This window comes from Streptomyces sp. NPDC053560 (assembly GCF_044544605.1).
Classification (GTDB): Bacteria; Actinomycetota; Actinomycetes; order Streptomycetales; family Streptomycetaceae; genus Streptomyces.
The window spans coordinates 1-112,228 of record NZ_JBITXI010000018.1 but is presented as its reverse complement, the minus strand read 5'-3'; the positions used below and the strand labels follow the sequence as shown (position 1 = coordinate 112,228).

The 112,228-nt window shown below is 73.3% G+C and carries 100 protein-coding genes, 4 tRNA genes and 3 pseudogenes (1 of these 107 cut by a window edge); 48 read left to right on the top strand and 59 right to left on the bottom strand.

The genetic code is table 11. The features are described 5' to 3' along the window. A protein-coding gene (gene dnaG, locus ACIGQF_RS34295) for a DNA primase (RefSeq protein WP_399718640.1) crosses the window boundary here: on the top strand, positions 1 to 1,024 show its 3' portion. Its footprint begins 887 nt before the window's first position; only the last 1,024 of its 1,911 coding nucleotides appear in the window; the start codon falls outside the window, past its left edge; the stop codon is at positions 1,022 to 1,024. Positions 1,025 to 1,179: 155 nt separating this feature from the next. Then, positions 1,180 to 2,394: an RNA polymerase sigma factor gene (locus tag ACIGQF_RS34290; RefSeq protein WP_399718638.1), complete on the top strand. Its 1,215-nt coding sequence runs from the start codon at positions 1,180 to 1,182 to the stop codon at positions 2,392 to 2,394. A gap of 149 nt (positions 2,395 to 2,543) precedes the next feature. Here ACIGQF_RS34290 and ACIGQF_RS34285 read toward each other — a convergent pair whose 3' ends face one another. After that, positions 2,544 to 3,989: an FGGY family carbohydrate kinase gene (locus ACIGQF_RS34285; RefSeq protein ID WP_399718635.1), complete on the bottom strand. Its 1,446-nt coding sequence runs from the start codon at positions 3,987 to 3,989 to the stop codon at positions 2,544 to 2,546. A 114-nt stretch (positions 3,990 to 4,103) separates the two neighbouring features. After that, positions 4,104 to 4,403 carry a YtxH domain-containing protein gene (locus ACIGQF_RS34280; RefSeq protein WP_362207309.1) on the bottom strand — a complete coding sequence of 100 codons (300 nt, stop codon included), beginning with the start codon at positions 4,401 to 4,403 and terminating at the stop codon, positions 4,104 to 4,106. Between the two features lie 215 nt (positions 4,404 to 4,618). Here ACIGQF_RS34280 and ACIGQF_RS34275 point away from each other — a divergent pair. The 4 genes from ACIGQF_RS34275 (at position 4,619) to ACIGQF_RS34260 (ending at position 6,963) form a co-directional block, all read left to right on the top strand. Further along, a tRNA-Asn gene (locus tag ACIGQF_RS34275) sits at positions 4,619 to 4,691 on the top strand. Positions 4,692 to 4,696: 5 nt separating this feature from the next. After that, a tRNA-Asn gene (locus ACIGQF_RS34270) sits at positions 4,697 to 4,769 on the top strand. Between the two features lie 268 nt (positions 4,770 to 5,037). After that, positions 5,038 to 5,114 (top strand) — tRNA-Ile (locus ACIGQF_RS34265). Between the two features lie 466 nt (positions 5,115 to 5,580). After that, a complete protein-coding gene (locus ACIGQF_RS34260) occupies positions 5,581 to 6,963 on the top strand; it encodes an alpha/beta hydrolase (protein ID WP_399718632.1) in 1,383 nt (460 codons plus the stop codon). A 57-nt stretch (positions 6,964 to 7,020) separates the two neighbouring features. Here ACIGQF_RS34260 and ACIGQF_RS34255 read toward each other — a convergent pair whose 3' ends face one another. The 3 genes from ACIGQF_RS34255 to lysA all read right to left on the bottom strand — a co-directional run bounded on the left by ACIGQF_RS34255 (position 7,021) and on the right by lysA (position 9,596). Beyond that, entirely contained in the window at positions 7,021 to 7,497 is a 477-nt protein-coding gene (locus ACIGQF_RS34255; protein WP_399718630.1) for a hypothetical protein, read from the bottom strand. Positions 7,498 to 7,506: 9 nt separating this feature from the next. Next, positions 7,507 to 8,061, bottom strand: coding sequence for a hypothetical protein (locus ACIGQF_RS34250; RefSeq protein ID WP_399718628.1), 555 nt, complete (start codon positions 8,059 to 8,061; stop codon positions 7,507 to 7,509). 176 nt (positions 8,062 to 8,237) lie between these two features. After that, a complete protein-coding gene (gene lysA / locus ACIGQF_RS34245; RefSeq protein ID WP_399718625.1) occupies positions 8,238 to 9,596 on the bottom strand; it encodes a diaminopimelate decarboxylase in 1,359 nt (452 codons plus the stop codon). Positions 9,597 to 9,706: 110 nt separating this feature from the next. Between lysA and ACIGQF_RS34240 the strand changes: the two genes are divergently transcribed. Then, a complete protein-coding gene (locus ACIGQF_RS34240; RefSeq protein ID WP_399718622.1) occupies positions 9,707 to 11,395 on the top strand; it encodes a PucR family transcriptional regulator in 1,689 nt (562 codons plus the stop codon). 137 nt (positions 11,396 to 11,532) lie between these two features. Then, on the top strand, positions 11,533 to 11,748 hold the full coding sequence (locus tag ACIGQF_RS34235; RefSeq protein WP_399718620.1) for a hypothetical protein: 216 nt from the start codon (positions 11,533 to 11,535) through the stop codon (positions 11,746 to 11,748). 125 nt (positions 11,749 to 11,873) lie between these two features. Here ACIGQF_RS34235 and paaE read toward each other — a convergent pair whose 3' ends face one another. From paaE to paaN, 9 genes are all read right to left on the bottom strand, one after another. Continuing rightward, on the bottom strand, positions 11,874 to 12,989 hold the full coding sequence (gene paaE / locus ACIGQF_RS34230) for a 1,2-phenylacetyl-CoA epoxidase subunit PaaE (protein WP_399718617.1): 1,116 nt from the start codon (positions 12,987 to 12,989) through the stop codon (positions 11,874 to 11,876). Next, positions 12,989 to 13,600: a 1,2-phenylacetyl-CoA epoxidase subunit PaaD gene (gene paaD / locus ACIGQF_RS34225; RefSeq protein ID WP_399718769.1), complete on the bottom strand. Its 612-nt coding sequence runs from the start codon at positions 13,598 to 13,600 to the stop codon at positions 12,989 to 12,991. The genes paaE and paaD overlap by 1 nt, the downstream gene beginning before the upstream one ends. A 2-nt stretch (positions 13,601 to 13,602) precedes the next feature. Next, entirely contained in the window at positions 13,603 to 14,490 is an 888-nt protein-coding gene (gene paaC / locus ACIGQF_RS34220) for a 1,2-phenylacetyl-CoA epoxidase subunit PaaC (RefSeq protein ID WP_399718615.1), read from the bottom strand. A 43-nt stretch (positions 14,491 to 14,533) separates the two neighbouring features. Then, on the bottom strand, positions 14,534 to 14,836 hold the full coding sequence (paaB, locus tag ACIGQF_RS34215) for a 1,2-phenylacetyl-CoA epoxidase subunit PaaB (protein ID WP_399718612.1): 303 nt from the start codon (positions 14,834 to 14,836) through the stop codon (positions 14,534 to 14,536). Then, positions 14,833 to 15,837, bottom strand: coding sequence for a 1,2-phenylacetyl-CoA epoxidase subunit PaaA (gene paaA / locus ACIGQF_RS34210; RefSeq protein ID WP_399718609.1), 1,005 nt, complete (start codon positions 15,835 to 15,837; stop codon positions 14,833 to 14,835). Before paaA ends, paaB begins: the two co-directional genes overlap by 4 nt. A 215-nt stretch (positions 15,838 to 16,052) precedes the next feature. Beyond that, positions 16,053 to 16,862 carry a 3-hydroxyacyl-CoA dehydrogenase family protein gene (locus ACIGQF_RS34205; protein WP_399718766.1) on the bottom strand — a complete coding sequence of 270 codons (810 nt, stop codon included), beginning with the start codon at positions 16,860 to 16,862 and terminating at the stop codon, positions 16,053 to 16,055. Between the two features lie 89 nt (positions 16,863 to 16,951). Next, on the bottom strand, positions 16,952 to 17,857 hold the full coding sequence (locus tag ACIGQF_RS34200; RefSeq protein WP_399718606.1) for an enoyl-CoA hydratase/isomerase family protein: 906 nt from the start codon (positions 17,855 to 17,857) through the stop codon (positions 16,952 to 16,954). Further along, positions 17,854 to 19,137, bottom strand: a complete 1,284-nt coding sequence (locus ACIGQF_RS34195) for a thiolase family protein (protein WP_399718603.1) — start codon at positions 19,135 to 19,137, stop codon at positions 17,854 to 17,856. The genes ACIGQF_RS34200 and ACIGQF_RS34195 overlap by 4 nt, the downstream gene beginning before the upstream one ends. Further along, positions 19,094 to 20,830 carry a phenylacetic acid degradation protein PaaN gene (gene paaN / locus ACIGQF_RS34190; protein WP_399718600.1) on the bottom strand — a complete coding sequence of 579 codons (1,737 nt, stop codon included), beginning with the start codon at positions 20,828 to 20,830 and terminating at the stop codon, positions 19,094 to 19,096. The genes ACIGQF_RS34195 and paaN overlap by 44 nt, the downstream gene beginning before the upstream one ends. 127 nt (positions 20,831 to 20,957) lie before the next feature. Between paaN and paaI the strand changes: the two genes are divergently transcribed. The 5 genes from paaI (at position 20,958) to ACIGQF_RS34165 (ending at position 24,562) form a co-directional block, all read left to right on the top strand. Continuing rightward, complete coding sequence (paaI, locus tag ACIGQF_RS34185) at positions 20,958 to 21,335, top strand: hydroxyphenylacetyl-CoA thioesterase PaaI (RefSeq protein ID WP_362208192.1); 378 nt, start codon at positions 20,958 to 20,960, stop codon at positions 21,333 to 21,335. 5 nt (positions 21,336 to 21,340) lie between these two features. Beyond that, a complete protein-coding gene (paaK, locus tag ACIGQF_RS34180) occupies positions 21,341 to 22,687 on the top strand; it encodes a phenylacetate--CoA ligase PaaK (RefSeq protein ID WP_399718597.1) in 1,347 nt (448 codons plus the stop codon). 37 nt (positions 22,688 to 22,724) lie between these two features. Continuing rightward, positions 22,725 to 23,342: a TetR/AcrR family transcriptional regulator gene (locus tag ACIGQF_RS34175; RefSeq protein ID WP_399718595.1), complete on the top strand. Its 618-nt coding sequence runs from the start codon at positions 22,725 to 22,727 to the stop codon at positions 23,340 to 23,342. Positions 23,343 to 23,421: 79 nt separating this feature from the next. Then, entirely contained in the window at positions 23,422 to 23,973 is a 552-nt protein-coding gene (trxA, locus tag ACIGQF_RS34170) for a thioredoxin (protein ID WP_399718592.1), read from the top strand. Further along, positions 23,966 to 24,562, top strand: coding sequence for a histidine phosphatase family protein (locus ACIGQF_RS34165; protein ID WP_399718589.1), 597 nt, complete (start codon positions 23,966 to 23,968; stop codon positions 24,560 to 24,562). Before trxA ends, ACIGQF_RS34165 begins: the two co-directional genes overlap by 8 nt. Before the next feature lie 265 nt (positions 24,563 to 24,827). Here the strand turns inward: ACIGQF_RS34165 and ACIGQF_RS34160 are convergent, their stop codons facing one another. The 11 genes from ACIGQF_RS34160 to ACIGQF_RS34110 form a co-directional block, all read right to left on the bottom strand. Then, positions 24,828 to 25,859 (bottom strand): rod shape-determining protein, encoded by a 1,032-nt coding sequence (locus tag ACIGQF_RS34160; protein WP_399718586.1) that lies wholly within the window; start codon positions 25,857 to 25,859, stop codon positions 24,828 to 24,830. 132 nt (positions 25,860 to 25,991) lie between these two features. Next, positions 25,992 to 26,507 (bottom strand): hypothetical protein, encoded by a 516-nt coding sequence (locus ACIGQF_RS34155; RefSeq protein ID WP_399718763.1) that lies wholly within the window; start codon positions 26,505 to 26,507, stop codon positions 25,992 to 25,994. 169 nt (positions 26,508 to 26,676) lie between these two features. Then, entirely contained in the window at positions 26,677 to 27,510 is an 834-nt protein-coding gene (locus ACIGQF_RS34150) for an FkbM family methyltransferase (protein ID WP_399718583.1), read from the bottom strand. Continuing rightward, on the bottom strand, positions 27,507 to 27,767 hold the full coding sequence (locus ACIGQF_RS34145; protein ID WP_361557007.1) for a Trm112 family protein: 261 nt from the start codon (positions 27,765 to 27,767) through the stop codon (positions 27,507 to 27,509). The genes ACIGQF_RS34150 and ACIGQF_RS34145 overlap by 4 nt, the downstream gene beginning before the upstream one ends. A 14-nt stretch (positions 27,768 to 27,781) precedes the next feature. Beyond that, positions 27,782 to 28,819, bottom strand: a complete 1,038-nt coding sequence (locus ACIGQF_RS34140) for a DMT family transporter (protein ID WP_399718761.1) — start codon at positions 28,817 to 28,819, stop codon at positions 27,782 to 27,784. 2 nt (positions 28,820 to 28,821) lie between these two features. Beyond that, the gene (locus ACIGQF_RS34135; RefSeq protein ID WP_399718580.1) at positions 28,822 to 29,574 is read right to left on the bottom strand and encodes a class I SAM-dependent methyltransferase; all 753 of its coding nucleotides are present in this window, start codon (positions 29,572 to 29,574) and stop codon (positions 28,822 to 28,824) included. After that, positions 29,571 to 31,019, bottom strand: a complete 1,449-nt coding sequence (locus tag ACIGQF_RS34130) for a condensation protein (RefSeq protein WP_399718578.1) — start codon at positions 31,017 to 31,019, stop codon at positions 29,571 to 29,573. Before ACIGQF_RS34130 ends, ACIGQF_RS34135 begins: the two co-directional genes overlap by 4 nt. Beyond that, on the bottom strand, positions 31,016 to 35,638 hold the full coding sequence (locus tag ACIGQF_RS34125; protein ID WP_399718575.1) for an alpha-(1->3)-arabinofuranosyltransferase family protein: 4,623 nt from the start codon (positions 35,636 to 35,638) through the stop codon (positions 31,016 to 31,018). The genes ACIGQF_RS34130 and ACIGQF_RS34125 overlap by 4 nt, the downstream gene beginning before the upstream one ends. Continuing rightward, positions 35,635 to 36,360 carry a class I SAM-dependent methyltransferase gene (locus tag ACIGQF_RS34120; protein ID WP_399718570.1) on the bottom strand — a complete coding sequence of 242 codons (726 nt, stop codon included), beginning with the start codon at positions 36,358 to 36,360 and terminating at the stop codon, positions 35,635 to 35,637. Before ACIGQF_RS34120 ends, ACIGQF_RS34125 begins: the two co-directional genes overlap by 4 nt. Before the next feature lie 8 nt (positions 36,361 to 36,368). Then, a complete protein-coding gene (locus ACIGQF_RS34115; RefSeq protein ID WP_399718567.1) occupies positions 36,369 to 37,553 on the bottom strand; it encodes a glycosyltransferase family 4 protein in 1,185 nt (394 codons plus the stop codon). Between the two features lie 107 nt (positions 37,554 to 37,660). Next, positions 37,661 to 38,695, bottom strand: coding sequence for a DUF3068 domain-containing protein (locus ACIGQF_RS34110; RefSeq protein WP_399718564.1), 1,035 nt, complete (start codon positions 38,693 to 38,695; stop codon positions 37,661 to 37,663). A gap of 357 nt (positions 38,696 to 39,052) precedes the next feature. On the opposite strand from ACIGQF_RS34110, the gene ACIGQF_RS34105 reads away from it, so the two are divergent. Next, on the top strand, positions 39,053 to 39,199 hold the full coding sequence (locus tag ACIGQF_RS34105) for a hypothetical protein (protein ID WP_361556986.1): 147 nt from the start codon (positions 39,053 to 39,055) through the stop codon (positions 39,197 to 39,199). Beyond that, the gene (locus tag ACIGQF_RS34100; RefSeq protein WP_399718560.1) at positions 39,192 to 40,427 is read left to right on the top strand and encodes a PucR family transcriptional regulator; all 1,236 of its coding nucleotides are present in this window, start codon (positions 39,192 to 39,194) and stop codon (positions 40,425 to 40,427) included. The genes ACIGQF_RS34105 and ACIGQF_RS34100 overlap by 8 nt, the downstream gene beginning before the upstream one ends. Here the strand turns inward: ACIGQF_RS34100 and ACIGQF_RS34095 are convergent. Continuing rightward, a complete protein-coding gene (locus ACIGQF_RS34095; protein WP_399718558.1) occupies positions 40,420 to 41,043 on the bottom strand; it encodes a disulfide bond formation protein DsbA in 624 nt (207 codons plus the stop codon). The two genes, ACIGQF_RS34100 and ACIGQF_RS34095, sit on opposite strands and share 8 nt — an antisense overlap. A 175-nt stretch (positions 41,044 to 41,218) precedes the next feature. Beyond that, positions 41,219 to 41,638, bottom strand: a pseudogene (locus ACIGQF_RS34090) (MarR family winged helix-turn-helix transcriptional regulator); the annotation flags it as partial. 96 nt (positions 41,639 to 41,734) lie between these two features. Between ACIGQF_RS34090 and ACIGQF_RS34085 the strand changes: the two are divergent. The 6 genes and pseudogenes from ACIGQF_RS34085 to ACIGQF_RS34060 all read left to right on the top strand — a co-directional run bounded on the left by ACIGQF_RS34085 (position 41,735) and on the right by ACIGQF_RS34060 (position 49,890). Next, a complete protein-coding gene (locus tag ACIGQF_RS34085; protein WP_399718556.1) occupies positions 41,735 to 42,754 on the top strand; it encodes an NADP-dependent oxidoreductase in 1,020 nt (339 codons plus the stop codon). A 146-nt stretch (positions 42,755 to 42,900) separates the two neighbouring features. Beyond that, positions 42,901 to 43,329, top strand: a complete 429-nt coding sequence (locus ACIGQF_RS34080; RefSeq protein ID WP_361556972.1) for an organic hydroperoxide resistance protein — start codon at positions 42,901 to 42,903, stop codon at positions 43,327 to 43,329. Positions 43,330 to 44,101: 772 nt separating this feature from the next. Then, positions 44,102 to 45,088: pseudogene (locus ACIGQF_RS34075) on the top strand (LacI family DNA-binding transcriptional regulator); the annotation flags it as partial. Between the two features lie 251 nt (positions 45,089 to 45,339). Next, positions 45,340 to 46,953 carry a sugar ABC transporter ATP-binding protein gene (locus tag ACIGQF_RS34070; RefSeq protein WP_399718552.1) on the top strand — a complete coding sequence of 538 codons (1,614 nt, stop codon included), beginning with the start codon at positions 45,340 to 45,342 and terminating at the stop codon, positions 46,951 to 46,953. Further along, positions 46,943 to 48,897 (top strand): annotated as a pseudogene (locus tag ACIGQF_RS34065) (substrate-binding domain-containing protein). The gene ACIGQF_RS34070 and the pseudogene ACIGQF_RS34065 overlap by 11 nt, the downstream one beginning before the upstream one ends. 60 nt (positions 48,898 to 48,957) lie before the next feature. Next, complete coding sequence (locus ACIGQF_RS34060; RefSeq protein WP_399718549.1) at positions 48,958 to 49,890, top strand: ribokinase; 933 nt, start codon at positions 48,958 to 48,960, stop codon at positions 49,888 to 49,890. A gap of 47 nt (positions 49,891 to 49,937) precedes the next feature. Here the strand turns inward: ACIGQF_RS34060 and ACIGQF_RS34055 are convergent, their stop codons facing one another. From ACIGQF_RS34055 to ACIGQF_RS34035, 5 genes are read right to left on the bottom strand one after another with little or no spacing between them, the layout of a single operon-like run. Then, a complete protein-coding gene (locus ACIGQF_RS34055) occupies positions 49,938 to 50,846 on the bottom strand; it encodes an ornithine cyclodeaminase family protein (RefSeq protein WP_399718547.1) in 909 nt (302 codons plus the stop codon). Next, positions 50,843 to 52,204: a nitrilase-related carbon-nitrogen hydrolase gene (locus ACIGQF_RS34050; RefSeq protein WP_399718545.1), complete on the bottom strand. Its 1,362-nt coding sequence runs from the start codon at positions 52,202 to 52,204 to the stop codon at positions 50,843 to 50,845. The genes ACIGQF_RS34055 and ACIGQF_RS34050 overlap by 4 nt, the downstream gene beginning before the upstream one ends. Next, complete coding sequence (locus tag ACIGQF_RS34045) at positions 52,201 to 53,517, bottom strand: pyroglutamyl peptidase (protein WP_399718543.1); 1,317 nt, start codon at positions 53,515 to 53,517, stop codon at positions 52,201 to 52,203. The genes ACIGQF_RS34050 and ACIGQF_RS34045 overlap by 4 nt, the downstream gene beginning before the upstream one ends. A 59-nt stretch (positions 53,518 to 53,576) precedes the next feature. Beyond that, a complete protein-coding gene (locus ACIGQF_RS34040; RefSeq protein ID WP_399718540.1) occupies positions 53,577 to 54,623 on the bottom strand; it encodes an aldose epimerase family protein in 1,047 nt (348 codons plus the stop codon). A gap of 41 nt (positions 54,624 to 54,664) precedes the next feature. Then, on the bottom strand, positions 54,665 to 55,588 hold the full coding sequence (locus ACIGQF_RS34035) for an SGNH/GDSL hydrolase family protein (protein ID WP_399718537.1): 924 nt from the start codon (positions 55,586 to 55,588) through the stop codon (positions 54,665 to 54,667). A gap of 325 nt (positions 55,589 to 55,913) precedes the next feature. Between ACIGQF_RS34035 and ACIGQF_RS34030 the strand changes: the two genes are divergently transcribed. Continuing rightward, a complete protein-coding gene (locus ACIGQF_RS34030; RefSeq protein ID WP_030618245.1) occupies positions 55,914 to 56,408 on the top strand; it encodes a DUF3145 domain-containing protein in 495 nt (164 codons plus the stop codon). 65 nt (positions 56,409 to 56,473) lie between these two features. Then, positions 56,474 to 57,349: an NAD(P)-dependent oxidoreductase gene (locus ACIGQF_RS34025; RefSeq protein ID WP_399718534.1), complete on the top strand. Its 876-nt coding sequence runs from the start codon at positions 56,474 to 56,476 to the stop codon at positions 57,347 to 57,349. 134 nt (positions 57,350 to 57,483) lie between these two features. Here ACIGQF_RS34025 and ACIGQF_RS34020 read toward each other — a convergent pair whose 3' ends face one another. The 5 genes from ACIGQF_RS34020 to ACIGQF_RS34000 form a co-directional block, all read right to left on the bottom strand. After that, positions 57,484 to 58,764: a beta-ketoacyl-[acyl-carrier-protein] synthase family protein gene (locus ACIGQF_RS34020; protein ID WP_399718532.1), complete on the bottom strand. Its 1,281-nt coding sequence runs from the start codon at positions 58,762 to 58,764 to the stop codon at positions 57,484 to 57,486. A 76-nt stretch (positions 58,765 to 58,840) separates the two neighbouring features. Next, positions 58,841 to 59,089 (bottom strand): acyl carrier protein, encoded by a 249-nt coding sequence (locus tag ACIGQF_RS34015; protein WP_399718529.1) that lies wholly within the window; start codon positions 59,087 to 59,089, stop codon positions 58,841 to 58,843. A 103-nt stretch (positions 59,090 to 59,192) separates the two neighbouring features. Further along, on the bottom strand, positions 59,193 to 60,239 hold the full coding sequence (locus tag ACIGQF_RS34010) for a ketoacyl-ACP synthase III (protein ID WP_399718527.1): 1,047 nt from the start codon (positions 60,237 to 60,239) through the stop codon (positions 59,193 to 59,195). Positions 60,240 to 60,252: 13 nt separating this feature from the next. Further along, complete coding sequence (locus tag ACIGQF_RS34005; RefSeq protein ID WP_399718524.1) at positions 60,253 to 61,209, bottom strand: ACP S-malonyltransferase; 957 nt, start codon at positions 61,207 to 61,209, stop codon at positions 60,253 to 60,255. An 89-nt stretch (positions 61,210 to 61,298) separates the two neighbouring features. Next, positions 61,299 to 62,483: a CdaR family transcriptional regulator gene (locus tag ACIGQF_RS34000; RefSeq protein ID WP_030249149.1), complete on the bottom strand. Its 1,185-nt coding sequence runs from the start codon at positions 62,481 to 62,483 to the stop codon at positions 61,299 to 61,301. Between the two features lie 127 nt (positions 62,484 to 62,610). Between ACIGQF_RS34000 and ACIGQF_RS33995 the strand changes: the two genes are divergently transcribed. Next, a complete protein-coding gene (locus tag ACIGQF_RS33995; protein WP_399718521.1) occupies positions 62,611 to 63,321 on the top strand; it encodes a pirin family protein in 711 nt (236 codons plus the stop codon). 20 nt (positions 63,322 to 63,341) lie between these two features. Here the strand turns inward: ACIGQF_RS33995 and ACIGQF_RS33990 are convergent, their stop codons facing one another. Continuing rightward, entirely contained in the window at positions 63,342 to 64,166 is an 825-nt protein-coding gene (locus tag ACIGQF_RS33990) for a serine hydrolase domain-containing protein (RefSeq protein WP_399718518.1), read from the bottom strand. Positions 64,167 to 64,344: 178 nt separating this feature from the next. Between ACIGQF_RS33990 and ACIGQF_RS33985 the strand changes: the two genes are divergently transcribed. Both ACIGQF_RS33985 and ACIGQF_RS33980 read left to right on the top strand, forming a co-directional pair. Further along, a complete protein-coding gene (locus ACIGQF_RS33985) occupies positions 64,345 to 64,824 on the top strand; it encodes a MerR family transcriptional regulator (RefSeq protein WP_361556905.1) in 480 nt (159 codons plus the stop codon). A 39-nt stretch (positions 64,825 to 64,863) separates the two neighbouring features. Continuing rightward, a complete protein-coding gene (locus tag ACIGQF_RS33980; protein ID WP_399718514.1) occupies positions 64,864 to 65,880 on the top strand; it encodes an aldo/keto reductase in 1,017 nt (338 codons plus the stop codon). Between the two features lie 158 nt (positions 65,881 to 66,038). On the opposite strand, the gene ACIGQF_RS33975 is transcribed toward ACIGQF_RS33980, so the two are convergent. The 8 genes from ACIGQF_RS33975 to ACIGQF_RS33940 form a co-directional block, all read right to left on the bottom strand. Beyond that, positions 66,039 to 67,361, bottom strand: a complete 1,323-nt coding sequence (locus ACIGQF_RS33975; RefSeq protein WP_399718512.1) for an acyltransferase — start codon at positions 67,359 to 67,361, stop codon at positions 66,039 to 66,041. Between the two features lie 87 nt (positions 67,362 to 67,448). Then, on the bottom strand, positions 67,449 to 68,675 hold the full coding sequence (locus ACIGQF_RS33970; RefSeq protein ID WP_399718510.1) for an alpha/beta hydrolase: 1,227 nt from the start codon (positions 68,673 to 68,675) through the stop codon (positions 67,449 to 67,451). Positions 68,676 to 68,923: 248 nt separating this feature from the next. Continuing rightward, positions 68,924 to 69,580, bottom strand: a complete 657-nt coding sequence (locus ACIGQF_RS33965; RefSeq protein ID WP_399718507.1) for a YceI family protein — start codon at positions 69,578 to 69,580, stop codon at positions 68,924 to 68,926. Positions 69,581 to 69,702: 122 nt separating this feature from the next. Further along, entirely contained in the window at positions 69,703 to 70,383 is a 681-nt protein-coding gene (locus ACIGQF_RS33960; RefSeq protein ID WP_399718505.1) for a response regulator, read from the bottom strand. Continuing rightward, the gene (locus tag ACIGQF_RS33955; protein ID WP_399718502.1) at positions 70,380 to 71,765 is read right to left on the bottom strand and encodes a sensor histidine kinase; all 1,386 of its coding nucleotides are present in this window, start codon (positions 71,763 to 71,765) and stop codon (positions 70,380 to 70,382) included. The genes ACIGQF_RS33960 and ACIGQF_RS33955 overlap by 4 nt, the downstream gene beginning before the upstream one ends. Positions 71,766 to 71,911: 146 nt before the next feature. Continuing rightward, positions 71,912 to 72,814 (bottom strand): DUF4429 domain-containing protein, encoded by a 903-nt coding sequence (locus ACIGQF_RS33950; RefSeq protein WP_399718499.1) that lies wholly within the window; start codon positions 72,812 to 72,814, stop codon positions 71,912 to 71,914. A gap of 133 nt (positions 72,815 to 72,947) precedes the next feature. Continuing rightward, positions 72,948 to 74,162: an alpha/beta hydrolase gene (locus tag ACIGQF_RS33945; RefSeq protein WP_399718496.1), complete on the bottom strand. Its 1,215-nt coding sequence runs from the start codon at positions 74,160 to 74,162 to the stop codon at positions 72,948 to 72,950. Between the two features lie 145 nt (positions 74,163 to 74,307). Beyond that, positions 74,308 to 74,973, bottom strand: a complete 666-nt coding sequence (locus ACIGQF_RS33940) for a TetR/AcrR family transcriptional regulator (RefSeq protein ID WP_399718493.1) — start codon at positions 74,971 to 74,973, stop codon at positions 74,308 to 74,310. 114 nt (positions 74,974 to 75,087) lie between these two features. Between ACIGQF_RS33940 and ACIGQF_RS33935 the strand changes: the two genes are divergently transcribed. Continuing rightward, complete coding sequence (locus ACIGQF_RS33935) at positions 75,088 to 76,686, top strand: MFS transporter (RefSeq protein ID WP_399718490.1); 1,599 nt, start codon at positions 75,088 to 75,090, stop codon at positions 76,684 to 76,686. Between the two features lie 211 nt (positions 76,687 to 76,897). Next, on the top strand, positions 76,898 to 77,254 hold the full coding sequence (locus tag ACIGQF_RS33930) for a peptidase inhibitor family I36 protein (protein ID WP_399718487.1): 357 nt from the start codon (positions 76,898 to 76,900) through the stop codon (positions 77,252 to 77,254). Between the two features lie 92 nt (positions 77,255 to 77,346). On the opposite strand, the gene aceE is transcribed toward ACIGQF_RS33930, so the two are convergent. Then, positions 77,347 to 80,094 (bottom strand): pyruvate dehydrogenase (acetyl-transferring), homodimeric type, encoded by a 2,748-nt coding sequence (gene aceE / locus ACIGQF_RS33925; protein WP_399718485.1) that lies wholly within the window; start codon positions 80,092 to 80,094, stop codon positions 77,347 to 77,349. Positions 80,095 to 80,630: 536 nt separating this feature from the next. Between aceE and ACIGQF_RS33920 the strand changes: the two genes are divergently transcribed. The 6 genes from ACIGQF_RS33920 to ACIGQF_RS33895 all read left to right on the top strand — a co-directional run bounded on the left by ACIGQF_RS33920 (position 80,631) and on the right by ACIGQF_RS33895 (position 85,150). Continuing rightward, a complete protein-coding gene (locus ACIGQF_RS33920) occupies positions 80,631 to 81,071 on the top strand; it encodes a DUF3052 domain-containing protein (protein WP_052865577.1) in 441 nt (146 codons plus the stop codon). Positions 81,072 to 81,231: 160 nt separating this feature from the next. Beyond that, positions 81,232 to 81,690 (top strand): peroxiredoxin, encoded by a 459-nt coding sequence (locus tag ACIGQF_RS33915; RefSeq protein ID WP_361556865.1) that lies wholly within the window; start codon positions 81,232 to 81,234, stop codon positions 81,688 to 81,690. Positions 81,691 to 81,818: 128 nt separating this feature from the next. After that, the gene (locus ACIGQF_RS33910) at positions 81,819 to 82,394 is read left to right on the top strand and encodes a TerD family protein (protein ID WP_361556862.1); all 576 of its coding nucleotides are present in this window, start codon (positions 81,819 to 81,821) and stop codon (positions 82,392 to 82,394) included. A 101-nt stretch (positions 82,395 to 82,495) separates the two neighbouring features. Further along, on the top strand, positions 82,496 to 83,071 hold the full coding sequence (locus ACIGQF_RS33905) for a TerD family protein (RefSeq protein WP_361556860.1): 576 nt from the start codon (positions 82,496 to 82,498) through the stop codon (positions 83,069 to 83,071). A 54-nt stretch (positions 83,072 to 83,125) separates the two neighbouring features. Further along, a complete protein-coding gene (locus ACIGQF_RS33900; protein WP_399718479.1) occupies positions 83,126 to 84,256 on the top strand; it encodes a DUF475 domain-containing protein in 1,131 nt (376 codons plus the stop codon). Positions 84,257 to 84,415: 159 nt separating this feature from the next. Next, positions 84,416 to 85,150, top strand: a complete 735-nt coding sequence (locus ACIGQF_RS33895; RefSeq protein ID WP_361556856.1) for a Tellurium resistance — start codon at positions 84,416 to 84,418, stop codon at positions 85,148 to 85,150. A gap of 57 nt (positions 85,151 to 85,207) precedes the next feature. Here the strand turns inward: ACIGQF_RS33895 and ACIGQF_RS33890 are convergent, their stop codons facing one another. Continuing rightward, positions 85,208 to 86,269 carry a TerD family protein gene (locus tag ACIGQF_RS33890; protein WP_399718477.1) on the bottom strand — a complete coding sequence of 354 codons (1,062 nt, stop codon included), beginning with the start codon at positions 86,267 to 86,269 and terminating at the stop codon, positions 85,208 to 85,210. A gap of 234 nt (positions 86,270 to 86,503) precedes the next feature. Between ACIGQF_RS33890 and ACIGQF_RS33885 the strand changes: the two genes are divergently transcribed. Genes ACIGQF_RS33885 through ACIGQF_RS33875 form a run of 3 tightly spaced genes read left to right on the top strand, consistent with a single transcriptional unit; the run spans position 86,504 to position 91,049 of the window. After that, positions 86,504 to 87,688, top strand: coding sequence for an HpcH/HpaI aldolase/citrate lyase family protein (locus ACIGQF_RS33885; RefSeq protein WP_399718474.1), 1,185 nt, complete (start codon positions 86,504 to 86,506; stop codon positions 87,686 to 87,688). Continuing rightward, complete coding sequence (locus ACIGQF_RS33880; protein ID WP_399718472.1) at positions 87,685 to 90,213, top strand: phosphoribosyltransferase; 2,529 nt, start codon at positions 87,685 to 87,687, stop codon at positions 90,211 to 90,213. The genes ACIGQF_RS33885 and ACIGQF_RS33880 overlap by 4 nt, the downstream gene beginning before the upstream one ends. Beyond that, positions 90,210 to 91,049 (top strand): HAD family hydrolase, encoded by an 840-nt coding sequence (locus tag ACIGQF_RS33875; protein ID WP_399718469.1) that lies wholly within the window; start codon positions 90,210 to 90,212, stop codon positions 91,047 to 91,049. Before ACIGQF_RS33880 ends, ACIGQF_RS33875 begins: the two co-directional genes overlap by 4 nt. Positions 91,050 to 91,091: 42 nt before the next feature. Here the strand turns inward: ACIGQF_RS33875 and ACIGQF_RS33870 are convergent, their stop codons facing one another. The 4 genes from ACIGQF_RS33870 to ACIGQF_RS33855 form a co-directional block, all read right to left on the bottom strand. Further along, complete coding sequence (locus tag ACIGQF_RS33870; RefSeq protein ID WP_361556842.1) at positions 91,092 to 91,304, bottom strand: zinc ribbon domain-containing protein; 213 nt, start codon at positions 91,302 to 91,304, stop codon at positions 91,092 to 91,094. A gap of 64 nt (positions 91,305 to 91,368) precedes the next feature. Continuing rightward, positions 91,369 to 92,007, bottom strand: a complete 639-nt coding sequence (locus tag ACIGQF_RS33865) for a bifunctional 4-hydroxy-2-oxoglutarate aldolase/2-dehydro-3-deoxy-phosphogluconate aldolase (protein WP_399718467.1) — start codon at positions 92,005 to 92,007, stop codon at positions 91,369 to 91,371. Further along, complete coding sequence (locus ACIGQF_RS33860) at positions 91,920 to 92,714, bottom strand: DUF4383 domain-containing protein (protein WP_399718464.1); 795 nt, start codon at positions 92,712 to 92,714, stop codon at positions 91,920 to 91,922. Before ACIGQF_RS33860 ends, ACIGQF_RS33865 begins: the two co-directional genes overlap by 88 nt. 150 nt (positions 92,715 to 92,864) lie before the next feature. Beyond that, positions 92,865 to 94,292 (bottom strand): hypothetical protein, encoded by a 1,428-nt coding sequence (locus ACIGQF_RS33855; protein WP_399718462.1) that lies wholly within the window; start codon positions 94,290 to 94,292, stop codon positions 92,865 to 92,867. A 149-nt stretch (positions 94,293 to 94,441) separates the two neighbouring features. On the opposite strand from ACIGQF_RS33855, the gene ACIGQF_RS33850 reads away from it, so the two are divergent. The 6 genes from ACIGQF_RS33850 (at position 94,442) to ACIGQF_RS33825 (ending at position 99,489) form a co-directional block, all read left to right on the top strand. Next, a tRNA-Val gene (locus ACIGQF_RS33850) sits at positions 94,442 to 94,516 on the top strand. A 108-nt stretch (positions 94,517 to 94,624) separates the two neighbouring features. Next, positions 94,625 to 95,284, top strand: coding sequence for a chemotaxis protein CheB (locus tag ACIGQF_RS33845; protein WP_399718459.1), 660 nt, complete (start codon positions 94,625 to 94,627; stop codon positions 95,282 to 95,284). A gap of 25 nt (positions 95,285 to 95,309) precedes the next feature. Then, entirely contained in the window at positions 95,310 to 96,077 is a 768-nt protein-coding gene (locus ACIGQF_RS33840) for a Crp/Fnr family transcriptional regulator (RefSeq protein WP_399718456.1), read from the top strand. 118 nt (positions 96,078 to 96,195) lie between these two features. Beyond that, a complete protein-coding gene (locus tag ACIGQF_RS33835; protein WP_399718451.1) occupies positions 96,196 to 97,590 on the top strand; it encodes an FAD-binding oxidoreductase in 1,395 nt (464 codons plus the stop codon). 287 nt (positions 97,591 to 97,877) lie between these two features. Then, a complete protein-coding gene (locus ACIGQF_RS33830; RefSeq protein WP_399718448.1) occupies positions 97,878 to 98,477 on the top strand; it encodes a hypothetical protein in 600 nt (199 codons plus the stop codon). Positions 98,478 to 98,886: 409 nt separating this feature from the next. Further along, positions 98,887 to 99,489 carry an STAS domain-containing protein gene (locus ACIGQF_RS33825; RefSeq protein WP_399718445.1) on the top strand — a complete coding sequence of 201 codons (603 nt, stop codon included), beginning with the start codon at positions 98,887 to 98,889 and terminating at the stop codon, positions 99,487 to 99,489. A gap of 104 nt (positions 99,490 to 99,593) precedes the next feature. On the opposite strand, the gene ACIGQF_RS33820 is transcribed toward ACIGQF_RS33825, so the two are convergent. Next, positions 99,594 to 100,481: an alpha/beta fold hydrolase gene (locus ACIGQF_RS33820; RefSeq protein ID WP_399718442.1), complete on the bottom strand. Its 888-nt coding sequence runs from the start codon at positions 100,479 to 100,481 to the stop codon at positions 99,594 to 99,596. Positions 100,482 to 100,604: 123 nt separating this feature from the next. Continuing rightward, on the bottom strand, positions 100,605 to 101,210 hold the full coding sequence (locus tag ACIGQF_RS33815; protein ID WP_399718439.1) for a hypothetical protein: 606 nt from the start codon (positions 101,208 to 101,210) through the stop codon (positions 100,605 to 100,607). A gap of 356 nt (positions 101,211 to 101,566) precedes the next feature. Between ACIGQF_RS33815 and ACIGQF_RS33810 the strand changes: the two genes are divergently transcribed. Further along, positions 101,567 to 102,931, top strand: coding sequence for a glycosyltransferase family 39 protein (locus tag ACIGQF_RS33810; RefSeq protein WP_399718437.1), 1,365 nt, complete (start codon positions 101,567 to 101,569; stop codon positions 102,929 to 102,931). A 64-nt stretch (positions 102,932 to 102,995) separates the two neighbouring features. Here ACIGQF_RS33810 and ACIGQF_RS33805 read toward each other — a convergent pair whose 3' ends face one another. After that, complete coding sequence (locus ACIGQF_RS33805) at positions 102,996 to 104,228, bottom strand: methyltransferase (protein ID WP_399718434.1); 1,233 nt, start codon at positions 104,226 to 104,228, stop codon at positions 102,996 to 102,998. A gap of 295 nt (positions 104,229 to 104,523) precedes the next feature. Between ACIGQF_RS33805 and ACIGQF_RS33800 the strand changes: the two genes are divergently transcribed. Continuing rightward, positions 104,524 to 105,453 carry a universal stress protein gene (locus ACIGQF_RS33800; RefSeq protein WP_399718431.1) on the top strand — a complete coding sequence of 310 codons (930 nt, stop codon included), beginning with the start codon at positions 104,524 to 104,526 and terminating at the stop codon, positions 105,451 to 105,453. Between the two features lie 15 nt (positions 105,454 to 105,468). Here ACIGQF_RS33800 and ACIGQF_RS33795 read toward each other — a convergent pair whose 3' ends face one another. Beyond that, a complete protein-coding gene (locus tag ACIGQF_RS33795; RefSeq protein WP_399718428.1) occupies positions 105,469 to 106,107 on the bottom strand; it encodes a DedA family protein in 639 nt (212 codons plus the stop codon). Between the two features lie 311 nt (positions 106,108 to 106,418). On the opposite strand from ACIGQF_RS33795, the gene ACIGQF_RS33790 reads away from it, so the two are divergent. After that, on the top strand, positions 106,419 to 107,015 hold the full coding sequence (locus tag ACIGQF_RS33790) for a superoxide dismutase family protein (RefSeq protein ID WP_399718425.1): 597 nt from the start codon (positions 106,419 to 106,421) through the stop codon (positions 107,013 to 107,015). Between the two features lie 82 nt (positions 107,016 to 107,097). Here the strand turns inward: ACIGQF_RS33790 and ACIGQF_RS33785 are convergent, their stop codons facing one another. The 3 genes from ACIGQF_RS33785 to ACIGQF_RS33775 form a co-directional block, all read right to left on the bottom strand. Beyond that, positions 107,098 to 107,571, bottom strand: coding sequence for a DoxX family protein (locus tag ACIGQF_RS33785; protein ID WP_399718422.1), 474 nt, complete (start codon positions 107,569 to 107,571; stop codon positions 107,098 to 107,100). A gap of 202 nt (positions 107,572 to 107,773) precedes the next feature. Further along, positions 107,774 to 109,489 carry an alkaline phosphatase D family protein gene (locus tag ACIGQF_RS33780; RefSeq protein ID WP_399718419.1) on the bottom strand — a complete coding sequence of 572 codons (1,716 nt, stop codon included), beginning with the start codon at positions 109,487 to 109,489 and terminating at the stop codon, positions 107,774 to 107,776. 188 nt (positions 109,490 to 109,677) lie between these two features. Then, the gene (locus ACIGQF_RS33775; RefSeq protein WP_399718416.1) at positions 109,678 to 110,322 is read right to left on the bottom strand and encodes an HNH endonuclease family protein; all 645 of its coding nucleotides are present in this window, start codon (positions 110,320 to 110,322) and stop codon (positions 109,678 to 109,680) included. Between the two features lie 227 nt (positions 110,323 to 110,549). On the opposite strand from ACIGQF_RS33775, the gene ACIGQF_RS33770 reads away from it, so the two are divergent. After that, positions 110,550 to 111,308, top strand: coding sequence for an ABC transporter permease (locus ACIGQF_RS33770; RefSeq protein WP_399718413.1), 759 nt, complete (start codon positions 110,550 to 110,552; stop codon positions 111,306 to 111,308). Positions 111,309 to 111,488: 180 nt separating this feature from the next. Beyond that, the gene (locus tag ACIGQF_RS33765; RefSeq protein ID WP_399718410.1) at positions 111,489 to 112,070 is read left to right on the top strand and encodes a TMEM165/GDT1 family protein; all 582 of its coding nucleotides are present in this window, start codon (positions 111,489 to 111,491) and stop codon (positions 112,068 to 112,070) included. Positions 112,071 to 112,228: the final 158 nt, after the last annotated feature.

The following is a 112,228-nucleotide window of genomic DNA, read 5'->3' as shown; positions in this document are numbered from 1 at the left end:
CAAGATCCTCCGCCGGCTCCTGATGGACAACAGCGGCTCCGAGGTGGTCTTCACCTTCGACGGCGACGCGGCGGGCCAGAAGGCGGCGCTGCGGGCGTTCGAGGACGACCAGAAGTTCGCGGCCGAGACCTCCATCGCGATCACGCCCGGCGGCATGGACCCCTGCGACCTGCGGCTCGCCAAGGGCGACGAGGCCGTCGCCGACCTGGTCGAGTCCCGTACCCCGCTCTTCGAGTTCGCGCTGCGCCAGCTCGTCGCCCGGCACAACCTCGCCACTCCGGTCGGCCGGGCAGCGGCGCTGGACGAGGCCGCGCCCATCGTCGCCAACATCAAGAACAGCTCGATCCAGCACGAGACCGCCGTCCAGCTGGCCGGGCTGCTCGGCATCCTGGACACCCAGTTCGTGGTCCGCCGCGTCTCCCAGCTGGCCCGCTGGGCCCGCGAGCGCGGCCGGGACCCGCGGGAGGCGCGCGACCAGGGCAGGCCGCAGCGGCGCGGCGCCGAGCAGGCGCAGCCCGAAGCGCCCGCGCCCCCCCGCGGCCCCGCGCTGAACCTCCGCAGCCCCGCGCACCGCGTCGAACGGGAGCTGCTCAAGCTCGCCCTGCAGCGCCCCGATCTGGTCGCGCCGACCTTCGACGCGTACGGCGTCGACGAGTTCACCGCGCCGCCGTACGCCGTCGTGCGCCGCTGCATCGAGGACGCCGGCGGCACGGCGGCGGCGGACGCCGGCTTCCTCACCCGCGTCCGCGAGGCCGCGCCCGACGACACGGTCCGTTCGATGGTCACGGAGCTGGCCGTCGAGCCCCTGCACACCCGCCGGGACCCCGACGAGCTGTACGCGGGCGTGCAGCTCGTCGCCGTACGGCTCGCCGCCGTACGGCAGCGCTGCGCCGAGATCCACGGCGCGCTCCAGCGCCACGACCCCCGGTCCGGCGACGACGCCTACACCGCCCTCCAGCACGAGCTGTGGGTCCTGGAGCAGTACGCCCAGTCCCTCCGGGAGCGCGGCGCCGCGGCGCTCTGACGGCCCGCCCCGCCGCCTCCGACGCCCACCGGCGTCCCGCGCGCCCCTGCGGCGGGCCCGGATCGTCCGAGTAACCGCCCGGTCACCCACTGAATGCAAAAAGTCGTCGCACGCCCCTCGTGGCGGGAGTGTGTCGTACTCCACACTGAGGAACGGTGCCTGAGTCCTCGGAGCGCGGCGGATCCGGACGCAACGACCCGGAGTCCGACGCCAACCCGCTCTTGATGTACGGGACGGACGGCGGCTCGGCCGCAGCCGTACCCGACCTTTGTGCCGCCTCAGCAGCGATCACCCTGGAGGTCGCCCCCGTGCAGACCCCGAGCCTCGCCGACGCGCCGGCCGCAGCGGCCGCCACCGTGCCCCAGCAGGCCGAGCCGCCCGCCCCCGAGATGCTGGCCGACGAGCCGGACCCGGCACACGAGACGCCGTCGGAGCCGCCTTCCCGGCCCGACGCGGCCGGTCCCTCCTCCGACCTCTTCCGCCAGTACCTCCGGGAGATCGGCCGGATCCCGCTGCTCACGGCCGCCGAGGAGGTCGAGCTGGCCCGCCGGGTCGAGGCCGGCCTGTTCGCCGAGGCGAAGCTCGGCAACACCCCCGACCTCGACTCCCAGCTCGCCGTCGACCTCGACAAGCTGGTGGTGCTGGGCCGGATGGCCAAGCGCCGCCTGATCGAGGCCAACCTCCGCCTGGTCGTCTCGGTCGCCAAGCGCTACGTCGGCCGCGGCCTGACCATGCTGGACCTCGTGCAGGAGGGGAACCTCGGCCTGATCCGCGCGGTCGAGAAGTTCGACTACGCGCGCGGCTACAAATTCTCCACGTACGCGACGTGGTGGATCCGGCAGGCGATGTCCCGCGCCCTCGCCGACCAGGCCCGCACCATCCGCGTCCCGGTCCACGTCGTCGAACTGATCAACCGGGTCGTACGGGTCCAGCGCCGCATGCTCCAGGAACGCGGGTACGAACCCACGCCCCAGGAGGTCGCCGCCCACCTGGAGCTCCCCGAGGAGCGCGTCAGCGAGGTACTGCGGCTGGCCCAGGAGCCGGTTTCGCTGCACGCCCCGGTCGGCGAGGAGGACGATGTCGCGCTCGGCGACCTCATCGAGGACGGCGACGCCGCGTCCCCCGTGGAGTCCGCCGCCTTCCTTCTGCTGCGCGAGCACCTGGAAGCGGTGCTCTCGACCCTCGGCGAACGCGAGCGCAAGGTCGTCCAGCTCCGCTACGGCCTGGCCGACGGCCGGCCGCGGACCCTGGAGGAGATCGGCCGGATCTTCGGCGTCACCCGCGAACGCATCCGCCAGATCGAGTCCAAGACCCTCAACAAGCTCCGCGACCACGCCTTCGCCGACCAGCTCCGCGGCTACCTGGACTGACGCCGTGCCGCGTGGCGGCTGATTCCGCGGACGCCGCCTTGAAGGCGCCCGGCGGTCTCGTCGTCATCGGTGCGGGTTTCCGCTGGAGAGCGGCCTGCTCGTGTGGGGGCTCCGCGGCTGTCCGGACTGATGCCGTATCGCGCGGCGGCTCAGTCCGCCGACGCCGCCTCGAAGGCGCCCGGGTACGTCTCGTCCCGCACCGTCGCGTACTGCTGCCGCACCGCCTGGCCCACGGCCAGCTCCTCGCCCGGCTCGAACACCTGGCAGGCGGCGGCCGGCCAGGCCGGCGGCTCCTGCGCCGTGTGCGTCCCGTGCGCGAGACCCAGCGCCCACGCCGCCTGCCGGGCCGCGCCCAGCGCCGCGTAGTCCGCCGGCTGGGGCACCACGACCTGCGCGCCCAGCAGCGCGGGGGCCGCGGCCTGGACGGCGCCCAGCTCCGCGGCGGCGCCCAGCAGGAACACCCGCCGCACCTGCACGCCTCTGCCGCGCAGCACGTCCAGCGCGTCCGCGAGCCCGCACAGCATGCCCTCGACGGCGGCCCGCGCCATGTGCTCGGGCTTCATGCTCTCCCGCCGCAGCCCGTGCAACGAGCCCGCGGTGTGCGGCAGGTGCGGGGTGCGCTCGCCCTCCAGGTACGGCAGCAGCACCATCCCGTAGGCGCCGGGCGTCGACTTCAGCGCCAGGTCCGACAGGCCCTCCAGGTCCGTGTTGAGCGCGTCCGCCATGCCGCGCAGCACCCGTACGGCGTTGGTGATGTGCACGACCGGCAGATGCATCCCCGTCGCGTCCGCGAAGGACGTGATCGTGCCCGTCGAGTCCGCCAGCGCCTCGTGGTGGATGCCGAAGACCGAGCCGGAGGCGCCCAGCGACACCACCGCGTCACCGATGCCGACGCCCAGCCCGAAGGCGGCAGACATCGTCTCGCCCGTACCGGCGGAGATCAGCAGGCCCTCGGGCGTCACCCCGGCCGCGTCGGCCGGGCCGAGCACCTCGGGGAGCCGCACCTGGTGCCCGAGCGCCAGCTCGACCAGGTCGGGGCGGTACGTACCGCTCGCCGCCGACCAGAAGCCGGTGCCCGAGGCGCCGCTGCGGTCCGTCGTGCGCCGCGCGGGGCGCCCCAGCAGCTGCCAGACCAGCCAGTCGTGCGGCTGCATGATCTCGGCGACGCGAGCGGCGTTCTCGGGCTCGTTCCGGGCCAGCCAGCGCAGCTTCGCCACCGGCTGCGCGGCGTGCGGCACGGAGCCCACGCCCTGCGCCCATGCGGAGCGCCCGCCGAGCGCGTCGATCAGGTCGGCCGCCGCGCTCTGCGCCCGCTTGTCGTTGCCCATCAGGGCGGGGCGCACGAGGGAGCCGTCGCCGTCCAGCGGCAGCAGGCCGTGCTGCTGGGCCGAGACGCCGATGGCCTGAACTCCCTCCAGGAGCCCGTCGGCGGCCGCCTCGCCGAGTGACATCAGCCACGTCTGCGGATCGACATCGGGCCCCTTCCCGTCAGGATGCGGGGCGTACCCCTGCCTGACGACGGCACCACTCTCGGTGTCACAGACGACGATGCGTGTGCTTTCGGACGAGCTGTCCAACCCGGCGACTATCCCCATGGGGCCTGATGATGCCGCATCGCGGGGCCGGTACGGAAAGCGGTCTCCCCGGGCCGCGCGGCGGCGGCCCGGGGAGACCGGCGGGTCCGGCCGGGTGTCCTCCGGCAGGGCGGGTCAGGTGTTGCTGGTACCCCAGTCGTCCTCCGCGCCCGGACGCTGCTCGCGCAGCGAACGCACGCGGTCCGTCACGGAGTTCGGCATCTTGTCGCCGACCTTGGCAGACACCGCGTCGTACGCCTTGGTCGCGGCCTCCCGGCCGGTCTGCGCCGCGGACTCGGCGGTGTTGCGGACGGCCGGGTTCTGCGCGACCCGCTGGGCGCTCTTGCGCAGCTGTTCGTAGCGCTCCCGCCCGGCCCGCGTGCCGAGCACGTATCCGATGGCCAGTCCCGCGATGAACGTGAGCCGGTAGCGCATCGCTCCACCCTTCTGTCTGGTCGTTCCCGCTCTCCGGTACCCGCCGTCGAAGCGGTGAGTCGCCGGGCTGTGCTCCGTCTACCCGCGGGCCCGCTGATCACCCGTGGCCATACCGATTGGCGAAGCACCCCCCTGCTTGCGCTAATGTATGTGTCGCAGCGAGCGCACGCCGTCCGGAAGCCCGGACCGGAGTGCATTCGAGGCACAGAGAGCAATCCCGCGTAGCTCAATTGGCAGAGCAGCCGGCTGTTAACCGGCAGGTTACTGGTTCGAGTCCAGTCGCGGGAGCGCAGTCCCCTGTAGCTCAATTGGCAGAGCATTCGGCTGTTAACCGGAGGGTTACTGGTTCGAGTCCAGTCGGGGGAGCAGGTGGAAGAGGGCCCCGTGAGGGGTCCTTTTTCGTGTCCGGTTCCGCGTCCGGTGCCGCCGTCGCGGGCCGCTCCCGGAATCGAACACGCGGACCACTCCAAAGAGTGATGCTCTGGGTGGAACCGAACGGTGGGTGATCGTAGTCTTCACGACCGCACGCAGCGATCCGCTCCATGCTCGGCACCCACCCGCACGGGCAGCAGATCGTATGAGCGGCTATGCTGCGGCAGACGGCGCGCACAAATGTGCGCGGCGCGCCGTGTCGGGGGCGGTAGCTCAGCCGGTTAGAGCAGCGGACTCATAATCCGTCGGCCGTGGGTTCGAGTCCCACCCGCCCCACCACAGCAGAATCGATGTGACCTGAGAGAACTCGGTCGAGGCGGCCCGCCGGCACCGAACATCCGTCGGGCTCGGTCGCCTGTTCGATGTCCGCGGTGCACTGAACCGCACTTCTTCCGCCACTCGGCACGTGACGTCCGCTGCGGGCGCGAAGGGCCACGATCTGGCGATGCTGCGGGCAGCGTTCCCGTCCGCGCGCCGCTGACCTGGCCTTTCGCGCTATGTCGGGCAGAGTGGTTTTCGCGTAGCGCCATGGGCGGGCGAGCTGTTCATTGGCCGTATGCGTTCTCGATTACCTTTCCGCGGCCGGGCTGCGGGTGCTGTCGCGCTGGGTGTGGTCCTCACCGCTGTGGGGGGAGGACCCGCGGCGGCCGCGCCGTCGGGTGGGGACGTGGGACCGGCCGGGTCGTTCCGCGCACGGTGGGCGCCGTGTACGGGAGCGGGGCAGGCGGGGTTCGAATGCGCGTCGGTGCCGGTGCCGTTGGACTACGCCCGCCCCAGGGCCGGGGCCATCGACCTGGCGGTGATCCGGCATCGCGCACAGGGGCCGGGGCGCGCGCTGGGCACGGTGTTCTTCAACCCCGGGGGGCCGGGCGGGCCGGGGACGCAGGCTCTGCCGGCGTGGTACTCGCTGTTCCCGGCCGCGGTGCGGGAGCGGTTCGACCTGGTCAGCTGGGACCCAAGGGGGGTGGGCAAGAGCGCGCCGGTGCGGTGCTTCGACGAGGACGCACAAGGGGTGGCGTTCTTCGCCGGCACACCGGTGGGCTTCCCGGTGGGCGGCCGTGAGCAGAACCGGTGGATCGACACGTACCAGAAGTTCGGCAGGCTGTGCCTGCAGCGCAACGGCGCGCTGCTGGAACACGTCTCGACCGCGGACAGTGCCCGTGACCTGGACCGGCTGCGGGCCGCCCTGGGCCGGGCCAGGACGGACTACCTGGGGGTGTCGTACGGGACCTTGTTGGGGGCCACGTACCGCAACATGTTCCCGGACCGGACCGGGCGCATGATCCTGGACGGCAACGTGTCGCCCACGGCATGGACGAACAACGGCGCCGACCGGGCCCGCAACACCACCACGGGCCTGCGGATCGGGGCCGACGGCGCCCGGGCGACCCTGAGGGCATTCCTGAACCGGTGCGGGACGGCAGGACCGGCCCGATGCTCCTTCTCGGCCGGAAGCCCGGAGGCGACCGGAAAGAAGTTCACCTCGCTGCTGGCCCGCCTGAAGAAGGCCCCGATCCGCTATCAGGGCACCCCTGTCAGCTACGGCGCCGCGGTCAGTACCGTCGACGGCCTGCTCGACGTCGTGCCCGCGATGCCGGCCACCGGCTTCCCCGGCTGGAGCTTCCTGGCCGATTTCCTGCAGACGCTCGACCGGGGCGGCAGTGGCGGCCCCGGCGTCCCCACGTCCTACGACCTTCGCGAACAGGGCTACGCGATCGAGTGCAGCGACAGCCCCAACCCTCGCAACCCCCGGGCCTACATCTCCCTCGGCAACCGGGCGCAGCTGTGGAGTGGCCCGCTGGCCCCCGCCATCTCCTGGAACGACGAGCCCTGCGCCGGCTGGAAGGCCACCGCCGCCGAGCGCCACACCGGCCCCTGGAACCGTCCCACCAGCGCTGCCGCCCTGGTCATCGGCAACACCTACGACCCCTCCACGCCGTACCACAACTCCGTGACCATGGCCCGGATCCTCGACCGCGCCCGACTGCTGACCGTCAACGGCTACGGTCACACCGCCCTGCTCAACCCCAGCACCTGCGTCGGCCGAGCCGAAACCGCCTACCTGATCAACGGCACACTCCCGGCCCCCGGCACCACCTGCACCCAGGACAGCCGCCCCTTTTCTTGAGCGCGGCTGTCTTGTCGGAAGGCGCGGCACTGGCCGGCTCAGTCCGCTTCAGGCGGTTCAGTCGAAATAGCCGCTGGGCGCCGCGAGCGCGTAGTGAACGTAGAGGGGCAGATCGTCGTGCGGGTCCAGCGGGACCTCGCGGCTGGTTTCGCGGGAGAGCAGCAGCGCGAGATCCGGGAAAACGGCCACCTCTTCGTCGCTGGTGTCTCCCTCGTGCCCGGCATCGCCGATGCGCTGCACGAGTTCGCGTGCGGGGGCGCGGAAGACGTCCAGCCCATTGAACTCCACGCGCACATCGGCTTCGTCGTTCTCGAAGCGCCAGGCTTCGATCGCGGTGAGGGACTCCCCGTCGTCCGCCATGAGGACGACCTCGAACTCGGGGTGGGCGATCAGCACCTTGAAAGCCGTGCGCCCCGGGGCGGGGTCACCCACCTTGACGTCGCCCCATGCCGAGGCCGCTTCCGTGGCCTCGGCGATCGGCATGCCGAAGCGCAGCGGGCCGGCACCGACGGGCGGGTTGAGATCGAGCTGCATGGTCGCCCCTCACTTGAGCAGGTTGTAGCCGATGGTCCAGCCGTTGCTGCTGAGCACTTCCTGAAGACCGGCGTTGTGCGGAAGGCTAGCCACCATGTCGGCGATGTGCTGGTCGTACTTATTTCCGAAGCGACTGCGAATGTCGTCGATATCCGTCTTCATCGCCTTGTCGAAACGCCCCGCATTGATGAGGTCGCGTTGCTTCTGCTGCCATTCGCGAGCCTCGCGGCCGTAGCCGGTACTGGTCACCAGCCTGTGGTCCGGCTTCTCCATACGGATGGAGGGGCCCATGTGCGGAGTGAGTTTCGGCAGGGCGAGATGTTTGTACGCCGACTTGGCCGGCATGTGGTTGATCTCGTTTCCGTCCCGGGCCGGAGTCATGCCGCCGTACCAGCCGCCACTGTCCGTGCACCCCTTGGGGGCCAGGCCGAGCGGATCCGACCAGGTGTGCGGGTTGTCGACGTAGGTTGCCGGGTTGGGGGCGGGGTGGGACAGCGTGTCGGCTAGTACGACCACTGCCGCGACGACCACGATGGCGGCGAGGATCGGGCCACCGACGATCATCGCGATGATGCCGACGACGGCGACGATGACCTTGCAGACGGAGACGATCGCGTCCCAGCTGTCGGCGACGAACTTGACGATCTCCTCCCACCAACTGCGGTTCTGGATGCCGGCGTCGGAGGCTTACCAAGGGCAAGGGGTGATCCGCCGGTCTGCCCGGAGGCGGCGCCCGGCGGCTACGCCTCCCGGGCCGCCCGTACGGCCACTCGGCCCGCCCGTACGTCCACTCCGTCCGTCCGTACGTCCACGTCCCGGCGCAGCAGGTCCTCGTATGTTTCGCGGCGGACGACCTCGTGGGCCGTGCCGTTGGCGCAGAAGACGACCGGGGGGCGGCGGGCGCCGTTGTAGTTGTTGGAGAGGGAGTAGCAGTACGCGCCGGTGACCGGTACGGCGATGACGTCGCCGGGGCGGGGGTCGCGCAGCGGTACGTCGCGGATCAGGGTGTCGCCCGACTCGCAGTGCCGGCCGACCAGGTCGCAGGGGTCGCCGCCGCCGGCCCGCGCGGCGACCGTGGCCTCGAAGCGCTGCCCGTAGAGCATCGGTTCCAGGTTGTCGCCCATGCCGCCGTCGACCGCGACCAGCGTGCGCGGCCCCGGCTTCACGGTCACCGCACGGTAGAGGGTGAGCGCGGCGCCGGCCACGAGGGAGCGGCCGGGTTCGATGATCAGCCGGGCGGTGTCCGGGAGCTGCGCGCGGGCGGCGTCGGTGAGGGCGCGGACGTACTCCTCGACGCTCGGCGGGGCGTCGTCGTAGGTGTAGCGCACCCCGAGACCGCCGCCGAGGTCGTACACCGCGTGCTCGCCCAGTTCGCCGAGGGCGCCCAGCGCCTCGACGGCCCGGGTGAACGGCGCGGTCTCCAGCAGCTGCGAACCCACGTGCGCGTGCAGCCCTTCCAGGCGCAGCCGGTCGCTCGCGCGCAGCCGGGCGGCCGCACGGACCGCGTCCGGTACCGCGAGGCCGAACTTGGCGCCGCGGTGCCCGGTGGCCATGGCGGCGTGCGTGTCCGCCTCGACCTCCGGTATCACGCGGAGGAGGACGCGCTGTTCCGCGCCCGCCGGCACCAGGCGCTCCAGGCGGTCGATGTCGTCGTGGTTGTCCACCACGATCGTGCCGGCGCCCGCCTCCACGGCCATGGCCAGTTCCTCGTCGGTCTTGGCGTTGCCGTGCACGACGATGCGGGCCGGGTCGGCGCCGGCGGCGAGCGCGGCGGCCAGCTCGCCGCCCCCGGCCACGTCGACGCCCAGGCCCTCCTCGGTCAGCACGCGGATCACCGCCGTGCACGGGAAGGCCTTGGAGGCGAAGACGGCTTGGCTGTTCGGCCAATGCGCGGCGAGGGCGCGTACGTACTCCCGGGCGCGGGCGCGCAGGGCCGCCTCGTCCACGATCACGGCCGGGGTACCGAACCGCTCGGCGAGGTCGGTCAGCCGGCAGCCGCCGACCACCAGCTCACCGTCCCGGTCCAGGTGGGAGCCGGTCGGAAAGAGGTCTACGAGGTCGGCGGCGGAGGCCGGAACGGGCCGGTCGGTCACGGTCACGGGTGCGGACTCCTGTCACTGCGGCGGCGGGGGAGGTGGGCTGCGCGGATATCGTGGCAGGCCGCACGGGCCGGTGCCCCGGCCGATCGACGCAGGAAGCGAGGGGCGCGTTGTCCGATTCGACAACACCGTCCGATTCCCGCGAGCCGTCGCCTGCGGCTCCGGCGGCCGGCCGGGTCCCGGGCGAGCCGCTGGGGGAGCGGGCCGCCGGTACGTTGCGGCTGCTCGTCGAGGGCGCGCCCGGTGTGCTCGTACGGGTGCGGGCCGCCCCCGCCGGGCTGGACGTCCCCGTACGCGGCACGATGATCCACGACCCGGGCGACCCCCTGCCGCCCTCGCCCGCCGCGGTCCTGCTGCTCGTCGGCACGGACGTGACGGACCCGCGGGCCTGTGGGGTGGTGCGGCGGGCGGCCGAGCGCGGGTTCACCGCCGTGGTGGTCAAGGAGCGCGGCCAGGACCCGGCGCGGCTGGCCGAGACCGCCGTTGCCTGCGGGGTCGCGGTACTGACGGTCGGGGACGCGGTGCCCTGGCGGCAGGTGGACGCGGAGCTGAGCTGCGCGCTCGCGGCGTACGGGATCGGCGGCGCGGCCGGCGCGGCACCGGCCGGCGGCGCCGAACTGTTCGCGCTCGCCGACACCCTCGCGGCCGTGGCCGGCGGCTCGGTGGCCATCGAGGACCTGGACCAGAACGTCGTCGCGTACTCCAAGGTCACCGGCCAGCGCATCGACACCCTGCGGGAGCGCGGCATCCTCCAGCGCAGGGTCCCCGACATCCCCGAACAGCGCCGCCAGTACCGCGAGGTGCTCGCGGCCCCCGGCGTCGTCCGCTTCCCGGCCCGCGGCGACGAGCTGGCGCGTGCCGCCGTCGCGGTACGGGCCGGGGCGCTGCCGCTCGGCACGCTCTGGGCGATCGAGCCGGCCGACGGGCTGTCCGACGAGGCCGCCGCCGCGCTCCGGGACGCCGCCCGGCTCGCCGCACCGCACCTGCTGCGGGCGCTGCACTCACCGGAGACGGAACGCCGGCTGCGCCGGGACGCCTTCCGCGGGGTGCTGCACGGCGCGGGGCCGCCGGCGGACGAGGCGGCGGAGCGGCTGGGGCTGCGGCCGGGCGAGGAGTTCTGCCTGACGGCCTTCGCGCCGGAGCCCGGCGCGGGCCCGGCCGGCGCCGCGCTGCTCGGCCACCTCGAATCGGTGCTGGTGCGGCACTGCGCCGCGCACCAAGAGGCGGCGACCGTGGTCGCCACCGTCGACGCCGCGTACGTGCTGCTGCCCGCCACCGGGGCCGCGGCGGCCCGGCGGTTCGCCGAAGCGGCGCTGGCCGTCGTCAGCGCGGCGGTCGGCGACGGCGTACGGGCCGCGGTGACCCGCCCGCACACCGACCTGCTGCGGCCCGCCGCGCTGCGCCGGGAGGCGGACGACGTCCTGCGCGCGACGGCCCGCGACGGACACGCGCGTCCGGCGGCCGCCTCCGAGGACGTCCGCCACCGGATCCTGCTGGACCGCCTCGGGGACGAACTGGTCCGGGACCCCTGGCTGCGGCTGCCGGGTGTCACGGCCCTGCTGGCGCACGACCGCGAGCAGGGCACGGCCTACGCGGCGACGGTCCTGGCCTGGCTGGCCGAGGTCGGCGACGTGGCCGCGGCCGCCGCCCGCCTGACGGTGCACCCCAACACCCTGCGCCACCGCCTGCGCCGCGTCCGCGAACTGTTCCCCCTGGACCTGGACGATCCGGACGTACGGCTGACGGCGTGGCTGGAGCTCAGGGGGGCGGCGTCGGTCCCTGGACCGCGTAGGCCGTGACCGTGTGGGCCTGCCGGGCGAGCAGCTCGGGAGTTCTCCGAGTGGTGTGACTTTCGCCTGCTTTGTGAGGTGACGTGACTTTTCGCCGCGCCGGCCCGTTGACGGGGCAATCGATGATCTTGTGCTGGAGGAAAGACATGCGTGCTCGGCTCGGGTTCACCACCGTCGCCGTCTCGATCGCCGCGGCGGCGTTCGCGGGAAACGTCGGAGACACCGTGGGAGACGTGACCGCGACGGGAGACACCTGCGCGGCGCAGGACGTCCATGTCCTCGACGTGCCGGTCAGGGCCGTCAACGACGTCTGCCGGATCAAGGGCCATGTGACCGACGGGCTGACCGAGATCGTCGGCTGACGCGGGCGCCCGGCCCCACCGCCGGCGGGCGGCGCGGCCGGAGCTCACTTCACCGGGGCGGTCGCGCGGGGGTGGCCGCCCGAAGCCACCGGCCGGGCGTCAGCTGTCGAAGCCGACCGTCGACGTCAGCTGTCGAAGTCGACCGTCAGGGTGTCGGAGGCCGGGAAGGTCTGGCAGGTGAGGACGTAGCCGGCCTCGACCTCGTTGGTCTCCAGGGCGAAGTTGCGGCGCATGTCCGCCTCGCCGTCGCGGATCAGTGCGCGGCACGTGCCGCAGACGCCGCCCTTGCAGGCGAACGGGACGTCCGGGCGGGCCTGCTGGGCGCCGTCCAGTATGGCGCGGTCGCGGGGGAGCGGGGAGGTGGTCGTCCGGCCGTCGAGGGTGATGGTGACCTCGCTGACCGGGCCGTCGGCCGTCGCCTCTTCGTGCCGCGCCTCCCGCACCGGCTCGTCGTCGGCGTAGAACAGCTCCTGGTGCACGCGGTCCTCGGGCACGCCCAGGCCGGACAGCACCTGCTGGGCGTCGCGAACCATGCCGTGCGGGCCGCACAGCCACCAATGGTCGGCGTCGGCCACGTCGACCAGCGAGCCGATGAGCGCGGAGAGGCGGTCCGCGTCCAGCCGCCCGGAGAGCAGCTCGGCCTCGCGGGGCTCGCGGGAGAGGACGTGCCCCAGCTGGAAGCGCGTGGGGAAACGGTCCTTCAGGTCGGCCAGGTCATCGGCGAACATCACCGTGGACGTACGGCGGTTGCCGTAGAAGAGCGTGACCCGCGAGGCCTCGTCGGCGGCCAGCACGGACGCGGCGATGGAGAGCATCGGGGTGATGCCGGAGCCGGCCGCGATCAGGACGTGGTGGCCGGGAACGGTGAGGTCCGGGGTGAAGAAGCCGGTGGGCGCCATCACCTCGACCACGTCCCCGGGCCGCACGTCGTTGACCAGCCAGGACGAGAACAGCCCGCCGGGTACGACGCGTACGCCGATCCGCGGGGTGTCGCCTGCCGGGGCGCAGATGCTGTACGAGCGGCGCTCGTCCCGGCCGTCGATCTCCCGGCGCAGCGTCAGCGACTGGCCCGGCGCGAACGCGAACTCACCGGCAAGCTCGTCCGGAACGTCGAAGGAGACGGCGGCGGAGTCCTCGGTCAGCGGCTCGACGGCGGCGACGCGGAGGGAGTGGAACGCCGGGCGCCGGCGGGCCGGGGCCGCCGCCGGGGCGGAGGAGGCGGGCGCGGTGGGGGCGGTCATCAGATCTCCTTGACGTGCTCGTACGGTTCCCGGCAGCTGCGGCAGCGGCGCAGCGCCCGGCAGGAGGTGGCGCCGAAGCGGGAGAGCTCCTCGGTGTCGGCGGAGCCGCAGTGCGGGCAGGGCACGGCCCGGCGGGTCGGCGAGAGGTCCAGCAGGACCGGGCCCTCCGCGCGGCGCGGGGCCGGCCCCGGCGGGGCGATGCCGTGCTCGGCGAGCTTGCGGCGGCCCTCCTCGGAGATCCAGTCCGTCGTCCACGGCGGGTCCAGCACCGTCTCGATGCGGACGTCGGCGTACCCGGCGGCGCGCAGCCGGGCCGCGAGCGTCGCCCGCATCTCGGCCATGGCCGGGCAGCCGGAGTAGGTCGGGGTGAGGGTGGCGGTGACCGAGCCGTCCCCGGCCACCTCGACGCCGCGCAGGACGCCCAGTTCGGCGAGGCTGATCATGGGCAGCTCGGGGTCGGCCACCTCGGCGGCGATCCGCTCGGCGCGGGTCACGGGCGTCTCCGGCGCCACGCGCAGGGCTGCGCCGTCGCGCGCCGGCCTGCTCCGGGCAGCCGTGCCGTGCGGTGTCGTGCCGAGGTGAGCCGTGGTGCCGTGCGGTGCCGTACCCATCGTCACCACGCGGCTTCCGGGTGGGCGCGGGCGAGCTCTTGCAGCTCCGCGAGCAGCGGCGCCAGGTGTTCCGTACGGTCCCCGGCCCGGCCGGAGCCCGGCACCGGCGCGGCCTCGGTGGCCGTCAGCCCGGCCGCCTCCGCGACCTGTGCGAGCACCGCGCGGGTCGCCTCGGCCGCCTCCGCCGCCGGTACGCCGAAGCCCTCGCAGGTGCGGTCCGCGTACAGCTCGTCCAGCCAGGGGGCCAGCTCCGTCCAGGCCGCCGCCATCCGGCGGTGCGACTCCGCCGTGCCGTCGCCGAGCCGGACGACCCACTCCGCCGCGTACTGCCGGTGGTACGTCAGCTCCTTGACGCCCTTGGCGGCCACCGCCGCCAGCACCGGGTCCGCACAGCCGGCCAGCCGCTCGAAGACGGCCAGCCGCCACGCGGACTGCACCAGTAGCCGGCCGACGCAGAACGCGAAGTCGCCGCGGGGCAGTTCGGCCAGGCGTACGTTGCGGAAGTCCGCCGCGTCCCGGAAGTAGGCGTACGCGTCCTCGTCCCGGCCCGTGCCGTCGGCCTGCCCGGCGCGGGCGTACAGCAGCCGGGCCTGGCCGAGGAGGTCGAGGCCGATGTTGGCGAGGGCCATCTCCTCCTCCAGCTCGGGGGCGCGGGTGCACCACTCGGCCAGCCGCTGCGCCGTGACCAGCGCGTCGTCCCCGAGGGCCACGCACACCCCGGCCAGCTCCGCGGCGTCCACGCCCGCGGGCAGTGCCGTCGGCACGCCGTGCAGCGGGTCGGCGAAGCCCGTGCCGAAGGCCCAGCGGGCGTCGCCCTCGTCGCCGTCGGCCAGCGAGAGGTACACGTGATCGTCGGCCGCTTCGTGGGCCTCACTGATGTCGGCTGCCATGTCTCAGCTGCTCCTGGTCGGGTCCTGGTCGCGTGCCGGCGGGCTAGATGTGCGGGACGTCCGCCGGGATGTCGTAGAAGGTGGGGTGGCGGTAGACCTTGTCGCCGCTGGGTTCGAAGAACGGGTCCTTCTCGTCCGGCGTGGACGCCGCGATGTCGTCGCTGCGCACCGCCCAGATGGAGACGCCTTCGTTCCGCCGGGTGTAGAGGTCCCGGGCGTGGGTGAGCGCCATGCGGTCGTCGGCGGCGCGCAGCGAGCCGACATGCACGTGGTTCAGCCCGCGCTTGCTCCGTACGAAGATCTCGTACAGCGGCCACTGGCCCTTGGTGCCCTGGTCCCCGCTCATGCGGCGTGCTCCTTCTCGTCCTCGCGGGCCCGCTCGGCCTGCTTCGCGGCGTGTGCCGCAGCTGCTTCGCGCACCCAGGCGCCTTCCTCGTGGGCGCTGCGGCGCCGGGTCATCCGCTCGGCGTTGCACGGCCCGTCGCCCTTGATGACCCGCATCAGCTCGGCGAAGTCCGGCGTACCGAAGTCGTGGTGCCCCCGCTCCTCGTTCCACCGCAGCTCGGGGTCGGGGAGGGTGACGCCGAGCAGTTCGGCCTGCGGCACGGTCATGTCGACGAACTTCTGGCGCAGCTCGTCGTTGGAGTGCCGCTTGATGCGCCAGGCCATCGACTGCGCGGAGTTCGGCGAGTCGTCGTCCGGCGGGCCGAACATCATCAGGGACGGCCACCACCAGCGGTTCACCGCGTCCTGCACCATGTCGCGCTGCGCCTGCGTGCCGCGCATCATCGTGCGCAGCAGCTCGTACCCCTGGCGCTGGTGGAACGACTCCTCCTTGCAGACCCGCACCATGGCCCGCGCGTACGGGCCGTACGAGCTGCGGCACAGCGGGACCTGGTTGCAGATCGCGGCGCCGTCCACGAACCAGCCGATGACGCCCACGTCGGCGAAGGTCGGGGTGGGGTAGTTGAAGATCGAGGAGTACTTCTGCCGGCCTTCCAGCAGTCGCTGGGTGAGGTCGTCCCGGTCCGCGCCGAGGGTCTCGGCGGCGGAGTACAGGTACAGGCCGTGGCCCGCCTCGTCCTGGACCTTCGCGAAGAGGATCGCCTTGCGGCGCAGCGAGGGGGCGCGGGTGATCCACGCGCCTTCCGGCTGCATGCCGATGATCTCGGAGTGGGCGTGCTGGGCGATCTGCCGGATCAGCGTCTTGCGGTACCCCTCCGGCATCCAGTCCCGCGGCTCGACGCGCTGGTCCCGGGCGATGGTGCGGTCGAAGTGCGCCTGGAGGTCCTGCTCCGGGAGCGGCGCCGCGGTGTCGCCCGGCGACGAGGATGCAGAGCTTGGCATGTCCATCCTTCCCAACCGACCGTTCGTTCGGTTAACAGTCTCGTGTATCGCGCCGCCCATGGCAAGAGGCGGCCTTGAATCGTTACGGGGTGGGGCGGAGCGGGGCGGGCCGCCGGCGAGGCAGTGGTGCACGCGCTGGAGCACGCGGCGGCAGGCCGCGGGGCGTCGGGCCCCGCGGGCCGTGGCGCTCAGCGGCCTTCCGGCCCCGCCGTCGCTCACTCCCAGGTGTAGAAGCCCTGGCCGGTCTTGCGGCCCAGCTCGCCGCGGGCCACCTTCTCGCGGAGCAGCGCGGGCGGCGCGAACCGGTCGCCCAGCGTCGCGCACAGGTACTCCGCGATGGCGAGACGGACGTCCAGGCCGACCAGGTCGGTCAGCCTCAGCGGGCCCATGGGGTGCTTGTAGCCCAGGCTCATCGCGGCGTCGATGGCGGCGGGCTCGGCCACGCCCTCCTCGACCATCCGGACCGCCTCCAGGCCGAGCGCCAGCCCCAGCCGGCTGCTGGCGAAGCCGGGGGAGTCCTTGACCACGACATCGGTCTTCCCGAGCGCGTGCGTCCAGGCGAGCGCCGACTCCAGCGTGGCGTCCGCGGTGTCCGGGGCGACGACCAGCTCGATCAGCGCCGAGGCGGGCACGGGGTTGAAGAAGTGCATGCCGAGGAAGCGCGCCGGGCGCCTCAGCGCCGCGCTCAGCTCCGTGACCGACAACGAGCTGGTGTTGGTGGCCAGGACTGTGTCGTCGGACACCGCCCGCTCCGCCGCGGCCAGCACTTTCGCCTTGAGCGCCGCGTCCTCGGGCACCGCCTCCACGACCAGCTGGACCTCGCCGGGCAGCTCCTCGGGGGAGGCGACCGTGGTCACCCGGGCCAGCACCGTTTCCGCCGGCTCGGCGAGCTTCCCGCGCTCGGCGGCGCGCGCCAGCCCGGTGGCCACCCGGTCCAGCGCGGCGGCCGCGGCCTCGGCGCCGCTCTCGACGACGGTGACCCGCGAGCCGGCCACCGCGAACGACTGCGCGACCCCCGCTCCCATCCGGCCGCCGCCGATCACGCCCACCGTCCGCGGTGCCGCGTCCCTCCCGGTCTCCTGCCCGGCCTCCCCGGCCCCCTGCACCGCCGCGCTCACGTCCGCTCTCCGTCCTTCGCCGGGCCGTTCTGCGCACGGCCGCTGTTCTCCGGGCTCTTCGCGTCGAGGCCCATCTCGTCCGGGGCCTTCTCCTCGGGGCCTCTCTTCTCCGAGCCCCCCTTCTCCAAGAAGCGCGTCATCCGGTCCTTCTTGTCCTGACCCTCGAACAGCACCGCCTGTGCGAGGTCGTCGGCGACCGGATGGGCGCCGGGCGCGTCCACCACGAGCTTGGTCAGCCGCAGCGCCGTCGCCGAGGAGCGGGCCATGCGGTCCAGTACGGCGTGCGCCCGGTCCAGCAGCTCGTCGGCCGGTACGACCTCCATGACCAGGCCCGCGGCGAGCGCCGCCGCCGCGTCCAGATTCCGTCCGGCGAGCAGCACCTGCTTGGCGACCGACTCGCCCACCAGCTCCGGCAGCCGCCAGGAAGCGCCGGCCGCGGCGAGGATGCCGAGCCCGGGCTCCGGATTGCCGAACACCGCGTCCGGCCCGGCGATTCGGATGTCGCAGGCGTAGCTCAGCTCCGCGCCGCCGCCCAGCGCCCAGCCGTCCACAGCCGCCACCGTCGGCATCGGCAGCCGCCGTACCCGCTCGAACAGCCGGCTGTTGATGCCCCGCAGGGCCTCGTCCCGGCCGCGGCGCAGCAGCTCGGCGATGTCGGCGCCGCCCGCGAAGACGCCGCCGTGCCCGGTGAGCAGCAGCAGCTTCGGGTCGCGCTCCAGCAGATCGCAGACCGCGTGCAGTTCGGTGATCATGCGTCCGCTGATGGCGTTGCGCGCCTCGGGCCGGTACAGGGTCACTACGACCCGGTCCACCCGCTCCTCGACCCGCAGCGTCTCGTACGGCTCGTCCGTCACCGTGCCGCGCACGCCGGCTGCCACGCGCTCCTGCGTCGTGTCGCTCATACCCGCTCCACCAGCATCGCGACGCCCTGGCCGACGCCGACGCACAGGGTGGCCAGGCCCCTGCGGGCGTCCTCGCGCTCCAGCCGGCCGAGCAGCGTCAGCAGGATGCGGGCGCCGGAGCAGCCGAGGGGGTGGCCGAGCGCGATGGCGCCGCCGTCGGCGTTGACCCGCTCCTCGTCCAGGCCGAGCCGTCGGATCACGGCCAGGGACTGCGCGGCGAACGCCTCGTTCAGCTCGACCGCGGCCACGTCGGAGAGCTTCCAGTCGGCGCGGGCGAGCGCCTTCTCCGTGGCCGGTACGGGGCCGAGGCCCATGAGGTTCGGCTGGAGGCCCGCCGAGGCGGAGGTGACGACGCGGGCCCGGGGCGTCAGGCCGTACCGCCGTACCGCCTCGCCGCTCGCCACCAGCAGCGCCGCCGCGCCGTCGGACAGCGGCGAGGACGAACCGGCCGTCACGACGCCGTCCTTGCGGAAGATCGTGCCCAGCGTGCCGAGCTTGTCGAGGGTGGTGCCGGGACGCGGGCCCTCGTCCCGGGTCACCTCGGTGTCCGGACCGCCCCTGCCGCCCTTGACCGGCACCGGAACGATCTCGCGGTCGAAGTGGCCGGCCTCCTGCGCGGCGACCGCCCGCTGGTGGCTGCGGAGCGCGAACGCGTCGGAGTCGGCGCGCGTGATGCCGTCGAGGGCCGCGACCTCCTCGGCCGTCTCGCCCATGGACAGCGTCAGCTTGGCGGTCTCCGGCCCGGACCCGGCCACCTCGCGGTCGGCCGCCGCGAAGCGGGGGTTGGTGAACCGCCAGCCCAGCGAGGTGTCGTGCACCTCGCCCGGCTTCGCCCAGGGCGCCCCGGGCTTGGCCATGACCCAGGGGGCACGGGTCATCGACTCCACGCCGCCCGCCACCACCAGGTCCGCCTCGCCCGCCCTGATGGCCTGCGCCGCCGAGGCGACGGCGGTCAGGCCCGACGCACAGAGGCGGTTGACGGTGTACCCGGGCACGGTGTGCGGCAGGCCGGCCAGCAGTACGGCCATCCGCGCCACGTCGCGGTTGTCCTCGCCGGCCTGGTTGGCCGCGCCGAGTATGACCTCGTCGACCGCCTCGGCCGGGGCTCCGGCCCGGCGCACCGCCTCGCCGACCACGAGAGCGGCCAGGTCGTCGGGGCGTACGGAGGCCAGCGCGCCGCCGTACCGGCCCTGCGGCGTACGGGCGCCGTCGACCAGAAAGACCTCGTCGGCCACGTCAGTTCCCCTCGCTGGCAGTGGCCTCGGTGGCCTTGGTGGCATCCGGGGTGACGTGGCGGCGGGACTGGAGCACGTCGAACCGGCCGGTGATGAAGGCGGAGTCGGTGAGCGTGGCGGAGGCGGCCGGGTTCGCCGCGCTGCCGTGGAAGTCGCTGAACGCGGCGGTCTGGTTGGGGAAGACCGCACCCGTGAGGTTCTCCGAGAGGTGGACGCCGGCCTCGAGGGCGGCGGCGCGGGTGGCCTCCAGGACGTCCTCGCCGGTGGCGTGCACGGTGGCGGTGAGCGCGCCGTGTGCGCGGACCGTCTCGGTGAACAGCCGCAGGCTGTGCTCGGTGGAGTCGGTGGCGATCACGAACGAGACCGGCCCGAACCACTCGCGGGTGTACGTCCCGGCGTCCTTGGCCGCGTCCAGCAGGGCGACGTGCGGGGTGCTCAGCGTGGCGCCGTCGTACTCCGGGTGCGGGACGGTCTGCGAGGGGTGCGCGGCCCGGCCCAGGCCGGCCGCCTCGGCGAGCCGGGCCCGTACGCCGTCGTTGACGAGCGCGCCGAGGGTGCCGGCAGCGCGCTGCGGGTCGCCGAGCAGCTTGTCCAGCGCGCCCGCCAGGTCCTCGGCGAACTCGGCGGCGGTGCGGGTGCCCTGGTCGGTCCGGATGCCGTCCCGCGGCACGAGGAGGTTCTGCGGGGTGGTGCACATCTGGCCGCTGTAGAGGGACAGCGAGAAGGCGAGGTTGCGCAGCAGGCCCTTGTAGTCGTCGGTGGAGTCCAGCACGACGGTGTTCAGACCGGCCTTCTCCGTGTACACGACGGCCTGGCGGGCGTGCTCCTCAAGCCAGTTGCCGAACTCCTTGGAGCCGGTGAAGTCGACCACCCGGACGTCCGGGTGGAGCGCCAGCTCGGCGGCGGTGCGCTGGTCGGCGGTCTCGGCGGCGAGCAGCAGCACGTCCGGGTCGAAGCCGGCCTCGGCGAGCACCTCGCGGGCGATCCGGACGGTGATCGCCAGCGGCAGCACCGCGCCCGCATGCGGCTTGACGATCACCGGATTGCCCGTGACGAGGCCGGCGAAGAGGCCCGGGTAGCCGTTCCACGTGGGGAAGGTGTTGCACGCGATCAAGAGGTTCACCCCGCGGCCCACGGGGGTGAAGGTCTTCTCCATGACCAGCGGCTCGCCCTTGCGCTGCGGCTTGGTCCAGCGGGTCACCGCCGGGAGCTTCTTCTGCTCGGCCCAGGCGTACGCCACCGCCTCCAGGCCGCGGTCCTGGGCGTGCGGCCCGCCCGCCTGGAACGCCATCACGAAGGGCTGGCCCGTCGTGTGGTGCACCGCGTGCGCGATCTCGAAGCTCGCGGCGTTCAGCCGGGAGAGGATCTCCGCGGCGACGCCCGCGCGGACATCGGGGCCGGCCGCGCGCCAGGCCGGGGCCGCCGCCTTCGCCGCGGCCACCGCCTCCCCGGGCGTCAGCCGCGGATACTCGACGTCCAGCGGCAGGCCGTACGGAGAGCGCTCGGCGACGGCGACCGTGCCGCTCTGCGGGTGCCCCGGGAGCTTGAAGGCGGTGCTCAGGTGGGCGCGGAACGCGGCCTCGCCGGTGTCCGCCGCCTCCGCGCCGTACACCTTGGGGCTCGGGGACTCCGGATGCGGTGACCAGTGGTCACGGTCACCGGCCGCGGCGACGGCCCGCTCCAGCAGGTCCTTGTGGCGGGCGAAGAAGTCGGATCGATCAGTGACGCTCTCGGACAAGGCAGTCCACCTCTTGACAGGCGTTTCAGATGCTGATTGTTTAACCGCGTCGTTACGCTAACCGAATGGTCGGTCGGGCAGCAAGGGTGGTTGATGTCCTGTGGAAAACTCCGGTCCGGCCCAGCGGATGTTCGCCGCTGACCAGGCATCTCAGCGGCTCGGCATCGAGCTGCTGGAGGCCGGCGAGGGATCGTCGCTGCTCCGCATGGCCGTCGGCGAAACCATGGTCAACGGGCACGGCATCGCCCACGGCGGCTACCTCTTCCTGCTCGCCGACACCGCCTTTGCCTGCGCCTGCAACAGTCACGGCCCGGTGACCGTGGCCGCCGGAGCCGATGTGACCTTCGTGGCGCCGGCGAAGCAGGGGGACGTCCTGCTGGCCCGGGCCGAGGAGCGCGCGCGGTACGGCCGGAGCGGCATATACGACGTGACCGTCCGGCGGGGTACGGAAGTCATTGCGGAGTTCCGGGGGCGAAGCCGCGCGATCCGAGGTGTGGAGGAATGAGCAGCATGGGCAGCAACCTGAAAGCCGCGGCGGGCGCACGGAAGACCGGTACCCCGCTCCCCGCCGAACTGCTGGACGCGGGCGAGCGGATGAGCCTCGACGAGCTGCGGGCGCAGCAGCTCGCGAACCTCCAGGCCACGTTGCGCCACGCCTACGAGAACGTGGAGCTGTACCGCAGGAAGTTCGACGCGGCCGGCGTCCGCCCCGAGGACTGCCGCAGCCTCGCCGACCTCGCGCGCTTCCCCTTCACCACCAAGGCCGACCTGCGCGACACCTACCCCTTCGGGATGTTCGCCGTTCCGATGGCGGACGTCCGCCGTGTGCACGCCTCCAGCGGGACGACCGGCCGCCCCACCGTCGTCGGCTATACCGAGGCCGACCTGGACATGTGGGCGGACGTGTTCGCGCGCTCCATCCGCGCGGCCGGTGGCCGGCCCGGCCACAAGGTGCACAACTCCTACGGGTACGGGCTGTTCACCGGGGGCCTCGGCGCGCACTACGGCGCCGAGCGCGCGGGCTGCACGGTGATCCCCGCCTCCGGCGGCATGACCGCCCGCCAGGTGCAGATCATCCAGGACTTCCGGCCCGAGATCATCCTCGTCACGCCCTCGTACATGCTCACCCTCCTCGACGAGTTCGAGCGCCAGGGCATCGATCCGCGCACGTCCTCACTGCAGATCGGCATATTCGGCGCCGAACCGTGGACCGAGGAGATGCGCCGCGAGATCGAGGAGCGGATGGACATCCACGCGGTGGACATCTACGGCCTCTCCGAGGTGATCGGTCCGGGCGTGGCCCAGGAGTGCGTGGACACCAAGGACGGGCTGCACATCTGGGAGGACCACTTCTTCCCCGAGGTCGTCGACCCGGTCACCGACGCGGTGCTGCCGGAGGGCGAGGAGGGTGAGCTGACGTTCACCTCGCTGACCAAGGAGGCGATGCCGGTGATCCGGTACCGCACCCGCGACCTCACCCGCCTGCTGCCCGGTACGGCACGGCCGAACTTCCGCCGGATGGCGAAGGTCACCGGGCGCTGCGACGACATGATCATCCTGCGCGGGGTGAACCTCTTCCCGTCGCAGATCGAGGAGATCGTGCTGCGCACCCCCGGGGTCGCCCCGCACTTCCAGCTGGAGCTCTCCCGGCGCGGCCGGATGGACCACCTGACCGTACGGGTCGAGGCGCGCCCCGACGCCGCCACGGAGGCCCGCGCCGATGCCGCGGAGACGATCGCCAAGGGCGTCAAGGACGGCGTGGGCGTGACGGTGGGCGTGGACGTGGTCGACCCGGAGACGCTGCAGCGGTCGGTCGGCAAGATCAAGCGCATCGTCGACCTCCGCGACAAGGGCTGAGACCCTGCCCCCGCGCCCGGCGTGTCACAGTGAGGGAATGATCAGACGACCCGACCGGAACCCGGGGGCACGGCAGGGCCGGACCACCTACGACCGCGCCTCCCTCGTGGAGGTCGCGGTCGCGGTGTTCAACGAGCGCGGCTACGACGGCACCGGCATGGAGGAGCTGGCACGCCGGCTGGGCATCAGCAAGTCCTCGATCTACCACCACGTGTCCGGCAAGGAAGAGCTGCTGGACCTGGCCGTGAGCCGTGCGCTGGACGCGCTCTTCGCCGTGCTCGACGAGCCCTGCGGCGCGCACGCGGACGCCACGGCCCGGCTGGAGCGCACCGTACGGCGCAGCGTCGAGACCCTGGCCGCCGAGCTGCCCTACGTGACGCTGCTGCTGCGCGTGCACGGGAACAGCGAGGCCGAGCAGCGGGCCCTGGAGCGGCGGCGTGAGTTCGACCACCGGGTCGCGGAGCTGGTGCGGCAGGCGGCGGCCGAGGGCGGGGTGCGCGACGACATCGAGCCGGGGCTGACCAGCCGCCTGATCTTCGGCACGGTCAACTCCTTGATCGAGTGGTATCGCCCGGACGGTGGATTGTCCGTCGCGGTGCTCGCCGACGCCCTGACCAGCATGGTCTTCGACGGGTTGCGGGTGCATCGCCCCTAGCCGGCGGGTCCGGGCGACGGGCCGGGGAGGCCGGTCGCGGGCCCGCGACACGCCCGGGCGCCGACCGCGTCAGGATTCGGTGGATTGCGGATGTCTAGGACGGCGCAACGTGGGCAGGGGAGCCGGGCGGCCGCGTGGCGCGGGCCGCGGAGCGGGGCATCTGGGACACCCTGGAGGAATACGCCGCTCCGCGTCTCCTGTTGACGCGGCTGAATACCGACGACCGGACCGGAAGCAGGGAAAGTACATGAGCACGGTAGAGCTCACCAAGGACAACTTCGACGAGATCGTCTCCGGGAACGACTTCGTCCTCATCGACTTCTGGGCCGAGTGGTGCGGTCCGTGCAAGCAGTTCTCGCCGGTCTTCCAGAAGTCCTCCGAGAAGCACGAGGACCTCGTCTTCGCCAAGGTCGACACCGAGGCGCAGCCCGAGCTGGCCGCGGCCTTCCAGATCCAGTCGATCCCCACGGTGATGATCGTCCGGGAGAACATCGCGGTCTTCTCGCAGCCCGGCGCGCTCCCCGAGGAGGCCCTGGAGGACGTCATCGGCCAGGCCCGCAACCTGAACATGGACGAGGTCCGTGCCTCCGTCGAGGAGGCTCAGAAGGAGCAGCAGGCCGGCGGTGAGTGAGCTGCTGCTGATCCGGCACGGCGAGACGGAGTGGAGCCGTTCGGGACAGCACACCAGCTGGACCGACCTCCCCCTCACCGCACGCGGTGAGGAGCAGGCCCGGGAACTGGGCCCGCTGCTCGCCGGCCGGACAGTGGCGCTGACGGTGGTCAGCCCCATGGGGCGGGCCCGCAGGACCGCCGAGCTGGCCGGTCTCACCCGTACCGAGGTCGATCCCGACCTGGGCGAGTGGGACTACGGCGGCTACGAAGGCGTGCGCACGGCGGACATCCACCGCACCCGCCCCGAGTGGTTCCTCTTCACCGACGGCGTTCCGCCGGGCCCCGAAGGGCATCCGGGGGAGTCGCCCGAGGAGGTGGGGGCGCGTGCCGACCGGGTACTGGACCGGCTGGCGCCCCGGCTGCAGGCGGACGACGGTGACGTGGCCCTGGTCGGGCACGCGCATTTCCTGCGGGTGCTCACGGCCCGGCGGCTGGGACTGCCCCCGTCCGCCGGCGCGCTGTTCACCTTCGAGACCGGCGCGGTCGGCGTGCTCGGCACGGAACACGACCGCCCGGCGGTGGTGGCCTGGAACACCCGGACGCCGTAGGCGCGGCCGGGCGCCCGCCGCACGTACGAGTGCGTGCGGCGTCTTCGTGCGTGTCCGTACGCGTGGCACGTAGCGGCAGCGCGGCGTGCCCCCGACACGTACGGGGCGGCACGCCGTACACGCGGCGGCCCGAGCGCGGCACACGAATGCCGGCGCGGCCCCTCAAGGGGCGTGGCCTCGCTCCACGGGGCGCGGCCCTCTCAGACGTACGGAGCCCGCGAGCCGGTCGGCTCGCGGGCTCCGCCGCATTTACGGGGACGGCGTCTCAGGGGACCAGTGGGGCCATCTCCAGGGGAGAGACCTGACCCTCGATCATCGCGGCCAGTCCCTGTACGGCGCAGGTGTCCGGGCGTTCGGCGACCTGTACGGGCATCAGCGTGCCCTGCCGGATCATCGGCTCCAGGCCCGGGACCAGCGCGCTGCCGCCGGCCAGCATGATGCCGCGCTCGGCGAGGTCGGCGACCAGATCGGGCGGGCAGCGCCGCAGTACGTCGCTGATGGCGTCGAGGATGCCCGTGAGCCGGGCGGAGATGGCGCGGCGCACGCGGTCGGGCTCCACCTCGACGCGGCGGGCCTCACCGCTGACCACGTCCCGGCCGTGCACCTCGGTGGAGCCCGGTTCGGGGATGCCGTCACGGGCCAGCATCAGATGCAGCGGCCGGACGTTCTGGCTGGCCACCATCAGCTCGTGATGCAGGCGCAGATGCTGGACGACGGCGTGGTCGATGGCGTCGCCGCCGACCGGAACCGTCTCGGCGGCCACGATGGAGCCCAGGGACAGGACCGCGACCTGAGTCGTCCCGGCCCCGCAGACCACGATCATCGTGGCCTCGGGCTGCTCGACCGGCAGGCCGCAGCCCACGGCCGCCGCCACCATCGTGTCGACCAGTTCGACCCGCCGGGCGCCGAGCCCGGTGAGCGTCTCCACGGCGGCCCGCTGGGTCAGCGGCTCGCTCCCGGAGGGCAGGCAGACCGCTGCCCGCATGGTGGGTTTGCGCCGCCACGCGCGGCGCAGTTTGTCGCCCACGAGCTGCCGCAGTAGCCGTTGGGCCATCTCGATGTCCACGATCGTGCCGTGGGAGACCGGCCGGACCACCCGGATGTGGTCCGGGGTGCGGCCTGCCATGTACTCGGCGCGGGCGCCGACGGCTATGAGCGCGCCGGTACGGATGTTGACGGCTGTGACGGTCGGTTCGTCGACGATCAGGCCGTGGTTCTTCACGTACACCCGGGTGCGCGCCGCGCCGAGGTCGACGGCGACCGAGCAACGACGCAGTTGCGCAACGCTGGTGGTCATGGGGTTCCTCCGCGGGTGGGCCGGTTGGGGCAGGAGCGGCAGCACACCTCTCGACCGTCATCCTTCTGCCGTACGCGCCCGGCTGCCCGCTGAACGGGGCCGTGCGAGGGACCCCGGCGCCCTCCCGCCGGCCTACTCGACGAGGCGTTGCAGCAGGCCCCAGGTGAACTCCGCGATCCGCTGCTCCGGGCGCCCGGCAGGCCCCGGAGCTGCGAATCCGAGCCGCCAGCGGGTGGGCGCCGAACCCTCCATCGGACGGGCCGGTGGGAACGCGCGTGCGACCTCATCGACGGTGCAGCACCACGGTTCCAAGTCCTCGGCCGTTCGGAGTACGGGGCCCGGCGCACCCGGGGCGCGCACCAGCCACTCGTTCCACACGGCACCCCCGGGCGCGGTCAGCACCTCAAAGCGCAGATCGGGCCAGAGCGGCACCGGCCAGGTCAGCGCCCGGCAGGTCAGGTCGCCGATCCGGCGGGCGGTGTCGGTCTCCGGGGGCCCGAGGACCGAGCGGTACCGCTGGAGCGCGCCGCGGGACCGGGAGGAGCGGCTCATCGCCTGCCAGCGCCGGTTGGTCTCGCGCATCTCCGGGCGGGTCGTGCCCAGGGTGTGCAGCGCGTCCTCCACCAGCCCCGGCTGGTGGTCGGCCATCCGGCGCAGCAGGACGAGCTGGAAGCCGAGCCGGCCCGGCACTCCGAGCGGCCTCTGAGCGCCTCCCTCGGGCTCGTGCAGCCGGCTCCGCGGGGTGCGTGGCCTCCCGCGCCCGCCGGGCCCGGGAACGTCCGTGCCGGGCCCGTCGGCGGGTTCTCCGGGGCCGGGCTCATGGGTAGGGCTCATGGCGCACATCGTCGCGCAGTACGGGGCGGGTCGCGGCCGGGTTCGTGCGGTACGCCGGGTCTCCGGGGCCGTGGCCGCGCGGCAGGAAGAGCACGGAGTTGACGTAGCGGCGGTGCGGCACGAGCGTGCGGCGCACCAGCCCGTGCTCCGCCACGTAGGACGTGCGGGCCTGATGCCCCGGGAGGTCGAAGGCGGCCAGCGGCAGCCAGCGGTCACCGGGCAGCACCCAGCCCCGGTAGTCGCGCGCCGCGAACCACTCCAGGACCGGCCCGAGCGGCTGGATGCGCGTCTCCAGCTCCACGAAGAGCGCCGGCTGCTCCCGTTCGACGGTGCGCTCGGCGCCGCGCAGCACGGCCGGTTCGCCGCCGTCCACATCGATCTTGATGAGCGTGACGTCGGACAGTTCCAGCTCGTCCAGGGTCAGGCAGCGGACCTCCAGATGGCCGCGGTGCAGCCGGCGGCGCACCAGGGAGGCCACGCCGCGGTCCCCGCGTCCCCCCGGGGGCAGCCACAGCGTCGCGGTCCCCGAGCGGTCACCTGCCGCGGCCGCCACCACTTCGACGTTGTCGGGCGTCACGGCCCTCAGCAGCCGCGCGAGGTGCGGCACCGGCTCCAGGGTGACGACCCGGTCCGCGCGGCGCGCCAGATGCCGCGCCCAGGGCCCGTACCAGCCGCCCACGTCCACCGCGGTGCCGCCGGGCCGGCAGAAGTCGCCGAGCCGGCGCAACTCGGGCTCGAAGCGCGGGTAGAGCAGCGTCGTGGCGGCGGAGAGCAGCCGTGGCGGCAGGTGCGGGGCGAACCGGGCGGCAAGTGTCACGGCCGGCCCTCGCCCTCGGGAAGGCCCGCCGCACCGGGCACGCCGCCGGCCGTCTCCATACGGGCCAGCAGCCGCTCGTGCTCTTCGGCGGAGACCTGCTCCCCCGAAGAGGGCAGTAACTGCGGGACGCCGTCCACGATGGGATAGCGGCGGCGCAGCCGGGGGTTGTAGAGCGCGTCGTCCGCGGCGATGAGGACCAGCGGCCCCTTGTCGAGCGGGCAGGCGAGGATCCGCAGCAGCGGGTCGTCCGGCTTCATGTGTCAGCTCCCTGTTACGCGTCCGGTGGCGGGAAGGTGCCGGCCGTCGTGCGCCGGCGGGTGACGGAGACGGTACGCCCGGACACCACGACCGGCGCCCGTGCGGACGGTTCGGGCGCGGGCGCGGGCGGTGGCGGGCGCCGGTCCATGGCGAGCAGCGCGGCCAGCGCCAGGGCCGTACCGCCCAGCCGCAGGGCCAGCCGTACCGGATCGTCGGGCAGCGGCTCCCCGAAGGCGACCGTGCCGCAGACGACGGCGACGACACCGCTCACGGCCGAGCACACGGGGACGAGCAGCGACGCCCGGCAGCGCTGCAGCGCCGCCTGCGACAGCACCAGTCCGGCCGTTCCCGTGCACACCAGCAGGTACGGGTACGGCGTGGCCCCCAGGGCGGCGAGGGCGGCGGGCGCCGTACGGACGTCCGGCGGCCAGGCCACCCCGGGCCCGGCTCCGTCCGCTGCCTCCGGCAGCCCCGCCAGCCCTTTGATGGCCAGCGAACTCACCCCGTAGAGCAGCCCGATGGCCACCCCGTAGGGCACGCCCGCACCTGCCGCACGGTGGCGCCGCCGGGCGCGGCGCCCGGCGGCCGCGTACAGCCACAGCCCGGCGGCGAGCGCGGGCAGCGCGCACCACAGCAGCGTGCCGGCCGGCGCCGTACGGCCCAACTCCGCCGCGCCCGCGCCGTGCAGCGAGCCGGCCACCATCACCAGCGCGGCCCCCACCGCCACCGTCGCCAGCCGCTCACGGCCGGTCGTCCGCTCCCCGAGCACCACCGAGGCCAGCAGCAGGACCAGCACCAGACCGGCCGCGAACAGGCCCTGGGCGGCCGCCACGGGCAGCGTGCGGTAGACCACCAGCTGCGCCGCGAAGCCGGCCGCCAGCGCCAGCGAGCCGGCCAGCCACAGCGGGCTGCCCAGCAGCCGCCGCACGACGTGGAACGGCCGCCGGACGCTCAACGGGGGCAGCCGGCTCAGCGCCCGCTTCTCCAGCACGAAGCCGCAGCTGTACAGGACGTTGGCCAGCAGCGCCGCCGCGACGCCCCACCCCGGCACGGTCACCGCGCCGCCCGACGGGCATGCACCAGGAGGATCGACGCCATCGACGGGATACGGCAGGCCAGCCGGTCCAGAGGGCGCAGCGGGCGCGGCACATCGTGGTATGGCGCGCCCGCCATCCGTACGACCTCGAACCCCGCAGCGGTCAGGAAGCCGCGCAGCGCACGGGCGGTGTAGAGCCGTAGATGGCCGACGACCTGGCTGCCCGGACGGCCGTGTATGCCGCGCAGGCTCACCTCCGAGAACACCGGCTGCACGCCCGCCAGCAGCAGGCCGCGGTTGTACCAGGCGGCGAGGTTGGGCGTGGAGAGCAGCAGGTGGCCACCGGGGCGCAGTACGCGCCGCAGCTCGTCCAGTGCCGCGTCGGGGTCCACCAGATGCTCGACGACCTCACTGAAGAGCACCGCGTCGGCCGCCCCGTCCCCGAACGGCAGCCCGGGACCGGACAGTTCGCCGCGCACCACGAACGGTATCCGGCCCGTCGCGCGGCGCAGCGCGTCCTGGGACCAGTCGACGCCGACGAGGCGGTGGCCGGAGAGGTACGGCAGTGCCGTGGCCGCCGCGGTGCCGTCCCCGCAGCCGACGTCCAGGACGGTGGCCGGGGCCCGCCCGCCGCCGGCCGGGCCGAGTGCACGCGCCAGCATCAGCGCCTGCCGCCGCCCCCGTTCGGCCCCTGAGGAGACGGGCACCAACGGGTTCTCGTAGAAGTCGCGCAGGCCCCCGGGGCCGTGCCGCGCGCCGGTCGTGGTCATGTGCCGCTCCAGGAGGTCGCCGCGAGAGCTTCTTCGAACAGGGCGCACAGCGCCGCCGCCGCAGTGTCGTCCAGCAGCGCCCGGGACCAGCGCAGCGTCAGCTGGATCCGGCCGCCGGTGGCGAGTACCCCGAAGGACAGCCCGCGCGGCATACGGGCCGGTGCGGAGAACCACACTCCGGTGGCCCGGCCGCCCGCGGCGCCGAAGTCCAGGGGGTAGGGCAGCCGGCCGATGTTGGACAGCAGAGCGGTGGACGTCCAGGGTGCGGCGGCGGCACGCGCCCCACGGGTCACTGCGGCCCGTATGCCGACCGGCAGCACGGGCGCGGTCAGGAGGGCGCCGGACAGACCCAGTTGGGGCCCGCGGGACGCCTTCAGGGCGCGGGTGCGGGCCGCGGTGCCGCGCAGCAGCCGGGCCACCGTGGCCGGTTCCGGTGGCCAGGAGACGGCGGACGGCGGTGCGCCCCGCGGGACCGCCCCGAAGTCCACGGAGACCAGCCGTGTCCCGTTGCCGAGCGGCATCTCCGTGCCGCGTGGCCGGTCGTCGACGGGCACGGTGAGGACCACGGGGGCGGGGCGGGCCTCGTGCAGGCGGTTCCAGCGCGTCACCGCCAGGCAAGCGGCCACGAGGAGCTGGTCGTTGACGGTGTACGGAGCCTGCGCTCCGGGGGCGCGGGGCGGGCGGCCCGGTACGGGCAGCTCGGTGAGGATCATGCCGTTGCCGTTGCCGTTGCCGTTGCCGCTGCCGTGGGCGGCACGGCCGCGGTCGGCGGCCACGCGGGCCGGGCGGCGCGGGCCGGGACGCCCCACCGTTACGGCGTCGCCGCGGGAGGGCAATACACGGCTCTCCGGGCCGCGTACGGGCGGTGGTGCGAGGGAGTGCGCGGGGGAGTTGTCCGCGCCGCCGTACAGCTCCGCAGTGGTCGCCAGCAGGCGCAGACAGGACGGGGCGTCCAGCGCGGTGTGGTGGGCGGTGAGGAGCAGTACGGTGCCCGCTGCGGTGCCGGGGCCGGTGTCCGGGGAGGTGCCCGGCCCGGCCGTCCCTTGTGCGATCACCTCCAGCCGTACGGGCGGGGCGGCGTCCAGGGAGGGGCACTCGGTGAGCGCCCGCTCCCGGGCACGGCGCAGCGCTTCGGGGCCCGGCTCGGGGAAGGAGACGGGTTCCCTGTCGGGTGCGCCGGCCGGCCGCCACGTGTACCGCCGGTGCCACCAGCGCACGGGGGCCTGCCGCAGCAGCGCCTTCGGGTGCCGCGCCAGCGCCCGGCCGAACGCGTCCCGAAGGCGGGCACCGTCCACGTGCCCCGGCAGATGCGCCTCCACGTGCACGGTCTCCGGCTCCGCCTCCTGTGCGCAGTGCCGGGCGATCTCGTCCACGAGCGGGAAGGGCACCGGCCGGAGAGCGCGTGGGGCGAGCCCCGGAGTGCGGGCCGGATGGAGGGCGGTCATGCGGTGGGCCCCTTTCCGTCGGTGGGGCTCTCTCCCTCGGCGGGGTGCTCCCCTTCGGTGGGTTCCTTTCCTCCGCCTCCGGTGGACTCGTCTTCTTCGGGCCGTGCGCCGGCGCGCTTCCTCCGGCGGGGGAGCGGGGGCCGACGGCGGGCCTCGGTGGCGGGCTTCCCGGCAGGCTCCCCGGCTGCGGGGCCGGCGTCTTCGGGCTCCCCGGTGGCGGGTGGCTGCTCGGTGGCGGCCTCCCGGGCGGTTTCAACGGTTTCACCGGCCGTGGGCTCCCCGGCCACGGGCTTTCCGGTGGCGGGCTCCTGGGGTGTCACGGGCGGCAGGACGGCCGTGTCGTCCTCGGAGCCGGGCGGCGCTGTCGTGCTGGACGGTGTCGGTTTCTCGTCCCCCTCCGCGGCCGGGAGCGGCTTCGTGGTGCCTTCCTCGGCCGTGCCCTCCTCGGGCGGCTTGGGCTTGCGGCGGTGGGGGCGGAGCGCCGCGGGCCACAGGCGGCCCGGTGGCACCGTGACCACTGCCGCGGTCAGTGCGAGCAGTGCGAGGCCCTGGGCCGGGGCGCTGAACGGGCCGCGGCCGAGCGAGGCCGGGAGGCCGGCGCCGAAGGAGGCGGCGACGCCGGCCGCCGCCATCGCGAGGAAGGCCAGCGGCGCGAGCAGTGCCGGGCGGGCCCGGGCGAGCAGCGCGAGCACCGGCACGGCCACCGCGAACGGCCCGGCGACGAGCCCCAGTACGGCGGCGAGCACGATCGTGCCGAGCACCCAGGAGGGCGCGGGCGGCGCCACCGGTACGGGCGCTTCCCCCGCTTCCCGGCGCCGCCCTATCAGGGCGCACGCCGCCACCAGCAGGACGCCGACGACCCCGGTGATCAGCGCCAGCCGGTACTGCGCTGCCGGTGCGTAGTACAGACGCACCGTTCCGCCCCCGCCGGCCGGGACCAGGAACGCCTGCTGCCAGCCGTCCACCCGTACCGGGGTGAGCTCACGGCCGTTCAGGGTCGCGTGCCAGCCGGCGTTGGCGTTCTCGTACGTCTGGAGGTACACCGCGCGCCCCGGGCCGATGTACGCGTCGCGGCTGTCGCCCGACCAGCCGGCCCCGGCGATGACCCGGCGCGGCGCGACGGCGGTCTTGGCTGCGGTGCCGCGGCGGAGGGTGACGTCGGTCAGCGCGAGGGGCCCGCGGTCGCCCGCCTCCACGCGGTGGCGTCCGGCGGGCAGGGCGATCCGGCCGCCCGGCGCGCGGCACAGGTCGACCTTGAGGGGGCGGCGCTGCACCAGATCACGGACCGGTCCCGCCGCCTTCGTGGCGTACCGGACGCCGTCCACGGTGAGTTCGGGCCCCTTGCCGCAGGGCAGTGAGAAGCGCGCGCTCTTCTTGGGCGGCGGGGTGCGGTACTTCTTGAGCGCCGGTATGTAGACCTCACTGAGGCCGACAGGGAGCTGGAGCGGCTGTCCCGCCACGGGGTTGTGGATGGTCAGCGGCTTGACCCGGGAGACGGTGATGTCGAGGCGGTCGGTGGTGATCGGGTCGAAGCGGGCCATGCCGTTCTCGTCGACGCCGGCGGTCGCCGCTCCGTAGGGCGAGTTGATCAGGATCTGCTCGGGGCGCGTGGAGATGCCGCCCGCGGCGGGCAGCACGATCGTGTCGATCTTCTTCTTGCCCGGCCAGCGCAGATGCACCGTGGGCTTGTCCCCGGCGACCCACGCTGTGGTCAGATCGCCGTCCACGAGGTTGCGCGGGCTGAGGGACTGCCCGGTGCGGCTCGTGGAGTCGGCCGTGGCGGTGATCCGGTCACGCTGGTCGGGCGCCGCCTTCGTGAGCAGCTCGTCCAGGGCGCGCCCCGGCACGGCCAGCGCCTCGGCGGAGACCCGGTACACCGCGTCGGCGCCTGTGAGGAACTGGCGGTGCAGGCCGGTCTCCGCGGACACCGGGGAGAGGCCGCCGGGGTCGCTGCCGCGGTGCAGCGCGTACGTGGTGGCGGGTGCCTCCGTGTACTCGGAGTCCTTGGGCACCTGGAGGAGCCGGGTGACCCGCACGCCGGGGATGGTGATCTCCGAGATGCCGGCCCCGGAGACGCCGGCGCGCGGCAGCTGGGAGCCCAGGATGGTGACCTTCAGCCACTTCGCCCGCCCCGGCGGTGCCTTGACCGGCTGGCGCCTGCCGTCGGTGCGCAGCTGGCTGACCGCGCTGCCGCGGTCGGTGGACACGCGGACGGCCGTCGGAGCGGCGCGCAGCCCGTCGCCGGGCAGCGGGGTCAGCGCGAGCGTCGCGGGGACGTCCACGGGCCGGTCGAAGGCGACCTTCAGCCACTGGCCGACCGGGTCGCCGGCGCTGCCTTCCGCCCAGGCGGTAACCGGGTCGCCGTCGAAGGCGTGCACCGGGTCGTACTGCGGCAGGTGGAAGAGCCAGCTGCCGCTGGAGGACGCGGTGACGGAACGGGCGCCGCGCAGCACGGCGGTCGTCTGGTGCTCGATGCCACGGACGGGCAGGATCTGGCGCGGCGGGCGGCCGGGGTCCTGCACGCTGTCCGGGCCGTTCCGCTCGTCCGCGGTGTACGTGTACGACGTGTTGGTGTTGACCAGCCCGAAGCGGGTGTCGGTGCGGCGCAGGCCGTCGCCGGTGAGCTGGAGGGCCGGTGCCTGGACACCCGGGAGCGCGTCGCCGGTGAGGACCGTGGGGCGGTCGCGCAGCGCGGGGTCGGCGGCGAACTGCAGCAGCGCTTCGGGGCCGCCGCTGAGCCGCGCCGTGTCGGCGGCGGCCCGGGCGGTGACCCTGCCGGGGCGCGGCGTGTCCACCGGTTCGTAGATCTCCACCGCGCGCTGCCTCGGGTACAGCCCCTGCACCTGTACCGGGGTGTCGGCGGCGATCCGGCCGGCGGTGGTCAGCGGCCCGAAGGAGGCCACCTTGCGGTAGCCGGACGCCACGAGGGTGCGCCGCACGGTCTGCGGGGGAACGTAGCCGATCTGATCGGGGTCCAGGTCGTTGCGTACCACTACGTTGTACAGCCCGGCCCGGTTCAGGAAGCCGCGCAGCCCCGGCACTTCGGAGCCGCTCATCAGGGCCTGCTCCACGGCGTCCATCGTGCGCCGCGAGCCCTTCGTCCCGAAGGGGACGAAGTCGCGCTGCGCCCACGGGGACTCGGCCAGCACGTCGAGCGGCTGGTCGATGGGGGAGCCCCAGGTGTACAGGCCGTGCGCGGTGGCCGGCACGACCAGCGCGCGGTCGTCGGGGCTGTGGTTCGCGAGCCAGTCGGCGGTCCGCTGCCAGTGGACGGGCAGCTTCTTGAAGGCGCCGGGCTGCAGGACCGTGCCGTTGAAGTACGGCAGGGCGAGGGCCGGCAGCAGGAGGAGCGCGACCACCAGGGGCACGTACCGGCCGCCGGGCACCGGGCGGCCGGCGCGCGGCCGGGAGGCCAGGCCCGTGAGGTGCGCCAGCCCGAAGGCCAGCGCGAGGGCGAGGCCGGGAGCGAACTTGTAGATGTTGCGGAACGGCTGCAGCGGGCCGTCCAGCCAGTCCCGCACCGTCTCGTGCAGCGGGCCGCCGAGGACGCCGCCGTACCCGGCCAGCGCGATCGCGGCGACGACCAGCACGGTCAGCAGCAGCCAGCGCCGCTCGGGCAGGTCCCGGCGGGCCAGCCCGGCCAGGCCCAGCGCGGCGGTGAGCGCGGTGCCGATCACGGTGAAGACGCCCGCCACCAGCGTCCATCCGGCCGGCAGCCAGGGCTCTCCGAAGTTCAGGTACGCGACCCAGTTGCCGGCGCCCCGCAGCAGTTCGGTGGCCGACATGGTGCTCGTGGTGGCGTCGGCCTGCTCCACGTACGGCATGAAGTTCTCGCCGTGCACGCCCAGGAGGAGCAGCGGGAGCGACCACCATGCGGTGACCAGCAGGACGCCCGGCAGCCACCAGCCCAGTAACCTCCACCGCCGCGAGCCGGTACGGGTGAGCACGTACAGCAGGGCGGGCAGCAGCGCCGCAATCGTGCAGGCCGCGTTGACGCCGCCCATGAAGGGGATCAGCACCGCCGAACGGCACGCCGCCAGCCGCGCGTTGCGCCGCGGGTCGGCCAGCGGCAGCAGTACCCAGGGCAGGACGGCGCCGGGCAGCGCGGCGGCCGAGGTGGAGCCGATGACGATGGTGAAGGCGGGCCACAGCGCATACGTGGCGGCTCCCAGCAACCGGGAGGCGGGGGTGCCGACCTGCAGGCGCTCGGCCAGCCGCAGCGCGCCCCAGAAGGCGGCGGTCACCACGAGGGACAGCCAGAGGCGTTCGGCGATCCAGACCGGCAGATGCGCCAGGTCGGCCAGCGCGTAGTACGGGAGCATCGGGAACGCGTAACCGATGTACTGGTCGGCGAGGCCCCCGAAGCCGGCCCGGTCGTGCCAGAGAGATCCGAGGTCGCCGAGGAACTTCCACGGGGCCAGCGCCACGCCCAGCTTCGTCTCGAACGTCATCCTGCCCGGGGACGGCGCCAGGAAGGCGACGAAGGACACCGCCCAGAAGGCGAGCAGCCAGCTCCGCCTCCGTGGCCGCCCCGGTGGTGGCCCCCCGGGTGCGGACAGCGGGGTGCTCCCGGGGACGGGCGAGCCCGGAGAGCGCGAGGTGGCGAGCGTCTGGGTCATGGCAACCGCCGGAGTATGAGAAGGAGGTTCCAGGTGGCGACCTCGCGCACGCCGGGCAGGCGGGCGACGGCGCCGGCCAGGAACGGCGCGTAGCGGGACCGGGCGGCGAGCACCTCGACGTCCCCGCGGGCGCGTACCTGGCGCAGCGTGGGCCCGACGTGGAGCGCGAAGAGGTTCTCGCCGAGGGTGTGCTTGGGGCTGCGTCCGGTGCGTCGCCGGTAGCGGTCGCGGGCCCGGCGCGCCCCCAGGTAGTGCCAGGGCGCCGTCTCGTGGCCGCCCCAGGGGGACAGCCAGTTGGTGAAGGCGACGTAGATCAGGCCCCCGGGGCGGGTGACGCGCACCATCTCGCTGAGGAAGGTGTGCGGGTCGGCGACGTGTTCCAGGACGTTGGAGGAGAAGCAGACGTCGGCAGCGCCGTCCGCCAGCGGCAGCAGGTAACCGTCGGCGAGCACCGCGCCCTCGGGGGGAGTGCCGCGCGCGTACAGCTCGGCCGGGTCCGGTTCGAGGAGCACCGCGAGCGCGCCGCGGCGGCGGAACTCCGCGGTGAAGTGCCCGGCCCCGCCGCCCACATCGGCCACCACGGCCCCGGACAGCGGACCGTAGCGCTCCAGTTGGTCGGCGGCGTCCCGGGCGAGCAGCCCGTAACAGCCCTCGGGGTCGGTCTGCTCGTGCAGGAACGCGCGGAAGAGCGCGACGGACCTGCGCAGGGAGGGATCACGCACCGCGTGCGTCACCTCCCCCGCGCCGTGCGGGCGGCCTCGGCGGCCACCGCGCGGAAGCCGCGGACCGTGGCGCTCCAGCGGAAGCGGGCGGCGCGCAGCTCGGCGGCGCGGCCCATCGCGTGGCGCCGCTGCCGACTGAGGGCGAGCGCGCACCAGTGGGCGGCGAAGGCGCTCTCCCCTCGTGCGAGCAGGCCCGTCACTCCGTCGTGCACGGAGTCCCGCAGGCCCGGTATGTCGAAGCCGACGGCCGGGGTGCGCCGGGCGGCGGCCTCCATGACCACCAGGCCCCAGCCCTCGATCAGGGAGGGGTGCAGCAGCAGCCAGGAGCGGCACAGCAGTTCGTGCTTCTCGCGCTCGCTCACATGGCCCGTGAAGCGGACGCCGGGGCCCGCCAGGTCCTCCAGGCGGCGGCGCTCCGGCCCGTCCCCGACGATGACCAGGCGGCCGCCGGTGACCGGCCGTACGCGCTCCCACAGGCGCAGGAGCAGGCCGATCCGCTTGTACTCGACGAGTCTGCCCATGGCCAGGAACAGCGGTTCGGGGGACTTCGGGAGCAGCGGGCCCGGCTCCTCGACGCCGTTGTGGACCAGCCGGATGCGGTCCCCCGGTACGCCGAGGTCCCGCAGTGCCGCCGCGGTGGAGTCGGAGACCGCGACCATCAGGTTGCCGCGATGAGTGTGGGCCAGCGCCCAGCGCTCCAGGCTGCGGCCCAGGCGCGCGGCGGGGGCCGGGTAGCGCAGCCCCCACAGGTCGGTGTGGACGTGGTTGACCAGACAGAGCGTCGGGCCGCTGTGCCAGAGGGGCGCCAGGTAGGGCATGCCGTTGCACACCTCCACCAGCAGGTCGCAGTCGCCGACCTGGCGGGCGAACTGCCGGCGGACGCGCAGGAAGTGGCCGGCGTCGCCGCCCGCGGAGACCACCCGGTAGTCGCGGTGTGCGGCGGGCCCGCCGCACAACAGCGTGACCTGGTGGTCCAGGGCGGTGAGCCCTTCGGCGAGCCGGTCGACGAGCAGTTCGGAACCGCCCGCCGCGGGGTTCCCGAGGTCCCGGCGGGCGAGGAAGACGATGCGGCGCGGAACGGGCGGCGCGGTGGTACGGGACGGTCTGCGGGCGTGCGGACGCACTGGCTCGCGCCAGGGGCGTACGGGCTCCGGGGCAGGGGCGTGCGGCAGCGGTGGCACGTGCTGGGGCATCTGCGCTCCAACTCGTCTCAGGGTGCGGTACCTAGGGTGGGGGACGTACTGCGTACTGAGCCGTGCGGAACGAGCCGACCGGAAAGCGCCGGTGGCCCGTGGGGTCGTCAGTGTTCGCCGCGCGCCCCGCCCTGGCCACTCACCGGAGTGACAAATTCCGGCCCCGCTGCGTCCGGTTGTTCGTCACCGCGCGCAGCATCGGGGCGCGGCCGCCGCCCGACCGCCACCAGGACGGCGCCCGCCAGGGCCAGTACGCCGCCCGCCCCGGCCGTCCACGGCGGGACCGTCTCACCCACCAGCCGCAGCTTCGTGGCGTCCGCGTCCGCCAGCGCCACCTGGGCGCGGCGGGTGGCGGGTGTGAAGCGCAGCCGGCGTCCGTCCAGCAGGGTGACCACGTCCCGCTGCCCACCGGGCGCCCGCAGCGTCCTGCGCGGCGAGATCACCGCGTCGATGATCCGGCCGGTGCGCCGGTCCACGACCAGCTCGATCCCGGCGTTGGCGTACCACTCCTCGGCCTGGATCTGCGGCTGCTTCGGCCGGCCCACGAGCTTGCCCGGCACCTGCCTGCTGCCGGTCCTGGCCGGCGCCACGGACCCGGTGAACACATAGCCCTCGTAGCCCGCGACGCGCCGCTTCCCGGCGTACTCCAGCGGGACCGCCGCCTGCAGCGTGTCGTCCCACCAGCGGTAGGTCCGCCGCTGCACATCGAAGGGGAACTTCAGATACGCCTCGCCCTCGTAGTGCGCGGGGGACTCGCCACAGCAGTGCACCGGCTCGTTCGTCCGCCGGTCGGAGACCCAGCGCGCCGTGCTCCACAGCAGCGCCTTACGAGGGTCCTTCAGCCGCAGCGTCCGAGGGGTGTCGACGGTGGTGGACACGTCCCACACGGCCCGGCCGCTGCGCTCACTGGCCGCCACGTCGCCGAGCACGTGACGGGTGACGGTGATCCGGCCCTTTCTGGTCTCCAGGTCCGCCGTCTCGAAGTAGCGCCCGGTGCCGGTGAAGACCGTGGTGACGTCGACGTCCACGGGGGTGCGTGCGGCGCGCGGCGCCACGTACCAGGCGAGCATCGCCGCCAGTACCAGCAGGAACACGCCGCTGCCCAGCAGGGCCAGGGACAGGGGTGAGGCAGTCTTCCGCATACGGGCACTCCTGTGGTGAGGCAGGGGGCGGGGGGCAGTGCACGGGGAACGACTTCGGTGGCCAGGGACCGGGCGGGCCGGCCGGGCTGCGGCGCTGTACGAGGACGGGCGCACGGGCCCGGGCGGGACACGGTAGCGGCGGTCCCGCGGGGGCGCGTGGCGGTATGTGAAGGCGGGCCGAAGGGAAGCCGGAAGCGGGCCGAAAGCGCCCCGGGGGCGGTTCCCGGCCATCGGCCCGGGAACCGTAGGGGAGTACTTGACAGCCCGTCAACTCCCTTTCAGACTCGGCACATCGCCCCAGCCGTCAGTCCGTGCCGGGCGCCGCGCCCGCCGCCACGACGAAGGGTCCGCCGCGCCATGCCGAGACTGCTCGCCGCCACCCTGACCTGTATCGCCGCCGCCGCGCTCGCCGTCGGCGCGGGCCTGGGCGCCGTCGCCGCGCTGAACGCCACCCCGGAGCAGCCGAACGTCCCGCTGGTCACCTTCGACCGGACCGGTGAGTAAGCGGGCGGCGACCGCCGTGGGCCCGGCCTGGCGGGACGTGCCGCGCCTCCAGGTGCACCGCTTCGCCACCCTGGCCATGGACCGGGTCCCCGCCCTCGCCGAGGAGATCCTGCGCGAGATCCGGCGCGAGTTCCCGCAACTGCCGGTCGTCCTGGACGAGCTGGGCGAGCCCAAGGCGCTGGTCGGCATCCGCCGGGCGCTGGAGCACTTCGTCACGCACGTCACCACGGGCGGTGAGCGGCCCCAGGTGCCCCCGCAGGACTTCCAGGACTTCGGCCGGGGCGAGGGGCTGCACGGCCGCAGCCTGGACGCTCTGCAGGCCATCTACCGGCTCGGCGTACGGCTGGCCTGGCGGCGGCTCGCGGAGATCGGCCAGCAGGCGGAGATCCCGGCCCCCGCGATGTACGAACTGGCCGAATCCGGCTTCGCGTACCTGGACGGGCTGGTCGCCCAGTCCGTACGCGGCCACGCCGAGGCCGCCGCCCGGCAGGCCGGCGAGCGGCTCCGGCTGCAGCGGCAGCTGCTGGCGGAGATCCTGGACGGCGGCCCGGCCGTCGCGGAGCGTGCCGCCCGGATCGGCTGGCCGCTGCCCGAACGTGTCGCGGTCGCCGTGCTCACCCGGCCCGCCCGGGAGGCCGTGGCGCCGGCCGTCGGGCCCGGCGTCCTGCTGGACATGGAGCGGGAGCGGCCGTGCGTGATCCTGCCCGAACCGGACGCTGCGGGCCGCCACGAACTGCTTGCGCGGGCCACGTACGGCTGGTCGGGCGCCGTCGGGCCGCCCGTACCGCTCGCCGCTGCCGCCGCTTCACTGCGCTGGGCGGAGGCCGCGCTCGCCCTCGTGGAGCGCGGCCTGCTGCCCCCGGGGGAGCTGCTGCGCTGCACCGAGCACACCGAAGCGCTCGTCCTGCTGCCCCCCGAAGAGCTGATCGCCGACCTCACCCGGCGCAGCCTCGCGCCCCTGGAGAGCTGCGGCCCCGGCCACGCCCGGCGACTCGCCGACACCCTGCTCGCCTGGCTGGAGACGCGCGGCGGCGCCCCCGAGGTGGCCGCCCGGCTGGGGGTGCACCCGCAGACCGTCCGCTACCGGCTGCGCCAGCTCCGCGACCTGTGGGGCGCGGACCTGGACGACCCGGACCGCCGCTTCGCGCTGGAATTGGTGCTGCGCGCGCAGCGCTTACGGGAGGGTGCGGCGGGCGGGACGGCCACCGAGGGGCGCCGGGTCAGCTGAAGTCGAGATCGCCGGTGCGGGTCCGCTTGAGCTCGAAGAACTTGTCGTAACCGGCGAGCAGCCGGGCGCCGTCGAAGACGCGTACCGCCTCCTCGCCGCGCGGGATCGCGGACAGCACGGGCCCGAAGAAGGCCACCCCGTCGATGTGGATCGTGGGCGTGCCGACCTCGGAGCCGACCGGATCCATGCCCTCGTGGTGGCTCTTGCGCAGCGCCTTGTCGTAGGCGGTGCTGTGCGCCGCCTCGGCCAGTTCGGCCGGGAGGCCGGTCTCGGCCAGCGCCTCCGCGATCACCGCGTCCATCTCCTCGCCGCGGCCCTCGTTGTGAATACGGGTGCCGAGCGCGGTGTACAGGTCGCGCAGCACCTCCTCGCCGCGCTGCTGGGCGGCGGCGATGCAGACGCGGACCGGGCCCCAGCCCCGCTCCAGCAGCTCCTTGTACTGGTCCGGGAGGTCCTCGCGGTCCTCGTTGAGGACGGAGAGACTCATGACCCGGAAGCGCAGGTCGAGGTCGCGGTGGCGCTCCACCTCCAGGATCCAGCGGGAGGAGATCCAGGCGAAGGGGCAGAGCGGATCGAAGTAGAAGTCGACGGCGGGCCGGCTGTTCTCGATGGTCATGGCCTCAGATTAGAGGCGCGGTGGCTCATCCGGCGTCGGTACGGGCGCCGCCGTCGGTACGAGTGCCGCCGTCCGTGTCCTGCGTACCGCCCGTGTCCCGCGCGCTGTCCGCGCGCCCCGTGCCGTCCGCGTCCGGTGTGCCGACCGCGGCGTCGACGTCGACATCGGCGTCGTCCAGGCCCAGCATCCGGCGCAGCAGCTCCTTGAGCACCGTGCGCTCGGTGACCGTCAGGCCGCCCAAGGGCTCGCGGGCGAAGCCGAGCGCGGCCCGCAGGTCCTGCGCGGTGGCCCGGCCCTCCTCGGTCGGCGCCGCGAGCTTGACCCGGCGGTCGGCCGGGTCGGGGCGGCGCTCGACCAGGCCGCGGGACTCCAGGCGGTCCACGATCCCGGTGATGTTCGACGGCTCGCACTTCAGGCGCTGCGCGATGCGGCGCATGGGCAGCGGCTCGCGCGCGAGCAGACCCAGGACGCGGGCCTGGGCGCCGGTCAGCGCGTACTCGGCGGCCGCGTGCTCGTACTCCTCGTGGTAGCGGGCGACGACGGTGCCGATCAGTTCCACGACCTCGAGGGTCAACGGGTCGGTGCGAGGCGTCATACGCACGAGGATAGCGTGTTGCTTGACAACATGAAATATTCAGGAGCATGGTTGTTTCAGTACCTGAAACATCTTCCGTATCTGGAGGCTCCGGGCATGTCCGCACTCCCCACGACCGGCCGTGAATGGCACCTCGTCGCCCGCCCGCAGGGCTGGCCGACCCCGGCCGACTTCGCCCTGCGCGAGGCGCAGGTCCGTGAGCCCGGCGAGGGCCAGATCCTGGTCCGCAACCGCTACTTCTCCGTCGACCCGTACATGCGCGGCCGGATGAGCACCGCGAAGTCCTACGTCGAGCCGTTCGAGCTGGACAAGCCGATGCAGGGCGGTGCGGTCGGCGAGGTCATCGCCTCCAACGCCGAGGGCTTCGCCGTCGGCGACCAGGCGCTGCACTTCGCGGGCTGGCGTGAGTACGCCACGGTCAACGCGAAGTCCGCGGTGAAGGTCGACCCCGACGCGGCCCCCCTGAGCACCTACCTCGGTGTGCTGGGCATGCCGGGCCTGACCGCCTACGCCGGTCTGCTGCGCGTCGCGGACTTCAAGGAGGGCGACGCGGTCTTCGTCTCCGGCGCCGCGGGTGCGGTGGGCGGCCAGGTCGGCCAGATCGCCAGGCTCAAGGGGGCCTCCCGGGTGATCGGCTCGGCCGGCTCGGACGAGAAGGTCAAGGTCCTGCTGGAGGAGTACGGCTTCGACGCGGCGTTCAACTACAAGAACGGCCCGGTGAAGGACCAGCTCAAGGAGGCCGCGCCCGACGGCATCGACGTCTACTTCGACAACGTCGGCGGGGACCACCTGGAGGCGGCCATCGGGGCGATGAACCTGCACGGCAGGATCGCCGTCTGCGGCATGATCTCGCAGTACAACGCGACCGAGCCGACCCCGGCCCCGCGCAACCTCGCGCAGATCATCGCCAAGCGCTTCCGCATGGAGGGCCTGCTCGTCGGTGACCACTACGACCTCCAGCCGCAGTTCGTCGAGGAGGTCTCGGCGTGGGTGCGGTCCGGCGAGCTGAAGTACCGCGAGACGTTCGTGGAGGGCGTGGAGAACGGCGTCGAGGCGTTCCTCGGCCTGCTCCGCGGCGAGAACACCGGCAAGATGGTCGTCAGCCTGCCCGCCTGACCGGGACGGTGAGACGCGCCCCGGCGCGGGCCGGGGCGCCGGTCAAGCCCCCTGGCCGGCGGGGCTCTTGCGGGGGACCGCTAGGCTCGGGGCAAGCCGTCGCGATCGTGGGCGCGAGTCGCGGCGTACGTACGAGAGGAATCCGTATGTCCATCCAGCCCGTCGACGTCGTTTACACCGCTGTCGCCACGGCGGAGAACGGCCGTGACGGCCGTGTCGCCTCCGACGACGGCAAGCTCGACGTCGTCGTCAACCCGCCCAAGGAGCAGGGCGGCAGCGGCGCCGGCACCAACCCCGAGCAGCTCTTCGCCGCCGGGTACAGCGCCTGCTTCCAGGGCGCGCTCAGCGTGGTGGCGCGCCAGGAGAGCGCGGACGTGTCCGGCTCGACGGTGACCGCCAAGGTCGGCATCGGCAAGACCCCGGCCGGCGGCTTCGGCCTCAAGGTCGAGATCTCGGCCTCGATCCCGAACGTCGACGCGGACACCGCGAAGGCGCTGGTGGAGAAGGCGCACCAGGTCTGCCCGTACTCCAGCGCCACCCGCGGCAACATCGAGGTCACCCTGACCGTCGCCTGACGCCGCGCGTCTCCCGGAGCCGCCGCACGCCGAGAGGTGTGCGGCGCCTCCGCCCAGGAGCTCGGCCCTGAGGGGCCGCATCCTACGAAGGGCCGCACCCCGCACAGGGGCGCGGCCCTTCGGCGTACGTGCACGAAGTGCGGCAGCGCCGGGCGCCCGGGGCTGCGGGGCGCCCGGGGCTGCGGGGCGCCGCCGCCCCCGGGCCGCCCCGCGCCGGGGCTCGCGGCGCTCGCCGATCCAGGGCGCCCGCGAGCCCGTACCCGCGCGCCCGGGCGGGTACGTACCGCTGCCCCGCGCGGGCCCGTACCGGGAGGCCCGGGCAGGTCCGTGCCGCCGCCCCACGCGGACCCGTGCCCGTGCGCCCGGGCGGGCCCGTACCCGCACGCCCCCGGCGGGTCCGTACCGCCGCCCCGCGCGGACCCGTACCGGGAGGCCCCGGCGGGTCCGTACCGCGCCGCCCCACGCGGCCCCGCCCCCGTACGCCCCAGTGAGCTCGTACGCGTACTCAGCGCCGAGCCCGCGCCCTGTGTGCCGCGACAGCCCCGATTCAGGGCGTCGGGACTGTCGCCGGAAGGGTGAGGCGCCCTTCCCGTTGTGTGCGGGGGCGGGCACCATATGTCCGGTGTGACGCAGGCTACTCGTGCGATGCCTTGACGGGAGGGGCATGAAATCGATTACGTAGGCGCCGCAGTCACGCACGTAATCGATTTCATCGCGGCGGGCCGATACCCGCCCTCCGCGCCCCACAGCAGAACGGGATGGCAACGGCGCCATGGCGAACATCAAGGACGTGGCCGAACGGGCCGGCGTGTCCGTCGCCACCGTCTCGCGCGTCCTCAACGGCAACTCGCCGGTCGCGGCCACCCGGGACCGCGTGCTCGCCGCCGTCGCCGAGCTCGGCTACCGGCCCAACAACGTCGCCCGCGCCCTGCGCACCGCCCGTACCGGCGCGCTCGGCCTGATCATCAGCGACCTCACCAACCCGTTCTTCACCGAGCTGGCCGACGCGGTGGAGGACGAGGCCCGCAGCCTCGGCTACAGCCTGGTGATCGGCAACGCCGGCGAGAGCCCGCAGCAGCAGGACGATCACATCCGTACGCTCGTCGACCGGCGGATCGACGGCCTGCTGGTCTCCTCGGCCGGTACCGGTTCGCCCGTGCTGCGCGAGGTCACGGCGGCCGGCACGCCGCTGGTGCTGCTGGACCGTGCCGTGGACGGGCTCGACGTGCCCTGCGTACGGGCCGACGGCCGGGACGCGCTCGTCGACCTCGCCGCCCACCTCGCCGCGCTCGGCCGCCGCCGCCCCGCGATCATCGTCGCGCCGGCCGGTACCCGCACCGGTGCCGACCGGCTGCGTTCCTTCCGGGAGGCGCTGCGGCCGTACGGCATCGAGCTGCCCGACGAGCGGGTCGGCTCGACCCCCGACCTCCAGCACACCGGGGGCCGCCGGGTCATGCGTGGCTTCCTGGACCTGTCGGAGCCGCCGGACGCGGTGCTGGCCACCGACAACCTGATGGCGCTCGGCGCGATGGACGAGCTCCGGGCGCGGGGGCTGCGGGTGCCGGACGACGTGGCGCTGGTGGTGTACGACGACGTGCCGTGGTTCGCGCACACCGATCCGCCGCTGACCGCCATCGCGCAGCCCACCCGCGAGCTGGGCCGGGCGGCCGTCCACACCCTGCTGGCCCGCATCGAGGGCAGGCCCGCCGAGTCCGTCCTGCTGCCTGCCCGCCTCGTACCGCGCCGCTCCTGCGGCGAACGCGACGAGACGCCGAGCCACGGAGCCACGGAGCCGCACGGCGCAGGTGTCGAAAGTGCCCCCGCTTCCACCGCCGGCCCCGCCTCCACCGCCCACCCCGGCACTGTCCGCCCCGGTGGCACTGTCCGCCCCGGTGGCACCGAAGGCCCCACTTCCAGCACCACATCCACATCCCCACCCCCGGAGGGCGTCGAGTCGTCCTCCCACAGTCGTGAGACCTCAGACGACAGCCACAACGAGAGGGGCAGCGCATGACCGGCGTCAACGACGACGTGCCGGGCGGCCGCGAACTGCTGCGCGTGGAGGGGGTGACGAAGTCGTTCCCCGGCGTGCGGGCGCTGGACGGCGTGGACATGAGTCTGCGCGCCGGCGAGGTGCACGTACTGCTCGGTGAGAACGGCGCGGGCAAGAGCACCCTGATCAAGATGCTCTCCGGCGCCCACCGGCCCGACGGCGGCCGTATCCTGGCCGACGGCGGTCACGCCGCGGACGGCAGTGCGGGCCTGCGCGAGGTGCACATCCGCTCCGCGCAGGACGCCGAACGGCTCGGCATCGCCACCATCTACCAGGAGTTCAACCTCGTCCCCGGCCTGACCGTCGCCGAGAACATCTTCCTCGGCCGGCAGCCGCGCACCGCGCTCGGCCTGGTCGACAGGAAGACCATGCGGGCCCGCGCCGCCGAGCTGCTGGCGCGCGTACGGCTGGACGTCTCCCCGAACACGCCGGTCGCCGAACTGGGCATCGCCCGGCTCCAGATGGTCGAGATCGCCAAGGCGCTGAGCCTGAAAGCGCGAATACTGATCATGGACGAGCCGACCGCCGTGCTCACCTCCGAAGAGGTGGAGACGCTTTTCGGGCTCGTCCGCGAGCTGCGCGAGGCCGGCGTCGGCATCATCTTCATCACCCACCACCTGGAGGAGATCGGCGCGCTCGGCGACCGGGTCACCGTGCTGCGCGACGGCCGCTCGGTGGCCGAGGTGCCCGCCGGCACCGACGAGGACGAGCTGATCCGCCTCATGGTGGGCCGGGACATCGCCGAGCAGTACCCGCGCGAGCGCCCCGAGGAGCCGGGCGCCCCGCTGCTGCGGGTGCGCGGGCTGAGCCGTAACGGGCCCAAGGGCGGGCCGGTGTTCCAGGACATCGGCTTCGAGGTGCGGGCCGGGGAGGTCGTCGGCGTCGCCGGGCTGGTGGGCGCGGGCCGTACCGAGGTCGCGCGGGCGATCTTCGGGGTGGACGCGTACGACGCCGGCACGGTCGAGATCGACGGCAAGGAACTGGCCCGCGGCGACGTACGCGCGGCGATGCGCGCCGGGCTGGGCCTGGTGCCGGAGGACCGCAAGGGCCAGGGCCTGCTCCTGGACGCGTCGCTCCAGGACAACCTCACCCTCGCCCGGCTGCACCGCGACACCCGCGGCGGCCTGGTGGACCGGGGTGCGCAGCGGCGCGAAGCCACGCGGGTGGCGGGCCAATTGAAGGTACGGATGAGCGGGCTCGGCCAGAGCGTCCGCACCCTCTCCGGCGGCAACCAGCAGAAGATCGTCATCGGCAAGTGGCTGCTGACCGACACCCGGCTGCTGATCCTCGACGAACCGACGCGCGGCATCGACGTCGGCGCGAAGGTCGAGATCTACCAGCTCATCAACGAACTGACCGCGTCCGGCCGGGCCGTCCTGATGATCTCCAGCGATCTGCCGGAGGTGCTCGGGATGAGCGACCGGGTGCTGGTGATGTCCCAGGGCCGGCTGGCCGGGGAGCTGGCGGCCGCCGAGGCCACCCAGGACGCGGTGATGGAGCTGGCGCTCCAGGCCGCGCCCGGGACCACGAACAACGACGAGAGCGCGATGGAGGGCTCCGATGTCCACTGAGGTGAAGACGGGAGCCGCCGCGGAGGCGGTGGGGGAGGCGCCGGCCCGGGACGGCTTCGGGCCGTGGTTCTCCCGCGCGGTACTGCGGAACGGGCCGCTGGGCGGCCTGATCGCGCTGGTCGTGGTGATGGCGGTGCTCTCCGGGGACTTCCTGAACGGGCAGAACCTCCTCAACGTCGGCGTACAGGCCTCCGTCACCGCGATCCTGGCGTTCGGCGTCACCTTCGTGATCGTCTCGGCCGGCATCGACCTGTCCGTCGGCTCGGTCGCCGCGCTCTCCGCGACGGTCGTCGCCTGGGCGGCCACCACCGAGGGCCTGCCGGTCGTCGTGGCCGTGCTCCTCGGACTGCTGGTCGGCGCGGTGGCGGGCCTGCTCTCCGGCGCGCTCGTGGCGTACGGCAAGCTGCCCGCCTTCATCGCCACGCTCGCGATGCTCTCCGTGGGCCGCGGCCTCGCGCTGGTGATATCCGGCGGTTCGCCGATCGCGTTCCCCGGCTCGGTCAGCAAGCTCGGCGACACCCTCGGCGGCTGGCTGCCCGTACCCGTCCTCGTCATGATCGTGATGGGTCTGATCGCGGCGCTGGTGCTGGCCCGTACGTACACCGGGCGCGCGATGTTCGCCATCGGCGGCAACGAGGAGGCGGCCCGGCTCTCCGGCATCCACGTCAAGCGCCGCAAGCTGGTCATCTACGCGATGTCCGGGCTGTTCGCCGCGGTCGCAGGCATCGTGCTGGCGGCCCGGCTGACCTCCGCCCAGCCGCAGGCCGCCACCGGTTACGAACTGGACGCCATCGCGGCCGTCGTGATCGGCGGCGCCAGCCTCTCCGGCGGCTCCGGCAAGGCGTCCGGCACGCTCATCGGCGCGCTGATCCTCGCGGTGCTGCGCAACGGCCTGAACCTGCTGAGCGTCTCGGCGTTCTGGCAGCAGGTCGCGACCGGCCTGGTCATCGCCCTCGCGGTGCTGCTGGACACGCTGCGGCGGCGGAGCGCGCGGTGAGGGGGTACGCGATGAAGAGGCGTACGACGCGCGGGCGCACGGGAGCCCTCGGGGTGGTGGGCGCCGTACTGGCCGCCGTCGCCCTCAGCGGCTGCGACCGGGGCGGGGACACGGACCTGGGCCTCGCCCTGTCCACCATGAACAACCCGTTCTTCGTGGGCATCAAGGCGGGTGCGCAGGCCGAGGCCGACCGGCGCGGAGTGAAGATCAACATCACCGACGCGCAGAACGACCCCACCCAGCAGATCAACCAGATGGAGACGTTCACCAGCCAGGACGTCAAGGCCGCGATCATCAACCCGGTCGACTCCGACGCCGCCGTACCGGCCGTCGGCGTCGCCAACCGCGCCAACGTCCCCGTCATCGCCTTCGACCGCGGCGTCAACGGCGGCAAGGTCGGCTCGACCATCGCCTCCGACAACGTCGCGGGCGGCCGGCTCGCCGCGAAGACCCTCGCCGAATCGCTCGGCGGCAAGGGCAAGGTGGCGTTCCTCGAAGGCCAGGCGGGTACCTCGGCGGCGCGCGAACGCGGCCAGGGCTTCGAGGAGGGCATCAAGAAGTACCCCGGTATCGAGGTCGTCGCCCGACAGCCCGCCGACTTCGACCGCGCCAAGGCCATGGACGTGACGACCAACATGCTCCAGGCCCACCGCGACCTCGGCGGGATCTTCGCCGCCAACGACGAGATGGCGCTCGGTGCCTCGAAGGCGCTCGGCGCGAAGTCCGGCAAGGCCGTGCGGGTCGTGGGCTTCGACGGCACGCCGGAAGGCATCGAAGCGGTACGGAATGGGACCCTGACGGCGGTCGTCGCGCAACAGCCCGAACTGCTCGGCAAGCAGGCCGTGGACTGGGCGCTCAAGGCCGCCCGGCACCAGCCGCTGCCCAAGGCGGTCAAGGTGCCGGTGGTGCTGGTGACGGAGAAGAACGCGGCGCGGTTCGACGGATGACCGCGGCGCGGCAGCAGGACACCGGGCGGCGGCGGACCGCCGCCCGGCAGTGAACGAAGAATGGAAACGGCGGACGTGGACGCACACAACTACGACTACGACGTGCTGGTGGTGGGCTCGGCCAACGCCGACCTGACGGTCCGGGTGGACCGGCGGCCGGACGCGGGCGAGACCGTGCTCGGTACCGACCTGGTCGAGTCGGCGGGCGGCAAGGGCGCCAACCAGGCCGCTGCCGCTGCCCGGCTCGGCGGCCGGACCGCACTGCTGGCGCGGGTCGGCGGGGACGCCTACGGCGAGCTGCTGCTGAACGCGCAGCGCGCGGCCGGCACGGACGTCACGCACGTCATCGCCGACCCGGAGGCCCGCACCGGCACCGCGATGATCATCGTCGGCGCGGACGGCGACAACAGCATCGTCGTCTCGCCCGGCGCCAACGCGGCCCTCACCCCGAAGGACGTCGCCGCGGCCCATGACGTCATCGCGGCCGCCGCCGTGGTCTCCCTCCAGCTGGAGATCCCGATGGAGACCGTGGAGGCCACGGCCGCCGCGGCCCGCGAGGCCGGCACCCGCGTCGTGCTCAACCCCTCCCCGGCGCCCGAGAGCCTGACCCCGCAACTGCTCGCCGCCGCCGACCCGCTGGTGGTCAACGAGCACGAGGCACGCCGGATCTCCGGCGCCGCGGACGGCGGCCCGGCCGACTGGGCCCGCGCACTGCGCGCGCTCGGCGCCCGCTCGGTCGTCGTCACCCTCGGCGGCGACGGCGCGTACGTCCTGGACGCGGACGGGGCGGCGACCGTACCGGGTGTGCGGGTGACGGCCGTGGACACCACGGGCGCCGGCGACGCCTTCACCGGTGCCCTCGCCACCCGGCTCGCCCGCGGTGAATCCCTGGCGACCGCCGCGCGCTACGCCGTACGCGTCGGCGCCGCCGCCGTCACCAAGCCCGGTGCGCAGCCCTCCTACCCGACGCCGGACGAACTCCCCGGCGACTGAGGCGGGCCCCCGGCCCCGCCGGGCACCCGCTGTTCCCGGAGTACCCGCTACGGCCGGGGCACCAGCTCAGCCGCCACCGCGACCTCCGTACCGGCCAGTCCCACCGACGAGAACAGGGTGATCTGGCCGGCGGCGGCCCGGCCCGGCGCCTCGCCCGCCAGTACGGCCCCCAGCTCGGCCGCGGCGGCCGGGTCGATGAGATGGTCCGGGCCGTACGCGGCGGTCTGCGCCCGGGAGTCCGTGACGAGCACGTCCGCGCGAGCGATCAGTTCCGGCGGGATCTCCGAGCCCGTACGGGTCTTGGTGCCCAGCGTCGATATGTGCGTGCCGGGCGCGATCCAGTCGGCCTCCAGGACGGGGGAGCGGCTGGAGGTCGCGGTGATCACCACGTCCTGGCCGCGCACCGCCGCCTCGGCCGTCGGGGCCGCCACCGCCGCGAGACCCAGCTCCGCGCGGACCCGGGCCACGAACGCCCGCAGCCGCTCCGGGCGGCGGGCGAAGACGGTCACCTCCGCCGGCCTCCGTACCTGCGCGAGCGCCCACAGCTGCGCGTACGCCTGGGTGCCCGCGCCGATCACCCCCAGCCGGGCCGCGTCGGGCCGGGCCAGCGCGTCCACCGCCACCGCGCCGATCGCGCCCGTGCGCCGCGGGCCCAGCTCCCGGCCGTGCACGACGGCGAGCAGCGCGCCCCCGGCGCTGTCCCACACGGCGACCAGCTGCGCGCCGCCTCGGGTGTCGTACGCCCGGAAGCCGTGCCGGGCGCCGGCGGCGTCGGCGCCCGCGGTGAACACCAGGTCGCGGTCGCCCAGCGGGGCGGCCAGCCGGGCCGGCGCCGACAGCTCCTTGCGGTGGTGGGCGAGGAGCGCACGGCGCACCGCCGCCACCGCCGTCTCCGCGTCCAGCCGCGCCCGCACCTCCTCGTCACCGATCAGCAGCGGCGTCGCGTCCCGCGTCATGTGCTCAGCTCCTTCGGGCCGTACAGGCAGTGCTCCGCACCGGTCATCAATGCCCAGTAACGGTCGCCGTACGACCAGTGCCACCACTCCGTGGGGTAGTTGACCAGGCCCGCGCCGGAGAGCGCGGCGCCCAGTATCCGGCGGTGGGCACGGGCCTCCGGGGTCAGGCCGGGCGCGTTCGTGTAGCACGCGCCGCCGCTCTCCTCGGGGTCGGCGTTGAGGCGCGTCCCCATGTCCAGGTCCGTGCCGTCGGCCGCGACCAGCAGCAGGTCCACCGCGCCGCCCGCGCTGTGCGGGGCGATCTCCGGCGGGGAGACGTACCGGCCGGCGGCGTCCCGCAGGCGCGCGGGCGGCCACTCCGGATACGCGGCCCGCAGCTCTTCGGTGTACTCCTCGAAATAGCGGCGCTGCAGGGCCGGTGGGCGGTACCCCTCCGTCAACCGCAGCCGCAGGCCGTCGGGGAGCGAATCCTGGGCGCGCAGCAGCCGCTCCAGCACGCCCGCGCGCAGGAAAGCGAAGGCACCCGCCGGGTCCTCGCGGATCTCCGAGACCAGCAGCTCCGGCGCCGCCGCCCGCACGTCGACCAGCGGCTCACCGCACTCCACGACCGGCACGGCCGCCACCGCGGGGTCCGTCATCAGCGTGATCCGCTCCCGCAGGTCGGCGAGCGCGAGCCCGGTCCCGCCATCCGCGCCGGCGATCCGCCCGCCGGCCGGGGACCACGCGCCGCTCAGCCCGCAGGCGGGGCCGGGGCTGCCGGGGCCGAGGCCGTTGGCCAGGACCACGTGCAGGCCGTACGTCCGGGCGTCGGCCGCGTACTCCTCGACCCGCTCCGCCGCGTCGTGGAACGCGCTCGCCAGCAGCACCCCGCAGCCGTCCGCCGCGGCCCGCTCCCACACCCCGGCGTGCGCGGTGTCGTAGCACGTCGCCAGGGCGATGCGGAGGCCGCCGAGCGTGCACCGGCCGTCCGCGCGGCCCGGCGTGAACACCGCCTTCTCCGGGCCGTACAGGTGATGCTTGTCGTAGCGGGTCAGCAGCGCGCCGTCCGGGCCGAAGACGTACGACGCCAGGGCCGGGCCGCCGTCCGCCGCGGGCGCCGGGCAGCCGACCACCGCCGCGGTGCCCGTCGCCCGGCAGGCGGCCGTGACCGGCGCGAGAACGGGGTCGTCCGCCGCGTACGTGAACCGGCCGGGGGCCGCCGCGATGCCGTGCAGTTCGTAACCCGTCAGGGCCAGTTCGGCGAAGACGACGAGCCCGGCGCCGCGCCCGGCGGCCTCGGTGATCAAGGCGGCCATCCGCGCGGCGTTGGCGGCCGCGTCCAGCGGGACGGGGGCGAACTGCGCTGCTGCGACGATCATTTGCCCATCATGCATCCGCCCACTGACAACCGGCACGCCACGGCCTTGCGCACCAGCTCCCGCACCTGGCCGACGATCGTGACGCGGTTGCGGACGAAGTCCGGGTCGGTGACCGTGCCGGTCGCCGGCTCGGCGTTCCCGGGCCCGAACTCCAGCACCGGGGTGTGCAGATGGCCGCCGGAGAGGGACGGGTCCACCGCGTCCCGCAGCAGCGTCGCCCGGTAGGCGATCTCGTTGGAGAGGTAGTCGCCACCGCCGCCCGCGCGGGCCGTGGACCCCGGCGTCGGGCCGTCGGGGCGCTTCACCGGCTCGCTGCCGCCCGCCGGGATCTCGGTGACCTCGGTGTTGTCGTGCACCGGGTACGGGCCGGTCACGCTGCCCGCGAGCGCCGCGTACGGCAGCGTCGTGCCCGTCCACTGGGGCTGCGGCCGGACCGTGGGCACGCCGCGCGGAACGGGCACCGTCTCCGTGCGCGACTCGCGCGCGTTGTCCGGGTAGCCGCCCCGCCAGGCCCCGTTGGTGCGCTCCACGTCGAAGCGGCCGGGCCTGCCCTGGCTGATCGTGGTGAAGAGATCGGCCTGGCGCGGTCCGGGCCGGAAGTGCGGCAGCAGCGTGTGCTCCACGGTCCCCGCGGCGAAGTCCGACCAGCGCACCGGGAAGACCGCCGTCTCGATCCGTACCGTCTGCCCCGAAGCCGTACGCACCGTCGTCCCGTCCAGCGCCAGCGCCGCGGCGCCCGAGGGGTTGCTGCGCCGCGGATCGGCGTCCAATTGGAACGGGTCGAAGCCGGTCACCAGGACCCGCGTGACCCGCCGGCCCGCCGGCAGATCGATCGAGTCCTCACCCCGGGAGGCGCGCTCCAGCGCACCGGAGAGCGCAGCGCGCCGCGCGTCGGAGAGCCCGAAGGACGGCTGCCACTCCCGCAGCGCACGCGTCATCTCCAGCCGCGCCCAGTACAGCGGCCGGTCGTCGTCCCGGCTGAGGGTGCCGCCCGCCGGGCCACGCCCCTGTACCCGGTCCACGGCCCGCTCCCACAGTGCCTGTCCGGCCCGCGCGACGTACCGTTTCGCCGCCCCGTAGGACCGCGTCGCCGCCAGCCCCCGGGCGAACTCCGGCCCGGCGTCCCCGAACCGGCTGCGCCGCAGGATCTCCCGCGGCGCCTCCAGGGCGAGCCGCTGCTCCTCCACGGCGACCGGCGACGGGCCCGTGTCCGGGGCCCGGTCCAGGGCGGCGGCCGGTGCGGTCAGGGCCAGGGGGAGTGCGGTGGTCAGCGCGGCCCCGAGGGTGAGGAGCCTGGTACGTATGCGTCTCATGGGGCGAGTAAAGCCGCCCGGCCCCCCGTGTCGGTAGGGGGCGAGCGCACACCCCTGCCTCATTCCGCCGTGAACGCGTACACCGTCCGCGACCGGAACACCTGTCCCGGGCGCAGCACCGTACCCGGGAAGTCCGGGCGGTTGGGCGAGTCGGGGAAGTGCTGCGTCTCCAGGGCGAGGCCGGCGCCCGCCTCATAGGGACGGCCGGTGGTGCCCGCGTACGTACCGTCCAGGTGCTCGGCCGTGTAGAGCTGTACGCCCGGCTCTGTCGTGGCCAGCCGTACGACGCGTCCCGAGGAGGGGTCGCTCAGCTCTGCCACCGGGCGCGGCGCGGGCACCTCCTCGGAAGGCGTGCCGATCGTCCCGGAGCCGTCGCCGACCACGAACGTGTGGTCGTAGCCGCGGCCGACCGTACGGCGGGCCCGGAAGTCGAAGCGGGTGCCCGACACCGGGGCCGGCGGCCCGGCGGGGATGCCTGTCGGGTCCACGGGGAGGTAGTGATCGGCGGCCATCCGGAGGCGGTGGGTCTCCGCGCCGCCGCTGCCGTCCCCGCTGAGGTTGAAGTAGGTGTGGTTGGTGAGGTTGAGGACGGTCGGCGCGTCCGTCGTGGCGCGGTAGGAGCAGGTCAGCTCGCCGGCCGCGGAGAGGGTGTACCGGACGCGGACGTCCAGCGCCCCCGGGAAGCCCTCCTCGCCGTCCGGGCTGGTCCGCCGCAGTTCCACCCCGTCCGGGCAGGGCGCGGCGTCCCACACGGCCGTGGAGAAGTTCGCGACCCCGCCGTGCAGGCAGTTCGGGCCGGCGTTGGCGGGGAGGGCGTACCGCTTTCCGCCGAGGGGGAAGGCGGCGCCTCCGATGCGGCCCGCGTACCGCCCCACCAGCGCCCCGAAGTACGACTCGCCGTGCGCCTCGTACCCGGCGGCGTCCGGGAAGCCGAGGGCGATCTCGCCCCGCCCGCCGTGCCGGTCCGGTGTCTCGATGCTCTGCACGATCCCGCCGTACGTCAGGATCCGTACCCGGACTGCGCCTGCTTCGAGTGTCCAGCGGTGGACGATACTGCCGTTTTCCAGGGTGCCGAAGGGCTCTTCGGCGGCGTGCGTCGCGCTCATGCGGTGACCCTATGCCCGCGTGCGCCCGCCCGTGCGCCGGGTCAGCCCCGGCGCTCGGCGCGGGTGACGGTGCGGTAGGCCATCTCGGCCAGTTCCCGCTGGCCCCGCTTGCTGGGGTGGAACCAGTCCCACTCGCTCAACTCCCGGCCGGTGAAGCGGTAGTCGAAAACCGCCTGGTCGAACCGGCAGCGGCGGTCGGTCTCGCACACCTCGCGCAGCGCCTTGTTGTACGCCACCACCTGGTCCCGCACCTCGGCTCTGCGGCTGTTCGCCGCGGACGAGACGTCGTCGGCGTCGCGCAGCATCGACTGGCAGATCCCGAGCTTCCACACCTGCTTGCCCACCGGGTTCTGCCTGCCCTGCGACCACAGGCGCAGCAGATCGGGCACCGCGGCAACATAGACCTGCGTCTTGGGCAGCGCCTTGCGCAGCTTCTGGAGGGACGTCCGGAAACCGGCGCGGAAATCGGCCGTCGGCGTCATGGCGGAGGCGTTGTTGCGGCAGGCGTCGTTGGCCCCGACCAGGATCGTGACAAGTTCGGGTTTGTGCGGAATCGCGCGGTCGATCTGGCGCGGCAGATCGTCCATGAGCGCTCCGGTGCGCGCGAAGTTCCAGGCGTGCCCGGACTGTTTCGCGACCAGGCGGCTGGCCAGGCTGCGGACCGCGGGGTCGGTGCCCGTGGCCCATGAGGCGGCCGAGCAGTCGGCGAGCAGTCCGCAGGCGTCGAAGCCGGCCGTTATCGAGTCACCGAGCGCGGCCACCGAGTCCGGACGGGTGTCCCAAACCGGTGTGGGGGACGGGTGCGGACGGGCCGGTTCCGTGCGCCCGTGCGCGCCTGGGGAGTTGTCGTCGCCGCCCCCGGAACCGCAGGCCGGGACGGTGAGGAGCAGCGCCGTCACGAGCGCCGCCGGCAGCGTTACCGGCCGCCGGCGGGGGCGTGCGGCGGCCCGTTCGATCTTTGCCATCCCCTGTCCCCCTCCGACGTGCGAGTGATATCTCTTCCGTGAGCGACGGTACGTCACTCCTCGGCGGTCACAGCGCGGTAGCTTTGCCCCGTGGCCGTCGGGCGGCGACACGAAGGAGTAGCGCACTCCGTACGAACAAATTACAACACGTCATTTCCTGTCCCTTTTGTGGCGAATTGAGCCCCATGGTGTTTACTGTAGGTAACCTTGCGTGCTGGTGCCGAAGTGATCATTGGGGCAGAATGTCAGCAGCTGTCCCGGCCGCGACCGGAACGGGCACGAGGCCGCTGGGGAAAGCGAACCTCGAACCGTACTGGAGGTCCCGGTGACGACACGTGGAGTTCTGTACGTCCACTCCGCTCCGCGCGCGCTGTGCCCGCACGTCGAATGGGCCGTCGCGGGCGTCCTCGGCGTGCGCGTCAATCTCGACTGGATCCGCCAGCCCGCCTCGCCCGGCACCTGGCGCGCGGAGTTCTCCTGGCAGGGCGAGTCCGGCACGGCATCCAAACTGGCCTCCGCGCTGCGCGGCTGGCACCTCCTGCGCTTCGAGGTGACCGCCGAGCCGTGCGCCGCCGCCGAGGGTGAGCGCTACAGCTCCACCCCCGACCTGGGCATCTTCCATGCGGTCACGGGAATCCACGGCGACATCCTGATCCCCGAGGACCGGCTGCGGGCCGCACTGGCCCGCTCGGCGCGCGGCGAGACCGACCTGGAGGCCGAGGTCGCCAAGCTCCTCGGCAAGCCCTGGGACGACGAGTTGGAGCCCTTCCGGTACGCCGGCGAGGGAGCCCCGGTCCGCTGGCTGCATCAGGTGGTGTGACGGCAGGCCCGGACGGTCCGCGCGCCGGTTGTCTTCGAGTGCGCTCGAACGCCTAGCGTGCCCCTATGGCTGACAACACCTCAGTGGCAGTGCTCGGCACGGGGATCATGGGCGCGGCGATGGCCCGCAACCTCGCCAGGGCGGGCCTGGACGTCCGGGTGTGGAACCGCACCCGCGCCAAGGCCGAACCCCTGGCCGAGGACGGCGCACGCGTCACCGACACCCCCGCCGAGGCCGTGGACGGCGCCGACGTCGTCCTGACGATGCTGCACGACGGCCCGGCAGCGCTGGAGACCCTGCGCGCCGCCGGTACGGCGCTCAGCCCCGGCACGGTCTGGGCCCAGTGCACCACCGCCGGCATCGAATCCCTCGGCGAGCTCGCGCGCTTCGCCCGGGAACACGGCCTGGTCTTCGTCGACGCACCCGTCCTGGGTACCAAGGCGCCCGCCGAGGCGGGACAGCTCGTCGTGCTCGCGGCGGGGCCGGGTGCCGCACGCGAACTGCTCGCGCCCGTCTTCGAAGCGATCGGCAGCCGTACGAACTGGATCGGCGAGAACGGCGACGAGGGCGCCGCCACCCGCCTCAAGCTCGTCATCAACAGCTGGGTGCTGACCGTCACCCACGGCGCGGCGGAGGCGATGGCGCTCGCCAAGGGCCTCGGCGTCGCCCCGCAGGAGTTCCTGGACGCCGTCGCGGGCGGCCCGCTCGACATGGGCTACCTGCGCGCCAAGACCGGCGCCCTGCTGGACGGCGACCTCGACCCCAGCTTCGCCACCCGCACCGCCGAGAAGGACGCCCGGCTCATCGTCGAGGCCGGCAGGGCGGCCGGCGTCCGGCTGGACGTCCAGGCCGCGGGCGCGGAACGCTTCCGCCGCGCCACGGAACAGGGCCATGGCGACGAGGACATGGCCGCGTCCTACTTCGCGAGCTTCGACGACTGAGGCGCGGCGTACACGAAAGGGCCCGCCCGGTCACTGACCGGGCGGGCCCTTTCACCGGCGAACACCGCAACCATCAATTGAGGAACCCGGGCGGCGAGCACGGGATCCGCGAGAGCGGCGCCGCTTTAGGCGCACTAAACAGTACGGAACGCCAGGACCACGTTGTGGCCGCCGAAGCCGAACGAGTTGTTGATCGCCGCGATGGTGCCCTCCGGCAGCTGCCGGGGCTCGTCGCGCACGATGTCCGCGTCGATCTCCTCGTCGAGGTTGTCGACGTTGATGGTCGGCGGGGCCTGCCGGTTGTACAGCGACAGGACCGTCGCGACGGTCTCGATGCCGCCCGCGCCGCCCAGCAGGTGGCCGGTCATCGACTTCGTCGCGGAGATCGCGATGTGGTCGACCTCGTCGCCCAGCACCCGGCGCAGCGCCTTGATCTCGGCGATGTCGCCCAGCGGCGTGGACGTGGCGTGCGCGTTGAGGTGCACCAGCTCGGCCGGCTTGAGGTCGGTGTCGTCCAGCAGGTTCTGGACGGCCGCCGCGATGCCGCGGCCGGTCGGCTCGGGCTGCGCGATGTGGTGGCTGTCGGCGGACAGGCCCTGGCCCAGCGCCTCGCAGTACACGCGGGCGCCACGCTTGGCGGCGTGCTCGGCCGACTCCAGGATCACCACGCCGGCACCCTCACCGAGGACGAAGCCGTCCCGGGCGGTGTCGTACGGGCGCGACGCCTTGGTCGGCTCGTCGTTGTTCTTCGACATCGCCATCATGTTGGCGAAGGCGACGAGGGGCAGCGGGTGGATCGCCGCCTCCGTGCCGCCCGCGACGACCACGTCGGCACGGCCGGTGCGGATCATCTCGATGGCGTACCCGATGGCCTCCGCGCCCGAGGCGCAGGCGCTCACCGGGGTGTGCACGCCCGCCTGCGCGCCGACCTCCAGGCCGACGTTGGCGGACGGGCTGTTGGGCATGAGCATGGGCACGGTGTGCGGAGAGACACGGCGTACGCCCTTGTCCTTCAGCACGTCGTACTGGTCGAGCAGGGTGGTCACGCCGCCGATGCCGGAGGCGATCACGGCGCCCAGGCGCTCGGGGGTGACGACGGCCGAGCCGTCCTCGGTGGTGTCCTCGCCGGCCGGGCCGGTGAAACCGGCGTCGGCCCACGCCTCGCGCGCGGCGATCAGCGCGAACTGCGCGGAGCGGTCCAGCTTGCGGGCGAGCGGGCGGGGCAGGACCTCACCCGGATCGACGGCAGCCGAGGCCGCGATGCGTACGGGCAGGTCGGCGAAGCGTTCGTCTTCCAGGGGCCGCACGCCGGAGCGGCCCGCCAGCAGACCTTCCCAGGTCGAAGCGGTGTCGCCACCCAGCGGTGTGGTTGCGCCGATACCGGTGACGACCACGGTGCGATTGGTCGCGTTCACGGGAATTCTTGTCTCCACAGGTAGAGGGGTCGAGAATCGACGGCGCCACCGCGGGGTGGCGACATGCGGAGCTGGGTCAGCTCTGGTGCTCGAGGATGTACTTGGTGGCGTCGCCGACGGTCTTGAGGTTCTTGACGTCGTCGTCGGGGATCTTGACGTCGAAGCGCTCCTCGGCGGCGACGACGACCTCGACCATGGACAGCGAGTCGACGTCCAGGTCATCGGTGAAGGACTTGTCCAGCTGGACGTCCTCGGTGGGGATCCCGGCGATCTCGTTGACGATCTCGGCGAGACCGGCGACGATCTCTTCCTGAGTGGCGGCCATGATGGCGCTCCTTCGGTGTTTTTCGAGTGAAACTGTGCTGTGTGGTGAAGTTCCGTACAGCGGCCGGAACGTCCCGGGGACGCCGGTGCTGTGTAGATCTTGCCTAGGGGAGAGTAACGACCGCGGCGGCGTACACGAGACCCGCCCCGAACCCGATGACGAGTGCGGTGTCGCCGCTCTTGGCCTGACCGGTCGCCAGCAGCCGCTCCATCGCGAGCGGAATCGAGGCGGCCGAGGTGTTTCCGGTGGTCTCCACGTCACGGGCGACCGTGACCGACTCGGGCAGCTTGAGCGTCTTCACCATCGAGTCGATGATCCGCATGTTGGCCTGATGCGGGATGAAGACGTCCAGATCCGCCGGGCTGACGCCGGCCACGTCCAGCGCCTCCTGGGCGACCTTGGCCATCTCGAAGACCGCCCAGCGGAAGACCGCCTGGCCCTCCTGGGTGATCGCCGGGTAGCGGATCTCGTCCAGGGCCAGCTGGTCGCCGGGGCCGTCGCCGCCGGGCACCGGGGTGCGGCGGTAGACGTCCCAGCCCAGGGTCTGCTTGATGGTCTCGGACTTGTCGCCCTCCGAGCCCCAGACCGTCGGGCCGATGGCCGGCTCCTGCGAGGGGCCGACCACCACGGCACCGGCACCGTCACCGAAGAGGAAGGCCGTCGCGCGGTCCTCCAGGTCGGTCAGGTCCGACAGCCGCTCCACGCCGATGACCAGCACGTACTCGGCCGAGCCCTCGGTGACCATGCCCTTGGCCAGGGTCAGGCCGTACCCGAAGCCCGCGCAGCCGGCGGAGATGTCGAACGCGGCCGGCTTGCCGGCACCGATGCGGTGCGCGATCTCCGTGGCCACCGCCGGGGTCTGCTTGAAGTGCGAGACCGTCGAGACGATCACGCCGCCGACCTGCTCCGGCGTGATGCCCGCGTCGGCGATCGCCTTGCCGGCGGCCTCCACCGACATCGCCGCGACGGTCTCCTCCGGACCCGCCCAGTGCCGCGTGGAGATGCCCGAGCGCGACCGGATCCACTCGTCGGAGGAGTCGATGTACTTGAGGATCTCCTCGTTCGGCACGACATTGACGGGGCGGTAGCCGCCCACGCCCATGATGCGCGCGTACGGGGCGCCCTGCGAGGGCTTGATCTTCGAGGTCATGCTCTTGGTCTCCTTATCCGGCCGAGTTCTCGGCAGCGGGAGAAGCGTGCTCGGCGATCAGCTCGCGGGCCGCGTCGAGGTCCTCCGGCGTCTTCAGCGCGAGGGTCTTCACGCCCGGCAGCGCGCGCTTGGCCAGGCCGACGAGGGTCCCGCCGGGGGCCGCCTCGATCATCGCGGTGACGCCCAGCTCCTTGAAGGTCTCCATGCACAGGTCCCAGCGCACCGGGTTGGCCACCTGGCCCACCAGGCGGTCCACGACCTCCTGGCCGGAGGCGACGGCCGCGCCGTCCTTGTTCGAGACGTACCGGGTGTGCGGGGCGGCGGCGGACAGCTCCGCCACCGCCGTCTCCAGCACCGAGACGGCCGGGGCCATGTGGACCGTGTGGAACGCGCCGGCCACCTTCAGCGGGACGACCCGCCGGGTGCCCTCCGGCTTGTCCTCGGCCAGCGCGGCCAGCTGCGCGGCGGTGCCGGCGGCCACGATCTGGCCCGCGCCGTTCACGTTCGCGGGGGTCAGGCCCAGCTTCTCCAGGTGCGGCAGCACGACGTCCGGCTCGCCGCCCAGCAGGGCGGACATGCCGGTCTCGGTGACGGCGGCGGCCTCGGCCATGGCCAGGCCGCGCTTGCGCACGAGAGCCATCGCGGCCTCGTCCGGCAGCACGCCGGTCAGCGCGGCGGCGGCCAGCTCACCGACGCTGTGGCCGGCGGCGGCGCCGACGCGGGCCGCGAAGTCCTCCGGCGTCGCGAAGAGCTGCCGCGAGGAGATCAGCGCGGACGCGACCAGCAGCGGCTGGGCGACGGCGGTGTCGCGGATCTCTTCCGCGTCCGCCTTCGTGCCGTAGCGGACCAGGTCCAGGCCGATGGCGTCGGACCAGGCACGGAGCCGGTCCTCGACACCGGGAAGGTCGAGCCAGGGAGTCAGGAAGCCGGGCGTCTGAGCGCCTTGGCCGGGAGCGACGAGTACGAGCACCCTCACACTCTCTCTTGTGGGAGGTCCCGCCCGCCCGTGGGGACAGGGACGAAGAACCATCTGGGTAATTGTTGGTGTCCGACAAAAGCTTAGGGCTGCGCCTCACCGTCTGCCAGGCGCCCCAGGATGAGGGCGATACGCAGGGTGAACGCCGAGCGGACGTCGGACGGCGACCATCCGGTGACGTCCGTCACACGTCGCAGCCGGTAGCGCACGGTGTTGGGGTGCACGAAGAGCATCCGCGCCGCCCCTTCCAGGCTGCTCGCCTGCTCCAGGTAGACGCTCAGCGTCTCCAGGAGGGCACTGCCCGCCTCCTCCAGCGGTCTGTAGATCTCCTCCACCAGCTGGTCACGGGCGGCCGGGTCACCGGCCATCGCGCGCTCCGGCAGCAGATCGTCGGCCAGCACCGGGCGCGGCGCGTCCGGCCACGCCGCACACGCCTTCAGGCCCGCCGCAGCGGCCTGCGCCGACCGCGTCGCCGCCAGCAGGTCCGAGACCACCGGGCCCGCCACCACCGGACCCGCGGCGAACGGCCCGATCAGCGCCTTCGCCGCCTTCAGCGGCTCGTCCGAACCGCCCGCGATCACCACCAGGCGCGTCCCGAGCACCCCCGTCAGCACCTGGAGCTTCGCGTGCCGCGCGGCCCGCCGGATCGCCTCCACCGTCAGCTCGCTGTCCCCGTCCGGGGCCGTACCGAGGACCACCGCCACATGCTCGGGGGAGTTCCAGCCCAGCGCCGCGGCCCGGGACACCGCGCCCTCGTCCGCCTCACCGGACAGCACGGCGTTGACCACCAGCGACTCCAGCCGCGCGTCCCACGCGCCGCGCGCCTCCGCCGCCTGCGCGTAGACCTGCGCCGTCGCGAAGGCGATCTCCCGCGCATACACCAGCAGCGCCTCGCGCAGCACCGACTCGTCACCCGGAGCGGCGACATCGTCGATCGCCGTCTCCATGACCTCGATCGTGGTGCGCACCATCTCCACGGTCTGCCGCAGCGTGATCGCCCTGGTCAGCTCGCGCGGCGCGGTACCGAAGACATCCGTGGAGATCGCCTGCGGGGTCTCCGGATGCCGGAACCACTCCGTGAAGGCCGCGATGCCCGCCTGGGCCACCAGACCGATCCAGGACCGGTTCTCCGGAGGCATCGCCCGGTACCACGGCAGTGTCTCGTCCATCCGGGCGATGGCATGGGCCGCGAGCTTGCCGGAGGACTTCTCCAGCCGGCGGAGGGTCGCGGAGTGCGGGTGGGCGTCGTGCGATGCGGGTTCAGACACGGGCACAAGCCTGCCTTATCGGGGCGGGGTGATGGCGCGGTGGGGCTACGGTGGCCAAATGCTGTGTTGCCCCGGGGGCCACCCCCGGACCCCCGGCCGGGGGTCGCGCGGGCCGGACCGAAGCGGAATGGGAGGCGAATTCGCGGTGATCGAGGTGCGCAGAGCCCAGGAGCGCTACCCCGGCGGGGACCCGCAGGCCGGCATCGAGACCCGCCACGCCTTCTCCTTCGGCCACCACTACGACCCGGACAACATCAGGTTCGGCGCGCTGATCGCGTGCAACGAGGAGCGGCTGGCGCCCGGCGCCGGTTTCGACGAACACCCGCACAGCCACACCGAGATCGTCACCTGGGTCGTCGAGGGCGAACTCACCCACCGCGACAGCACAGGACACGAGACCCTCGTACGGCCCGGCGACGTCCAGCGCCTCAGCTCGGCCCGCGGCGTACGCCACGTGGAGCGCAACGACGGCCCCGGACCGCTGTGCTTTGTCCAGATGTGGCTGGCACCCGCGGAGCCCGGCGGCGAACCGGACTACGACGTGGTGCGCGGGATCGCCGACGGCACCCCGTACGCCGTGCCGCGCGCCGACTCGATGCTGCACGTACGGCGGCTCGCGGCGGGCGACCGCACGGCCGTACCGGACGGCGCCCGGGTCTACCTGCACGTCGTACGAGGTGCCGTACGCCTGGGCGACGCGCTCACCGAGGGCGGCCAGAAGCTGCTGGAGGCGGGCGACGCGGCACGCGTCACCGAAGCCAGGGAACTGGAGCTGACCGCCGAATCGGCGGCCGAGGTCCTGATGTGGGAGATGCCGGCGGAGCCCACGTACGGCTGAGCGCCGGGGCGGGGCCGGGCTCAGGCGGCGCGCAGGTCCGCGAGCACCGCGTCCGTGAAGGGCGGCCACGCCTCGATGGCCCAGGGACCGAAGGCCCGGTCCGCGAGCGCGGCACAGGCGGCGCCCGCGTCCGGGTCGACCCACAGGAACGTGCCGGCCTGCCCGAAGTGCCCGAACGTACGCGGCGAGGACCCCGCACCCGTCCAGTGCGGCGCCTTGCCGTCCCGGATCTCGAAACCCAGCCCCCAGTCGTTCGGCTTCTGGTTGCCGTACCCCGGCAGCACACCCGACAGCCCCGGAAAGACCACCGACGTCGCCTCCGCCAGCGTCTCGGGCGCGACCAGCCGCGGCGCCAGCAGCTCGGCCCCAAAGCGGGCCAGGTCGGCGGCGGTCGACACGCCGTCCTTGGCCGGCGACCCACCCGCAGGCAGCTCGGTCGCCGCCATGCCCAGCGGATCGAGCACGGCCTCCTTCAGGTACTGCGGGAAAGGGATGTCGGTGACCTTCGTCAGGTGCTCGCCGAGCGCCTCGAAACCGGCGTTGGAGTAGATCCGGCGGGCCCCCGGCTGCGCCATGATCCGGTCCTCGTCGAACGCCAGGCCCGACGTGTGCGCCAGCAGGTGCCGGACCGTCGCCCCCTCCGGACCGGCCGGCTCGTCCAGCTCGACCGCGCCCTCCTCCACCGCGAGCAGCACGGCGTACGCGGCCAGCGGCTTGGTCACGGAGGCCAGCGCGAAACGGTGCTCCTGCGGCCCGTGCGTGCCGGCCACCGTGCCGTCGGCTCGTACGACGGCCGCCGCAGCAGTGGGCACCGGCCAGTTCTCGATCATCCGCAGGCTCTCCATGGCCCCGAGCCTAAGGGACGCCCCGCGGGCCCCCGCCGCGTGCCCCCGGCGCCCGCCGGCCGGTCACGCCCGGTCCGGCCCGGCCAAAGATTGCGCCAAGTCTGCGCTTGCTTGGAGTGCACTCCAGCTCTCTAGCGTTGAGGACGTCGTGAGGGAAACGGCGAACGGGAGAAACGGCATGTCGGTGATGGAGAGTGCTCCGGTCACGTCCCGGGCGAGGCCGCGCAACTGCGCCGGCGTGCGGGTGGGCCCGCGACGGCCGGACGGCCAGGACCGGTACACGATCAGTGAGGTCGTCGACTTCACCGGCCTCAGCGCCCACACGCTGCGCTGGTACGAACGCATCGGACTGATGCCGCACGTCGACCGGACGCACACCGGCCAGCGCCGCTTCACCAACCGCGACCTGGACTGGCTGGACCTGGTCGGCAAACTGCGGCTGACCGGGATGCCGGTCGCCGACATGGTCCGGTACGCCGAACTGGTCCGCGAGGGGCCGCAGACCTTCCCCGAGCGGGAGGAACTGCTGACCGCCCACCGCGAGGACGTCCGGCACCGGATCGACGAACTGCGCAGCACGCTGGAAGTACTCGACTACAAGATCGACCTGTACGCCGACGCACGCCGGGCGGCGGAACGGGAGCACGAACGTGGCTGACCGCCTGTGCACGAGCCCGGCGACGAGGGAGCGGGAACAATGACAGAGAAGATCGCATCCGTCGAGCTGGGCGCGGGCGGACCGCGCGTCGGCGTCCAGGGTCTCGGCTGCATGGGCATGAGCTGGGCGTACGGCCCCGGCGCCGACGCCGGGCAGGCCCGCGCGACGCTGGAACACGCGCTCGACCTGGGCGTCACGCTGTACGACACCGCCGACGTCTACGGCGGCGGCGAGAACGAGAAGCTCATCGCGCCGTTCATCCAGGCGCACCGCGACGAGGTCGTCCTGGCGACCAAGTTCGCGATCGTCAGGGACCCGTCCGACCCGTACAGCCGCGGCGTACGCAACGACCGGGCGTACATCCGCCAGTCGATCGAGGGCAGCCTCACGCGCCTCGGCGTCGACACCATCGACCTGTACTACATGCACCGCCGCGACGTGAACGTCCCCATCGAGGAGACGGTCGGCGCGATGGCCGAGCTGGTCACCGAGGGCAAGGTCAAGCACCTCGGCCTGAGCGAGGTCACGGGCGAGGAACTGCGGGCCGCGCACGGCGTGCACCGGATCGCCGCCGTCCAGTCGGAGTGGTCGCTGTTCAGCCGCGACGTGGAGCGCAGCGTGGTACCGGCGGCGGCGGAGCTGGGCGTCGGCTTCGTGCCGTACTCGCCGCTCGGCCGCGGCTTCCTGACCGGCTCGTTCGTCAGCGCCGACAAGGAGCTGACCGAGGACGACTTCCGCCGTACGCAGCCGCGCTTCACCGGTGACAACGCGGCCGCCAACGCGGGTCTCCTCGCGCCCGTACGGGAGATCGCGGAGGCCCGCGGCGCGACGCCGGGGCAGGTGGCGCTGGCGTGGGTGCAGCAGCGGGCCGAGGTCCACGGGCTGGCCGTCGTCCCCATCCCCGGCACGCGTCGCGCGGAGCGCGTGACGGAGAACGCGTCGGCGGTTGGCCTCCGGCTTTCTTCCGACGAACTGTCGCGGCTGGAGCCGATTGCGGGCCGGGTGGCCGGGGATCGCTACGCCGATATGGCGTTCACGTCGGCGGGCCGCGAGTAGCCCCCGGCCGGCGAGCCACCCGAGCAGCGAGCTCAAGCCCCCACCCACCTGTCTTTTCACCCGCCCCCTCCCGTCGGTGGGGGGTGGAAAAACAGGGGGCCGGGCCGAGGTTTGAGGTGCGGGGTGGGGGCCTACGGTGCTGAGGGGGAGGGCCCCACTCAGCCCATACCCAGGGCGAAGAGGGCGAAGCCGGCGGCGAGGGTCGCGGCGGTGGCGCGGAGGGCGCGGCCCGCGCCCCAGGGGGTTTCGAAGCGGCGGGTGAGAGCGCCGATGCCCACCAGGAGCAGGGCGAAGAGGGGGAGCCAGGCCAGGCGGGTCAGCAGCCAGGCCAGGGAGTCGGGCGGCGTGGTCAGGCCGGGGAGCGGGCCGGCGTACGCGGACGGGACGGCCGCCATGAGCATCGCGGTCTGGTGCCAGCAGAAGATCGTCATCGCGCAGAGGTTGATCACTACTACCGGCGCCCAGAGGGCCGGGCGGCGCAGCAGGGCGGCGATGCGGTCCCGGAGCAGGACAGCGGCGCCGCACTGGGCCGCCGCCAGCGCCAGGACCAGCAGCGACGGCGGGTGCGAGTTGGTCCGGTCCGCGCCGGGGACGCCGACCATGCTGGCGGGGTAGTGGAAGACCAGCAGGAGGATGGCGAACAGGGCGGTGCCCGAGGCCAGCAGCGTCCATGCCGTGCGGTGGCCGAGCCGGCGTTCGCCCCAGCACACGCCGAGCTGGTACGCGAAGAGCCAGCCGGGGAGCAGGTTGAGGAGCGCGAGCCAGGACGGTACGGCCGCCGCGTACGGGCCGTAGCGGAGGAAGTCGACCGCCGCTACGGACGCGAAGAGTGGTGCCGCCGCCCATGGTCCGAGGCGGCGCGCGGCGCGTACGCAGTACGGGGTGAGGGCGGTGACTCCCGCGTAGACGCCGACGAACCACAGGGGTTGTACGACCAGTGTCGCGCCCGTGCGCAGTGTTGCCTCGGGTACGCCCGCCGCGGTCAGCACCGCGATGAGAAGCGCCCAGATGGCTGTTACGGCGAGTACCGGGCGGCCCAGGCGGGCCAGTCGGCCGCTCAGCCAGCGTGCGGTGGACTGCCCGCGCTCGGTCGCGCGCCGGTGGGAGAGGACGGAGGAGTAGCCGCCCACCAGGAAGAAGATGCCCAGCAGTTGGAGTACCCAGCTGGCCGGCGCGAAGAAGCCGAGTATGGAGAGCGGGCTGGCGTTGTGGAGTGCGCCGTCGGCGTCCAGGGTGAAGCCGCCCACCAGCCAGTGGCCGGTGGGCACGGCGAGCAGGGCGAGTGCGCGCAGGCCGTCGATCGCGCGGTCGCGGTGGGCCGGGGTGCGGTCGTCGAGGGCGCGGACCGCGCGGCCCGCCCTGCGGAGGAGCCTGCGCGGCGTGCCGGGAGGGGACGGCGGCGTGAGGTGCGGTGTGCCGCGCGGAGGTGCGGGGCGGTCGGTGCCGCCGGTGCCGCCGGGGTGCAGGAACGCGAGGGTCATGTCGGGTCCTTGGAGGAGAGGCGCGCGCCCCGCGCGCGATGCTTCGGCGTGCTCGGCGCACGCCCGTGGTGACGGCCCGGCGGGCGCTCAGCGCACGTCCGTGTAGCGGCCGAGCACGATGTCGGCGAAGCCGGCCAGGGAGTCGGTGCCGGGGACGAGATAGCCGGTGTGGCCCTCGGCGCGGTCCGCGGCGACGCGGCGCGCGCCGAACGCGGGATCGGTGGGGTCGGTGCCGTGCCCGAGACCCAGGACTTCGACGTTGGGGATGCGCCCGATCCAGTCCGAGGCGTCCCGGGCGGCCCACACCCGGCCGCCGGCGTGCAGGTCGGCGGCGCGTTCCGTACGGGTGCCGGGCGAGCCGAAGAGGATCACGTCACCGACCGCGGCCCGCCCGGCCCGGGGCGCGGCCAGCCCGCAGACGACCGAGCCGTAGCTGTGGCAGAGCAGTGCGGGCGCGGGGGCGCCGGTCGCGGTCAGTCCCGTCAGCAGCCGGGCGAGCCGTGGGGCGCCGGCCTCGGCGAGCCGCCCGGTCGCCGCGTCCGGACCGAGGCCGACCGGGGTGGTGTAACCGGCCCAGGCGATCACCGCGGTGTGCACGGCCGGCGCCTCGGCGGCCAGCCGGGCGCGCAGCGAGGCGGCCATGCCGGTCGGCGTGCCGTACCGGTCGCGCTCGCGGTCGAAGGTGCCGGCGTCGATGTCCGAGCCGGGCACGACCACCGCCGTGTGCCGGGCCGCGCCGAGGTCCCCGTACACCTCGGCGACCTGCCCCCGGCCGCGCGGGTCGAAGAAGAGGATCTGCCGTCCGGGGGCGAGGAGTTCGGTGTACCGGCCGGCCAGGGCGCGGGCCTGCGCGCGGGCCTCGGCGGTGCGTGCCGGGTCGTCGGCGCGGGCGTACTGGCGGGTGCGTTCGGCGCGCAGGGCACGGGCGTTCGCGCGGTAGCGCAGTTCAACGGGCGCGCCGTCCAGGGTGCCCACGGTCATCGGGTGCCGGTCGGCGAGCCGGTTCCGCTCCGCGCCGGTCAGCCCCGCGAAGAAGCGGGCCACGGCGGCGGGTGAGGCGGTCGCCGGGTCGGGCAGCGGCCGGCCGAGCGTGTGGTCGGCGCGCCAGGCGGCGGCGCCCGGTGCGGGCCCGGTGACGGCGGTCTGCTCCGAGCCGGCCGCCCAGCCCCCGGTACCGGCGACGAGCGTGGCGGCCACGGCGAGCGCTGCCCACCCCCGGCGCCGCCTACGGGCGCCGGCACGTACGCCGGTGCGCGGCGTGCTGCTGCGCGGCGTGGCGGTGGTGGCGGTACGCGGCGGAGTGCGCAGCGGCATCGTCGGTCTCCCTCTCCCAGTGGCGTGGCGGAGGGAAACGTAGGAAGGGGGTGCCGGGCGCGGCGTCACACCGCGGGGCCAAGTGGCAGGTGATACCGGGGTATTGGGTCCTCCTCCGTACGGAGGAGATCCGTACGGAGGAGATGGGGCGGTGCCGCGCCTCGCAGCTCCCCATGGTGGTCAGCCACCTCTGATCGGCGCGGCACCGGGGCCCGGACCGGTCACCGGGCCATCAATGAAACGGTTCTTCAGCCGGTGGGCACGGTCCGGATGGCCGCGATGTCGAACTGGAGGCGGACCTTCTCGCTCACCATGGCGCCGCCCTCGGCCAGCTTGGCGCTGTACGTCAGGCCCCAGTCGGAACGGTTGATGGTCGTGGTGCCGTCGAAGCCGGCCCGCTGGTAGCCGAACGGATCGGTGACCTGCCCGATGTAGGTCAGCTCCAGCACGACCGGGCGCGTCACGTCCCGAATGGTGAGGTCACCGTCCATCCGGTAGACGTCCTTGCCCACGATGCGCACGTCGGTGCTCTTGAAGGTCATGCGCGGGAAGTTCGCGGCGTCGAGGAAGTCGCGGCCCTTCAGGTGGTCGTCGCGCTGCTCCACGCCGGTGTCGACGCTGGCGGTGGCCAGCGCGATCTGGGCCTTGGAACGGGAGGGGTCCACACCGTCGAAGTACAGCCGGCTCTCGAACTCCGTGAAGGCGCCGCGCACCGTGGTCACCATGGCGTGCCGTACGGAGAAGCCGATCCTGCTGTGCGCGGGGTCGATCATCCACTCGCCGGTGAGGTGGGCGAGGGCGGGGTCCAGCTGGCCGTCGGGCGCGTGCGCTGCCGGAGCGGCGGGCGATTCCGGAGAGTATGTCTCCGGGCGCCGGGGGGAGGAGCTGCGGCTGAACAATTTCATGAGAAACGTTGTTACTAAGAACGCACGCGATGCCGCAAGTGCTGCTCAGAGGCCGGAACAACCCCTGCTCAATGGCTACGCAGGTGCTTCACCGGTCCATCGCGAGACTGCCTTTCGGTCCGTCAGCGGTCACCGGGAGTGACCAGCCCGGACTCGTACGCGAAGATCACTGCCTGTGCGCGGTCGCGCAGGTCCAGCTTGGCCAGCACCCGCCCGATGTGCGTCTTCACCGTCTGCTCGGCCAGCACCAGATCCGCCGCGATCTCCTGGTTGGACAGGCCGCGCGCGATCAGCTCCAGCACCTCGGTCTCGCGCGGCGTGAGCCCGTTCAGGCGCAGCGCCGCACGGTCCTTGCGGGGCGCGGGGCGCTGCCGTGCGAAGTCGGCGATCAGCCGGCGGGTGACCGACGGGGCGAGCAGCGCCTCGCCGGCCGCCACGATCCGTACCGCGGAGATCAGGTCGGCCGGCGGCGCGTCCTTCAGCAGGAAGCCGGACGCGCCGGCGCGCAGCGCTTCGTACACGTAGTCGTCGACGTCGAAGGTGGTGAGCATCAGCACCTTCGGGCGGTGCACCACGCCCGGGGGCGGGGACAGCAGCTGCCGGGCCGCCTCCAGGCCGTCCATCTCCGGCATCCGTACGTCCATCAGCACCACGTCGGGGTGGGTGCGGCGGCTCAGTTCGACGCCGCGCAGGCCGTCCTCCGCGTCGCCGACGACGTCGATGTCGCTCTGCGCGGCGAGCAGCGCGGCGAAGCCCGCCCGCACCATGGCCTGGTCGTCGACGATGATCACGCGAGTGGTCATGCGGGCGTGGGGTCCTTTTCCGTCAGGGGCTCCGTGAGCGGGAGCCGCGCGGCGACACGGTAACCCCCGTCCGCCAGCGGGCCGGTGTCGAGGGTGCCGCCCAGCAGCCGTACGCGCTCGCGCATGCCGACCAGGCCGTGGCCGGTCCCGGTGGTCTCCAACGGCGCGGCGGGGCGCGGCGGCGGGCCGTTGACGACCAGTACGGTCAGGCCGGTGCGGTCCGGCGTGACCGAGACCCGGGTGGGCGCGCCGGGAGCGTGCCGTACGACGTTGGCCAGCGCCTCCTGCACGATCCGGTACGCCGACAGGTCGACGGCGGGCGGGAGTTCGCCGAGCGCCCGCGACAGCGTCAGCTCCACCGGTACACCGGCCCGCACGGTCCCCTCCACCAGCCGCGTCAGCTGGTCCAGGCCCGGCTGCGGCGCCTTCTCGGGGCCGCCCTGCCGTTCGCTCTCCTCGCTGCGCAACACGCCCAGCAGCCGGCGCATTTCGGCCAGCGACTCGCGCGCGGTCGCGGCGATGGTCCCGAACTCCTCGGCGGCCTCGGCGGGGAGACCCTGGAGGCGGTACGGCGCGCTGTCCGCCTGCACGGTGATCACCGACATGTGGTGCGCGACGACGTCGTGCAGCTCACGGGCGATGCGGGTGCGCTCCTCCAGCAGCGTGCGCCGGGCCCGCTCCGCCTCGCTGATCGTCGCCTGGGCCGCCAGCTCCCGGCGCGCTTCGCCGCGTTCCCGCAGTGCGCCGGCGACCAGCAGCACCGCGCCGGACAGGACGAACATCAGCAGCCAGGTGCCGTCGCTGCGGGCCGGCCTGAGGGCCGTGAAGAGGAGGCACGCGGCGCCGGTCGCCAGCCAGACGGCGACGAGCGTGCGGCGCCGTTCACGGAGTCCGAGCGCGGCCATCAGCAGGAGATAGCCGATGATCGTCTGCGGCGGCCAGGGGTACGGCGGGCCGGGCAGCGTCGACGCCACGGACAGCACCAGCGCGCCGGCCACATCGGCAGCGAAGATCACCCACCAGGCCTGCAACGGGCGGGTGACGGCGAGCAGCAGCGGCACGGTCTGGGCCACGCCGAGCGCACCGGAGATCCCCCCGTTCACGCCGTAGTTGTTGCTCAGCACGACGACCGTGACGGGCAGCAGCGCGGCGGTGAACACGCAGGCGACGGCGTACGGCAGCCAGCGCAGCCATGGGCGCGCCGCGGTGCCGAGGAGGGGTTCGCCGGGCCGGGTCGGGGTGCCGAGATCGACGGCGAGGGTGCGCAGCGCCTGCCGTGCGGCGCGCTCCGCACGCGCGCGCCGGTCCGCACGCGCGGTGCGGGGGCCGGCGGGCGCGGGCCCGGAGGCGCCGGGGGAGGGGGAAGGGGGTGACGTGGACATCGCCCGTTCAGCGTAGGCGGCGGGGGCCCGGCGGGGCGTCATACCGGAGTCTCCAGCCGCGGGTCATACCTCGGTATCAGGCGCCGGCGTCGATCCGGGCGCCGTGCCCGCAGCCGCCCGCAGCCGCCCGCCGCCTGGAGCTCCGCCTACAGCTCCGCCAGCAGTTCCGCCTTCTTCGTGCTGAACTCGTCGTCCGTCAGCAGCCCCGCGTCGTGCAGCTCGCCCAGTTGCCGTATCCGGTCGGCGATGTCGGCGGGGCCGCGGTGCGGCTCCAGCGGGCGGCGCGCGGGGGCCGGCGCGGGGGCCGGGCCCGTGCTGCGTACGGCCTGCAGGACGGCCGCGGCGAACGGCAGCGACTCGTGGACCGGGCCGTATCCGAGCCCGAAGATCACCGAGGCGGGGTCCTGGTCGGCACCGCGTTCGTCCTCCTCCTCGTCGCCGTGCGCCAGCAGCCGCAGATAGCCGCTGTGCCAGGCGCCGGGCGCCGTGGGCGCCGAGGAGCCGTTCTCCGGGGAGCGCCAGACCACGCCGGCCAGCCCGTCGACGGCGAAGCTCTGGTCGCCGGACTTCCACTTCGCGGTCGAGGCGCCGGTCCAGAACCAGCGGAACGCCACCGAACTGCCGTCGAAGGTCGCCTTGCCGTCGTACGCCTTGAAGGTCAGCGGCGCCTCGGGGGCCGCGACGAGATACCGGTCGGCGGGTCCGTCCGCGTCCCGGCCGAGCAGGCCGTCGAGCTGGTCGCGGTAGTACCCGGCCCGGTCGGCGCGGTCGGCCGGGAGCACCAGGCGGTAGGGATCGGCATCGTCCTTGAGCTGCCCGTCGGCGGCGTCCATCAGCGGATCGGCACCCGGCCGCGGCCGGGCGTGCAGCACCACCGTCCCGCGCCTGCCCCGCGAGACCTCCACCGACCTCAGCGCTTCGTAGGGGATGCGGCGCTCACCGAGCGCCTGGAACAGCTTGGGCTTGCGGATCCCCCGTTCGAAGCGGATGAGTACGGAGTCCGTGTCGAACTCCCAGACGGCATGAAAACCGGCCAGCACATCACCCATGCGGTTCATCGTAAGCGGCGGGCGGCCCGCCCGTCCCCCTTCCGTGCAGCACGCGCTACGCGCGTCAATCCCATACCCGCCCACGGGCGCCCGCACTCCGGCCGGCCGCCGCGCGGGGCGTCCGGCCCGGCCCTCACGCCAGATCGGCCGAGCAGTCGCCGTCGTCGGAGGCGCAGCTCACGCCCGCCACCGCGCCGACGCCGACGAGGGCGAAATTGGCCAGACTCTGCGTTCCGCGGGCGAAGTACCCCGCGTGTCCGTCGGCGCCGGCCGCGGACAGCACCCGGGAGCCGAACGCCGGGTCCACCGGGTCGGCGCCGTGCCCCAGCCCGCCCAGCTCCAGGTACGGCACGTCCTGAATCCAGTCGTCGGCGTCCCGCATCGCCCAGACGCGCGCGTCGGTGTGCAGCGCCGCGGCGTCCCGGGCACGCATGCCGGGGCTGCCGGCCACCACGATGTCGCCGACCCGGGAGGGCAGCTCGCGGGCGGCGACGCCGCACACCACGGAGCCGTAGCTGTGGCAGAACAGCGAGACGTCGGCGGCGGCCGGCAGCGCGCCGACCATCGAGGTGAGGCGCTGGGCGCCCGCCTGCGCCAGCTGCCCGGCGGCCGCGTCCACGCCGATGCCGGCGGGCGCGGTGTAGTCGGCCCAGGCGATCACGGCCGTACGGGCGTCGGGGCGCACCGCGCGCTCCGCGTCGTACAGCGCGGAGGCCATGCCCACCGGGGCGCTGTCGGCCCGCTTGGTGCGCTCGAAGTTCACCAGATTGGTGTCGACGCCGGGCACCACCACCGAGACGCGGCGGGCGTGCGTCAGGTCGCCGAAGACCTCGGCGGCGCGGCCGCCGGCGGCCGGATCGAAGGAGATGATCTGGCGCCCGGGCCGCATGAGGGACTCCAGCCGGTGCATCAGCCGGCCGGCGTCCTGGCGGCCCTCCGGGGTGAGCCGGCCGTCGTGCGAGCGGCGCTCGGCCACCGCCCTGGCGCGGTCCAGCGCGCGGTGATTGGCGTGGTAACGCAGCGTGGCGGGGGCGCCCGCCATGTTGCCGACGGCGAGCGGATAGCGGTCGGCGAGCCGCAGCCGGTCGGCCTGGCGGAGCTTGGCGAAGAATGCCGCTATGCGGTGCGCGCCGGCGTCCGGGGACGGCAGCCGGTGGCCGTGGAAGGTGCCGCCCGCCCACGCGGCGCGGGAGGTGCCCAGCGGGTCGGTGTCGCCCTTGGTGCCTCTGATCCCCGTCCAGCCGGTCACCGCAAGCATCACGAACACCACCACCAGGGCGAGTGCCATGCGCCAGGCGGAGGACTGCAGAAAACCGGGGGGAGCGCCGAGCTCGGAGAAAGAAGTCACCGCGGGCCAGCCTAGGAGACGGCTCGCGGCGCTCGTGGATTGGGTGAGGCAACTCACGTTTCACTGTGGGTCATTAGGGTCACAACGGACACTTCGCACCCATTTGTCCCGCTCTGACGTGCAGCGAAACGCTCAAACAGTCGACTCAGAGGGTCTTTTTGCGCCACTCGCCCGCGACCGCCGGAACGATGCCGTCCAGATGATTCTCCGTGATGGCGCGGATGGACTCCACGCTGCACTCGCCGGCCTCGCCCCACAGCCGCCCGGCCAGCCGCATCACGCCACTGAAGGCCGCGACCACGATCCGCGGCCGCGGGTCCGTGTGCAGATCCAGGCCCTCGCGCCGGGCGATCACGCCCGCGATCAACTCTTCCAGCTCGGAGCTGCGCCGCAGGTGCGCGGCGACCAGGCCGGGGGTCGACTCGATCATCTGGTACGTCCGCATGTGCAGCTCGACCGGGATGATCGACTCGATCATCCGGCCGAGGTCGTCCCAGGCGAGCAGGACGGCGTTGCGCAGCGCCTCCAGCGGGGTCTCGGCGGCCGGGCGGGCCTGCAGCGCCTCCACGAAGCGCGCCTCGACGATCTCCTGGACGGCGAAGACCACGTCCTCCTTGGTGGTGAAGTACCGGAAGAAGGTCCGCTGGGAGACGTCGACGGCCTCGGCGATCTCGTCGATCGTGGTGCGGTCGTACCCCTGCTCGGTGCAGAGCTCCAGCGCCGCGCGGATCAGGGCGTCGTGCGTACGCCGCTTCTTCCGCTCGCGCAGTCCGCACCGCACACCGCCACGCGGCGTCACCTCGGCCGCCATGCGCCGCCCTCCCTCGTCGTATCAGTGCTGCTCACGATACCTGTGAGTTAACTGACAGTTACCGACTCATGAAACGCTTTGTCAACTGTCAGTCGCTGACATTATTGTCGGAGCATGAGCTCACAGACCCCGGTCGCCGACCCGATACCGGACATCACCGAGCCGGAGCCGCGCAGGGGACTGCGTGGCCATCCCTGGCTGACCCTCTTCTCCGTGGCGATCGGCGTGATGATGGTGGCGCTCGACGGCACCATCGTCGCCATCGCCAACCCGGCCATCCAGAAGGACCTCGGCGCCTCGCTCGCCGACGTCCAATGGATCACCAACGGGTACCTCCTCGCGCTGGCCGTCGCGCTGATCACGGCCGGCAAGCTCGGTGACCGGTTCGGCCACCGGCAGACGTTCCTCATCGGCGTGGTCGGCTTCGCCCTCGCCTCCGGCGCCATCGGCCTGTCCGGCGAGGTCTCGCTGGTCATCGTCTTCCGCGTACTGCAGGGCCTCTTCGGCGCCCTGCTGATGCCGGCGGCGCTCGGCCTGCTGCGCGCCACGTTCCCGGCCGAGAAGCTCAACATGGCCATCGGCATCTGGGGCATGGTCATCGGCGCCTCCACCGCCGGCGGCCCGATCGTCGGCGGCCTGCTCGTCGAGCACGTCAACTGGCAGTCCGTCTTCTTCATCAACGTTCCCGTCGGCATCCTCGCCCTCGTCCTGGGACTGGCGATCCTGAAGGACCACCGGGCGAAGAACGCCCCGCGCTCCTTCGACGTCCCGGGCATCGTGCTGCTGTCCGGCGCGATGTTCTGTCTGATCTGGGCGCTGATCAAGGCCGGCGAGTGGGGCTGGGGCGACGGTAGGACCTGGGCCTTCCTGATCGGCTCGATCGTGCTGTTCGCGGCCTTCGGCGTACTGGAGACCAAGGTCCGCGAGCCGCTGATACCGCTGCGCATGTTCCGCTCCCTGCCGCTCACCGCCGGCACGGTCCTGATGGTGCTGATGGCGTTCGCCTTCATGGGCGGGCTGTTCTTCGTCACCTTCTACCTGCAGAACGTGCACGGCATGAGCCCCGTCGACAGCGGCCTGCACCTCCTGCCGCTCACCGGCATGATGATCGTCGCCTCGCCGGTCGCGGGCGCCATGATCACCAAGTTCGGCCCGCGCGTCCCGCTGGTCGGCGGCATGGTCTTCACCGCCGTCGCGATGTTCGGCATGGCGACCCTGGACGCCGGTACCGGCACCGGCGCCATGTCCCTCTGGTTCGCCCTCCTCGGCCTGGGGCTCGCGCCCGTCATGGTCGGCGCCACCGAGGTCATCGTCGGCAACGCGCCCATGGAGCTCTCCGGCGTCGCCGGCGGCCTCCAGCAGGCCGCGATGCAGGTCGGCGGCAGCCTCGGCACGGCCGTCCTGGGTGCCGTCATGGCCTCCCGGGTCAGCAGCGAGCTGCCGGACAACTGGAACGCGGCGCACCTGCCGCCCATCCCGGCCGCCCAGCTGGACAAGGCCGCCGACGCGGTCGCCGTCGGCATGGCGCCGGTGCCCAAGGGCACTCCGGCCCCCTTCGCCGAGAAGATCACCGCGGTCGCCCACGACACGTTCATCTCCGGCATGGGTCTGGCCTTCACGGTCGCCTGCGGCGTCGCTGTCGTCGCGGCGGTGGTCGCGTTCGCGACCAAGCGTGGCGAGAACGAGGTCGAAGGCGGGGTCGGCCACATCTGACCTGCGGTGCCGCGGGGGCTCGCGTGGTGCTCCCGCGCGGCGCCGCTGTGGCTGGTCGCGCAGTTCCCCGCGCCCCTACGGGGCGCGGCAACCTTCGGGTCCCGTTTTCCCCTATCAGGGTGGGCGGGGCCCGAATGCGTTCGCCACGCACCTGCGGTGCCGCCAGCGTTGCCCCGGACCGATCGTCACACGATCACGACAGGGGGACCCCATGCGTACGACACTCCTCGCCGCCGGCCTCGGTGCGGCCGCGCTGCTCAGCACGCCCTTCACCGCCGGCGCAGCCACTCAGGCCTGCGCCGCCGGGCAGCTCTGCCTCTGGACGAAAGCCGGCTACGAAGGCCCGCGTACGACCCATGAGCTCTCCGACACCGACATCGAGAGCTGTGTGCCGCTGCCCGCCGGCCGCGCCGCGCACTCCTTCGTGAACCGCACCGGGCGGCCCGTCACCACGTACCAGAGCGCCGAGTGCGCCGAGACCGGCGAGTACGACACGTATCCCGGCGGCGGCACCTATGTGCCGGACTCGCCGTACGAGGTGCGGGCGATCAAGATCTGGGAGCGCTGAGCCGGGCGCGGGACGGGGCGCGGGAAAGGGCGAGGGCCCGGGCAGCGTGCTGCTGCCCGGGCCCTCGCCACGGAAGAACCACCGCGGAGCGGTTACGCGTCGCCGCCCGCCTCGCCGGCCTCCGCCGCCGTGACGTCCAGCAGCTGGTACCGGTCGATGGCCTGCTTCAGCGCCGAGCGGTCGACCTTCCCCTCCTTGGCGAGCTCGGTGAGCACGCCGAGGACGATCGACTGCGCGTCGATGTGGAAGAAGCGGCGCGCCGCGCCACGGGTGTCGGCGAAGCCGAAGCCGTCCGCGCCGAGGGACTGGTACGTCCCCGGCACCCAGCGGGCGATCTGGTCGGGAACCGCGCGCATCCAGTCGGAGACGGCCACGAACGGGCCCTCGGAGCCGGAGAGCTTCTGCGTCACGTACGGGACGCGCTGCTCCTCCTCCGGGTGCAGGAGGTTGTGCTCCTCCACGTCCACGGCCTCGCGGCGCAGCTCGTTCCAGGAGGTCGCCGACCAGACGTCCGCCTTGACGTTCCACTCCTCGGCGAGGATCTTCTGCGCCTCGATCGCCCACGGCACGGCCACGCCGGACGCCATGATCTGCGCCGGAATGGAGCCCGCCGTGGCCGGCCGGACCTTGTGGATGCCCTTGAGGATGCCCTCGACGTCCACGTCCTCCGGCTCGGCCGGGTGCTGGATCGGCTCGTTGTAGACGGTGAGGTAGTAGAAGACGTCCTCGCCCGGCTGCCCGTCGGCGGTCTCGCCGTACATCCGGCGCAGGCCGTCCTTGACGATGTGCGCGATCTCGAAGCCGAACGCCGGGTCGTACGCGACGCACGCCGGGTTGGTCGAGGCCAGCAGCTGGGAGTGGCCGTCGGCGTGCTGCAGACCCTCACCGGTCAGGGTCGTACGGCCCGCGGTCGCACCCAGGACGAAACCGCGTGCCAGCTGGTCGGCCATCTGCCAGAACTGGTCGCCGGTCCGCTGGAAACCGAACATCGAGTAGAAGACGTAGACCGGGATCAGCGGCTCGCCGTGTGTGGCGTAGGCCGAGCCCGCGGCGATCAGCGAAGCCGTACAGCCCGCCTCCGTGATGCCGTCGTGCAGCATCTGGCCGGTCGGCGACTCCTTGTACGCCAGCAGCAGCTCGCGGTCGACCGACTCGTAGATCTGGCCCAGCGGGTTGTAGATCTTCGAGGTCGGGAAGAACGCGTCCATGCCGAAGGTGCGGTACTCGTCCGGGGCGATCGGCACGAAGCGCTTGCCGATCTCCTTGTCCCGCATCAGGTCCTTCAGGACGCGGACGAACGCCATGGTCGTGGCGATCTTCTGCTGGCCTGACCCCTTCTTGGCGGTCGCGTAGGCCTTGTCGCCCGGCAGCTCCAGCGGCTTGGCGCGCACGACACGGGTGGGCACGTAGCCGCCGCACTCCTTGCGGCGGTCGTGCATGTACTGGATCTCTTCGGAGTCCCGGCCCGGGTGGTAGTACGGCGGGTTGCCGTTCTCCAGGTCCTTGTCCGGGATCGGCAGACGCAGCCGGTCGCGGAACATCTTCAGGTCGTCGACCGTCAGCTTCTTCATCTGGTGGGTCGCGTTGCGGCCCTCGAAGTTCGGGCCGAGCGTCCAGCCCTTGACGGTCTGCGCGAGGATCACGGTCGGCTGGCCCTTGTGCGCCTTGGCCGCCGCGTACGCCGCGAAGATCTTCTTGTGGTCGTGACCGCCGCGGCCCAGGTGCAGGATCTGGTCGTCGGTCATGTTCTCGACCATGGCGCGCAGCCGGTGGTCGCTGCCGAAGAAGTGGTCGCGGATGTACGCGCCGGTCTCGGTGGCGTACGTCTGGAACTGGCCGTCCGGCGTGGTGTTCAGCTTGTTGACCAGCACACCGTCGCGGTCCTGTGCCAGCAGCGGGTCCCAGGAGCGGTCCCAGACCAGCTTGATCACGTTCCAGCCGGCGCCGCGGAACTGCGACTCCAGCTCCTGCATGATCTTGCCATTGCCGCGGACCGGGCCGTCCAGGCGCTGCAGGTTGCAGTTGACGACGAAGGTGAGGTTGTCCAGGCCCTCGCGCGCGGCGATGGACAGCTGGCCGAGCGACTCCGGCTCGTCCATCTCGCCGTCGCCGAGGAATGCCCACACATGGCTGTCGGAGGTGTCGGCGATGCCGCGCGCCTCCATGTAGCGGTTCATCCGGGCCTGGTAGATCGCGCCGAGCGGGCCGAGGCCCATCGAGACGGTCGGGAACTCCCAGAAGTCCGGCATCAGCCGCGGGTGCGGGTAGCTGGACAGGCCGTTCGGGGCCTTGGACTTCTCCTGGCGGAAGGCGTCCAGCTGGTCAGAGGAGAGCCGGTCCAGGAGGTAGGCGCGGGCGTAGACGCCGGGGGAGGCGTGGCCCTGGAAGAAGATCTGGTCGCCGCCGCGGCCGTCGTCCTTGCCCCGGAAGAAGTGGTTGAAGCCCACGTCGTACAGGGAGGCCGAGGAGGCGAAGGTGGCGATGTGGCCGCCGACGCCGATACCGGGGCGCTGGGCGCGCGAGACCATGACGGCCGCGTTCCACCGGGTCGCGTTCAGGACCTTGCGCTCGATCTCCTCGTTGCCGGGGAAGAACGGCTCGTCCTTGGTGGCGATGGTGTTGACGTAGTCCGTGCTGCGCATCTCGGGCACGGCCACGCGCTTCTCGCGGGCCCGCTCGATGAGGCGGAGCATGAGGTAGCGGGCACGTTCCCGGCCTCGCTCATCGACGGCTGCGTCGAGCGAGTCGAGCCATTCCTGGGTCTCTTCAGGATCGAAGTCCGGGACCTGGCTGGGAAGGCCGCCAATGATGATCGGGTTGCGATCGGATCCGGAAGCCACGCTGTTCCTTCGCTGTTCTGGTCGTGTCGTGCTCTGACCATTCGTGATGCGTACATGAGGCACACGGATGTCGAGCCCGAGGTCAGATTTCTGTCTCTGCTGGTGTCGCGCCGTCTTCCATCGTGTACCGAGGCACGCGGATACGTCATCTCTACCTGCTGGTAACCGCCCCCTGGGAGACGCGGCCGGCGGGTGCGCTCCGGGGAGACCAAATCGCCACCATACGCCCTTGTCACGCACCTGCGGCGGTCGGCCGTACGGATATCGAACATCAGCCCGTGGTCGCCCCGGCGCCGCGGCCCGGCCCAGTCGCGCGCGAGTACCCCACGGAGCTGGCGCGACGCTGTGGCGTGAATCACCGCAGTACAGGGTAGAAGGGGTCGCAGTTGCGGCGAGACGGCCGTATCCGTCACCGTTTTGGCGGTCTGGACGGCTGGGTACTTGCGCGATTCGCCCCGCCCGTGTGGACTACGCCCAATGCCCCGCGCACGCGCGAGGTGTAAGGCATATCCACAAGACATGACAGGAGGCAATCCGTGAGCGCGACCGCGGACCACGCGGAGGAGCGGACCAACCCGGCCATCAAGCTGGGGTTCGAGCCCGGACAGGTGGTCCAGGAGATCGGCTACGACGATGACGTCGAGCAGGAGCTCCGTGAAGGCATCGAGGCCGTGATCGGCCAGGAGCTCGTCGACGAGGACTATGACGATGTGGCCGATGCCGTCGTCCTGTGGTTCCGGGAAGACGACGGCGACCTCACGGACGCGCTGGTCGATGCCATTGGTCTGATCGAGGACGGCGGCGCCGTATGGCTGCTGACGCCGAAGACCGGGCGCGACGGCTACGTCGAGCCGAGCGACATCAATGAGGCCGCGCAGACTGCGGGTCTGTCCCAGACGAAGAGCATCAACGCGGGCAAGGACTGGAGCGGCAGCCGGTTGGTGACGCCGAAGGCCGCCAAGTCCGGCAAGCGCTGAGCCGTCACGCCGGCACATCCCGAGCCCCCTTCCGACCCCTTCCCCCGCCTGTTGTGCCCGGGGAAGGCTGCCGGGAGGGGGCTCGACCCGTAGCGGCCACAGGGTCGCGACGTAGGGTTGGCGGGTATCTGTTCAGCATCTGCGAAGGGAAACAGAACCCATGGCGATCGAGGTCGGCGCGAAGGCCCCGGAGATCGAGCTGAAGAACCAGCACGGGGAGACCGTCAAGCTCTCCGACTTCCGCGGCGAGAAGAACGTCGTGCTGCTCTTCTACCCCTTCGCTTTCACCGGCGTGTGCACCGGCGAGCTGTGCGCCCTGCGCGACGAGCTGCCCCAGTTCGTCAACGACGACGTGCAGCTGCTCGCCGTTTCGAATGACTCGCCGTTCTCGCTGCGCGTCTTCGCCGAGCAGGAGGGCCTTGAGTACCCGCTGCTCTCGGACTTCTGGCCGCACGGCGAGGCCTCCCGCGCCTACGGCGTCTTCGACGAGGAGAAGGGCTGCGCGGTGCGCGGCACCTTCATCATCGACAAGGAGGGCGTCGTCCGCTGGACGGTCGTCAACGGCCTGCCCGACGCCCGTGACCTGGAGGAGTACGTCAAGGCGCTCAAGGCCCTCTGAGCAACACCCGGAGCCCGCCGCCGCAACATCGGGTAATCGGTGGGAACCGGTCACTAGGATCAAATCGTTGTTCTGATGCCATGCACGACGGGGGCGATTGTGTACCCCTCGAATCTATGGGAGGACTCGTGGGAGTCAGCCTCAGCAAGGGCGGCAACGTCTCGCTGACGAAGGAAGCCCCCAATCTGACCGCGGTGATCGTCGGTCTGGGCTGGGACGCGCGTACCACCACCGGTACCGACTTCGACCTGGACGCCAGCGCCCTGCTGACCAATGACCAGGGCAAGGTCGGCAACGACCAGAACTTCGTGTTCTTCAACAACCTGAAGAGCCCGGAGGGGTCGGTCGAGCACACCGGCGACAACATCACCGGTGAGGGCGAAGGCGACGACGAGCAGATCAAGGTGAATCTGGCCGCCGTGCCGGCCGATGTCGCCAAGATCGTGTTCCCGGTGTCGATCTACGACGCCGAGACCCGCCAGCAGAGCTTCGGCCAGGTCCGCAACGCCTTCATCCGCGTCGTGAACCAGGCCGACGGCAACGAGCTGGCGCGCTACGACCTCAGCGAGGACGCCTCGACGGAGACCGCCATGGTCTTCGGCGAGCTGTACCGCAACGGCGCGGAGTGGAAGTTCCGCGCCATCGGCCAGGGCTACGCCTCGGGCCTGCGCGGCATCGCGCAGGACTTCGGCGTGAACGTCTGACCGAGGACGTACCTCCGCCCGGCGCCGTACGCCCCCCAGGGGAGTGCGGCGCCGGGCGCGCTTGGGACCACTGAACCGACACCGGGGAGGAAGCGAAGAACATGGGCGTCACACTCGCCAAGGGGGGCAATGTCTCCCTCTCGAAGGCCGCACCCAATCTCACGCAGGTCATGGTCGGCCTCGGCTGGGACGCGCGCTCCACGACGGGCGCGCCGTTCGACCTGGACGCCAGCGCCCTGCTGTGCAGCAGCGGCCGGGTGCTCGGGGACGAGTACTTCGTCTTCTACAACAACCTCAAGAGCCCGGAGGGTTCCGTCGAGCACACGGGCGACAACCTCACCGGTGAGGGCGACGGCGACGACGAATCGATTCTGGTGGATCTCAGCACGGTCCCGGCCCAGGTCGACAAGATCGTCTTCCCGGTCTCGATCCATGACGCCGATGCGCGCAGCCAGAGCTTCGGGCAGGTCAGCAACGCCTTCATCCGCGTGGTGAACCAGGCCGACGGCAGCGAACTGGCCCGCTACGACCTCAGCGAGGACGCCTCGACGGAGACCGCGATGATCTTCGGCGAGGTTTACCGGTACGGCGGTGAGTGGAAGTTCAGGGCCGTCGGACAGGGGTACGCGTCGGGCTTGCGGGGCATCGCTCTAGACTTCGGGGTCAACGTTTCGTAAAGCGCCGTCCACCCGTGCGCGGGGGACCCCACACAACGAGGGAATGGGTAGGAAGTGCTCCTGAAAACCTTTGGCTGGTCATTCGCCGTAACGGCGGCGGGCCTGGCGTTGGCCGGTGTCCTCTGGGGGTGGCAGGGGCTCGCGGTCGTCGGGATCCTCTCGATCCTGGAGATCTCGCTCTCGTTCGACAACGCGGTGATCAACGCCGGCATCCTGCGGAAGATGAATGCCTTCTGGCAGAAGATCTTCCTGACCATCGGCATCCTGATCGCCGTCTTCGGCATGCGCCTCGTCTTCCCGGTCGTCATCGTGGCCATCACGGCCAAGCTCGGCCCCATCGAGGCCGTCGACCTGGCGATCAACAACAAGGCCGAGTACGAACACCTCGTCACCGCCGCCCACCCGGCGATCGCGGCCTTCGGCGGCATGTTCCTGCTCATGATCTTCCTCGACTTCATCTTCGAGGAGCGCGAGTACAAGTGGCTGGCCTGGCTGGAGAAGCCGCTGGCCAAGCTGGGCAAGCTCGACACGCTCTCGATCATCATCGCGCTGGTCGTCCTGCTCGTGTCGGCCATGACCGTGGCCACCGACGTGGCACACGGCGGCGGTGACAAGAGCGCCACCGTCCTGCTCTCCGGTGTCGCGGGTCTGCTCACATACCTCCTCGTCGGCGGCATCTCCGGCTACTTCGAGGACAAGCTGGAGGAGGCCGACGACGACGCGGACGAGGAGGAGCGCGCGCCGGCGACGAAGAACGGCAACGGCTCGGCCGTCGGCCTGGCGGGCAAGGCCGCGTTCTTCATGTTCCTCTACCTGGAGGTCATCGACGCGTCCTTCTCCTTCGACGGCGTCATCGGCGCGTTCGCCATCACCAACGACATCTTCGAGATGGCGCTGGGTCTGGGCATCGGCGCCATGTACATCCGGTCGCTGACCGTCTTCCTCGTCCGCCGGGGCACCCTGGACGACTACGTGTACCTGGAGCACGGCGCGCACTACGCGATCGGCGCCCTGGCCGTGATCCTGCTCGCCACCATCAAGTTCGAGATCAACGAGGTCATCACGGGCGGGATCGGCGTCGCCCTGATCGCGCTGTCCTTCTGGTCCTCGGTGCGCAAGAATCGTCAAGAGGGCAAGCCGGGCGCGGGATCGACGTCAAAATCCGAGGTCAGCTCGGGAGTGTGACACGCGACCGCGTGTGACCGGCGTCCGAATGAGGAACGCTTCTCTGCGGGGCGGCCACGAGAGCCGGGACCGGGGGCATCGCCTCCGGCCCCACCGGCTCCTCGGGGCCGCCCCGCGGCAGTTGGCGGTGAGGGACCCGTAGGCAAGGGGTGGGGCGAAGTGTCGTTCTTGGGGAACTGGCGACGCGGCGGTACGCCGCAGTTCGACAACGGCGGAGCGTCGTACGTCGTCAAACTGACCAAACGCGACCCGGTGGTCTCGCTGACCAAGCAGGGCGCGGCCAGCGGCAACCTCCGGGTCAACCTCTCCTGGCAGATGCGCACCACCGACTTCGCGGAGTTCGGCGGCCGCAAGAAGAGCCTGTGGCGGCACCCGGGCCAGATCTTCAAGCCCGAGGTGGTGCAGGCGCAGGGTCCCGCGGTCGTCAAGATCGACCTCGACCTGGCGTGCATGTACGAGCTCAAGGACGGCACCAAGGGCGTCGTGCAGCCGCTGGGGAATTTCCTCGGCGACCTCAACAGCCCGCCGTACATCCAGCTCAGCGGCGACGACCGGTTCGGCTCGGGGTCCGGCGAGACGCTCTACATCAACCTCGACCACCAGGACGAGTTCAAGCGCCTGCTGATCTTCGTCTACATCTACGACGGCACCCCCGCCTTCGACCGCACCCACGCCATCCTCACGCTGTACCCGAGCAGCGGGCCGCGCGTGGAGATCGGCCTCGACGAGCGGGCGCCACAGGCCCGCTCCTGCGCGGTCTTCATGCTGGAGAACGTCAAGGGCGAGCTGACCGTGCGCCGCGAGGTGCGGTACGTCTACGGCTTCCAGGCCGAGCTGGACCGGCTGTACGGCTGGGGCCTGCAGTGGGGCCGCGGGTACAAGAGCAAGGTGTGAGGGCCGGGCGCCCGCGGTGCGCGCGCCCGGCCTCGGGAACGGCTCAGCGGCGCTCGCTCAGCGGCGCTGGAACTGCGGTCCCTGCGGCGGCAGCACCAGCGGCGCGGTCTCCGGCACCGGCCCGGTGGGCTGCGGACCGGGCGCGGGCGGCGGGTAGCCGTAGCCGTCGGCCGCGGTCTGCGGCTGCGGATAGCCGTACGCGGGCCGGGCACCGCCCTGCACCGGGCCCGGGTAGCCGTACGCGGGACCCCGGGGCGCCTCGGGCGGCGGGCCCGGATAGCCGTACGCGGGCGGGCCGGGCGGCATCGGGGGCGGCGGGGGCACGTTCTCCGGATAGCCGTAGGCGCCCGCCGGGGCGCCGGTGGACCGCGGCGGCGCGAAGGCCGCTGCGGCGGCTCCGGTGGGCCCGGCGGTCCCGGCGGCCGGTTCGGGGAACGGCACCGGCTCCGGCACCGCCTGCGTGACGTCCTCGGAGCCGGCGGAGGGCGGCCCGGGCACCGCGCGGGTCGCGTCCTCCGACCCCGGCGCTGCCGACGCCCCCTCGGGCGGCTGTACGGCCCCGTCCCCGGCGTCCTCGCCCTCGTCCACCGAGATGCCGAACTCCGTCGCCAGCCCGATCAGACCGCTGTCGTAGCCCTGGCCCAGCGCCCGGAACTTCCAGGCGTCCGCGCGCCGGTACAGCTCGCCGCAGATCAGCGCGGTCTCCTCGCCGGTCTCCGGCTCCACCTCGAACACCGCCAGTGGCCCGCCGTCTCCCCGTGCCGCGTCGTAGAGCTCCAGCCGCAGGTCCGTCACCCGCCCGAAGGGGGCGCCGTCCGAGGAGGCGGCCAGCACCACCCGGTCGACCGACGGGTCCAGCGCGGCGAGGTCCGCCTCGATGGTGTCGGTCAGCGCGTCGGCCAGCTGCTTCTTGGGGAGGTGACGCACCAGGCCGCTGGGGTGCCGGGGCTGGTTGTAGAACACGAAGTCCGCGTCCGCGCGCACGCGCCCTTCGGGGGCCAGCAACAGCGCCGAGGCGTCCACGTCGGGCACTCCCGTGCCCGGTGTCCAGCGGAGGACGGCCCGTACGGCAGTGGCGTCGAGGGGTACGTTCGACCCCTTCTGCATGGCGTGCGTCATGGCGTCATCCTGCCTGCTGAGCGGGGGGACGGACAACGCGGGGGCGGGCCGGCGCGGGGATCGGCGGCGTCCCGCACCCGTTTGCCGGGCACATGACACGTGATTTTCACCCGCGCGGGAACTTTCCGCAGGGGCCCACACGTACGATTACCGGCCGGATCCGGACACCGGACACCGGACACCGAGGAAAGAACCACAAGGGTGGCCGAACCCCGCCCGCCCCCGGGGAGTTGTATGCGTCATTTCGGACATCTGTCGCCCGACGTACGCGCCACGCTGTTCCACCGGGAACCGGCGGAGTTCACCGCCGACTCCCCGCAGCGGCTGCTCGCCGTCGCCCTCGGCGCCACCCTGTACTCGCCCGCGACCAGGCAGCGGCTGGCCGCCGACGTGATCAAGCAGGCCAAGCGCGGCGTGGTGTCGATGGTGCTGTGCCTGGAGGACTCCATCGGCGACGGTGACGTGGCGGCCGGCGAGGACAACCTCGTACGGCAGTTCACCGAGCTGGCCGAAACCGGATCTTGTCACCCCGGCACCCCGCTGCCCCTGCTCTTCATCCGCGTCCGCACCCCCGACCAGATACCCGACCTGGTGCGGCGGCTCGGCCCGGCCGTCCGGCTGCTCACCGGATTCGTGCTGCCGAAGTTCACCGCACTGCGCGGCGTCCCCTTCCTGGAGGCCCTCACCGCCGCCGAAGCGTCCTGCGGGCAGCGGCTGTTCGCGATGCCGGTCCTGGAGTCCCCCGAGCTGCTCCATCTGGAGAGCCGGACGGAGACCCTGCAGGGCATCGCCCGCACCGTGGACGCCTACCGGGACCGCGTCCTCGCGCTGCGCCTCGGCGTCACCGACTTCTGCTCCGCTTACGGTCTGCGCCGCGCCCCGGACATGACCGCGTACGACGTACGGATCGTCGCCTCCGTCATCGCCGACGTCGTCAACGTCCTCGGCCGCGCCGACGGCACCGGCTTCACCGTCACCGGGCCGGTCTGGGAGTACTTCCGGCTCCACGAGCGGATGTTCAAGCCCCAGCTGCGGCAGAGCCCCTTCCTCGGGCGAGCCGAGGAGCTGCGCACCTCCCTCATCGAGCACGCCATGGACGGCCTGCTCCGCGAGATCGAGCTGGACCGGGCCAACGGCCTCCAGGGCAAGACCTGCATCCACCCCTCGCACGTCGCCCCGGTGCACGCGCTGTCGGTGGTCAGCCACGAGGAGTTCAGCGACGCGGCCGACATCCTGCGCCCCGAGCGCGACGGCGGCGGCGTCCTGCGCTCCTCGTACACGAACAAGATGAACGAGGTGAAGCCGCACCGCGCCTGGGCGGAGCGCACGCTGCTGCGCGCCGAGGTCTTCGGCGTCGCGCGCGAGGGCGTCAGCTTCGTGGAACTGCTGGCGGCGGGGCTGCCCGGGACGGACGCATGACAGAGAAGACGGCGAAGGAGAACAACACGGTGGTGTGGACCGGCGAGTGGGTCGCGGAGCGGCTCGGGGTCGAACTGAACGGTGCGGCCGAGCTGCCCGGCCTGGTGGGGCTCGCGCTGCGGCGCAACCCCAAGCGGGCCCACCTGCTGGTGTCGCAGGTGCTCGGCAAGCACGTGCCGCAGCGCCCGTCGGTGGTGCACGACGCGGGGCACGGCCTGGGCCGCCGGGTACGGGCCCTGCTCGGTGACGAGGCGGCCGCCCGCGCCGTGGTCCTCGGCTACGCCGAGACCGCCACGGGCCTCGGGCACAGCGTCGCCGACGGCCTGGCGCTCGCCCCGTACGTGCACTCCACCCGGCGCCCCGTGCCCGGCGTCGCGCAGGCCGGCGGCTTCGAGGAGGAGCACTCCCACGCCACCTCCCACCTCCTGCTGCCCGAGGACACCGGGCTGCTCACCGGCGACGGCCCGCTGGTCCTGGTCGACGACGAGTTCTCCACCGGACGCACGGTCCTCAACACCATCGAGGCCCTGCACGCCCGCTTCCCCCGCCCGCGGTACGTGATCGTCGCGCTGACCGACATGAGGTCCGCGGCGGACCGCGCCCACCTGGAGAAGTTCGCCGCCGACCTGGGGACGCGGGTCGACCTCGTCGCCCTGACGGCGGGCACGGTGGCACTGCCGGACGGGGTGCTGGAGCGCGGGCAGGAGCTCGTGGCGCGGTACGAGCCCGCAGGCGCTCCCGAACCGGCCGCCCCCGCACCGGCCGGCCTCAGCCGCGTCGAACTGGCCTGGCCCGCGGGGCTCCCCGACGGCGGACGGCACGGCTTCACCCCCGCCCACCGCGCCCGCCTGGAGGCCGCGCTGCCGGACATGGCGGCCCGGATCGCCGCGGCGCTGGGGGAGACCGGGCGCACGGAGCGGGCCCGCGTCCTCGTCCTCGGCAACGAGGAGCTGATGTACGCACCCCTGCGGCTGGCCGGCGCGCTGGACGAGGCGCTGCCCGCCGAGGTCCGCTTCTCCACCACCACCCGCTCCCCGGTGCTCGCCGTGGACGACCCCGGCTACGCCATCCGCACCCGGCTCGCCTTCCCGGCCCACGACCGCCCGGTGGACGGCCCCGGCGAGCGCTACGCCTACAACGTCGCGCCCGGCGCCGACCCGGCCCGCCGCTTCGACGCGGTCGTCGTCCTCGTCGACTCGGCCGGTGACACCCCCGAACTCCACGCCCCCGGGGGCCTGTTGGCCACCCTCGCCGGACACACCGACCTCGTGCTGCTCGGCGTCGTCCCCTCGTACGTACCGCCGTCGCCCGCGGCGCCGGACGTGCCCCGTCCCCGTACGGAGGTCCGTACCGACATGCAGGCGCCCCTGCGCGGCCCCGCCTTCTCCTCCTACGCCCCCGACGACGTCGGCTGGCTGCTCCAGGACTTCTCCGACGTCACCCTCGAAGCGCCCACCGAGGAGCGCGAGGAGGCCATCCAGCGCGGCGGCGCGCACTACGCCGAGTCGCTGCCCGTCGAGTACCAGCCCAGCGAGGAGTACCAAGCCCTCTTCCACGCGGCGCTGGAGACCTCGGCGGCCCGCATCGCCCGCGCCGTCGGCGCGGTCACCGAGACGGTCCTCGCCGAGCTCCCCCAGCGCCGAAAGCGCCGGGGGGACCCCCATCCCCGCCCGGTCCTGGTCTCCCTGGCCCGCGCCGGCACCCCCGTCGGCGTCCTGATGCGCCGCTGGGCCCGGCACGCGCACGGCCTGGACCTGCCGCACTACGCCATATCGATCGTGCGCGGCCGCGGCATCGACACCGCCGCGCTGCGCTGGCTCGCCGCCCACCACGACCCGGCCGACGTGGTCTTCGTCGACGGCTGGACCGGCAAGGGCGCGATCACCCGCGAACTGGCGCAGGCCCTCCGCGACTTCCCCGGCTTCGACCCGCGCATCGCGGTCCTCGCCGACCCCGGCGGCTGCGTGGACACCTACGGCACCCGCGACGACTTCCTGATCCCCTCCGCCTGCCTGAACTCCACCGTCTCCGGCCTGGTCTCCCGTACCGTCCTCCGCGCCGACCTGGTGGGCCCGGAGGACTTCCACGGCGCGAAGTTCTACCGCGAGCTGGCGGACACGGACGTCTCCCAGCACTTCCTCGACACCGTCGCGGCCCGCTTCGACGAGGTCGCCGCCGACGCCCGCGCCGACGCCGCGGCGCTGCTCGCCGCCGACCGCGCGCCCACCTGGGCGGGCTGGGCCGCCGTGGAGCGGATCAGCGAGACGTACGGCATCCACGACGTGAACCTGGTGAAGCCCGGCGTCGGCGAGACCACCCGCGTGCTGCTGCGCCGCGTCCCCTGGAAGATCCTCGCGCGCAAGGGAGCGGGCGCGGACCTGGAACACATCCGGCTGCTGGCCGCGCAGCGCGGCGTGCCCGTCGAGGAGACCGACGACCTGCCGTACAGCTGCGTCGGACTGATCCACCCGCGCTACACCCGCGGCGCGACCGGCGCCGACGGCCGGGCGGTGGCGGCGAAATGACCGGCTCACCGACGCCCGTGCTGGTCGCCAGCGACCTCGACCGCACCCTCATCTACTCGGCCGCCGCGCTCGGCCTGACCGGGCCCGACGCGCAGGCGCCCCGCCTGCTCTGCGTCGAGGTGTACGCCCACAAGCCGCTGTCGTACCTCACCGAGACCGCCGCCGCGCTGCTCGCCACCCTGGCGGCCGCCCGCGGCGCCTGTTTCGTACCGGCCACCACCCGCACCCGCGAGCAGTACGGCCGCATCCATCTCCCGGGGCCCGCACCCCGGTTCGCGGTGTGCGCGAACGGCGGCCATCTCCTCGTCGACGGCGAGTCCGACCCGGACTGGCAGCGCACGGTCGCGGCCCGGCTGGCCGCCGAGTGCGCCCCGCTGGACGAGGTCCGGGCACACCTGCTGCGCACCGCCGACGCGTCCTGGCTGCTGAAGGAGCGCACCGCCGAGGATCTCTTCGCGTACCTCGTCGTCGACCGGGAGCGGCTGCCGGAGACCTGGGTGAAGGACCTCGCCGGCTGGGCCGAGGGGCGCGGCTGGACCGTCTCCCTCCAGGGCCGGAAGGTCTACGCCGTGCCGAAGCCGCTCACCAAGAGCGCGGCGGTCCGCGAGGCCGCCCGCCGCGCGGGCGCCGACCGCGTCGTCGCGGCCGGCGACTCCCTCCTGGACGCCGACCTGCTGCTCGCGGCCGATCGCGGCTGGCGCCCGGGCCACGGCGAACTGGCCGATGCGGGCTGGTCGGCGCCGCACGTCACCGCGCTGGAGGAGCGCGGCGCGGCGGCGGGGGAGGAGATCGCACGGGCGTTCCTCGGCGAGGTGGCGGACGCCCGGGGCCGCTGAGAACGGGGCCGCTGAGAACGCAGCCCTAGCCGGAGGGGCGGCTCAGCCGCAGCAGCCGCCCCCGCAGCAGCCGCCGCCACCGCCACCGCTCGGGGCCGGCGCGGCGGCCGTGCCGCCCACCGCCACGGCCGACAGCAGCTTCACCGTGTCCGCGTGCCCGTCGGGGCAGGGCGCGGGCGCGGCGGACTCGGCCATCGGACGGCTGACCTCGAAGGTCGTCTCACAGGAGCGGCAGCGGTACTCGTATCGGGGCATGGCCCAAGAATACGGTGGCCCGACGCGCCGGGCCTGCCTGCTGGGGGAGCGGTGTCCGCACCGCTCACGCCGGCCCTTCCGCGCCCTCCGCGCACACCGTCAGGAAGTCCGCGGCGCGGCGGCGCAGGCCGCCGAAGTCACCGCCGTCCGCCGCGTCCCCGATCAGCGGCGAGCCGACGCCCACCGCCACCGCGCCCGCGGCCAGGTACGCGCGGGCCGCCGCCGCGTCCACCCCGCCCACCGGGACGAACGGCAGCTCGGGGAAGGGCGCCCGCAGCGCCTTCAGGTACACGGGCCCGACGAGGGAGGCGGGGAAGAGCTTCAGGGCCGTCGCGCCCGCGGCCTGCGCCGCGATCACCTCGGTCGGCGTCAGCACCCCCGCCACCACCGGCAGCTCACGGCGTAGGCATTCGTCGACGCCCGCGCCCAGCCCCGGCGTGACCGCCAGGTTCGTGCCGGCCTCGGCGGCCCGTACGACGTCCTCGGCGGTGGTGACGGTGCCCGCACCCAGCCACGCGTCCGGCCCCAGTTCCTGCCGCGCCCGCCGGATGACGCCGAGCGCGTCGGCGCCGCCGAGCGAGACCTCCACCCGCCGCACCCCCTCCCCGGCCGGGGTCATGACCGTACGGAAGGACGCCTCCGGGTCCTTGCCGCGGATGATGGCGACCAGTCGCCCGGCCCGGAGCGCTGTGCTGAGGTCCATGATTCTCCCGGTGGACGCGGCGTGCGGTCCCGCCGCGCGCGTCCTGCCTCCTGCCGGAGCCCCGCCTCGCGGCTGTACCGCCGGGCCGTCCGGCCGCGGTGCGCACGGTTCAGCAGATCCCGCTGCGCCGCCTCCCGCTCGGCCTTCCGCAGCAGGGCGGCCTGCTGGGGCGTCGGGCGAGCGGCGAGGGGGACCGCCTCCGGGTGCCGGGCGCGCCAGTACGGGTTGTTGTGCGGCAGGCCGCCGCTGACCCGGCCGTACATGCCGAAGACCAGCAGCAGCAGTCCGACGGCGAAGCTGAAGAGGACGTTCTGGAGGCGGAAGGCGAGATGGTTGAAGCCGGTCTCCAGGATCGCCAGGTTGACGAAGCCGCTCAGCAGGAAGGCGACGCCGAGCACGGCGTTCAGGGTGGAGGCGAAGTTCCCGCCGATCACCATCCCGGCGAAGAGCAGCAGGCCGATGAGGACGGACAGCACGCTCAGCGCGCCGTTGGTGTTCAGCCCCGCGACCGTGTCGCCCCCGGTGTCGAAGAACCCGATCCGGTCGATCAGGCCGAGGATGCCGAAGGCGACGAGCACCAGCCCCATCAGCCCGGCGCCGAACCGGTAGAACCTGCTCAGCCGGTGGTCGACGGGCAGATGCTCATCGAGCGTGATGCGCCGCCGGTGGCGCGGGAAAGGCCCGCGAAGGGCGTGGCCGACAGCCATGACCGGCCTCCTTTGCACAGGCGTACGCGGCAGGACCGCCGGAAAGCCGTACGTCCTCCAGCTTCCGCCAGGGCGCGCGCGGGCGCCATCGCAGGCGCCGCGGGGCCGGTGGCCAGGGCCACGTACGCGTCCTCGCACGGTGCCGCCGGATCAGCCGCTCGTGCCGCCCCGCTCCTCGCGGATCGCCCGGACCACGCGCGCGGCCGTCTCCCGTACCGCGTCCGTCTCCGTCAGGAAGTGCCACCAGTCCGGGTGCCGGCTGCCCTCCAGCCCGGCCTCGGCGCGCTCCAGCCGCGCCACCGCCTCGTCCAGCGGACGCGCGTGCCGCGGGTCCGGCGTACTGCGGCCCGCCATCGCCAGCCGCTGCGCGTCCCGGATCGCGAACCGTGTCCGCTCGACCTCCTTGCGCCGGTCGAAGGAGACCTCGTCCAGCCGCCGCAGCCGGTCCCCGGCGGCCGTCACCGCCTCGTCGGTCGTATTCAGCAGGGCCCGTACGGTCGCCAGCAGGCTCGTCGCGTCCGCCCACCGCTGCTCGTCCCGCGCGCCCTGCGCCTCCCGCAGCTTGGCCTCCGCCTGCCGCACCGCGTCCGCCGCCTGGTCCGGTACCTGCTGCAGGTCCTGCCAGCAGGCCACGCTGTACCGCCGGCGCAGCTCGCTCAGCACCGGCTCCACGCCGCCGGCCCGCGTCGTGATCGCCTGCGCCCGCGTCCGCAGCGACACCAGCCGCTTGTCGATCTCCGCGGCCGTCTCCGGGAGCCGCTCCGCCTCCGTACGGATCGCCTCCGCGCGGCGCAGCACGTCGTCGGCCCGGTGGATCGTCTCCGGCACGCCGTGCTGCCCGGCTCCCTGGTTCAGCTTCGTCAGCTCCGGCGACAGCGCCGCCAGCCGCGCCGCCAGCTCGTCGGCTCTCAGCCCGCGCGCTCTGGCCGCGTCCAGCGCCTGCGTCGCGGCCAGCAGCGCCTGCCGCGCCCGCTCCACCGCCGGCGCCAGCCGCGCGAGCTGCGTCTCCGCTGTCCGCAGCAGCGGCCCGAGCCCCTCGGCGAACCGCTCCAGCTCCTTGCCGACCGCCGTCAGCTCGTCCTTCGCCCGGGTCAGGTCGGCCCGTGCCCGTGAGGCGGCGCCACTCTCCAGATCATCACGGTCCAGATCATGCGCGTCCACGGCGGCGATGTACGTCCGGCTGACCTCGTCGATCCGCTGCCCCAGACTCGCGTACCCCTCCGCGGCCCGCCGCGCCCCGGCGGAATCGTCCACCGCCGTGATCGTCTCGATCGAGATCCGCAGGTCCCGCTGCGCGGTGTCCAGCTCGTAGAACGCGGCCGCCGCGGCGTCCTTCGCCGCCTGCGCCTCGGCCCGCTGGCTCTCCCCGCGCCCGAACCAGCGTCGTGTACCGCCCCCGGCGAACGCCATCATCCCCCCACCGGCCACCGCCACGGCCAGCACCGGCACCGGCAGCAGCACCAGCGCCGCCATGTCCCGCACCGCCGCGGCCGCCCGGACACTCCGGCCGCCCCGGAAGCCCCCACCGGCCTGACGACGTGCTCGCTGCTCGTACGGCCGCGTGTATGTCGCCGTCACAACCCTCTCCCGATCGCGTCGCCCCAGGCCCGAAGCCATTCTCCCACCCTGTACGGACGAACACACCGGCCGGTCGGTTCACCATCCGGACGCTTCCCTCACCGGTTTGCGAACCATCCCTGCGGGCAAGGTAGTCTGTCGGTTCATCCGGGCGCATAGCTCAGCGGTAGAGCGCTGCTCTTACAAAGCAGATGTCACAGGTTCAAATCCTGTTGTGCCCACCAGTGCGAAGACCCCCCGTCGAGCCGACGGGGGGTCTTCGGCGTTCTCGGGGTGGCCGGGGTGTGGTGGGGGAAGTGACTGTGTTCGGTGGCGGGCATTAGGCTGGGGGCGTGTTCGGTACCGTGCAGAGGACGGAGGACAGGGCCGCTTTCGACGTGGTGTGTCTGGCCGCTTCGCTGGGGGGCGTGAGCGCCTATCGGGAAGTCCTGGCGGCGTTGCCCGAGAGTTTTCCCGCGGCGGTGGTGCTGGTGCAGCACCGGCCCGTGCGGGAGTACGACGGGCTCCTGAAGGTGCTGGCGTACCGCTCCGCGCTGCCGGTGCGGATGCTGGACGAGGGGGACCGGCTGGAGGGCGGCGTCGTCCATGTGGTGCCGGCAGGATGTGCGGCCTCCTTCACCTCCGAGGGCAAGGTGTCGCTGGACATCATCAACGGCAACGAGGCGGGGGACGCGGTGTTCGCCGCGGCCGCCGCCGCGTTCGGCCCCCGGGTGCTGGCGGCGGTGCTGACCGGCCGGATGGAGGACGGGGCGCTCGGGGCACGGCACGTACGGGGCGCCGGCGGGCGGGTGCTCGCGCAGGATTTCAGTACCGCGGAAGCCTTCGGCATGCCCCGCGCCGCGATCGCCACCGGCTGCGTAGACTTCGTACTGCCCTTGCCGGTGCTCGCACACGCGCTGGTCAGCCTGGTGATGGTGCCGGGCGCGGCGGGCCTGATGCGGGTGTCGTTGCCCCCGTGGGCGACGGCCATTCCGCCGGCAGCCGTCGGCTGATCACTGAGGAAGAGGCGAGCAGGTCATGACGGGCAGCGCAGCCGGTTACGGCGACTTGCGGACCAACCGGCTCCTGGTCGCTCTGCCGGAGGCGGAGCAGGAGCGGCTGCTCCCCCAGCTCAAGCCGGTCGAACTGGCACTCTCCGACGTGCTGTACCGGCCCGGCGAGCGGATCGACGCCCTGTGGTTCCCCACGCGCGGCGTCTGCTCGATCATCGCCGAGCTGGACGGGGACCCGGACGTGGAGGTCGCCACCGTCGGCGACGAAGGCGTGGTGGGGCTGCCGGTCTTCCTGGGTATCGGCATCCCGACCGAGCGGGCGATCGTCCAGGTCGCCGGGCAGGCGCTGCGGATGGACGCGGACCTCTTCCGGCACGAGCTGGCGGTGGTGGACGGCGCGCTCCAGCGCATCATGCAGCACTACACCCAGACGATGTTCACCCAGCTCGCGCGGAACGCCGCCTGCAACCGCAGCCACCGCACCCGCGAGCGGTGCGCCCGCTGGCTGCTGATGACGGCCGACCGGATGCACAGCGACCGGTTCGAGCTGACGCAGAAGTTCCTCGCGCAGATGCTCGCGGTACGCCGGTCCTCGGTGAGCGAGGTCGCCGGCGAACTGGCCGACGAGGGGTGCATCAGCTACCGCCGCGGCACCATCACCGTGCTGGACCGGGAGCGGCTGGAAGCCCGCTCGTGCGGTTGTTACCGGGCCCTCCGCGAGGTCATCGACACCGCGTTCCCGCCTGCCGGGACCCCGCCGGAGCACCGCAGGGCGCCCTGGGGAGGGGGCTGAGCGGCGGCCCGCCGCGCCGGCGCCGTACGCCCTTGTGCGGGAGGGCTGGCGGGGGCGGCGCGCGGCGCTACGCTCCGGGCACGGGGGAGTCGACCGGCTGGGTACCAGGGGGTATCTGATGGCATCCCGTGAGGTGAGCGGTGCGGCGGTGACGGGTCTGCGGGCCGGGTTCGCGGGGGAAGTGACCGTGCCGGGGGATCCGGCGTACGACGCGCAGCGCAGTGTGTTCAACGCGATGATCGACCGCCGTCCCGCGGTCATCGCCGGGTGCGCGAACGCCGGGGACGTCGCCGCGGCGGTGCGGTTCGCGCGGGAGCACGGGCTGGAGATCGCGGTACGCGGCGGCGGGCACGGCGTGGCGGGCCGGGCGGTGAACGACGGCGGGCTCGTCGTCGACCTGCGGCGGATCAACGCCGCGTCGGTCGACGCGGGGAGCCGCACGGTACGCGTCGGCGGCGGCGCGACGATGGGGGACCTCGACCGGGCGGCCGGCGCGCACGGCCTGGCGACGACCGGCGGGCGGGTCTCGACCACGGGCGTGGGCGGCTACACGCTGGGCGGCGGCTCCGGCTGGCTGGAGCGCAAGTACGGGCTGACCTGCGACAACCTGGAGGAGGTCGAGCTGGTCACGGCGGCCGGGGAGGCCGTGCGGGCGAGCGCGACAGAGCATCCCGAACTGTTCTGGGCGCTGCACGGAGGCGGCGGCAACTTCGGCGTCGCGACCTCCTTCACGCTCCGGCTGTACGAGCTGCCGGAGTTCAGCTTCGCGCTGCTGGTGTGGCGGCCGGAGGCCGGCCCCGAGGTCCTGCGCGCGTACCGCGACTTCATGGCGGCGGCGCCGGACGAGGTCGGCGGCGGGCTGCTGTATCTCACCGGGCCCGCCGAGGAGTTCGTGCCCGCGCACCTGGTGGGACGGCTGACCTGTGCGTGCCTCTTCACCTACGCGGGGCCGCTGGCGGCGGCGCGGGAGGTGATCGCGCCGATGCTGCGCCTCGGGCACGAGGGCGAGCTGCTCGCGGACATGCCGTACGCGGAGTTCCAGTGCCTGCTCGACGACCCGCCCGGCTACCGGAACTACTGGTCGGCCGAGTACCTGGCCGAGCTGCCCGACCCCGCCGTCGAGACCTTCTGCACGCGCGCCGGTGACATGGTCGTGCCGTCGCCGTCCCAGCATCTGCTGCTGCCGCAGGGCGGCGCGGTCGCGCGGGGCGCGGCGGACCACCCGGTGCCCTGGCGGACCGCGCCGTGGGCGGTGCATCCGCTGGGTCTGTGGGAGGACCCCGCCGATGACGAGCGGGCCCGGAGCTGGGCGCGCGGCCTGCGGGACGGCATGCGGCCGTGGTCGAGCGGGGCGGTGTACCTGAACTTCATCGGGGACGAGGGCGGCGAACGGGTCGTCGCCGGGGTCGGCGCCGACAACCTCCGGCGGCTCGCCGCGGTGAAGGCGGCTTACGACCCGGACAACGTCTTCCGGCTCAATCACAACATCGCCCCGGCGCCGGCCGCCGCCTAGCCGTGCCGCCCTCCCGTACGGACTGTCCCTTCTGCCGGTTATGCAGGCGTGGTGACTTACCGCGCCGGACGTGGGCGGGGAGGGACGGGTGTGATCTGCCGATGGCGCGGGGGGCGGATGAGGTCGGCACGGCGGCACGTGGCCGGAATTGGCGGGTTCCGCGTCGATCGTGAGTTCTATGGTGAGGCCCAGTGGCCCCGGACCCCGGTCATGGGCTGTTCAGCGCGTTGACCGTGGACAGCAGCCCCGCAGAGAAGTCCGCTTCCGAAGGAGAGCAGGGTCCGGCCATGGAGCAGAGTACGGCCGTCTCCCGTATGTCCCCGGCCGCCGGCCGAGTTCCCGCGTTCCGCTGGGCACTCAGCGCGCGACGACGCCCCGGTGGTGACAAGGAGGCCACCGTCCTCGCCTGTGCGGTGCTGGACGCGCTCGGTGCCGTGGGGGAGGGGCCCGCGTCCGTGGCCTCGGACCTCGCCAGGGCGACGGCCTATGTGATGTCCCACGGCAGCGCCGACGCGTACCGCCTCACGATCGAGGTCGACGGCGGGCAGTGCGTGGTACGGATCGACGACCGGGACGAGGGCGACCGGGACGAGGGCGACCGGCGCCGGGCCGTGGACGGGCCGCCCGCCTCGGACGGGCCGGCGGCGCGGGAGCCGGCCGACGAGGCCACCGGGCAGGTCGCCGCCGACCTGTACGGCGGGCGGCTGCGGGTGCAGCACCGTACGGACGGCACCCTCGCGGTGTCCTTCCGCCGCCCGTTCCCGCTGGTCGCGGCGCTGGCGGCGGCCGGGGAGCAGACGGGCGCCGCGGACGTCGTCCAGCTGCCCGTCGTGGCCTGCGGCATGGCGGCGGAGGCCGTTGCGACGGACCTGGTCGCGGAGGGCTGAGCCGCCCGCGGCGGGCGGCGCGCACACCTGGCAGGGCGTACGGCCGGTGGGGCGCGGTGGATGAGGCCCCCGCAGGGTGAAACACGGTGGCCGCGGCCTCGAAAGGGTTGACCGGCCGCCCTTGCCCCCTATGCTTTCCCCGTCGGGGATGTCATGCATAAATGCAGAGTTCCAGTGTTTCCCGTGGCTTTTCGATGTCATTCGGCCGCCGCGGGAACTTGGCCTGCCGTCAAGCGATGTGGCGAAAATTCACCCGACAGAGGCGTTCTGTCCTGGCTGATCGATTCTGCGTCACAAAGCCCGGTTACGGTGCCTGTGCATCCCAGACCCTGGTGCGCATCGGCCCATCGCCGTGTTCGATACGGCCTTAAGCACAACTGGGGGTGACGTGGGGGGAAGCGACGCCGACGTGCAGGTAACCGTTCGCCAGGGTGGCGACACGGTGGTCCTGGCACTTCATGGCGAACTCGACCTGGCCATGGCACTACGCATCGAAGCCGACGTCCTGCTGGCGCTCAACGCACTGTTCGCGCTGCGCCGGTCGGTGATATTTCCCGCTCCCCGGTCCCGTACGGTACCGAGCGAGCCGAAGGGCATGCCGAGACTTCTTCCGAAGGTGCACGCGCTGCCCGAAGTACGTCCCGAAGCCTGCCCCGAAGTCCTGCCCGAGGCGCCGGCCGACGTGATCCCGTTGCCGGACGCCTTTCCTGTGACGCTTTCCGGAATCCCGAACCTGTCGCCGCCGAGTGTGCTGCCCGACGGGTTCCCGGACACCGGAAGCGGCGGCGCGGCGCGCGAGAAGACGATGATGATCGACCTGCGGCACGTCACGTTCATGGACTGCAGCGGTCTCGACCTGCTGTGCCGGGTACGGGACCAGCTGGCGGAGCGCGGCGGCCGGCTGGTGCTCATGAACCTCCGGCCCATCGTCATCCGGCTGCTCAAACTGGCCGCGCTGCGCGAGCCGTTCGAGCTGGACGGTCAGGTGGACGGCGACTCTCCCGGCGTCTGACGCGGTCCCCCGTGGCGCGTACGCGCCACGGGGGGTGGGAGGGGCGGTCAGGGCCCCGCCGGGACCGGCGGGGGCACGGCCGAGCAGGGCGCGGGCGCCGCTGGTCAGTACGCGGCGCCCCGCAGGAATCCGGCCAGTTCGCGGTCGAACTCCTCGGCGTTCTCCAGGTTCACCATGTGCCCGGCGGCGGGGATGCGGGCGCGCCGGGCGCCCGGCACCGCGAGGGCCACCGCGTGCGCGTTGGCCGAGATGTCGGTGCTGTCGAGGTCGCCGTCCATGACGAGGGTCGGTACCCGGATCTCCGTCAGCCGGTGTGCCGCGCCGACCTCGAACGCCGCGCCGCGGCCCATCCCGTCGGCGTGCGCGGTCACCGTGGCCTTCGCCGTCGCCCGGATGCGTTCCCGCAAGGCCGGGTCGACCTGGGCCGGTTCGCGGTGCGGCCCGTCCACCCACATCCGCAGGAAGTGCTCGATGAAGCGCGTCACGCCGCCCGGCGCGCTCACCGCGGCCACCTGCTCCCGGATGTGCTGGAGCAGGAACGGGTCGGAGAACGTCCGGCCGCTGATGCCGGGCGCGGCCAGGACAAGTGCGGCCACGGTGCCCGGGTAGGCCAGTGCGCTGTCCAGTGCGACGCGCGCGCCGTGCGAGTGGCCGATCAACGTCGCGCGGCCGACGCCGAGATGGGCGAGCAGCGCCCGGAGGTCCTCGTGATGGGCGTACTCCCCCTCGACCGGGGAGGAGCGGCCGTGGCCCCGGGCGTCGTACCGGATCACCCGGTGGCCGGCGCGCGCGAGCCACTCGAACTGCTCGTCCCACATGGTCAGGTCGAGCATGCCCTCGTGCAGCAGCACCAGCGCCGGGCCCGAGCCCGCCGCCTCGTAGTACAGCTCGCCGCCCGCGACGGGCGCGGTGCCGGTCTCGACGGCCGGTCCCGTTCCGCTGCCCGGCGCACCGGATCCGACGTCCGCGGGAACCCTCATATCGCTGCTCATGGTGCCATGATCACACTTTTACCCCGAGAGGGGGAAGGGTGGGGTGGATCGGACGGAGTCGGTCACTTCGGTCGACCGTCCGCCGGTGGCGCCACCGCGGCAGCCACGCCGGGCTCGGTACGGTCAGCGCCTGCATCGCGATGGTGACCTGCGGGACGTACGGGCCGACGAACTCGTGCGCCGTCCTTGGCGGCCCAGGTGCCGCGCCACCCGAAGTGCCGGGCCGGCGAGGTGGAACGGCAGTGATCCGGCCGACTCGATCTGGATGCCGCGTGCGCTCTGCGCCGTGAGGAACGAGAAGGCGTGCGGCATGGCGAGCGCGAAGCCGGCGGTGAGCACGGCCGCGACGACGGCCGCCACTGTCCAGCTCGTACGCGCACGGCGCCCCCGTTCCGTACCGAGGAGCGGCAGCGCGAACACGATCGCGTCGCACAGGGCGGCGCCGATGACGGCCGATGACGAAGGCGTGCCCGCGGTCGAGGCGCGGCGCGAGCGCGAGTGAGAGCAGGGGGAGGGGCGCGCCCGGCGGGTACTGCCGGCTGACGTCGTGCGAGGGGAAGGCGCCGGAGGACAGGACCGCGACCATGAGCGGTAGACCCGGTCCACGGACGGGGCGAGGCCGCCGTCGCCGTGGAACGGGCCGGGCTTCAGCGCGGCGGGCACGAGCCACGGGCGGGTGAGCGCGCAGGCGCAGATCACGGTGGCCGGCGGGGCCCGGCCTTTCCGCACGGAGCTGTCTCCTTTCCTCGGCAGAGCGGAGACGGGTTCGAGAGCAGACAGGGGAGAGAGCGGGCACGGGCTCGTATAAATTGCGTGTATACGTGGAGTGTAGAGTGCCGTCCATGTCCGCAGATCTCGCCTCTATACCGACTCGTGCGGTCCGTGCCCCTGCGCGAACGGACCGCACGACGGCCCGGCCCGTTCCTCGGCGTACGGCGCCCCCGGGCGAACGGACCGCACTCCGCTCCGCGCTGGTCCCCGTCCTCCCCGCGCTGCTCGCGCCGGCGCTCGGCTGCTGGGGACTGACCCGTCAGCACAGCCTGTGGCGGGACGAGGCGGCGACCTGGCAGGCGGCCCGGCGCTCGGTGCCGGAGATCTGGGCGATGCTGGGGCAGGTCGATGTCGTGCACGGCCTGTACTACCTGTGCATGCACGCCGTCTTCGCGCTCGGCGGGCCGGGGCTGGTGGCGCTGCGGCTGCCGTCGGTCCTGGCGATGGCGGTGGCCGCCGCGGCGACGGCGGCCACCGGGCGGCGGCTGGCGGGGCCGTGGGCCGGACTGGCCGCCGGCCTCGTCCTCGTGCTGATCCCCAACATCCAGCACTACGCGCAGGAGGGCCGGGCCTATGCGCTGGTGACCGCGTCGGTCGCCGTCGCCACCTGGCTCCTGGTCCGGGGCGCGGGCCCGCACCGGGAGCGGCCGGAGCCGGGCGCGCGCCTCCGGCGCCTGGGTTGCTGGGCGGGGTACACCGCCGCCGTGCTGTGCGCCGCCCTGCTGAACTGGTTCTCGCTGCTGGTGCTGCCCGCGCACGCGGTGACGGTGCTGCTGGCCCGCCGCCGTGGACAGCGCGGGATCCTCGTCCCCTGGCTGGTCTCCGCCGCGGTCGCGGTGGCCGGGGCGCTGCCCCTGGTGCTCGCCAGCCGTGCGCAGGCCGAGCAGGTGTCATGGATCAAGCCGGTCGCCTGGACCACCCTGCTCGGCGTCGCGGCGCTGGTCGTGATCGGCTTCGGCTGCGCGCGGGTGCCTTACGGACGCGGCCACCGAGCCGGGCCCGGGCAGCGGCCGCCCGCGCTCTCCCTCGGGTCCGTCGCGCTGCCGCTGCTCGTCGTCCCGCAGGCCGGGCTGCTGCTCGCCTCCCTCGTGCGGCCGCTCTACATCGACCGCTACGTCCTCTTCACCAACATCGGCTTCGCGCTGCCGGCCGGCCTGGCTCTCGCGGTGGCCGTACGGGCCGTCGCCGCGCGCCGGCACCGCCTTCGTACGGGTGTGCTGCTGACCGGCGTGACCGCCGCCGGGTTCGTGGCGCTGCTGCCCGTGGAGACGGGGCTGCGGACGGCGGCGAGCCGGGTGGACGACGTGCTCCGGCCGGCCGAGCTGGTGGCCACGCAGGCGCGCCCCGGGGACGGGGTGCTCTTCCTCCCGGCGGCCCGGCGCGACACGGCGCTGGTGAGCCCGGCCGCTTTCCGGGGGCTCGACGATCTCGCGCTGCGCGAGGGGCCGGTGGCCGGCGGCACGCTCAAGGGCACCGAGCACACGCCCGCCAGGATCCGGGCCGGGATGCGCGCCCACCGCCGGATCGTGCTGGTCACGGACGCGGCCTCGGCCGCCGCCCGGCCGGTACCGGCGCGCGAGGCCATGAAGAAGCGGGTGCTGGCGGCGGAGTTCGCACGCGTCACCTCGACCGAGACCCGCGGCCGCCGCGTCGACGTCTACGTACGCAAGGACTCCTGAGCCGTACGGAGATGAGCCGTACGCACCTGACTCGTAGAGGGCCCGGGGAGGCCCCGGGCCGTCGTCAGCTGCCGGCGGGCACCAGTCGCCACAGCGACGTCACCTCCGCCGCGCGGGCGGCGTGCAGCGGGTCGGTGGCGTCGCGGGCCTTCGGGTGCCGGGGAGCGATGTCCAGCCGGTCGCGGACGGTCAGGCCGGCCGCCTCGAAGAGGACGAGGAGATCGGCGCGGGTGCGCAGCCCGAGGCGCTCGGCGAGGTCGGACAGGATCAGCCAGCCCTCGCCGCCCGGCGTCAGATGGTCCGTGAGGCCCGCGAGGAAGCCGCGCAGCATCCGGCTGTTCGGGTCGTAGACGGCGTACTCCACCGCGGAGGTGGGCTTGGCCGGCAGCCACGGCGGGTTGCAGACGACCAGCGGGGCGCGCCCGGCGGGGAAGAGGTCGGCGGCGACGGCCTCGACCCGGTCGGCGACGCCCAGCCGCTCGGCGTTCCGGCGTGCGCAGGCCAGCGCGCGCGGGTCCTGGTCGGTGCCGAGGACGCGCTGTACTCCGCGCCGGGCCAGCACCGCGGCCAGTACGCCGCTGCCGGTACCGATGTCGAAGGCCAGCCCGGTCGGGTCGGCGGGCAGCGGGGCCCGGGCCACCAGGTCGACGTACTCGCCGCGCTGGGGCGAGAAGACGCCGTAGTCGGGGTGGATCCGGTCGCCCCCGAGGGCCGGGATCTCGACGCCCTTGCGGTGCCATTCGTACGCGCCGACGAGCCCGAGCAGTTCGCGCAGCGAGACGACAGAGCGGGTGCCGCCCGCCGCGCCGCTCGCCGCGGGCGCGGGGCCGTACGCCTGGGCGCAGGCCGCGCGGACGTCGGGGGCGCGGTGCAGCGGGACGCCGTACTCGGCGTCGAGGGGCACCAGCAGCATGCCGAGGATGCGGGCGCGCTGGCTCTGCGCGGCGCGGTGCAGGTGGAAGGCGCGTGCCGGGTCGTCGGCGGGCGCGGGCTTGCGGGGGCGGCGGTCGATCCGCCGGGCCAGCGCGGTCAGCAGCTGGCGGGCGTTGTGGAAGTCGCCGCGCCACAGCAGCGCGGTGCCCTCGCAGGCCAGCTTGTACGCGGCGTCGGCCTTCATACGGTCGTCGGCGATCGTCACGCGCCGCGGCGGCAGCGCGCCGTTCTCCGAACGCCACTGGGCGGAGCGCGGCTCCCCGGCCTCTTCCCAGGTGAGGACGGGGGCCGACGGAGCGTCGGGCGGGACGGTGGAGACGGCGGCGGTGGTGGTGCGCGGAGCGGGCGGCCGGTGAGCGTTCATGACGTCCTGGATCAGGCGGCACGGCCGGCGGAGGCGCGTCCCGGAGGAGGGCATCGCCCAGGAGCCGGGCCATGCGGGGAAGTTCGATTTTACCGGCTTCGGGGCACCCGCTCAGTTGCTGATCATGCCGTCGCCGTTCCGGGCGCCTGCCCGGAATACTCGCCCAAATCGCCTGTAATGCGTACTGGCCGGACCGCTCGCCCGAGTGGTACCGATCGCAGTGGCCGCGACGGCCGCGGAAATCGGCGGACCGCGGGCGCCGTGCGGCCCGTCGGCGGATCGTAGGGAGGCACAGATGGACAGGATGCCGGTCATCGTCGGGGTGGACGGGTCCCCGGACAGTGAGCGGGCGCTGCACTGGGCGGCCGAGGCGGCCCGGCTCCGGTCGGCGCCCCTCCAGGTCGTGCACGTGTGGCCGTACGTCACCTCGGCGCGCGCCGCCGACGCCGAAGCGGGCACCGGCGACCCCGTGCTGGAGGAGCTGCGGGCGCAGCTGGCCGCGGGGCCCGAGCTGCCGGAGGTCGAGTTCCGCAGCCTGAGCGGGCTCACGGACGTGATCCTGCCCGGGCTCGGCGACCAGGCGGAGCTGCTGGTGCTCGGCTCGCGCGGGCGGGGCGGCTTCGCGAGCCTGCTGCTCGGCTCCAACAGCATGGCGTGCGCCGCGCACTCCTCTTCCCCCGTGGTGGTCGTCCCGCGCCCGGACCGGAGCGGCGGGCCGTCGGAGGAGGGGGACGAGGCACGGCCCGGAGGGGCGCACGGGCGCGTGGTCCTGGGGGTCGACCCGACGTCGGAAGAGGCGGGGGAGAGCAGCGCGATCGACTTCGCCTTCCAGGAGGCGGCCCGGCGCGGAGCCGTCCTCCAGGTGGTCGCCGCGTACATGTGGCCGATGGCCGTACCGGTCGCCTTCGACTACATCGCCGCCTACGACACGACGCAGCAGGAGTACGAGGACGCCCTGGTCAAGCAGGTGTCGCAGGTGCTCGCGCGGTACCGGGAGCGGTATCCGGACGTCGCGGTGGAGGCCGAGCTGCGGCCCGCGGACGCGGCGGGGCAGCTGGTCGAGGAGTCCGCGCGGAGCGACCTGGTGGTGGTCGGGCGGCACCGCCGGAAGCTGCCGATCGGCCGCCGGCTGGGCTCGGTGGCGCACGCGGTGCTGCTGCACGCCCTGTGCCCCATCGCGGTGGTGCCGGAGGCGGCGCGCGAGGAGGCGGAGGCGGCGGAGTGACGGCCCTTCGGGTGGTTACCCGGAGTGCGCCGCGCCGCGCTCCGGCCGGCGCATCACGTACAGCGCGGCGGAGCCGGCGGCGAAGAGGGCGAAGACCGAGACGGCCGTGCTGAACCAGGTCGCGCCGAGCAGGTGGCCCCCGAAGTAGCCCAGGGACACGCTGTACGCGGCCCAGGCGACCCCGGCCAGCATCGACCAGGGCAGGAACTCGCGGACGGTGCGGTGCGCGACGCCCGCGCCGAGGCTGACCACGGAGCGCCCGGCGGGTGCGAACCGGGCGAGGACGACCACGATCCCGCCGCCCCGGGTGAGCGCGGTGCCGAGACGTTCCTGCGCCGCGGCCAGGCGGCGGGAGCGGGCGATGGCGCGGTCGAAGCGGTCGCCGCCGCGCCAGGCCAGCCGGTACGCGGCCAGGTCGCCGAGCACGGAGGCGGTCGCGGCGCACAGCGCGAGCGCGAACAGATCGGCCACGGCCGAGCCCCCGCTCATCGGCGGGACGCCGACGGTGGCGGTGCGGGTGCCGGCGGCGGTCGCCGCTGCGATGAGCAGCACTCCGCTGGGGAGGAACGGCACGAAGACGTCGAGCAGAACACACAGCCCGACGATCAGATGAATCCACGGGGGATCGGCCAGCGCCCCCAGACTTTCCAGCACCTCGTCACTCCAAGTCGTCCCCGGCCGCGACGTCGCATGGCAGCGGCAGGGGCGGCTTGTCGCTCGTACAGCCATACAGCGTACGCCTGACATGTCCCGAGATCCGGCCGCAGAGCCTCAGGTGTTGTCCGAATCACGCGTTTCCTGCCAGGCAGTTCGCCTGCTGGGCTACACGGTGGGCCGCCCGGGGGCCCGCGTGCGGCCCACCGCCCGGCGGCCGGCACGGCTCGCGCGACGGCCGGCCGGCGGAGACGGTGAGGTCATGGCGCGCGCCGCGCGCTTCGGTTACGGGGAGTGACGAGGAGACGAGTATGGCGGCAGGAATCCTGACGGGAGCGGCGACGGCGCTGCTCATGGCGGTGCCCGTCGTGGCGGCGCCCGCGTACGGCGGCACGCCCGGCGGCGGAGACCTCGTGGTGGGGAAGGAGGGCCGGTTCGCCCCCGTGTCGAAGTTCGATCCGTCGGACGCGGTCACGTACGACACGAAGAAGGTGCCGGTGAAGGCGCGGATCGTGGTCGCGCAGTGGAAGAGCGATCACGGGATGACCATCCGGCTGAAGGTGAAGGGGCTGCAGCCCCACCGCACCTACGGCTCGCACGTGCACACCAAGCCGTGCGGCCAGAAGCCGGACGATTCCGGGCCGCACTACCAGAACCGGAAGGACCCGCGTCAGCCGTCCACCGACCCGAAGTACGCCAACCCGGAGAACGAGGTCTGGCTGGACTTCACCACGGATTCCGACGGCGACGCCTCGGTGTCGTCGAAGCACTCGTGGTGGTTCCGGCAGGGCGAGGCGCGGTCCGTGGTGATCCACGACCACAAGACCCACACCGGGCACGGTCACGCGGGCATGGCGGGCGACCGGCTGGGCTGCCTCACGGTGCCGTTCAAGCACGCCGCGAAGTAGCAAGGCCGGGAACGACCTGAGGGCCGCCGGGACGGGCGGCCCTCAGGGCTGAGCGGAGAGCGGGCGGAGTCCGCGCGGCGGGTCAGGCCGCGCTGGGCTCCCGGGCGGGTGGCGCCGGGGTGCCGGCGTCCTCGCCGCGGTCGCCGGAGCCGAAGAGGACCCGGTCCAGGGCCCACGCGCCGGGGCCGGTGAAGGCCAGCAGGAGGAAGGCCCAGGAGAACATCGCGGAGGGCTCCCCGCCGTTCTGGATCGGCCACAGCGCCTCGCCCTGGTGGACCGAGAAGTACGCGTACGCCATGGAGCCGGAGCTGATCAGGGCGGCGGTGCGGGTGCCCAGGCCGAGCAGGACGAGCAGGCCGCCGACGAGCTGGATGACGGCCGCGTACCAGCCGGGCCAGGTGCCGGTGGGGACGGTGCCGCCGCCGGCCGCGCCGCCGAGCACGCCGAAGAGCGACGCGGCGCCGTGGCAGGCGAAGAGGAGGCCGGTGACGACGCGGAAGAGTGCTGTGACGTGTGGTCGGCTGCGTTCGGTGAACGCCGAGAGGGAAGCGGGCATGACAAGACTCCTGCGGTCGGGGACGGAACCGAGAGGCCTGAAGGTTAGGTCTGCCTTATTCATACTTGCAAGTTCAAGTGTTTTTCTGGCCGCTTGGTCTGAACCAATGACGCGTCCGTCACCATGGTCCAGACCAATGCGGCCGTCAAGGGGGTACGCAGCCCCCGGTTCTCCTTCGTGCCGCTCCCGGTTTCCCCGGGGATCACGTCAGCGAGCGCTCCAGCACCCGCTCCAGACGCGCCATCCGGCCCGGCGTCCGACGCCGCCGCCCGGCACGCCGACCGTCCGCGCGGGCCTGGTCCAGGCTCAGCCGGGCGTCCCGGCCGCGCAGGGTCAGCGTCATCAGCTGATTGCCGAACCACGGCCCGCCGGTGCGCCGCCAGGACACCGGCGGCCGGCCGGCCGCCACGTGCCGGGCGAGGGCGCGGCCCAGCCACCGGCCCACCCGGCTCCAGCCGAAGCGGAAGCCCGCCCGCATGGCCGCCGGAATGCTGTTGTGCACCGGCGAGCAGGTCAGCTGGAGGACCCGGCCCGCCGGCTCCTCGCCCGCCGGCCAGTGCGGCTCGGCGATGTACGCGTGGTGCACGTCCCCGGAGAGCACGCACACCGTCGCGGGCGCCTCCGGGCCCGAAGCCGCCTCCGAGAGCAGCTCGGCCAGCGCCGCGAACGACTCGGGGAACGCGGACCAGTGCTCCAGGTCGGCCCGCTGCCGCAGCGCCTCGCCCCGCCGTGCCCAGCGCGGGCCGCGGGCCCCGCGGCACAGCGCCGCGTTCCACACCTCCGCGTCGTGCACCAGATGGGGCAGCAGCCAGGGAAGTGAGCTGCCGATCAGCAGGTGGTCGTAGCTGCCGGGTGCGTCCAGCACCTCCTGCCGCACCCACTTCGCCTCCGCCGCGTCGAGCATCGCGCGGCGGCCCTCGTCCAGGACGCGGGTGGCGCGGGTGTCGATCATGACCAGGCGTACCCGCCCGAAGTCGCGCCGGTAGCTCCAGCGTGCGCAGGTGGGGTCGGCGTCCGCGGCGGCGGCGAAGGCGCGTACCGGTTCGGTGCCGTCGGCCGCGGTCCGCACCCGTGCGTACAGCTCGTCGCGCGCCAGGTCGGCGGGGGAGAGGTTCCCCAGGTGCTGGTGGACCCAGTACGACATCAGGCCGCCGAGGATCCGGTCGCGCCACCACGAGGTCGCGCGCATCCGGGCCTGCCAGGCGGCCGAGGTGTTCCAGTCGTCGATCACGTCGTGGTCGTCGAAGATCATGCAGCTGGGGACCGTGGAGAGCAGCCAGCGCACCTCCGGGTCCAGCCAGGACTCGTCGTAGAGGTGGGTGTACTCCTCGTAGTCCGCGACCTGCGTCCACGGCGGCTCCGAGGTGTCCCGGCGGCGGGCCAGCAGGGCGGCGGTCGCCTCGGAGGTCTGGTCGGCGTAGACCTGGTCGCCGAGCAGCAGCAGGACGTCGGGGCGGGGGCGGTCCGGATCGCGGGCGAGGGTGGCGGCGAGGGTGTCCAGCGCGTCCGGCCCCACCGGGTCGTGGCTGTCGCCCGGAATGCCCGGCACGGCCGCCAGGTGACTCCTGCTCCCGGAGGGCGGGGCCGCCCAGCGGCAGGAGCCGAAGGCCACCGAGAGCGGGCCCCGCCCCTCGGGCGGCAGCGTGCGGATGACGGAGGGCGGGTACGGGCTGTCCGGCAGCGGCCAGACCTGCTCACCGTCCAGCAGCACCCGGTAGGGCGTCTCGCCGCCCGGCGTCAGGCCCTCGACGGGGACCAGCGCGTAGTGGTGCCCGGCGACCTGCCAGGTCCGGTCGGTGCCGGTGACGCCGCTGTCGCAGGCCACGGTCACCTCGCACGGTGCTTCGGTCTCCATCCACACCGTCGCGCTGTCCTCGTCCACGTAGCGCAGCAGCGGTCCGAGCCGCAGTCCGGTCATCGCGGTCCTCCCTCGCGCGGGCCGGTGCCCGCACCTCGGTACGGGCAGCCGCCCGCGCCTCGGATCCGAGGATAGGAGGAGCGCACGGGCTCCCCGGAGGGACCCGAACCGCGGCCGGGAAGCGGGGGCGGGCGGCTCCGCGGGCATGGGGTGGAGAGCGGAACCGCCCGGGCGGGTGGGGCGCCGGGTCAGCAGCCGTCCAGGATCTTCTTCAGCGCTGCCTTCTCGGCGGAGTCGGCGGTCATGCCGTACTCGTGCTTGACCCACACCCACATCCGCGCGTACTCGCAGTGGAAGGAGGTCTTCGGCGGCAGCCACTCGGCCGGGTCCTGGTCGCCCTTGGACTGGTTCACGTTGTCGGTGACCGCGAGCAGCTGGGCGTGCGTGAGGTCGTTGGCGAGCTGCTCGCGGCGGTCCGTGGTCCAGTCTGCGGCGCCGGACTTCCATGCCTCGGAGAGCGGCACCATGTGGTCGATGTCCACGTCGGAGGTCTGCGTCCAGGTCTCGCCGTCGTACGGGGAGGTCCAGGAGCCGCTGGTCGCGGCGCAGCTGCCGTCGGTCTCGACGTCCTTGCCGTCGCGCTTGAGGACGACCTCGCGGGTGTTGCAGCTGTCGCCCTGGTCGCTCCAGTGCGGGAACTTGTCGCGGCTGTAGCCGTCCTGCGATCCCTCGGCCTGCTCCTTGATCTCGCCGAGATAGGTGCGGGCGGTGGCGGCGCTGGGCGGTGAGGGCGGCGCGGCCTGGGCGGACTGGCCGCTGAACAGCAGTGTGCAGACGAGTGCGGCGGCCGAGCCGGCGGCGAGCGACACGCGACGCGCGTAGACCTTGGACATCGGAACTCCCGTTGGTGTGGGGGGTGAGGAAGTCGTGATCGGTCGGGCCGGCCGGTCGGGCTGACCGGCCGGGCCACACGATGGCGCGCGGGGGTTGCCGCCGTGTGGGCTCCAGGTAACAGAGTGACGACATGCCCACGTCAGATCAAGAGGTGACGCGCCGCCAGAACTCCTCGAACGCGCGTCCGTTGAGCTTTCTCCCGGCCCTGCCGCCCTAAGGTGATCGTGTGCTGTTGCCGGTGAACGTCACCCTCGCGGTCGTGCTCGCGGTGCTGCTCGCCGCCGCCGTGACGGTCGCCGCGCTGTGCCGGCTGGACCACGCCCGGGGCATCGCCGTCGCCGGGCTTCGCGCCGCCGCCCAGCTCGCCGCCGTCTCCTTCCTCATCGGCTGGGTGATCCGCGCCGTCCCCCTGCTGGTCTGCTTCCTGCTGCTGATGTTCCTGGTGGCGGTGCGCACGGCGGGCCGCCGGATCACCCCCAACCGCACCTGGTGGTGGGCCGCCGCGCCGATCGCCGCCGGGGTGCTGCCGGTGGTGGCCGCGCTGCTGCTGACCGGCCTGGTGCCGCCGCGCGGGGTCACCCTCATCCCCGTGGCCGGCATCCTCATGGGCGGCGCGCTCACCGCCACCGTGCTCGGCGGGCGGCGCGCGCTGGACGAGCTGGAGTCGCGGCACGGGGAGCTGGAGGCGGGGCTCGCGCTGGGGCTGCCGGACCGGGAGGCGCGGCTGGAGGTGGCCCGGCCGGTGGTCTCCGAGGCGCTGCTGCCGGGGCTGGACCAGACCCGGACGGTGGGGCTCGTCACACTGCCGGGGGCGTTCGTCGGCATGCTGCTGGGCGGCGCGTCACCCGTTCAGGCGGGTGCGGTGCAGCTTTTCGTCCTGGTGGCCCTGCTCGCCGTGCAGGCGGTCGCGGTGGCGGTGGTACTGGAGCTGGTCGCGTGCGGACGGCTGCACCGCGTACCCTTGATCCCAGCAGAAGGGGAGTAGCTCTTCGCCGGACCGTCGACATAATGCCCGCCCTCGTGGCGAGCCGGCGCCCGGAGCATACGGATTGCGTCCGTATGCCAGCGAGACCTTCGGCCGCAGTGTCCGACGCTGCCGTGCCGAAGCGACCCCTTTTCCCGGGCCCCTTTCGGTGCGGCCCTATCGAACGAGGTATTCCACCCCGTGTTCAGCTTCTCCGTCGCAGCCGTCGTCTTCGGCGTCGTCTTCCTCGCCGAGCTGCCCGACAAGACCGCACTGGCCGGGCTGATGCTCGGCACGCGCTACCGAGCGTCCTACGTCTTCGCGGGCGTCGCCGCGGCCTTCGTCGTGCACGTCGCGCTCGCCATCGCCGCGGGCAGCGTGCTCACGCTGCTGCCGCACCGCCTGGTCCAGGCGATCGTCGGCGTGCTCTTCCTCGCCGGCGCCGCCGTCCTGCTGTTCAAGAAGGACGACGACGAGGAAGAGGTGAAGAAGCCCGCCGACCAGAGCTTCTGGAAGGTCTCCGGGGCGGGCTTCATGATGATCCTGGTCGCGGAGTTCGGCGACCTGACCCAGATCATGACCGCGAACCTCGCCGCCCGTTACGGCGACCCGGTCTCCGTCGGCATCGGCGCCGTGCTCGCCCTGTGGGCGGTGGCCGCGCTGGGCATCCTGGGCGGCCGCACCCTGATGCGGTTCGTGCCGCTGAAGCTCATCACGAAGGTCGCGGCCTGCGTGATGATCGTGCTCGCCGGGTTCAGCCTGTACGAGGCGATCGCGGGCTGAGTGCCAGGACAGCGGCGAGGGGGGGGCGCCCCCCCCCGGGGGGGGGGCCCCCCCGGGGGGGGGGGGGGGGGGGGGGGGGGGGGGGGGGGGGGGGGGGGCAAGGCCCCCCTTGCGCCTCAGGACGGTGAGGTGATTTTCGCCTCGGCCGTTGCCGGCGG

Bases quoted from the DNA above. Each gene is read 5' to 3' on its own strand.
- ACIGQF_RS34285 (WP_399718635.1), bottom strand. From the start codon at position 3,989: ATGGGGATAGTCGCCGGGTTGGACAGCTCGTCCGAAAGCACACGCATC.
- ACIGQF_RS34280 (WP_362207309.1), bottom strand. From the start codon at position 4,403: ATGCGCTACCGGCTCACGTTCATCGCGGGACTGGCCATCGGATACGTG.
- ACIGQF_RS34255 (WP_399718630.1), bottom strand. From the start codon at position 7,497: ATGCAGCTCGATCTCAACCCGCCCGTCGGTGCCGGCCCGCTGCGCTTC.
- ACIGQF_RS34250 (WP_399718628.1), bottom strand. From the start codon at position 8,061: ATGATCGTCGGTGGCCCGATCCTCGCCGCCATCGTGGTCGTCGCGGCA.
- ACIGQF_RS34235 (WP_399718620.1), top strand. From the start codon at position 11,533: ATGCGTGCTCGGCTCGGGTTCACCACCGTCGCCGTCTCGATCGCCGCG.
- paaE (WP_399718617.1), bottom strand. From the start codon at position 12,989: ATGACCGCCCCCACCGCGCCCGCCTCCTCCGCCCCGGCGGCGGCCCCG.
- paaD (WP_399718769.1), bottom strand. From the start codon at position 13,600: ATGGGTACGGCACCGCACGGCACCACGGCTCACCTCGGCACGACACCG.
- paaC (WP_399718615.1), bottom strand. From the start codon at position 14,490: ATGGCAGCCGACATCAGTGAGGCCCACGAAGCGGCCGACGATCACGTG.
- paaB (WP_399718612.1), bottom strand. From the start codon at position 14,836: ATGAGCGGGGACCAGGGCACCAAGGGCCAGTGGCCGCTGTACGAGATC.
- paaA (WP_399718609.1), bottom strand. From the start codon at position 15,837: ATGCCAAGCTCTGCATCCTCGTCGCCGGGCGACACCGCGGCGCCGCTC.
- ACIGQF_RS34205 (WP_399718766.1), bottom strand. From the start codon at position 16,862: ATGGGAGCGGGGGTCGCGCAGTCGTTCGCGGTGGCCGGCTCGCGGGTC.
- ACIGQF_RS34200 (WP_399718606.1), bottom strand. From the start codon at position 17,857: ATGAGCGACACGACGCAGGAGCGCGTGGCAGCCGGCGTGCGCGGCACG.
- ACIGQF_RS34195 (WP_399718603.1), bottom strand. From the start codon at position 19,137: ATGCCACCAAGGCCACCGAGGCCACTGCCAGCGAGGGGAACTGACGTG.
- paaI (WP_362208192.1), top strand. From the start codon at position 20,958: ATGTTCGCCGCTGACCAGGCATCTCAGCGGCTCGGCATCGAGCTGCTG.
- paaK (WP_399718597.1), top strand. From the start codon at position 21,341: ATGGGCAGCAACCTGAAAGCCGCGGCGGGCGCACGGAAGACCGGTACC.
- ACIGQF_RS34175 (WP_399718595.1), top strand. From the start codon at position 22,725: ATGATCAGACGACCCGACCGGAACCCGGGGGCACGGCAGGGCCGGACC.
- ACIGQF_RS34160 (WP_399718586.1), bottom strand. From the start codon at position 25,859: ATGACCACCAGCGTTGCGCAACTGCGTCGTTGCTCGGTCGCCGTCGAC.
- ACIGQF_RS34155 (WP_399718763.1), bottom strand. From the start codon at position 26,507: ATGGCCGACCACCAGCCGGGGCTGGTGGAGGACGCGCTGCACACCCTG.
- ACIGQF_RS34145 (WP_361557007.1), bottom strand. From the start codon at position 27,767: ATGAAGCCGGACGACCCGCTGCTGCGGATCCTCGCCTGCCCGCTCGAC.
- ACIGQF_RS34135 (WP_399718580.1), bottom strand. From the start codon at position 29,574: ATGACCACGACCGGCGCGCGGCACGGCCCCGGGGGCCTGCGCGACTTC.
- ACIGQF_RS34130 (WP_399718578.1), bottom strand. From the start codon at position 31,019: ATGACCGCCCTCCATCCGGCCCGCACTCCGGGGCTCGCCCCACGCGCT.
- ACIGQF_RS34125 (WP_399718575.1), bottom strand. From the start codon at position 35,638: ATGACCCAGACGCTCGCCACCTCGCGCTCTCCGGGCTCGCCCGTCCCC.
- ACIGQF_RS34115 (WP_399718567.1), bottom strand. From the start codon at position 37,553: ATGCCCCAGCACGTGCCACCGCTGCCGCACGCCCCTGCCCCGGAGCCC.
- ACIGQF_RS34110 (WP_399718564.1), bottom strand. From the start codon at position 38,695: ATGCGGAAGACTGCCTCACCCCTGTCCCTGGCCCTGCTGGGCAGCGGC.
- ACIGQF_RS34105 (WP_361556986.1), top strand. From the start codon at position 39,053: ATGCCGAGACTGCTCGCCGCCACCCTGACCTGTATCGCCGCCGCCGCG.
- ACIGQF_RS34095 (WP_399718558.1), bottom strand. From the start codon at position 41,043: ATGACCATCGAGAACAGCCGGCCCGCCGTCGACTTCTACTTCGATCCG.
- ACIGQF_RS34085 (WP_399718556.1), top strand. From the start codon at position 41,735: ATGTCCGCACTCCCCACGACCGGCCGTGAATGGCACCTCGTCGCCCGC.
- ACIGQF_RS34080 (WP_361556972.1), top strand. From the start codon at position 42,901: ATGTCCATCCAGCCCGTCGACGTCGTTTACACCGCTGTCGCCACGGCG.
- ACIGQF_RS34070 (WP_399718552.1), top strand. From the start codon at position 45,340: ATGACCGGCGTCAACGACGACGTGCCGGGCGGCCGCGAACTGCTGCGC.
- ACIGQF_RS34060 (WP_399718549.1), top strand. From the start codon at position 48,958: ATGGAAACGGCGGACGTGGACGCACACAACTACGACTACGACGTGCTG.
- ACIGQF_RS34055 (WP_399718547.1), bottom strand. From the start codon at position 50,846: ATGACGCGGGACGCGACGCCGCTGCTGATCGGTGACGAGGAGGTGCGG.
- ACIGQF_RS34050 (WP_399718545.1), bottom strand. From the start codon at position 52,204: ATGATCGTCGCAGCAGCGCAGTTCGCCCCCGTCCCGCTGGACGCGGCC.
- ACIGQF_RS34045 (WP_399718543.1), bottom strand. From the start codon at position 53,517: ATGAGACGCATACGTACCAGGCTCCTCACCCTCGGGGCCGCGCTGACC.
- ACIGQF_RS34040 (WP_399718540.1), bottom strand. From the start codon at position 54,623: ATGAGCGCGACGCACGCCGCCGAAGAGCCCTTCGGCACCCTGGAAAAC.
- ACIGQF_RS34035 (WP_399718537.1), bottom strand. From the start codon at position 55,588: ATGGCAAAGATCGAACGGGCCGCCGCACGCCCCCGCCGGCGGCCGGTA.
- ACIGQF_RS34025 (WP_399718534.1), top strand. From the start codon at position 56,474: ATGGCTGACAACACCTCAGTGGCAGTGCTCGGCACGGGGATCATGGGC.
- ACIGQF_RS34015 (WP_399718529.1), bottom strand. From the start codon at position 59,089: ATGGCCGCCACTCAGGAAGAGATCGTCGCCGGTCTCGCCGAGATCGTC.
- ACIGQF_RS34010 (WP_399718527.1), bottom strand. From the start codon at position 60,239: ATGACCTCGAAGATCAAGCCCTCGCAGGGCGCCCCGTACGCGCGCATC.
- ACIGQF_RS33995 (WP_399718521.1), top strand. From the start codon at position 62,611: ATGGGAGGCGAATTCGCGGTGATCGAGGTGCGCAGAGCCCAGGAGCGC.
- ACIGQF_RS33990 (WP_399718518.1), bottom strand. From the start codon at position 64,166: ATGGAGAGCCTGCGGATGATCGAGAACTGGCCGGTGCCCACTGCTGCG.
- ACIGQF_RS33985 (WP_361556905.1), top strand. From the start codon at position 64,345: ATGTCGGTGATGGAGAGTGCTCCGGTCACGTCCCGGGCGAGGCCGCGC.
- ACIGQF_RS33980 (WP_399718514.1), top strand. From the start codon at position 64,864: ATGACAGAGAAGATCGCATCCGTCGAGCTGGGCGCGGGCGGACCGCGC.
- ACIGQF_RS33975 (WP_399718512.1), bottom strand. From the start codon at position 67,361: ATGACCCTCGCGTTCCTGCACCCCGGCGGCACCGGCGGCACCGACCGC.
- ACIGQF_RS33970 (WP_399718510.1), bottom strand. From the start codon at position 68,675: ATGCCGCTGCGCACTCCGCCGCGTACCGCCACCACCGCCACGCCGCGC.
- ACIGQF_RS33965 (WP_399718507.1), bottom strand. From the start codon at position 69,580: ATGAAATTGTTCAGCCGCAGCTCCTCCCCCCGGCGCCCGGAGACATAC.
- ACIGQF_RS33960 (WP_399718505.1), bottom strand. From the start codon at position 70,383: ATGACCACTCGCGTGATCATCGTCGACGACCAGGCCATGGTGCGGGCG.
- ACIGQF_RS33955 (WP_399718502.1), bottom strand. From the start codon at position 71,765: ATGTCCACGTCACCCCCTTCCCCCTCCCCCGGCGCCTCCGGGCCCGCG.
- ACIGQF_RS33950 (WP_399718499.1), bottom strand. From the start codon at position 72,814: ATGGGTGATGTGCTGGCCGGTTTTCATGCCGTCTGGGAGTTCGACACG.
- ACIGQF_RS33940 (WP_399718493.1), bottom strand. From the start codon at position 74,973: ATGGCGGCCGAGGTGACGCCGCGTGGCGGTGTGCGGTGCGGACTGCGC.
- ACIGQF_RS33935 (WP_399718490.1), top strand. From the start codon at position 75,088: ATGAGCTCACAGACCCCGGTCGCCGACCCGATACCGGACATCACCGAG.
- ACIGQF_RS33930 (WP_399718487.1), top strand. From the start codon at position 76,898: ATGCGTACGACACTCCTCGCCGCCGGCCTCGGTGCGGCCGCGCTGCTC.
- ACIGQF_RS33915 (WP_361556865.1), top strand. From the start codon at position 81,232: ATGGCGATCGAGGTCGGCGCGAAGGCCCCGGAGATCGAGCTGAAGAAC.
- ACIGQF_RS33905 (WP_361556860.1), top strand. From the start codon at position 82,496: ATGGGCGTCACACTCGCCAAGGGGGGCAATGTCTCCCTCTCGAAGGCC.
- ACIGQF_RS33890 (WP_399718477.1), bottom strand. From the start codon at position 86,269: ATGACGCACGCCATGCAGAAGGGGTCGAACGTACCCCTCGACGCCACT.
- ACIGQF_RS33885 (WP_399718474.1), top strand. From the start codon at position 86,504: ATGCGTCATTTCGGACATCTGTCGCCCGACGTACGCGCCACGCTGTTC.
- ACIGQF_RS33880 (WP_399718472.1), top strand. From the start codon at position 87,685: ATGACAGAGAAGACGGCGAAGGAGAACAACACGGTGGTGTGGACCGGC.
- ACIGQF_RS33875 (WP_399718469.1), top strand. From the start codon at position 90,210: ATGACCGGCTCACCGACGCCCGTGCTGGTCGCCAGCGACCTCGACCGC.
- ACIGQF_RS33870 (WP_361556842.1), bottom strand. From the start codon at position 91,304: ATGCCCCGATACGAGTACCGCTGCCGCTCCTGTGAGACGACCTTCGAG.
- ACIGQF_RS33865 (WP_399718467.1), bottom strand. From the start codon at position 92,007: ATGGACCTCAGCACAGCGCTCCGGGCCGGGCGACTGGTCGCCATCATC.
- ACIGQF_RS33860 (WP_399718464.1), bottom strand. From the start codon at position 92,714: ATGGCTGTCGGCCACGCCCTTCGCGGGCCTTTCCCGCGCCACCGGCGG.
- ACIGQF_RS33840 (WP_399718456.1), top strand. From the start codon at position 95,310: ATGACGGGCAGCGCAGCCGGTTACGGCGACTTGCGGACCAACCGGCTC.
- ACIGQF_RS33835 (WP_399718451.1), top strand. From the start codon at position 96,196: ATGGCATCCCGTGAGGTGAGCGGTGCGGCGGTGACGGGTCTGCGGGCC.
- ACIGQF_RS33830 (WP_399718448.1), top strand. From the start codon at position 97,878: ATGGAGCAGAGTACGGCCGTCTCCCGTATGTCCCCGGCCGCCGGCCGA.
- ACIGQF_RS33820 (WP_399718442.1), bottom strand. From the start codon at position 100,481: ATGAGCAGCGATATGAGGGTTCCCGCGGACGTCGGATCCGGTGCGCCG.
- ACIGQF_RS33805 (WP_399718434.1), bottom strand. From the start codon at position 104,228: ATGAACGCTCACCGGCCGCCCGCTCCGCGCACCACCACCGCCGCCGTC.
- ACIGQF_RS33800 (WP_399718431.1), top strand. From the start codon at position 104,524: ATGGACAGGATGCCGGTCATCGTCGGGGTGGACGGGTCCCCGGACAGT.
- ACIGQF_RS33790 (WP_399718425.1), top strand. From the start codon at position 106,419: ATGGCGGCAGGAATCCTGACGGGAGCGGCGACGGCGCTGCTCATGGCG.
- ACIGQF_RS33785 (WP_399718422.1), bottom strand. From the start codon at position 107,571: ATGCCCGCTTCCCTCTCGGCGTTCACCGAACGCAGCCGACCACACGTC.
- ACIGQF_RS33780 (WP_399718419.1), bottom strand. From the start codon at position 109,489: ATGACCGGACTGCGGCTCGGACCGCTGCTGCGCTACGTGGACGAGGAC.
- ACIGQF_RS33775 (WP_399718416.1), bottom strand. From the start codon at position 110,322: ATGTCCAAGGTCTACGCGCGTCGCGTGTCGCTCGCCGCCGGCTCGGCC.